This window comes from Streptomyces sp. NPDC051576, assembly GCF_040681835.1.
Lineage (GTDB): Bacteria > Actinomycetota > Actinomycetes > Streptomycetales > Streptomycetaceae > Streptomyces.
In genome coordinates, this window is sequence record NZ_JBFAZO010000010.1 from 57,672 (window position 1) to 172,595 (window position 114,924).

The window sequence follows — 114,924 nt, forward strand, 5'->3', positions numbered from 1 at the left end:
GCCGCCTCCATGCTCATCGTGTCCGGCTTCGTCGACCCGAGTCTGGTCGTCGAGGTCGAGGTGGAGGCGTACCGAGGGGAGTCCTCGTCATGACGCTCGCCGTACGGGTCATCCCCTGCCTGGACGTGGACAACGGCCGGGTCGTCAAGGGCGTCAACTTCCAGAACCTGCGCGACGCGGGCGACCCCGTCGAGATGGCCAAGGTCTACGACGCCGAGGGCGCCGACGAGCTGACCTTCCTGGACATCACCGCGTCCTCCGGCAACCGCGAGACGACCTACGACGTGGTCCGCCGCACCGCCGAGCAGGTCTTCATCCCGCTCACGGTCGGCGGCGGCGTCCGCACGGCCGAGGACGTCGACAAGCTGCTGCGGGCCGGCGCGGACAAGGTCGGCGTCAACACGGCGGCGATCGCCCGCCCGGACCTGATCCGCGAGATCGCGGAGCGCTTCGGCCGACAGGTCCTCGTCCTCTCGGTGGACGCCCGCCGCACCGACTCGGGCTCCTTCGAGGTCACCACCCACGGCGGCCGCACCGGCACCGGCATCGACGCCGTCGAATGGGCGCACCGGGCCGCCGAGTTGGGCGCGGGGGAGATCCTGCTCAATTCGATGGACGCCGACGGCACCAAGGACGGCTACGACCTGGAGATGATCGCGGCGGTCCGCAAACACGTCACCGTCCCGGTCATCGCCTCCGGCGGCGCGGGCAAGCTCGCGGACTTTCCCCCGGCGGTGGCCGCGGGGGCGGACGCGGTGCTGGCGGCCTCCGTCTTCCACTTCGGGGATCTGCGGATCGGCGAGGTGAAGCAGGCGCTGAAGGAGGCGGGACACCCGGTGCGGTGATTCCCGTAGAGGCGTTGTAAGCCCCGGCTGCCTGGCGGTCGGGGCTTACTTGTGAGCAGATGCAAAAGGAAAGTTGCGCAAGAAAGGTTGCGCAACTTTCCTTTCCTGTCTACGGTGACGTACATGACAGCCAAGGGGAGTCGTTCCATCACGGACGTGGGCACGCTCAAGGCCCTCGCCCATCCGCTGCGGATGAAGCTGTACCGAGGTCTGTGCGTGGCGGAGAAGGCGACGGCCTCCCAACTCGCCGAGCAGGTCGACGAGGCCGTCGCGCTGGTCAGCTACCACCTGCGCAAGCTGGCCGAGCACGGGTTGATCGAAGAGGCGGCGCCGCAGAGCAGCGACGGGAGGGAGCGGTGGTGGCAGCCCTCCTCGGAGGGAGTGAGCATCCGCGACAAGGACTTCCGGGACGCGCCGGAGAAGGCGGCCGCGCACCTCGCGGCGACCCGCCTCTTCCACGAGCAGCGCACCGACATGTACCGCCGCTACCTCGACGAACGCCTCACCTGGGGCCCCGAATGGAACGCCGCGGCACCCGACAGCGAGTCCCTGTTCCGCCTGAACCCGGCCGAACTGAACGAACTCCGCGAGGAGTTGGACGCACTGGTGCGGAAGTACGACGAGAAGAGCCGGTCCGAAGAGGCCGAGGGGCGCGAGAACGTCGCCGTCCATGTGTACGGCTTCCCGTTCCGCGCCTGAACCCTCGGAGAGGACGAAATCCTGTGACCGCCACCGTGCTCATCACCCCGCCCGAGTCCTCCGCACCGCCCGCTCACCGCGACCCCAACGTGCTGCGCTGGCTCGGTGCCTACACGTCGTCCATGGTCGGCGACAGCGTGTACTACATAGCCCTGTCCTGGGCCGCCGTGCAGGCCGGTTCACCCGCACAGGCCGGTGTCGTGATGGCGGTCAGCGCGGTGCCGCGTGCGCTGTTGATGCTGGGCGGAGGAGTGATCGCCGACCGGTTCGGGCCGCGCAAGGTGGTCATCGGGAGCGACGCGGTGCGCTGCGCGGCGGTGCTGGCGGTGGCCGCGCTGCTGTTCCTGACGACCCCCGGACTGTGGCCGCTGGCGCTGCTCGCCGTGGTGTTCGGGACGGTCGACGCGGTCTTCATGCCGGCGGTCGGCGCCCTCCCCGCACGCGTGACGAGCCGCGACCAACTCGCCCGTGTACAGGGCATGCGGGGCCTCGCGATCCGCTTCGCGAGCATCGTCGGCGCCCCCCTCGGCGGCCTGGGCGTCGCCCTCGGCGGCGCGGCGACGGCCTTCGCCTTCGCCGGGCTGCTGATCGCGGTGTCGGTGCCGTTGCTGGTGTCCGTGCGGATGCGGGAGCTGCCCTCCGATGGCACCCCCGACGCGCGCGGTGCCACCGCCTGGCACGACCTGCGAGCCGGACTGCGCTACATCCGCGGCCACTCCGTCCTCGCCCCGCTGATGCTGGCCATCGCGCTCGGGGACCTCGGGTTCGTCGGGCCGCTCAACGTGGGACTGACGCTGTTGGCGGACGAGCGTGGCTGGGGTGCGTCCGGCATGGGGTGGGTGTTGTCCGGGTTCGGAACGGGGGCCGGGGCCGCCGCGCTGCTGCTGACCGTACGGGGGCGGCTGCCGTATGCCGGACGGATCGCGGGGTGGTCGATCATCGTCGGGTCCGTGGCGATCGGTGCCCTGGCCTACGTCCCGAGCCTCCTCGTGGCGGTGGGTGTGGCCCTGGCCATCGGGCTGCTCGCCGGGCTCAGCGGCGCGATGTGCGGGGCCCTGCTGCAGACGCAGTCGGACCCCGCCTGCCTCGGCCGCGTCACCGCCGTGTCCGGCCTGGTCAGCCTCGGCTTCGCCCCGCTCAGCATGCCGTTGTCGGCCGCCGCGATCGGCGCGTGGGGCACCGGCCCGGTGTTCGTGGGCAGCGCGGTCGTCTGCGGTCTTGGCGGAGTCGTCGCCCTGTGCGTGCGTGATCTGCGCCGGGCCGAACTCCCCGGCTGACCGCTCAGATCCCCAGCTGCTTGGCCTCCTGGAGCTTGGCGATCGCGTTCTCCTCGCCGTCCAGCTCCACCTTGGCCGTGCTCTGCCGGCCGTGGACGAACATCAGCAGTTCCGAGGGCTCGCCGGTCACCGTCACGACCGGTGTGCCCTTGTGGGCGACCGCGGTCTGGCCGTCTGGGCGGCGCAGGACCAGGCCGGTCGGCGCGGTGCGGCCCACCAGGCGGGCCATGCGCTCCAGGCGGGACCACAGGGCGTCCTGGAACACCGGGTCCAGTTCGCGTGGCGTCCACTCCTCCTGCGCACGGCGTACGTCCTCCGTGTGGACGTAGAACTCGACCGTGTTGGACGCCTCGTCGAGCTGCTTGAGCTGGAACGGGGAGAAGCGCGGCGGGCCCGTACGGATGAGCTGGATCAGCTCCTCGTACGGCTTGGCCGCGAACTCCGCCATCACCCGGTCCAGGCGGGGCGCGAGCTGCTTGATCATGATGCCGCCGGCGGCGTCCGCGCGGCGCTCCCGCACCACCACGTGCGCGGCGAGGTCACGGGTCTGCCATCCCTCGCAGAGGGTCGGCGCGTCGGGACCCGCCGTCTCCAGGAGGTCGGCGAGGAGAAGTCGTTCACGCTTGGCGAAGGTCGACATACAGTCAGCCTACGACCACCCACCGGGTCCGCACAGTGGACGCCCGGCCGGTGTTGTCAGTGCCGCGCGGCACAATGGCACCATGACCAGCGCGCCCCCTCCCAGCAGCCTCGACCCCGAGATCGCCGCCCGCCTCAAGCGCGGCGTCGACGGGCTCGTCCCCGCCATCGCCCAGCAGTACGACACCGGTGAGGTGCTGATGCTCGGCTGGATGGACGACGAGGCACTGCACCGCACCCTGACGACGGGCCGCTGCACGTACTGGTCCCGCAGCCGCCAGGAGTACTGGGTGAAGGGCGACACCTCAGGACACGTCCAGCACGTCAAGTCGGTCGCCCTGGACTGCGACGCGGACACCGTCCTGGTGAAGGTCGACCAGGTCGGCGCCGCCTGCCACACGGGCGCTCGCACCTGCTTCGACGCCGACGTACTCCTCAAGGACGGCGCCGATTCCGGCACCGCCGTCCCCGGTCAGTAAGGTCAGCCGCCATGGACCTCGAGACCTTCCGCAAGCTGGCCTCCGACCGCCGCGTCATCCCGGTCACCCGCAAGCTCCTCGCCGACGGCGACACCCCGGTCGCGCTCTACCGCAAGCTCGCCGCCGAGCGCCCCGGCACCTTCCTCCTGGAGTCCGCGGAGAACGGCCGCACAGCTTTTCAATGGTCCCGGTACTCCTTCGTCGGTGTCCGCTCCGCCGCCACCCTCACCGCCCGCGACGGACAGGCCCACTGGCTCGGCACCCCGCCCGTCGGCGTCCCGGTCGACGGCGACCCCCTCGCCGCCCTGCGCGCCACCATCGAGACCCTGCACACCCCGCACCAGGAAGGCCTGCCGCCCTTCACCGGCGGCATGGTCGGCTATCTCGGCTACGACATCGTCCGCCGCCTGGAGAAGATCGGCCCCGGCGAGCGCGACGACCTGGGGCTCCCCGAGCTGACCATGCTCCTCACCAGCGACCTCGCCGTGATGGACCACTGGGAGGGCTCGGTCCTGCTGATCGCCAACGCGATCAACCACAACGACCTCGACACGGGCGTGGACGAGGCCTACGCGGACGCGGTGGCCCGCCTCGACGCCATGGAGGCTGACCTCTCCCGCGCGGTGGCCCAGCCGCCCGCCCAGCTCCCGCCCTCCGAGCTCCCCGAGTACACCGCGCTGTGGGGCGGCCCCGACTTCCAGGCGGCCGTCGAGGACGTCAAGGAGCGCATCCGCGCGGGCGAGGCCTTCCAGGTCGTCCCCTCCCAGCGCTTCGAAACACCGTGCACGGCAAGCGCGTTGGACGTGTACCGCGTACTGCGGGCCACCAACCCGTCGCCGTACATGTACCTGTTCCGCTTCGACGGCTTCGACGTCGTCGGCTCCTCCCCGGAAGCCCTCGTCAAGGTCGAGGAGGGCCGCGCGATGGTCCACCCCATCGCCGGCACCCGGCACCGCGGCGCGACCCCGCAGGAGGACCAGGCCCTCGCCGACGAGCTGCTCGCCGACCCCAAGGAGCGCGCCGAACACCTCATGCTGGTCGACCTCGGACGTAACGATCTGGGACGCGTCTGCGAACCCGGCTCGGTCGAGGTCGTCGACTTCATGTCGGTGGAGCGCTACTCCCACGTGATGCACATCGTCTCCACCGTGACCGGCACGGTCGCCGCGGGCCGTACCGCCTTCGACGTCCTGACCGCCTGCTTCCCGGCCGGCACCCTCTCCGGCGCGCCCAAGCCCCGCGCGATGCAGATCATCGACGAACTGGAGCCGTCCAGAAGGGGGTTGTACGGCGGCTGCGTCGGCTATCTGGACTTCGCCGGCGACTCCGACACCGCCATCGCCATCCGTACGGCCCTGCTCCGCGACGGCACGGCCTACGTCCAGGCGGGTGCCGGCATCGTCGCCGACTCGGACCCCGAGCTGGAGGACCAGGAGTGCCGCAACAAGGCGGCGGCCGTCCTCCGCGCGGTGCACACGGCGAACCGGCTCGGGCAATAGGACGAGGGTCATATGAACCCCGGGTGACGGTTCGCCCGGGGTTCGAGCGATAGTGGACTACGTGACTGCTGCTGTTCCTCACCCCCGTTCCGAAGGCGAAGGCCCCGCGCGCGCCGGCCGCCGCAGCCTCGCCGTGGCCCTGCTGAGCGGTGCGCTCGGCGCGGCCGTGGCACTGCTGGCCACCCGTCAGCGCTGGTCGATGGGGACCGCGACGGTGGCAGGCGACGCGTTCCCGCTGTCCGCCAAGGGCAGCGACGTCACGGGTGTCCCCGCGGCGCTCGCCATAGTGGGCCTCGCCGCGCTCGTCGCCGTCTTCGCCGTCCGCAGGACGGGCCGCTTCGCCGTCTCCGCCCTCCTCGCGCTCTCCGGCGCCGGCATCGTCGCCGCCGCCCTCCTGGGCGCCACCGACAGCTCCGCGCTCGACGACAAGGCCGCCCAGGCCTCCGGCGACACCTCGTCCGTCGTGCACGCCTTCGACCACACCGCCTGGCCCTACGTCGCCGCGGTCGGCGGCGCACTGATCCTGCTGGCCGGCCTGCTCGCCCTCTTCTACGGCCGCCGCTGGCCCGCCATGTCCGGCCGCTACGAACGCAACGGCGCCCCCAAGGCCCGTAAGGCCCCCGTAGTGGACCCCGACCGCCCCGAGGACATCTGGAAGGCCCTCGACCGCGGCGAGGACCCCACCGGCGCGTAACCGCCCCGACGCGCGCGTGCACCCACCCCGAAGCACCGCACCCGCACGCGTGCGGAACAATGAGCCGTGAGCGTCTGCTCACACACGCACACAGCAACGAGGAGCAAGTCATGGCGGGCAACAGCCACGGTCACACTTTGGCCGCCTGGACCGGTACGACCATCGCCTTCATCGGTTTCCTGGTCGCGGGCGCCTTCATGGTCATGGCGCAGCCGGCCGGCTTCTGGGCCGGTATGGGGATCGTGATCGTCGGCGGCATCGTCGGCTGGGTCATGAGCGCGATGGGTATGGGCATGCCCAAGGACCGCCCCCAGGACCTGACCGAGTTGCTCGGCAAGACGGCGCCCGCTGACAGCTGAGCCGCAGCTGTCAGCCACCACTTCGTGGAGGGGCGGTCCCGGAAGCACCGGGAACCGCCCCTCACGCGCGTGTGCGGCGTGAAAGGGCCAGGGGGCACAATGCGAGACGTGAACGCCGACAGCCAGAGCATGCCGAAGACACGCGCCCTCGCCTCCGCCTCCGTGCTGAACCGCGTCGCCGTGCCCGCGGGCGTCCTCGCGGCCGTCGCCGGAGCGTTCGCCTACGTCGGCACCGTCGACCCGAACCACCCCGGCCACTACCCCGTGTGCCCCCTGTACCGCTTCACCGGCCTGTACTGCCCCGGCTGCGGTGGCCTGCGCAGCGCGCACGAGTTCATCCACGGGGACTTCCTGGCGGCCCTCCAGGACAACGCGATCGCGGTGGTGGGCTATCTGGCCTTCATGGTCGTATGGACCGTCTGGGTGATCCGCGCGGGGCGCGGCCGGCCGGCCCGGATCGAACTCGGGCGGGTCCAGATGTGGAGTCTGGGCGCGTTGGTGCTGGTCTTCACGGTTGTCCGGAACCTGCCGTTCGGTGGCTGGCTACATCCTTGATCAACCGGCGTATGTCCAGGTAGTGGGACCGGCGTCAACCGGATGCGAGGCCTACGCCTTCCTCCGGATACCATCGAGGTCAGATGTGACCATTGCTTTTCCACCGTCCGGAAGGGGGCCGCTCGCGTGAGTGTGCTCGACGAGATCATCGACGGAGTCCGTGCCGACCTGGCGGAACGGCAGGCGCGCGTCAGCCTCGACGAGCTCAAGGAGCGCGCGGCGAAGGCTCCCGCGGCCAAGGACGGGATCGCCGCCCTGCGCGGCGACGGCGTCAAGGTCATCTGCGAGGTCAAGCGCTCCAGCCCCTCCAAGGGCGCGCTGGCCGCGATCGCCGACCCGGCGGGCCTGGCCGCGGACTACGAGGCTGGCGGCGCCGCCGTCATCTCCGTCCTCACCGAGCAGCGCCGCTTCGGCGGCTCCCTGGCCGACCTGGAGGCCGTCCGCGCCCGCGTGGACATCCCCGTCCTCCGCAAGGACTTCATCGTCACGTCGTACCAGCTCTGGGAGGCCCGGGCCTACGGCGCCGACATCGCCCTGCTGATCGTCGCGGCCCTGGACCAGCCCGCCCTGGAGTCCCTCATCGAGCGCGCCGAGTCGATCGGCCTCACGCCGATCGTCGAGGTCCACGACGAGGACGAGGTCGACCGCGCGGTCGACGCCGGCGCCAAGGTCATCGGTGTCAACGCCCGCAACCTCAAGACCCTTGAGGTCGACCGCGGCACCTTCGAGCGCGTTGCCCCCGAGATCCCGGCCCACATCGTCAAGATCGCCGAGTCCGGCGTCCGCGGCCCCCACGACCTCATCGCCTACGCCAACGCGGGCGCCGACGCGGTCCTGGTCGGCGAGTCCCTGGTCACCGGCCGCGACCCCAAGTCGGCGGTCTCGGACCTGGTGGCGGCGGGCGAGCACCCGGCACTGCGGCACGGCCGTAGCTGATCAGCCGGTAGGATCCTGGCGATGACTCCGACGACCCCCTCCATGGACCGGTACGCCCGCCTCGCGCGCGGCTGCCGCCCCCGTGGCTGCCGCGCACCCGCACGCCGGGTGCACGGTCGCAGGGTGCGCTACGTCATCGGAGACGAGCCGGGGCAAGTGAACGGCATGCGATGGCAGCGGGCTTTCCGGGGCCCGGGGCTCTGATTGATCTGCGGCCACCGCCGCTCGGGTGCGACCGGTCCCGACGGACTCGCAGCCGACCAACACCCCCTGCCCCCACGGCGTTTAGTGCATTCTCCATAAACTCACCGTGAGGTTTCCGCATGCCCAGCGAGTTCTTCATTCCGGACCCCGAGGGTCAAGTCCCCAGCGCCGAGGGCTACTTCGGCGCGTTCGGCGGCAAGTTCATCCCGGAGGCCCTCGTCGCCGCCGTGGACGAGGTGGCCGTCGAGTACGACAAGGCGAAGCACGACCCCGAGTTCGCCCGCGAGTTGGACGACCTGCTCGTCAACTACACCGGCAGGCCCAGCGCGTTCACCGAGGTACCCCGCTTCGCGGAGCACGCGGGTGGCGCCCGGATCTTCCTCAAGCGCGAGGATCTGAACCACACCGGCTCCCACAAGATCAACAATGTGCTCGGCCAGGCCCTGCTCACCAAGAGGATGGGCAAGACCCGGGTCATCGCGGAGACCGGCGCCGGCCAGCACGGTGTCGCGACCGCCACCGCCTGCGCACTGTTCGGCCTCGAATGCACCATCTACATGGGCGAGATCGACACCCAGCGCCAGGCCCTGAACGTGGCCCGGATGCGCATGCTCGGCGCCGAGGTCATCGCCGTGAAGTCCGGCAGCCGCACCCTCAAGGACGCGATCAACGAGGCCTTCCGCGACTGGGTGGCCAACGTCGACCGCACGCACTACCTCTTCGGTACGGTCGCCGGCCCGCACCCCTTCCCGGCCATGGTCCGCGACTTCCACCGGGTGATCGGCGTCGAGGCCCGCCGCCAGATCCTGGAGCGCGCCGGACGCCTTCCCGACGCGGCCGTCGCCTGTGTCGGCGGCGGCTCGAACGCCATCGGCCTCTTCCACGCCTTCATCCCGGACGCCGGCGTACGCCTCATCGGCTGCGAGCCGGCCGGCCACGGCGTCGAGACCGGCGAGCACGCGGCGACCCTCACCGCGGGCGAACCCGGCATCCTGCACGGTTCGCGGTCCTACGTCCTCCAGGACGAGGAGGGCCAGATCACCGAGCCTTACTCGATCTCGGCCGGACTGGACTACCCGGGCATCGGCCCCGAGCACTCCTACCTCAAGGACAGCGGCCGCGCCGAGTACCGCGCGGTCACCGACGACGCCGCCATGCAGGCCCTGCGCCTGCTGTCGCGCACCGAGGGCATCATCCCGGCGATCGAGAGCGCCCACGCGCTCGCGGGCGCGCTGGAGGTCGGCAAGGAGCTGGGCAAGGACGGGCTGATCGTCGTCAACCTGTCCGGGCGCGGCGACAAGGACATGGACACGGCCGCACGCTACTTCGGCCTGTACGACACGGACGCCGAAGTGGCGGCCAATTCCGCCGACACCGCCGAGATCGAGGGGGACGCCAAGTGAGCGGCAACATCCAACTGCTGTCCGATACCCTCGCCGCCGCCAAGGCCGAGGGACGCGCCGCGCTCATCGCCTACCTCCCGGCCGGGTTCCCGACCGTGGACGGCGGCATCGCCGCGGTCAAGGCCGCGTTCGACGGCGGCGCGGACATCGTCGAGGTGGGCCTGCCGCACAGCGACCCCGTCCTCGACGGCCCCGTCATCCAGACCGCCGACGACATCGCCCTGCGCGGCGGAGTCAAGATCGCGGACGTGATGCGTACGGTCCGCGAGGCCCACACGGCGACCGGCAAGCCCGTACTCGTCATGACGTACTGGAACCCGATCGACCGCTACGGCGTCGAGCGCTTCACCGCCGAACTGGCCGAGGCGGGCGGCGCCGGCTGCATCCTGCCCGACCTGCCCGTGCAGGAGGCGGGGCTGTGGAGGGAGCACGCCGAGAAGCACGGGCTCGCCACGGTCTTCGTGGTCGCGCCCAGCAGCAAGGCCGCCCGGCTCGCCGAGATCACCAAGGTCGGCACCGGCTTCGTCTACGCCGCCTCGCTGATGGGCGTCACCGGCACCCGTGAGTCGGTGGGCGCGCAGGCGCAGGACCTCGTCGAGCGCACCCGGGCCACCACCGACACGCCCGTGTGTGTCGGCCTCGGTGTCTCCGACGCCCGGCAGGCCGCCGAGGTGGCCCGCTTCGCGGACGGCGTGATCGTCGGCTCCGCCTTCGTCAAGCGGATGCTGGATGCGCCGGACGACGCGGCCGGCGTCGAGGCGGTCCGCGCACTCGCGGGCGAGCTGGCGAAGGGCGTGCGCGGCCAGGCGTAGCGGCACGCGCGTGTGAGAGAACGACGGGTCCCTCGTATGGGTGGACCTGGGACCGGGGAGGCGCGCTGCGCCTCCCCGGTTCGTTCTGCGGGGTGTGAGCGAGAAGAACCGTGACGGAAAGCGCACCGCCCGCGAGCGGCTGGCGGTCGAGCGTGAGAAGCAGAAGGCCGCGGAGAGGCGGCGGCGCACGCTGATCGTGGCCGCGAGCGTCGTCTGCGTGCTGGGGCTGGCGTCGGTGATCGGCGTCCTCGCCGCGAACTCCGGCAAGGACGACAGCGGCAGCGGTAAGGCGGGCCCCGTCGTGGCGCCCTCCGGGGCGACCGGCAAGGACAGCCTGGCGATCCAGGTCGGCAAGGACAGCGCCAAGCCGACGCTCACGGTGTGGGAGGACTTCCGCTGCCCGGCCTGCCAGGCCTTCGAGACGGCGTACCGTTCGACGCTCCATGAGCTGACCGACTCCGGGCAGCTCAAGGTGCAGTACCACCTGGTCACGATCATCGACGGCAATCTCGGCGGCACCGGCTCCAAGCGCGCGGCCAACGCGGCGGCCTGCGCCCAGGACGCCGGAAAGTTCCGCGACTACCACGACACGCTGTACGAGAACCAGCCCAAGGAGACGGACGACGCGTTCTCCAGCAACGCCAAGCTGATCGAGCTGGCGGGCAAGGTCAGCGGCCTCGACACACCCGCCTTCCAGAAGTGCGTCAACAACGGTACGCACGACAGCTGGGTCATCAAGTCCGCCGCCGCGTTCCAGGCCGGCGGATTCACCGGCACCCCGACCGTCCTCTTCGACGGCAAGAACATCTACGCGGACCAGTCGATGACCCCGGCGAAGCTGAAGCAGTTGGTCCAGGCGGCCAACAAGGGGTGAGACGGCGGGCCGGTTTTCACACCGGCCCGTTATGGAGCCGTAGCCGGGCCGCTTGCCGTGGTCGCGGTCCGGCACGGTAGCGTCGACCCTGCCATGGAACTTGCCTACATTCCCAGCCCGTCGCGCGGGGTCATCCACCTCGGCCCCATTCCGCTGCGCGGCTACGCGTTCTGCATCATCATCGGCGTCTTCGTCGCCGTCTGGCTCGGCAACAAACGCTGGGTCGCCCGCGGCGGCAAGGTCGGGACGGTGGCCGACATCGCTGTCTGGGCCGTGCCGTTCGGCCTCGTCGGCGGTCGCCTGTACCACGTGATCACGGACTACGAGCTGTACTTCAGCGAGGGCCGCGACTGGGTGGACGCCTTCAAGGTGTGGCAGGGCGGCCTCGGTATCTGGGGCGCGATCGCGCTCGGCGCGGTGGGCGCGTGGATCGGCTGCCGCCGCCGTGGCATCCCGCTGCCGGCCTGGGCCGACGCCCTCGCCCCCGGCATCGCCTTCGCCCAGGCCATCGGCCGCTGGGGCAACTGGTTCAACCAGGAGCTGTACGGCCGCGAGACCCACCTCCCCTGGGCGCTGCACATCACGTCCTCGACGGACGGCCGGGTACCGGGCTACTACCACCCGACGTTCCTGTACGAGTCCCTGTGGTGCATCGGCGTCGGCTTCCTCGTCATCTGGGCCGACCGCCGCTTCAAGCTGGGCCACGGCCGGGCGTTCGCGCTGTACGTCGCCGCCTACTGCGTGGGCCGCGGCTGGATCGAGTACATGCGCGTCGACGACGCCCACCACATCCTGGGCCTGCGGTTGAACGACTGGACCGCGATGATCGTCTTCATCCTCGCGGTGCTCTACATGGTGATCTCGGCGAAGAAGCGCCCGGGCCGCGAAGAGGTCGTCGAGCCGGAGGCACCGGAGGCGGAGACCGCCGCCGACGCGACCGACGGCGACGACGACAGCGAGGCGGTCTCGGAAGAGGCGCCGAAGGAAGACGCGGACGTCGAGGACGCCACGGAAGCGGACGTCACGGAGAAGAAGGACGAGGCCGAGTCGGCGAAGAAGAGCTGACGGCTGGTCCACTGGTTCCATTCCACTGGATCCACTGGTTCTACGACGATGAGGGCGTCCCGTGTCAGACGGGGCGCCCTCATCGCGTGTCAGGTGCGGCGCGCCAGCGTGAGGGTGCGCTGCGCCGCCGCCACCACCGCCGCGTCGATGAACCGGCCGTCGGGCAGAGCCTGTGCGCCCTTCTCCCGCATCGCCGCCTTGACGACCGTCTCGGCCTGCTCGATCTCCTCGGCGGTCGGGAGATAGGCACGTTCGATGACCGGGAGCTGGCGGGGGTGGATCGCCGCCCGGCCGAGGAAGCCCAGGGCGCGGCCGTGGGCGCAGGAGGCGGCCAGCGCTTCGAGGTCGCGGATGTCCGGGTGGACCGACTGGGGCGGCGGGGCCAGGCCCGCGGCCCGGGCGGCCACGATCACCCGGGACCGGGACCAGTCCAGGCCCGCCTCCTCACGCACGCCCAGGTCGGCCCGTAGATCCGCCTCGCCGAGCGTGATGCCGCGCAGGGCGGGGTGGGCGGTGGCGATCGAGAAGGCCCGCTCGATGCCGAGGGCCGTCTCCAGAAGGGCGTACAGGGGGAGGCCGGGGGCCCTTTCCGCCACGGCCACGACCTCCTCGGCGGATGTGACCTTCGGGAGTCGAAGGCCGGACAGGCCCGGAAGGGGTGCGAGGGCCCGGAGGTCGTCCGCCGCCCACGGGCTGCCCAGGGCATTGACGCGTACATGGACTTCGGGCCGAGGCTCCGCGAGGAGTTCCGCCGTGGCCGCGCGGGCGTACTCCTTGCGGTCGGGGGCGACCGCGTCCTCCAGATCGACGACGACCACGTCGGCGCCGGCGGCGAGGGCCTTGGTGACGATCGTGGGGCGGTCGCCGGGGACGTAGAGCCAGGTCAGGGGGTACGCGGTCACAGGGCGCCCGCCCGACGAAGAGCGGCCAACTCGGTCTCGGTCAGGCCCAGTTCGGACAGGACCGTGTCCGTGTCGGCGCCGTGGGGGCGGCCCGGCCAGCGGATGGCGCCGGGGGTGGCGGAGAGGCGGAAGAGGACGTTCTGCATACGGAGGGGGCCGAGTTCGGGGTCGTCGACGGTGGTGATCGTGTCGAGGGCCTGGTACTGCGGGTCCGTCATCACGTCCCGTACGTCCTGGATCGGGGCGACCGCCGCCTCCGCCTTCTCGAAGGCGGCCAGGACCTCGGTGCGGGTGCGTCGCGCGATCCAGTCGCCGACCGCCGCGTCCAGGACGTCGGCGTGCCGGGCCCGGTCGGCGCCGGTCGCGAACCAGGGTTCGTCGATCAGCTCCGGGCGGCCGACGAGGCGCATCACGCGCTCGGCGATCGACTGGGCCGAGGTCGAGACGGCGACCCAACTGCCGTCCGCCGTACGGTAGGTGTTGCGCGGGGCGTTGTTCTGGGAGCGGTTGCCGGTGCGCGGCTGGACATGGCCGAGCTGGTCGTACCAGAGGGGCTGGGGGCCCAGCGCGGTCAGGATCGGTTCGATGATCGCCATGTCGACGACCTGCCCCTCGCCGGTGCGGTCGCGGGCGGCGAGGGCCGTCATCACCGCGTACGCCGTCGCCAGGCCCGCGATCGAGTCGGCGAGGCCGAACGGCGGGAGGGTCGGGGGCGCGTCCGGTTCGCCGGTGATCGCGGCGAAGCCGCTCATCGCCTCGGCGAGGGTGCCGAAGCCGGGGCGGTGCGCGTAGGGCCCGAACTGGCCGAAGGCGGTGACCCGGGCGAGGATCAACCGCGGGTTGGCGGCGGAGAGTTCGGCCCAGCCCAGGTCCCATTTCTCCAGGGTGCCGGGGCGGAAGTTCTCGATGATCACGTCGGCGGTGGCGGCGAGCCGGAGGAGGGTGTCGCGTCCGCCCGGCTTCGACAGGTCGAGGGTGATCGTGCGCTTGTTGCGGCCGAGCAGCTTCCACCACAGGCCTACGCCGTCCTTCGACGGGCCGTGGCCCCGGGACGGATCGGGTTTGGCGGGGTGCTCGACCTTGACGACCTCGGCGCCGAAGTCGCCGAGCATGGTCGCGGCGAGGGGCCCGGCGAAGAGTGTCGCGAGGTCCAGAACGCGCAGCCCTGACAGGGGAGTTGTGGTCGTCTCGGTCATGAGGCGTACTGCTTCTCGATCTCCGGGCGGTACGGCATCGACGCCGTCGCCCCCGGCCGCTGCACGGAGAGCGCGGCGGCCGCCGCCGCCCATCCCAGCGCGTCCCGCATCGGGCGCCCCTCGGCGAGCGCCACCGCCAGCGCGCCGACGAAGGTGTCGCCCGCGCCGGTCGAGTCCACGGCCGTCACCTGCGGTGCGGGGACGGTGAACGGCTCGGCGCCCCGGGCCGCGTACAGAATGCCCGCCGAGCCGAGGGTGATGATCACCTCGGGCACCTGGTCGAGCAGCGCGACGGCCGCCTCGCGCGGGTCGGTGCGGTCGGTGAGGGCGGTCGCCTCGTGCTCGTTGGGCACCAACAGGTCGATGGTGGCGAGGAGTTCGGGCGGCAGGGGTTGCGCGGGGGCGGGGGTGAGGATCGTCCGGACGCCGTGGCGGCGGGCCGCCTCCGCGCCCGCGATCACCGCTGCGAGGGGGATCTCCAGTTGGAGGAGCAGGGCGTCGGCCGTGGCGATGAGGCCCTCGTCGCCGGGGGCGAGGTGGTCGACGGTGCCGTTGGCGGCGGGGATCACGACGATCGCGTTGCCGCCCTCGTCGTCCACGACGATGTGCGCGGTGCCGGACGGGCCCTCGACGGTGCGCAGATGGTCGGTGTCGACGCCGGAGTGCTCGAAGGTGGACCGGAGTCGGGCGCCGTAGGCGTCGTCGCCGACCGCTCCGATGATGGTGACGTCGGCGCCCGAACGGGCCGCGGCGATCGCCTGGTTGGCGCCCTTGCCGCCGGGGATCGTGCGGAACTCCCGTCCCGTCACGGTCTCTCCGCGCCGCGGGGCCTTCGTGACGTAGGCGACGAGGTCCATGTTCGTGCTGCCGAGCACGGCGATATGGGTCATGGGCGGGCGGTCTCCTGGTGGGTGAGCCGGGCGAGGGTGTCGAAGCCGACGCCGTTGAAGTCGCCTACGGAGGTGGCGAGTCGGTTCTTGAGGGGGGTCGTCCAGCGGTCGGGGAGTGCGGTGGGGGTGCCGGCGAGGAGGCCCGCGACGCTGCCGACCGTGGCGCCGTTGGAGTCGGTGTCCAGGCCGCCCGACACCGCACGGCAGATGGAGCCGGTGAAGTCGCCGTCCGCGTGGGTGAGGGCGGCGACGATCAGCGCGGTGTTCGGGATCGCGTGGACCCAGTGGTGGGTGCGGGCGTGGGTGGTGTGGAGTTCGTCCACCACGGCGTCGAAGTCCCGGTGTTTCCGGGCAAGTTGGAGGGCATGGTGGACCGCCTTGGCGAGGCGGGAGGCGGGCGGGACGACCGTCAGTCCGGTGCGCAGGCAGGTGTGGACGTCCTGGGTGCCGGTGGCAGCGGTGGCGATGACGGCCGCCGTGAACATCGCCGCGTAGACGCCGTTGGCGGTGTGGGTGAGGGTGGCGTCGCGGTGGGCCTGTGCGGCTGCCGCGCCCGGGTCGCCGGGGTTGGTCCAGCCGTGGACGTCGGCGCGGATCAGGGCGCCGATCCATTCGCGGAACGGGTTGCGGTGACGGGCCGTTCGCGGGGGTTCGAGGCCGGAGAGCAGATTGCGGTAGGCGACGCGTTCGGCGGTGAAGGTGCGGCCGGCGGGGAGTTCGTCGAGCCAGAGCTTCGCCACGTCCGCGGTGGTGAAGCCCTTGCCGTGGCGCTGTAGCAACAGGAGGTTCAGCAGGGGGTAGTTGAGGTCGTCGTCCTCGGGCATGCCGTCGATGTTCTCGGCGAGGGAGGTGGGGGCGGAGCGGCGGTTCCAGGGGTGGGCGGCGAGGAGGTCGGCGGGGACACCCCGGGCGGTGAAGTAGGAGGTGAGGGGCCAATTGCCGGTGGCTCGGGCGAGTTGGCGGATGCCGTCGAGGGTGATCTTCTCGACGGGTTTGCCGAGCAGACAGCCGACGGCCCGGCCCAGCCAGGCGGCGTGCAGGACGGCGGGGCGGGGCGGGGAAGTGGCTTGTGCCGTGGGCCAGTTGGGGCACAGACTCTTGATCTTCGCCAGGTCGGTCGGCTCCTGGTCGGCCAACCTGCTGGGCAGGTCGGCCAGTTCGTCGAGGAGGTCCTCGGCGAGCAACCGGAGGTAGCGGGTGGCGGGTTCGGTCGAGGCGCCCGCCCGGGCCGGTGCCTCCATGCCGCCCGCCGCCCGCCAGCGCGCCGCGATCGCCGACGGCTCGCGCCCGTCCTGGGCCGCCTGGCGCAGCTCGTGGCCGAGCAGGTCCTCCGGCTGGACCCAGGTCAGTCGGAGCACCGCACTCCTCCGATCGCGGTGAACGCGGCCTCGTGGGCCCGGCGTCGGCGGACATCGCGTGCGAAGACCTCGCGGGTGACGGCGGTGAGGGTCGTGGCCGGCTCCCAGAGGTCCAGGCGGCTGGCCTCGGCGACCGACTTCGACCAGTCCTGCGGGACCGGCGAACCCAGGGCGCCGGCCATCGCGCCCGCCATCGTCGCGATCGAGTCGCAGTCCCGGCCGTAGTTCACCGAACCCAGCACCGCGTGGCGGTAGTCGCCGCCGGAGACCACCAACATGCCCAGGGCGACGGGGAGTTCCTCGATCGCGCGGGTGCGGGAGGGGCGGCGGGCGTCCAGGGAGGGGGCGCGGTAGTCGGGGCCGACCGTGTCGTACGGCGCGACCGCCTCCCGCAGGGGGACCAGCGCCGACTCGAAGTCCGAGTAGCGGGCGGCCACTTCGCAGACCTCCTCGATGGCGGTACGGGTGCCGTCCTTGGCCAGGGCCAGGCAGGCGGCCACCACCGAGTCCGGGCTCGCGTCCGGCGCGCAGGCCGCGGCCACCGCCGCCGCGAGGACACCGGCGGCCTCACGGCCGTAGGACGACTGGTGGGCGCCCGCGATGTCGAGGGCTTCCGCGTAAGCCCCGGCCGGATTACCCGCGTTGACCAGGCCGACCGGTGCCATGTACATCGCGGCACCGCAGTTGACGATGTTGCCGACGCCGGCCTCGCGGGGGTCGACATGGCCGTAGTGGAGGCGGGTCGCGAGCCACTTCTCGGCGAGGAAGACGCGCTGGAGGGGGATGACCTCCGCCTCCAACTCCGGGATCCAGCGCGGGTTCGTCATCAGGTCGGGGACCAGGTGGTCGGCGATCGCGTACGCGTCGAGGTGGTCGCGGACGGTCGCGTAGACCCGTACCAGAGCGTGGGTCATCAAGGTGTCGTCGGTGACGTGGCCGTCGCCCTTGTGGTACGGCGCGATCGGGCGGGCGGTGCGCCACGCGTCGCCGTTCCAGGGGCCGACGATGCCGTGCACGCGACCGCCGTGCCGTTCGAGGATCTGGTCGGGGGAGTAGCCCTCGACGGGACCGCCGAGGGCATCGCCGACCGCGGCACCCACGAGGGCTCCGGTGATCCGGTCCTCAAGGCTGCTATCTGGTTCTTTGGGCGTCATGCCCCGAATCATCCTCCTGGTGGGGCCGGTTGTGTGGCTTCCAGGAGTTCGGCGAGTTCTACGAGATCGGTGCCGGTGAGGCGGGGGAGGGCGCAGCCGGAGAGGGTGCGGCAGGCGTCCCGCCAGGCGGCGGGGATCGCTTGTCCGCCGCTCAGTGCTCCGGTGAGGGCGCCGGCGAGGGCGGGTGCGGAGTCGGCGACGCGGGAGAGGCAGGCCGCGGCGGGGACCGCTTCCGCGATACGGCCGCGGGACGCGGTGGCGAGAGCGAGGGCGACCGGGACGGTTTCGGCGGCGGCGATGCCGTAGCTGTAGACGTGGTCGACGATCTGGTGTTCCAGGAGGGGGATCAGGGCGAACGCGCTGTCGCTGTCCCGCGCCAGTGCGAGCGCGTGGCGGGCGTTGCGGCCGATCTCCGTCGCTTCGGGGAGTTCGGCGAGGGCGGCTGCCACGCAGGTGTCCACGTCCGCGCCGACCAGGGCGAGCGCGAGCGCCGCCGCCATGGCCCTCGCGCCGTGGACCCCGTCCCCGTCCTGGGTGTAATGGGCGTCGAACTCGGCCAGGGCGGCGGCGAGTTGGGGGTCGCCGGGGTGCGCCACCGCGAGGACGCAGGCCCGTACGCAGGCGGCGTCGTCGAAGTAGTGGGGGTTGTCGTGGCCGGTCGCGGGTGGGCGCAGACCGGCGGCGAGGTTGCCGAGACCGGCGCGTACGGAGATGCGGGCGCGGAGGGGGAGTACGGCCGACTCGACCTCCGGTGCTCGGTCCGCCGCGGCGGCGACTTCGCTGGCGATGGCGTTCCAGGTGAGGTCGATCGCGGCTCTGGTCCTGCGTTCCCTGCTGAGGTCGCCGAGGACCGTGTCGTCGCCGGCCCGCAGTACGGCTTCGGCCGCGAAGGCCGCCCATTCGGCGTCGTCGGAGGGCCCCAGGCGCAGGGGCTCGGGGGGTTGGTTGAGTGCGATGGGGACGGGGAGTGTCGTGGTCGCGTTCTGTTCGGCGAAGGTGTCGAGTTCGCGTGTGAGACGGCGAGTCCACTCGGGCATGCGGGCGGCCCGGTGCCTCGCGGCGGGCCAGCCGGCGGCATCACCTGCGGCGAGGCCGAGGAGCAGGCCTTCGATGCGGCGGGGTTTGTTGCCGGGTGCGGGTGGCGTCAGTAGGGCCGGCAGGTCAGGTGCAGGTCGTCCCAGCAGTCCCAACTCGCTCTCCGTGTCCGCGAGTTCGAGCGCCCTTGCCTGACTCGTGACCCCCGTCTGTCTCCCCCGTGCCTCCCCGTCCGCACCGTGCCTCACAGCTCCACCTCGTCCTCGTCCGCCGCCAGTACGTACTCCGTCCGATCGGGTACCGGAGTCACCGCGCCCCACTTGCCGCCCTCCCCGGGCACGAGCAACTCCGCGATGTCCAGCACGTGGTGGCCCGCCATGGCCGGCAGGCAACTACCCCGTGCGGGACCGATCGCCGTCGCCCACTCGGGCGGGATCGCGGACGCGCCGCGGGTCGCGCCGGCCAGGGCGCCTGCCACCGCCGCCGTCGTGTCCGCGTCCCTGCCCATGTTGACCGCGGTGAGGACGGAGTCCGTGAAGTCGCCGTCCGCCGCCGCGTACGCGCCGAAGGCGAGGGCGACCGCCTCGGGGGCCAGGTCGGTCCAGGGGTAGCCGCCGATGACGACGGCGGAGCGGACCGCTCGTTCGCCCCGGTGGGCGACCGCCACCGCTCGGCGGAGGGAGCGGGCCGTCCAGGAGTCGTCCGGGACGACCGCGAGGGCCGATGCCACCACCGCGATCGTGGGGGCGCCCGCCATCGCCGCCGCGACGCCCGCCGCGACCGCCTGGCCGCCGTAGATGCCCTCGCCGTCGTGGCTCACCGAGCCGTCGATCGCGACCAGGCGGGCCGCCTCGGCGGGACGGCCCGCCGCGAAGACGCCGAAGGGGGCCGCCCGCATGGCGAGGCCGTCGCTCCAGGCGTGGCGGTGCTGGGCGGAGATGGGTGCGGCCAGGCCTCGGCGGAGGTTCTCCAGCGTGCCGCGTTCGCTGAAGCCCGCGCCCCGGAACGGGCCCTCGTCGCGGTCGGCGATCCACTCGTGCCAGGCCGCCTCCACATGGGAGGGGGTCAGGGCCGAGCCGTGCCGGGCCAGGAGGAGACCGGAGAAGATCGCGTACTCGGTGTCGTCCGTGCCCGCGGGATGCTCCGCCACGTACCCCGTGATGCGGCCCCAACGGGCGCGGATCTCCGAGGGTTTCATGTTCTCCGCCGGTGCCCCGAGCGCGTCCCCGACGGCCAGGCCGAGCAGCGCGCCGTGTGCCCGTTCGCGGAGTTCGGGGGCGTTCTCGGGCGCCGGGACCGGGGGAATGCAGGCGATCGATGCCATACGCGGCCTCTCCTACGGGGTTCCCGCAGGGCGCGGAACCCTTTGCTGATGTCTCCCACGGGAGGCCTTCGGCAGAGCCTGACCCAGTGCAAACATCACCCGGTCGATATCTGATCGGAGCCCGCCACGGGTGAGCGTTCGAGGGTAAAGGTGCTGGTTAGCGCAGCCTTTCCTTGGTGGCGAGGGGGAAATGAAAGGCGTAGGTTTGGCGTTGTCGAAGAGTAGAAGTTGTCTAAACTTAGCCTTACCTAAGGATTTTTGGGGGAGCCGGCATGGCCATCATCGAGACCGGGGCGACGCTTCACGAGGCGCACCGCGACAACCACACCCACCGCGATGTCAACGGCGGTTGGCTGCGCCCCGCGGTGTTCGGCGCGATGGACGGTCTGGTCTCCAACCTCGCCCTGATGACCGGTGTCGTGGGCGGTGCCGTGAGCCATCAGACCGTCGTCATCACGGGGTTGGCCGGGCTCGCCGCCGGTGCCTTCTCCATGGCGGCCGGCGAGTACACCTCCGTCGCCTCCCAACGCGAGCTGGTCGAGGCCGAGTTGGAAGTCGAGCGACGGGAGCTGCGCAAGCACCCGGAGGACGAGGAGGGGGAGCTGGCCTCCCTCTATGAGAGTCGTGGGGTCGAGGCCGGGCTGGCCCGCGAGGTCGCCCGGCAGCTCTCGCGCGATCCCGAGCAGGCTCTGGAGATACATGCCCGGGAAGAGCTGGGGATCGACCCCGGTGATCTGCCCTCGCCGCTGGTCGCCGCCGTGTCGTCGTTCGGTTCGTTCGCGCTGGGGGCGCTGCTTCCCGTACTGCCGTTCCTGCTCGGGGCGACCGCGCTGTGGCCGGCCCTGCTGCTCGCGCTGATCGGGCTGTTCGGCTGTGGTGCGGTGGTGGCCCGGGTGACCGCGCGGACCTGGTGGTTCAGCGGGCTGCGGCAGCTAGCGCTGGGCGGAGCGGCGGCCGGTGTGACGTACGTCCTGGGCACCTTGTTCGGAACGGTCGTAGGATAGCTCGACGCGCACTTATACATTGAGCCGCATAAGTAGCCGTTACCCACTGGTTTCGAACGCTTAACCACCGGGCATGAGCCGTAAGCGCTGCGGGCAACGACGCCTGTGGCGCACCCGCGGGATGGGCGACGACGCTCCCTCTGCCCCGGGCCGACGGACATCGATCTGTTCGCTTTGGTCCCCTTAATCTCCACCGCCTGTGCGGTGCGCCGCCGCCACCCCGCGGCGTCCGCATGTTGGAACGGAGTATCCGGTTCCCGAGAACCGTTCCATCATGTAACCTGCACGAAATTTTGCGTCAACTCGCAGAGGGCCAACGTCGTCCCTATGCCCATGCATATGCCACGACGACGACGGGAGAGCCGATGCGTACGCCGCGCCAGCCGTCCCAGCAGACCACGAACGGCCAGAACTGGTCCTTCATGGATGCTCGCCCTGCCGCGCAGGGTATGTACGACCCCCGCAACGAGCACGACGCCTGTGGCGTCGGCTTCGTGGCCACCCTCACCGGCGAGGCGAGCCATGCGCTGGTCGAGCAGGCGCTCACGGTGCTGCGCAACCTGGAGCACCGCGGTGCTACCGGTGCCGAGCCCGACTCGGGCGACGGCGCGGGCATCCTGTCCCAGGTACCGGACTCCTTCTTCCGCGAGGTGGCCGGATTCGAGTTGCCCGCCGCCGGTGGCTACGCGGTCGGCATCGCCTTCCTGCCCCGCGACGGCGCCGATGCGACCGTTTCACAGGTCGAGACGATCGCCGCGGAGGAGGGCCTCACGGTCCTCGGCTGGCGCGAGGTCCCGACCGCCCCCGAACTCCTCGGCGCCACCGCGCGTTCGACCATGCCGGTCTTCCGGCAGGTCTTCGTGAGCGACGGCGAGACCGAGGGCATCGACCTCGACCGCAAGGCGTTCGTGCTGCGCAAGCGCGCCGAGCGCGAGGCCGGCGTCTACTTCCCCTCGCTGTCCGCGCGGACCATCGTCTACAAGGGCATGCTCACCACGGGCCAGCTGGAGCCGTTCTTCCCGGACCTGTCCGACCGCCGCTTCGCCTCGGCGATCTCGCTCGTGCACTCCCGGTTCTCCACCAACACCTTCCCGTCGTGGCCGCTCGCCCACCCGTACCGCTTCGTCGCGCACAACGGCGAGATCAACACGGTCAAGGGCAACCGCAACTGGATGGCGGCCCGCGAGTCCCAGCTCGTCTCCGACCTCTTCGGCGACCAGGACAAGCTCGACCGGGTCTTCCCGATCTGCACGCCCGACGCCTCCGACTCCGCGTCCTTCGACGAGGTGCTCGAACTGCTGCACCTGGGCGGGCGTTCGCTGCCGCACTCCGTGCTGATGATGATTCCGGAGGCGTGGGAGAACCACGCCTCCATGGACCCGGCCCGCCGCGCCTTCTACCAGTTCCACGCCACGATGATGGAGCCCTGGGACGGCCCGGCCTGTGTCACCTTCACCGACGGCACCCAGGTCGGCGCGGTCCTCGACCGCAACGGCCTGCGCCCCGGCCGCTACTGGGTCACCGACGACGGCCTCGTCGTCCTCGGCTCCGAGGTCGGCGTCCTCGACATCGACCCCGCGAAGGTCGTCCGCAAGGGCCGCCTCCAGCCCGGCCGCATGTTCCTCGTGGACACCGCCGAGCACCGCATCATCGAGGACGACGAGATCAAGGCCGGCCTCGCCGCCGAGAAGCCGTACGGCGACTGGCTGGAAGCCGGCGAGATCGAGCTGTCCGACCTGCCCGAGCGTGAGCACATCGTGCACACCCACGCCTCGGTCACCCGCCGCCAGCAGACCTTCGGCTACACCGAGGAGGAGCTGCGCGTCATCCTCGCGCCGATGGCCAAGGCCGGTGCCGAGCCGATCGGTTCGATGGGCACCGACTCGCCGATCGCCGCGCTCTCCAGCCGCCCGCGCCTGCTCTTCGACTACTTCACCCAGCTGTTCGCGCAGGTCACCAACCCGCCGCTGGACGCCATCAGGGAAGAGCTCGTGACCTCCCTGCGCTCGTCCCTCGGCCCCGCGAGCAACCTGCTTGAGCCGACGGCCGCTTCCTGTCGTAGCGTCACCCTGCCCTTCCCGGTGATCGACAACGACGAGCTGGCCAAGCTCATCCACATCAACGCCGACGGCGACATGCCCGGCATGAAGGCCGCGACCCTCTCCGGCCTGTACCGGGTCTCCGGCGGCGGCGACGCCCTCGCCGCCCGTCTCACGGAGATCTGCACCGAGGCCGACGCGGCCATCGAGAACGGCGCCCGGCTGATCGTCCTCTCGGACCGCCACTCGGACGCCGAGCACGCGCCGATCCCCTCGCTGCTGCTCACCGCCGCCGTCCACCACCACCTCATCCGCACCAAGCAGCGCACCCAGGTGGGCCTGCTGGTCGAGGCCGGTGACGTCCGCGAGGTCCACCACGTCGCCCTGCTCATCGGCTTCGGCGCCGCCGCCGTCAACCCGTACCTGGCGATGGAGTCCGTCGAGGACCTCGTCCGCGCCGGCACCTTCCTCACCGACATCGAGGCCGAGCAGGCCATCCGCAACCTGATCTACGCGCTCGGCAAGGGCGTCCTCAAGGTCATGTCCAAGATGGGCATCTCGACCGTCGCCTCCTACCGGGGCGCCCAGGTCTTCGAAGCGGTCGGCCTCGACGAGCAGTTCGTCAACGCCTACTTCAGCGGTACGGCCACCAAGATCGGCGGGGTCGGCATCGACGTCGTCGCCCAGGAGGTCGCCGCCCGGCACGCCAAGGCGTACCCCGCCTCCGGCATCGCGCCCGCGCACCGCGCGCTCGACATAGGCGGCGAGTACCAGTGGCGCCGCGAGGGCGAGCCGCACCTGTTCGACCCGGAGACGGTCTTCCGCCTCCAGCACTCGACGCGCACCAACCGCTACGACATCTTCAAGAAGTACACGGACCGCGTGAACGAGCAGTCCGAGCGGCTGATGACCCTGCGCGGCCTCTTCGGCTTCAAGTCGGACCGGCCCTCGATCTCCATCGACGAGGTCGAGCCCGTCTCCGAGATCGTCAAGCGCTTCTCCACCGGCGCCATGTCGTACGGCTCCATCTCCCTGGAGGCGCACGAGACGCTCGCCATCGCCATGAACCAGTTGGGCGGCAAGTCCAACACCGGAGAGGGCGGCGAGGACCCGGACCGCCTCTACGACCCGGCCCGCCGGTCCGCCATCAAGCAGGTCGCCTCCGGCCGCTTCGGCGTCACCTCCGAGTACCTGGTCAACGCGGACGACATCCAGATCAAGATGGCCCAGGGCGCCAAGCCCGGCGAGGGCGGCCAGCTGCCCGGCCACAAGGTCTACCCGTGGGTCGCCAAGACCCGGCACAGCACCCCCGGTGTCGGTCTGATCTCCCCGCCGCCGCACCACGACATCTACTCCATCGAGGACCTCGCCCAGCTGATCCACGACCTGAAGAACGCGAACCCGCAGGCGCGGATCCACGTCAAGCTGGTCTCCGAGGTCGGTGTCGGCACGGTCGCGGCCGGTGTGTCGAAGGCGCACGCGGACGTCGTCCTGATCTCCGGCCACGACGGCGGTACGGGCGCCTCGCCGCTGACCTCCCTCAAGCACGCGGGTGGACCTTGGGAGTTGGGACTCGCCGAGACCCAGCAGACCCTGCTGCTCAACGGACTGCGCGACCGGATCGTCGTCCAGACGGACGGCCAGCTCAAGACCGGCCGGGACGTCGTCATCGCCGCGCTGCTCGGCGCCGAGGAGTTCGGTTTCGCGACCGCGCCGCTCGTCGTCTCCGGCTGCGTCATGATGCGCGTCTGCCACCTGGACACCTGCCCGGTCGGCATCGCCACCCAGAACCCGGTGCTGCGCGACCGGTTCGCCGGCAAGGCCGAATACGTCGTGAACTTCTTCCAGTTCATCGCCGAGGAGGTCCGCGAGATCCTCGCCGAGCTGGGCTTCCGCACCATCGAGGAGGCCGTCGGCCAGGCCGGCACGCTCGACGTCGAGCGCGCGGTCGACCACTGGAAGGCGCAGGGCCTGGACCTGGCCCCGCTGTTCTACGTCCCCGAGCTCCCCGAGGGCGCCGCCTTCCACCAGGTCATCCAGCAGGACCACGGCCTGGAGAAGGCGCTCGACAACGAGCTGATCAAGCTCGCCGCCGACGCCCTGGCCGCGTCCAGCGCCACCGACGCCCAGCCGGTCCGCGCCCAGGTCGCGATCCGCAACATCAACCGCACGGTCGGCACCATGCTCGGCCACGAGGTGACGAAGAAGTTCGGCGGTGCCGGTCTGCCCGACGACACCATCGACATCACCTTCACCGGCAGCGCGGGCCAGTCCTTCGGTGCCTTCCTCCCGCGCGGTGTCACGCTGCGCCTGGAGGGCGACGCCAACGACTACGTCGGCAAGGGCCTTTCGGGCGGCCGGGTCATCGTCCGTCCCGACCGGGGCGCCGACCACCTCGCCGAGTTCTCCACCATCGCGGGCAACACCATCGCCTACGGCGCGACCGGCGGCGAGCTGTTCCTGCGCGGCCGTACCGGCGAGCGATTCTGTGTCCGCAACTCCGGTGCCACCGTGGTCTCCGAGGGCGTGGGCGACCACGGCTGCGAGTACATGACCGGCGGCCGGGCGGTCGTCCTGGGCGAGACCGGCCGCAACTTCGCGGCGGGCATGTCCGGCGGTATCGCCTACGTCATCGACCTGAACCCCGACAACGTGAACGTCGGGAACACGGGCGCCGTCGAGGAGTTGGACGACACCGACAAGCAGTGGCTGCACGACGTGGTGCGCCGCCACGCCGAGGAGACCGGTTCCACGGTCGCCGGGAAGCTGCTCGCCGAGTGGGCCGTGTCCGTGGAGCGCTTCAGCAAGATCATCCCCAGTGCCTACAAGGCAGTGCTCGCCGCCAAGGACGCCGCCGAGCGAGCGGGTCTCTCCGAGACCGAGATCACCGAGAAGATGATGGAGGCGGCGACCAATGGCTGACCCCAAGGGCTTTCTGAACCACGGGCGCGAGGTCGCCAAGTCCCGCCCCGTCGACGTACGTCTGAAGGACTGGAACGAGGTCTACGTCCCGGGCTCCCTGCTGCCGATCATCGGCAAGCAGGCCGGCCGGTGCATGGACTGCGGCATCCCGTTCTGCCACAACGGCTGTCCGCTGGGGAACCTGATCCCCGAGTGGAACGACTACGCCTACCGCGGCGACTGGACGGCCGCCTCCGAGCGGCTGCACGCCACGAACAACTTCCCCGAGTTCACCGGGCGGTTGTGCCCCGCGCCGTGCGAGTCGGCCTGTGTGCTGGGCATCAACCAGCCGCCGGTCACCATCAAGAACGTCGAGGTCTCCATCATCGACAAGGCGTGGGAGACCGGGGACGTCGCCCCGCAGGCCCCCGAGCGCCTCTCCGGCAAGACCGTCGCGGTCATCGGCTCGGGCCCGGCGGGCCTCGCCGCCGCCCAGCAGCTCACCCGGGCCGGCCACACCGTCGCCGTCTACGAGCGCGCGGACCGCATCGGAGGCCTTCTCCGCTACGGCATCCCCGAGTTCAAGATGGAGAAGCGGCACATCAACCGCCGCATAGAGCAGATGCGCGCGGAGGGCACCCGCTTCCGCACCGGCATCGAGATCGGCCGCGACCTCAAGGCGACCGACCTGCGCAAGCGCTACGACGCGGTCGTCGTCGCCGCCGGTGCCACCACCGCCCGTGATCTCCCCGTCCCCGGGCGGGAGTTGACCGGTGTCTACCAGGCGATGGAGTACCTGCCCCTGTCGAACAAGGTCCAGGAGGGCGACTACGTCACCACCCCGGTCTCGGCCGAGGGCAAGCACGTCGTCGTGATCGGCGGCGGCGACACCGGCGCGGACTGCGTCGGTACGGCGCACCGCCAAGGCGCCGCCTCCGTCACGCAGTTGGAGATCATGCCCCGCCCGGGCGACGAGCGGAACGCCGTCTCCCAGCCCTGGCCGACCTTCCCGATGCTCTACAAGGTCACCTCCGCGCACGAGGAGGGCGGTGAGCGGGTCTACTCCGTCAACACCACCCACTTCGAGGGCGACGAGGACGGCAACGTCCAGTGGCTGCACCTCGTCGAGGTCGAGTTCATCGAGGGCAAGCTGACCCCGAAGCCGGGCACCGAGCGCAAGATCCCGGCCCAACTGGTCACGCTGGCCATGGGGTTCACCGGCACCGACCGCGAGAACGGCCTCGTCGAGCAGTTCGGCCTGGGCCTGGACGAGCGCGGCAACATCGCCCGCGACACCGACTTCCAGACCAACGTCCCCGGTGTGTTCGTCGCCGGTGACGCGGGCCGCGGCCAGTCCCTCATCGTGTGGGCGATCGCGGAGGGCCGCTCGGCCGCCCGCGGCGTCGACCGCTTCCTCACGGGCGCCAGCGAACTGCCGGCCCCGATCCGCCCGACAGACCGCTCGCTGATGGTCTGACGGCCCGAGAAAAAAAGAGGGGTTCCTCCTCAGAGGGAACCCCCTCAACAGACGTCCCGTACAACGGCGTACGGAACACTCCGCGGCGCTTGCCCTGTCCCCGACCGGACCTGGGCGGGCGCCGCGGCATTTTCACGGCACCCGGTACGTCTCCCCGTACACCTTCCACACCAACGGCGTCCGCAGGTCCAGGTTCCCCTCCTCCAGGAACTTCCGCTGCGCCGTGTCGATGCGCGAGGTGTCGATCCCGGGATGCTTCGCCCGCATCGTGGCCCTGCGGACATCGAGGAAGGCACTCAAGTAGGCCTGCTCGGAGCCCCCTTCGGCAGGAGGCTTGGCCCGCTCCGTCGCGCGCTCCCGGATGCCGTAGAAGCCGTCCGTTCCCGGCCCGTGGAAGACCATCGCGTCGTAGTAGATGAACTGCCCGAGCGGGCCCAGGCCGTCGCGCTTCGCGGCGGCGACCGCCGGGTCGAAGTAGATACGGTCGCGCTCCGCGTCCTGCGCCTCCTGGAACGCGGGGACCTCCGCCTCGGCGCGCCAGGCGGCCGGGAAGCCGGGGTCCAGGCCCTGGTGCGAGTCCGTGCCGTCGACCGCGCGCAGCGCGGGGAGGTAGCGGGCGAGACCGTTGTCGGGGTGGGCGGCGGTGTAGTGCTCGACGAGGACGAGCAGGTCGTGGGTGCCGGTGCAGAAACCGATGATGCCCGCGGTGTAGCCCTGGCCGTCACCGATGTCCTGGACGTAGGCGTACGCGCTGCGCCAGTTCAGCGTCGAGTTCTCGGCGCTGGCCACCAGTTCCTGCGCGAGGTTCTTCATGGCCGGCGCGGCCAGGCCCTCCGGTGCTCTCCGTTGCGCCGCGGCGGCCGGGTGCGCGGGGCGCGGGTCGTCGTGGGCGGTGGGAGAGAAGCCGTAGGCCGTCGCGGCGATGGCGACGGGTACGGCGGCGAGCATCAGGGCGCCGACGCGTTTCATGGCCCCCAGCCTAGGGGCGGTTACGTCCCTTATGCCGGGGGTTGGGCGGACATCGAGACCGCCAAACCTCCATGGCGTAATCTCGATCCTTTCGCCGTGATCCGAAGGGAGCGCCTGTGGCCGCGATCTCGCTCAGCAAGGTCGAGAAGACCACGCCCGCGCTGGTCAGCCTGTACAAGAGCGCCGAGTTGTACGACCGGCCGGCGGGCGAGTTCCCGCAGTGGCCGGCGACGGCGCGGGAGCGGGGGATCGTCGGATGACCCGCGCCCTGCCCGCCTCGGCGCGAACCGCCGTGCCCTGGAAGAACGGTGGCGGTGTCACCCGCGAGATCGCCGCCTGGCCCGAGGGCTCGGGCATGGACGACTTCGGCTGGCGGGTGAGCCTGGCCGAGGTCGGCGCGGACGGTCCGTTCTCCGCCTTCCCCGACGTCGACCGGACCCTGACCGTCGTCGAGGGCGCCGGCATGGACCTCACCGTCGACGGCACCCGGCACCTAGTCAACACCCGTTACTCACCAAGGGACTTCAGAGGCGACGTACCGACCGACTGCCGGCTGTTGGACGGCCCGGTCGTCAACCTCAACGTCATGTGGCGCAGGAGTGCGGCCGCCACGGCCCCCACGGTGGCCGTCGTCCGAGGGCGGCTGCGGCTGCGTTCGGACACCCTGGTCGTGGCGCTCGACGGGAGCGCGGAGGTTGCCGGAATGACTCTCAGGCCGTACGACGCAGTGCAGTTGGGCGAAGAAGCGGTGCTGCACGCGCTGGGCCGCAGCGCCGTGATCGGATTGCCACTGCCGCCCGCTGACGCACCGTTGGCATAGTCACGACCCCGTGACACCCTGTGGGGTGATCCGACGGGGAGGGGCGGCCAAACGTATGGACGGCGCACGATCGGTGAACGGAGCGGTGGGCACCGCGCGGCCGGAGGCGGCCGGCAAAGGGGAGAAGCTCGCCGACTGGGCGGACGGACGGCTCGGGCTGTACGCGCTGGCCAAGGCCAATATGCGCAAGGTCTTCCCGGACCACTGGTCCTTCATGCTGGGCGAGATCTGCCTCTACAGCTTCATCATCCTGATCCTCACCGGCGTCTATCTCACCCTGTTCTTCGAGCCGAGCGGTGTCGAGGTCATCTACCACGGCTCGTACACGCCGTTGAACGGCATCCCGATGACCCGCGCGTTCGAGTCCACGCTCGACATCAGCTTCGACGTGCGCGGCGGGCTGCTGATCCGGCAGATCCATCACTGGGCGGCCGTCGTCTTCATCGCCGGCATGCTCATCCACATGATGCGGGTGTTCTTCACCGGCGCGTACCGCAAGCCGCGCGAGCTCAACTGGGTGTTCGGCTGGACCCTGTTGTTCCTCGGCATCATCACCGGCCTGACCGGCTACTCGCTCCCCGACGACCTGCTCTCCGGCACCGGTATCCGGTTCGCCGACGGCGCGATCCTGTCCGTACCGATCGTCGGCACGTACATCTCGATGTTCCTGTTCGGCGGGGAGTTCCCGGGCCACGACATCATCTCGCGGCTCTTCCCGATCCATGTCCTGGTGCTGCCCGGGATCATGCTGGGCCTGGTGGTCGCGCATCTGATCCTGGTCTTCTACCACAAGCACACGCAGTACCCCGGGCCCGGACGCGACCAGAAGAGCGTGGTCGGCATGCCCTTCCTGCCCGTCTACATGGCCAAGGCGGGCGGCTTCTTCTTCCTCGTCTTCGGGGTGCTCGCCGTCATGGGCGGGATCGCCAGCATCAACCCCGTGTGGGCCTTCGGGCCCTACCGCCCCGACCTGGTGACGACCGGCGCCCAGCCCGACTGGTATCTCGGCTTCTCCGAGGGACTGATCCGGGTGATGCCGGGATGGGAGCTCAACGCCTGGGGCCACACACTGGAGTTGGGTGTCTTCATCCCCTTCACGCTCTTCCCGCTGATCCTCGCCGCCATCGGCGCCTACCCCTTCATCGAGTCCTGGATCACCGGCGACAAACGCGAACACCACATCCTGGACCGGCCGCGCAACATGCCCGTGCGCACCGGGCTCGGGGTGGCCTGGCTCAGCCTGTACGGCGTGCTGCTGATCGGCGGCGGCAACGACGTGGTCGCCACCCACCTGAATCTGTCGATCAACGCGATCACCTGGTTCGTACGGATCTCCTTCTTCGTGATGCCCGTGGTCGCCTTCATCGCCACCAAACGGATCTGCATGGGACTCCAGCGCCGGGACCGCGACAAGGTCCTGCACGGCCGTGAGTCCGGCCTCATCAAGATGCTGCCGCACGGCGAGTACATCGAGGTCCACGAACCCCTCGCGCAGGACGAGCTGTTCAGACTCACCCAGCACGAGCAGGAGCCCCCGTACGCCATCGGCCCGCTCGTCGACGCGAACGGTGTGCGGCGGCAGGTCAAGGGCGGGCAGCGGGTACGGGCCCGGCTCGCCAAGGCGATGTTCGGACCCGAGACCCGGATCCCCAAGCCGACGGTCGAGGAGTACAAGGAACTCACCAGCGGCGACCACCACCACTGAGCACGGCCGCTCTGCACGTGGCCGGGTCACCCCAAGCGCCGCGCAGCGCACGGGCCTTGGTCAGCCACAACGACAGGTCGTACTCGGCGGTGTAACCGATCGCACCGTGCAGTTGAAGCGCCGTACGAGCCGTCGCGTACGCGGCCTCGCACGCCGCGACCTTCGCGGCCGCCACGTCCGACTCCGTCATGCTGAGCGCGGCCCCGAAGAGGAGGGGCCGCGCGAACTCCAACGCGATCTTCGCATCGGCCAGTTGATGCTTCACCGCCTGGAACGAGCCGATGACCACCCCGAATTGGCTGCGCCGCTTGACGTACTCGACGGTCCTGTCGAGCAGGGCGAGCCCGACACCGAGCGCTTGGGCGGTGGTGGCGAGCCGGGCCCAGGTGAGGGCGTGGGCGGCGGGCGGCTCCGGGGTGAGGAGTTCGCCGCCCGGGAGCAGACGGGTCAGGCGGCGCGCGGGGTCCAGGGAGGCCCGCACCGGCCCGTGCCCGGAGGCCATACGCAGACCGTCGGGGTCCCAGGTCAGGCGCGTCGTCGCCACATCACCGTCCAGCGCGTACGACCCCGCCGGCGCCGCCGTGGCCATGGCCTCGCCCGACGCCAGCGAGGGCAACAGGCGCTTGGCGAGACCCGGTGCGGACAGCAGCGCGGCTGCCATGACCGTCTCCACCAGCGGCCCCGGTACCGCGTGCCGCCCCAACTCCACGAAGGCCACGGCGAGTTCGACCGGACGCGCGCCCAGGCCCTCGTAGGCCTCGGGCACCGCCAGTGCGAACACCCCCGCCCCCGCGATACGGCGCCACAACGCCCGCCCGCTCGCGTGGTCGCCGCGGCTCCAGGACCGTATGACCGACGGCGTGTCCGCGGCCGTGAGCATCGCGTTCAACGAGTCGGCGAACGCGCGCTGTTCGGTGTCCAGGAGGAAGCGCATCAGCGGCGGCCCTTCGGCAGGCCGAGCAGGCGCTCGGCGATGATGTCGCGCTGGATCTCGTTCGTGCCGGCGTAGATGGGGCCCGCGAGGGCGAAGACATAGCCGTCCGACCAGTCGGTGGCCGTCAACTCGCCTTCCGCGCCCAGGAGATCGAGGGCCGTTTCGTGCAGGGCTATGTCGTACTCGGACCAGAAGACCTTGTTCAGGCTGGACTCCGGGCCGATGGACTCGCCGTCGAGGAAACGGGAGGCGTTGGCGTAGGTGAAGAGTTGATAGGCGCGGGCGCCGATCATCGCGTCCGCCACCCGGTCACTCGTCGACTGTGAACTGCCCTGCGTGCGCCAGAGGTCGAGGAGGCGGTCGGCGGCGGCGAGGAAGCGGCCGGGGGAGCGGAGGGTGAGCCCACGTTCGTTGCCAGCTGTCGACATGGCGACCCGCCAGCCCTGGCCCGGTTCGCCGATCACGTCCTCGTCGGGCACGAACACCTCGTCCAGGAAGAGCTCGGCGAAGGCCGGCCTGCCGTCGAGGCGGCCGATCGGGCGGACCGTGACACCGGGTGCGCGCAGGTCGAACATCAGGTAGCTGAGGCCCTGGTGGGGTTTCGGGGTGTCCGGCTCGCTGCGGAACAGGCCGAACGCGCGGTCCGCGAAGGCCGCGCGGGACGACCAGGTCTTCTGCCCGCTCAGCAACCAGCCCCCCTCCGTGCGCACCGCCCGCGAGGTGAGCGACGCCAGGTCCGAACCCGCCTCCGGCTCCGACCACGCCTGCGCCCACACCACCTCGCCGGTCGCCATCGAAGGCAGCACACGCGCCCGCTGCTCCGGCGTGCCGTGGTCGAAGAGGGTCGGGGCGAGCAGGTTGATGCCGTTCTGGCCGACCCGGCCCGGCGCGCCCGCCGCGTAGTACTCCTCCTCGAAGACCAGCCATCGCACGATGTCCGCACCCCGCCCGCCGTACTCCTCGGGCCAGGACACCACCGACCAGCGGTCCGCGGCGAGTCGGGCCTCCCAGACGCGGTGGGCGGCGAAGCCCTCCTCGGTTTCGAGGGAGGGGAGCGGGGTGGCCGGCACATGCGTCCGCAGCCAGGCGCGGGCCTCGGCGCGGAACGCCTCCTGGCCGGGCGTGAGGTCGAGATCCATGGACCGCCCCTCCTTCCCTCAATCTTCCCTAACAAGTGTTTGGTAGGTTAGCGTGGCGGTATGACAGGCGTCGAGAGTCCGGCATACGTCCCCGGGCACGGGCTGCTGAAGGGGCGCACCGCCGTCGTCACCGCCGCCGCCGGCGCGGGCATCGGCGGGGCCACCGCGCGCCGCTTCCTCCAGGAGGGCGCCCGCGTGCTGATCAGCGACGCGCACACGCGGCGGCTGAAGGAGTACGAGGCCGAGCTGGCCGGGGAGTTCGGCGCCGGGGCGGTGGCCGCGCTGGCGTGCGACGTCACCGACGAGGCACAGGTGCGGGCCCTGTTCGACGCGGCTGTCGCGGCCCACGGACGCCTGGACGTCGTCGTCAACAACGCGGGCCTGGGCGGCACTTCGGACCTCGTCGACATGAGCGACGAGCAGTGGTCGAAGGTGCTGGACGTGACGTTGAACGGCACCTTCCGCTGCACCCGCGCCGCCCTGCGCGCCATGCGTAGGACCGGCGGCGGCGTGATCGTCAACAACGCCTCCGTCGTCGGCTGGCGCGCCCAGGCCGGGCAGGCGCACTACGCGGCGGCCAAGGCGGGGGTGATGGCGCTGACCCGGTGCGCGGCGATCGAGGCCGCCGAGTACGGCGTGCGGGTCAACGCGGTCTCGCCGAGCCTCGCCATGCACCCGCACCTCGTGAAGGTGACGACGCCGGAGCTGCTGGCGGAACTCACCGCGCGCGAGGCCTTCGGCCGGTACGCCGAGCCCTGGGAGGTGGCTAACGTGATCGTGTTCCTGGCCTCGGACTACTCCTCGTACATGACGGGCGAGGTCGTCTCCGTGAGCAGCCAGCATGCGTAGCGGCGGTGGCACAGGAGGCCGGGGCGGTGGCGCGACAATGGTCCCGTGCCGACCAAGAAGAAGCCCCCGGTGACCGCCGCCCCGGCCCGCCGTCGTGAACTCCTCGACACGGCGGCCGAGGTCTTCGCCGAACAGGGGTACAACGCCACCACCGTACGGAAGATCGCGGACCACGCGGGCATGCTCGCGGGCAGCCTCTACTACCACTTCGACTCCAAGGAATCGATGCTGGAGGAGATCCTGCGGACCTTCCTCGACGAGCTGTGGGGCGGCTACGACACCGTCCTGGACGCCGAGTTGAGTCCGCGAGAGACGCTTGAGGCCCTGGTCACCGAGTCGTTCCGGGAGATCGACCGGCACCGTGCCGCCGTCGCGATCTACCAGAAGGAGAGCAAGCACCTGGTCGCGCAGGAGCGGTTCGCGTTCCTCGCCGAGTCGCAGCGCAAGTTCGAGAAGGCGTGGCTGTCCACGCTGGAGCGCGGGGTCGCCGCCCGGGTCTTCCGGGCCGACCTCGACGTCCGGCTCACCTACCGGTTCGTGCGCGACACCGTGTGGGTCGCCGCGTCCTGGTATCGGCCCGGCGGACAGCACAGCGCGGAGGAGATCGCCCGGCAGTACCTGTCGATGGTGCTGGACGGGATCGCCGTACGCACGTAACTCACGGGTCAGTATGGGGAGTTGACATGGCCGAGGCCTATATCGTCGAAGCGGTCCGGACGCCCGTCGGGCGGCGCGGGGGAGGGCTGAGCGGGGTGCATCCGGCCGACCTCGGGGCGCATGTGCTCCAGGCGCTGGTCGCACGCTCCGGGATCGATCCCGCAGCCGTCGAGGACGTCGTCTTCGGGTGTCTGGACGCGGTGGGGCCGCAGGCCGGGGACATCGCGCGGACCGCCTGGCTGGCGGCCGGGCTGCCCGAGGAGGTGCCGGGCGTGACGGTGGACCGGCAGTGCGGGTCCTCGCAGCAGGCCGTGCACTTCGCGGCCCAGGGTGTCCTGTCCGGCACCCAGGACCTGGTCGTCGCCGGGGGCGTCCAGAACATGTCGCTGATCCCCATCGCCTTCGCCTCCCGCCGGGCCGCCGAACCGCTCGGCCTCACGGAGGGCCCCTTCGCCGGCAGCGAGGGCTGGCGCGCGCGGTACGGCGCGCAGCCCGTCAACCAGTTCGCCGGGGCCGAGATGATCGCCGCGAAGTGGGGGATCACCAGGCAGGACCAGGAGGAGTTCGCGCTCCGCTCGCACCGGCGGGCCCTGCGCGCCATCGACGAGGGCCGCTTCGAGCGGGAGACGGTCGCCTACGGCCCGGCGACGGTCGACGAGGGCCCTCGCCGGGACACCTCCCTGGAGAAGATGGCCGGCCTGAAACCGGTCGTCGACGGCGGCACCATCACCGCCGCCTGCTCCTCCCAGGTCTCCGACGGCGCCGCCGCGATGCTGCTCGCCTCCGAACGGGCGGTGCGGGAGCACGGGTTGACGCCCCGCGCCCGCGTGCACCACCTCTCCGTCCGGGGCGAGGACCCGATCCGCATGCTCTCGGCCCCCATCCCGGCCACCGCCCACGCCCTGAAGAAGACCGGCCTCACCATCGACGCCATCGACCTCGTCGAGATCAACGAGGCCTTCGCGCCCGTCGTCCTCGCCTGGCTGAAGGAGACGGGCGCGGACCCCGACAAGGTCAACGTCAACGGCGGCGCGATCGCGCTGGGCCACCCCCTCGGCGCCACCGGCGTCAAACTCATGACCACCCTCCTGCACGAACTGGAGCGCACCGGCGGGCGGTTCGGCCTCCAGACGATGTGCGAGGGCGGCGGCCAGGCCAACGTGACCATCATCGAACGGCTCTGACGGGCCGGACCGGTTCAGCTGTCGGCCCGGACCAGCGCCCACAGCACCTCCTCGGCCTCCTTCATCACCCGCTGCACCAACTCCGCGCACGACGGCAGGTCGTCGATCACCCCGGCGACCTGTCCGGAGGCCATCACACCGAGATCCGTCCGCCCGTCCACCATCGACGCCTTGAGCAGCATCGGCGTGTTCGCGGCGAGCAGGACCTGGCTCCAGGACAGCTCCTTGCCGTGCTTCATGGCGAGGCCGTCACGGATCATCCGACGCCAGGTCAGCCCGGACAGCCGACGGAAGCCCGCCGCCCGGCGTACCGCCTGGAACAGACCCCTCGTGCGGCCGGAGCGCTCCAGCGTCTCCACCAACTCCGTGCGGAGCATGCGGTGCGGCAGGCCGTCCACCGCCCGTGTGACCGTGACGTCCTTGACCGTCGCCGCGAGATACGCCGCCTTCACCGCGTCCGGCACCGTCGAGTCCGAGGTGAGAAGGAAACGCGTGCCCATGGCGATGCCCGCCGCCCCGTACGCCAGCGCCGCGACCAGTCCCCGTCCGTCGAAGAAGCCGCCCGCCGCCACGACCGGTATGTCCACCGCGTCCACGACCTGCGGCAGCAACACCGTCGTCGCCACCTCCCCGGTGTGCCCGCCGCCCTCCCCGCCCTGCACGATCACCGCGTCCGCCCCCCAGGCCGCGACCTTCTCCGCGTGCCGCCGCGCCCCGATCGACGGGATCACGACGACCCCCGCCTCCTTCAGCTCGGCGATCAGCTCGGCGGACGGAGCGAGCGCGAAGGACGCGACCCGTACGCCCTCCTCGATCATGATCCGTACCCGGTCCCCGGCGTCCGCCGCGTCCGCGCGCAGATTCACCCCGAACGGCGCCTGCGTACGGGACTTGACCTCGCGGACCGCCTCCCGCAGCCGGTCGGTGCCCATGGTCGCGGAGGCCAGAATGCCCAGCGCGCCCGCGTTCGCCGCGGCCGACACCAGGCGTGGTCCCGCCACCCAGCCCATGCCCGTCTGCACGATCGGATGCCGGACCCCGACCAGCCGGGTCAGCGCGGTCTCCATCAGGTGCCGACCTCTCTGCGGCGGGTGTCCGAGGGGTCGACGACCTCACGGATCAACCGCAGCTCCTCGGGGGTGGGTTCGCGGGTCGACGGCACCTCGTCCGGGACGGTCAGCTCGAAGCCGGTCGCCTCCCGGACCTGCTCCACCGTGACCCCCGGATGCAGCGAGGCCAGCCGCATCGAACGGTCGGGGGTCGCGAAGTCGAACACACCGAGATCGGACACGACCCGCGGGATCCGGTGGAAACGGGCCGTCCCCGGGTGCGCGGCGACCCGGTCGTACCCCACCCCGCACACCATGTCGACCTTCTCCACGAACACCCGCGGGGAGTGCCGGGGTATCCAGTAACTCGTCGGATTGTTCAGGGTGTTGATCGGCGCCCCGCGCACCCCGAGCAACTGCCGCTTCGGCCGCGCCCAGTCGCCGACGCACGAGATGTTCTGGTTGCCGTACCGGTCGATCTGGCTCGCGCCCATCATCACGTGCCGCCGTCCGCCGGACACCAGGGCCAGATGCTGCCGGTACGGCAACCAGCCCTCGGGCGTGCCGTCCGGACGGACCAACAGGGCCTCGCCATCGGTCAGCAGCAGGTCCGGGGTGAAGGTGAGCCGGGCGAGCCGGGCACCGACGGACGGGATCAGCCCCATCGGGCTGGCCAGGATCTCGCCCGCGTCACGCCAGGCCTCGGCACAGGCGATCACGCAGTACTCGGAGCGCCGGACGTCCGTGCCCATCTCCGCGTCCATCTCCTGCTCCATCACCCTTGCTCCTCCTGCCAGTTGCGCACCGCCGACCGGTAGGCCGCCTCGTCACCGGCGAGGAAGCGCTCGGCGAACTCCGCCCACGGCGTCGTCGCGTACAGCCGCTGGAACTCCTCGTCCCTGCCGTGGTCGGGAGCGCACGACGTGAAGTGGGCACCGCCCGGAGCCTCGACGACCCCGGTCACGCTCAGCCGCTTGACGAGCAGGGACTGTGGCGCCGCCTCCTTCGTCAACTCGGCCGTGTCCACGATCCGTTCGCAGGAGACATAGGCCGCGTCCGCCGCCTCGCAGAACAGGTCGTCGAAGTACGGGTCCGGGCCCAGATACTGACCGTTGCCCAGCCGGTCGGCGCGGTTGACGTGCACCAGGGCCGCGTCGAGGCGCAGGGCCGGCATCGCCACGAAGGTCTCCCCGTCGTCGTACGGCGAAGTGACCGTCCGCAGGCCTGGGTTGACCCGCATGACGTCCGAGCCGATGCCCGCGCGCACCGGCAGGAACGGCAGCCGGTTCGCCGCCGCGTGCAGGCCCCACATGAACATGCCCTCGTCGACCTCCGTCAGCTCGAACGCCCCGCGCTCACGCGCCGCCCGGTAGTGCGGTTCGAGCGGGACGGAGTCGAGGGTGACGAAGGGCGCCACCAGCTTGCGGACCCGGCCGGCCGCCACCAGCATCCCGACGTCCGGGCCGCCGTACGACACCAGCGTGAGATCGCCGATGTCGCTCCGCAGCAGCGCTCTGACCAGTGACATCGGCTTGCGCCGGGAACCCCAGCCGCCGATGCCCAGGGTCATGCCGCTCGCGAGTCGGGAGACGACCTCCTCGGCGGTCATCGTCTTGTCAGCCACGCTCGGCGCCCTCCTGCCCGAAGGTGTCACGGACCCGGTCGGCCACCCCGCTGACGCTCGCCTCGAACGTGAAGCCCTGCTCGAAGCGGTAGCTGCGGCGGACGTCGACGGGGTCGATGCCGTTGATCGCGGACTTGGCGAGCCGGATCAGCTCACCGTCCTTGGCGGCTATCTCCGCCGCCAACTCCAGCGCGGCGGACAGCAGTTCGGCGCGCGGTACGACCCGCCACACCGAGCCGTGCGCGTGCAGCTCGGCCGCCGTCGCCGTGCGCGAGGTGTAGTACAGGGCGCGCATCAGATGCTGGGGGACCAGCCGGGCCAGATGAGTGGCGGCGCCCAGCGCTCCCCGGTCGAGCTCGGGCAGCCCGAAGGTGGCGTCCTCGCTCGCCACGATCACGTCCGCGTTCCCCACCAGCCCGATGCCCCCGCCCAGACAGAAGCCCTGCACCGCCGCCACCACGGGCACCTCGCACTCGTACACCGCCGCGAACGCCTCGAAACAGCCCCGGTTCACCCCGACCAGGGCCGACTGCCCGCGCGCCTGTATCTCCTTGATGTCCACTCCCGCGTTGAACCCCCGCCCCTCGGCCGCCAGCACCACACAGCGCACGCCCGGGTCGCGGCCGGCCGCGCGCACGGCGTCGGCCAGCGCGAACCAGCCGTCCACCGGCAGCGCGTTCACCGGCGGGAAGTCGACCGTGACGACGGCAATCCCCTTTTCCGAGAAGGAGTTCGCGAAGGAGGTGGAGACACCCATGGACGCATCAGCTACCTTTCCACCAAACATTTGTTAGGTGCGATGCTTCGAAGCTAGCAGCCGGAGATTCAGAGCGGGAGGCCCTGTGGATAACTCGCACGCCCGGTCACTCGCCGGGAGAACCGTCCTCGTCACCGGCGGCACCCGAGGCGTCGGCGCCGGTATCGCGCGGGCCTTCGCGGACGCTGGTGCCGAGGTGCTGACCTGCGCGCGCAGACCACCCGAAAAGCCTGTCGAGGGAACGGAGTTCAGGCCCCTCGACCTCCGGAACCCGGACGCCGTAAGGGAGTTCTTCGCCGCCCTGCCCCGGCTCGACGTGCTCGTCAACAACGCGGGCGGCGCGCCGTACCGCCCCCTCGTCGACGCGGAGGCCGAACGCCACGCGCGGATCATCGAGTTGAACCTCCTCGCCCCGCTCACCGCCTCCCTCGCCGCCCACGACCACCTCAAGCGGACCGGGGGCTCGGTCGTGATGATCGGCAGCGTCAGTGGCAGCCGGCCCTCGCCCGGTTCGGCGGCGTACGGCGCGGCCAAGGCCGGACTGGAGAACCTGGCCCGCTCGATGGCGGTCGAGTGGGCGCCGGACATCCGCGTCAACACACTCGTCGTCGGCATGGTCCGCACGGAGCTCTCCCACCTGCACTACGGCGGCGAGGACGCCGTCGCGGCCGTCTCCCGCACCGTCCCGCTCGGCCGCCTTGCCGACCCCACCGACATCGGCGCCGCCGCCGTCTTCCTGGCCTCTCCCGCCGCCGCCTACATCAGCGGGGCGAGCCTCCTGGTCCACGGGGGCGGGGAGCGGCCCGCCTTCCTGGACGCCGCAACCGCCAACAAGGAGACGTGAGATGAGCCGAATCTGCGACGGCCGGGTCGTCGTCGTCACCGGCGCGGGCCGAGGCCTGGGCCGCGCCCACGCCCTCGCCTTCGCCGCCGAGGGCGCCCGGGTCGTCGTCAACGACCTCGGCGTCGGCCTCGACGGCACCCCGGACCCCGACAGCCCGGCCGCGCGGGTCGTCGCCGAGATCCGCGCGAGGGGCGGTGAGGCGGTGGCCCACGGCGGCGACATCGCCACGGCCGAGGGCGCCGCGTCCCTGGTGACGACCGCCCTGGAGACCTACGGCCGGCTCGACACCCTTGTCAACAACGCGGGTTACCTGCGCGACCGCATGCTCGTCAACCTCGACGAGGACGACTGGGACGCGGTGCTGCGTGTCCACCTCAAGGGTCATTTCCTGCCCCTTAAACACGCCGCCGCGCACTGGCGCGCCGAGACCAAGGCTGGTCGCACACCCACCGCCCGGATCATCAACACCAGCAGCGGAGCAGGCCTGTTGGGCTCGGTCGGACAGGGCAACTACAGCGCCGCCAAGGCCGGCATCATCGGCCTCACCCTGGTCGCCTCCGCCGAACTGGCCCGCTACGGCGTCCAGGTCAACGCGATCGCCCCCGCCGCGCGCACCCGCATGACGGAAAGCACATTCGCCGAGACCATGACGGCACCCGACTCCGGCTTCGACGCGATGGCCCCGGAGAACGTCTCCCCGCTGGTCGTATGGCTCGGCTCCGCCGCGAGCGCGGGCGTCACCGGGCGGGTCTTCGAGGCGGAGGGCGGCCGGATCACCGTGATGGAGGGCTGGCGGGCGGGGCCGAGCGCGGACAAAGGGGCGCGGTGGAGTGCGGGGGAGGCGGGGGAGACGGCGTTGAAGCTGTTGGCGGAGGCGGGGGTGCCGGGGGCGGTGTACGGGGCGTAGGGGGGAGGGGTTTGCACCGGGCAACCTGAACGCACCCGGCACCCAGACCTACGTGTCGCACTCCAACACCGTCCGGCACAGCGAACACCGCGCCCGTACCCTCCCCCGCACCGGCACCCTGATCCGCTGATGACAGGTGGGGCACGGGAAGGACACCCGCAGGCTGCCCCGCTCGTCCCCGCTGAAGGCGTACGGCACGCCTGTCTGGACGCCGGGCGCGTGCCGCCGGTCGTGGGCGTACCGGCGCCGCCCGGCCCACCCCGCCGCCGTCAGCGGAGGCTGCTGCTCGTCGCGCCGGGCCCGGGCCATGCCCTTGCCGTACGCCGTGTAGGCCTGCGGGCTGGTGAACCACACCGAGGGATCCTCACCGAAGACCAGGGCCCGCTTGGCGAGGACGTACCCGAACTCCTCCGGCGTGAGATAGCCGAGCTTCTGCGAGGACGCCGAGTCCTCCCTGTACGCGTCCAGCAGCAGCCACCCCGCCCCGAGATAGGTCGCCGCCGTGTCCGTGAGGATCTCGTTCTCGCGGGTGCCGGGGAAGGACAGGTCGAGGCGGTGCAGATAGACATGCATGACCTCGTGCGCGAGCGCCGCGCCGATGTCCCGGCGATGGGTGCGGAACCGGTCGTTCAGCTCGATGAAGTACTCGGGCCCGGCGGTGAGTTCGACGTTCGCCGCATGGGTCATCTCCCGGAAGCTGACGATCGGCCGGGCGTCGGGGAGCCGGTAGTGCCGGACCATCTCGCGGGCCACCCGCTGCGCCCCCAGATGCAGGTCGTCCGTGTCGCAGAAGGCCACGTCGACGGGGGCCACACTGGTCGCGAACGTCTGGACGGTGTCGTAGGACAACCGCTTGTAGAGCGCGGTGATGGCGTCCCGCACCGTGTCCAGATGCGGGAAGCCGTGCTCGACCGGTCCGTCGTCCGCCACGTCCGCAACCCCCAAAGACGCCCTGAACCCACCACCACTCTAAGCCGAGGGGAGCGGATACAGGCCCTCGATATTTCCCTGACAGATCACGGCGGCGAGGGCTATGCTCCCCGCGATGACGACGATGACGACTCACTCCGTTGACAGAATGGGGGTCCCGTCCGCGCAAGGTGAGTGCTGATGCACCTTCACCCCGCGAGCGGGAGTTCCCGACCTTCCTTCTGGCCGCGCGTGCGCGAGTTCGCCGTGCCGCCCTCCATGATCGAGACCGCCACGGCCCGCCGCCGTGCCGGGGACTGGGCGGGCGCCTGCGCCGCCGCGGGGGTCGACCTCGATCTCGATCTACGGTCCGTGACCCGCGCCCACGGCCGGGAGCTGGCGGCCCGGCTGCGCGCCGACCTCCGCCGACTTGCCCCCGACCTGCTGCGCTGGCATCTGCCGAGGGTCGCCCCCGACGGACTGCTGCGCCCGGGACTGACCCTCACCCTGGCCCGCTACGGGGACGACGGCCCACGTCCGCCGCACCTGGTGGCCCGGACGCCACCGGCCTGGGCGGACGGCGGTCAGCGGATCAGCCTCGCGCTGTGGGACGGCACCCGCCGCGAGGCCGCCGACCGCCGGCATCCGCATCCCCGGCCGAGCCGACGCTTCCGCCTCGACCTGCATCGGCACCTGTGGGACGCGGACCGGAGCGGTGAACTGCGGGCCCGGTCCGGGGCAGACCGGCCGTCCACCGACGGTCCGCCGAGGGTTCCGGATCTGCTGGAGACGGTGCCGGAGGCACGCCACTGCGCCGTCGACCGGTGGGCGGACGAGGTGGCGATCCTGCTCCGCGCCGAGGGGCGGACGGACGGCACCGTCACCATGCGGTTCGGGGCCCGGCACCGGTTCGCGCTGACCCTGGACCCGGGCGCGGACACCCTCCGGATCGCACCCGAACCGACGGACGGCAGCACCGCCGCCCTGCCGGTCCTGCCCGACGCGGCGACCTGGGTACCGCCCGACCTCGAACTGCTCCGCACCGGCGCGATCGAGCCCGGCCGACTGCATCCCCTGGTCGCCGCCGCACTGACCCCCGACCGCCCCCGGCCGGACGGTTCCGCACGGACCCCGGACCGGGCACCAGGCCAACCGCACCTGGTCGACTGCCGGGGCGCCCGGCACCGGATCGGACTGGTCGACGGAGTCCTCGCACCCCTGGACCACGATCCGGCCGAACTCCGGCGCGAGGAACTGCTGGTCGCGCTGACCGGCACTCCGCTGCCCTGCCTCCAGGCCATCGACGAGGCCCACCGCCGCCCGGACTGCCTCACCGGCGTCCGCGAACGCCTCATCCACGGTGACACCGCCGGCGCGCTGGCCGTCGTAGAGGGACTGCTCGGTCCCGACGCGATGCTGCGCGGCGGCGCGTTGCGGGACGAACTCGAAGCGGCGGCACAGCGGCGGCTCGCGTACGGACTGTTCCGGGCGGGCCTGGCCGACCCCGCACCCCGAACCGGCCGCGCCTACCCGGGACTTGAGCATCCCCGGAACCACCGCCACCGCTGACCGTACGGGCCTTCGCCCGAGCACGCCCCAGCCCACCCCAACCCCAAAGGTGACCACACATGCCCACACGCACCCTGTACGCCGCTGCCGACGCCCCCTCCGAGACGCCCCAACTCGACATCGCGGGCGACCTGTTGACCCTCCTGCGTGACACCACCACCGAACCCCGCCCCGACATCCAACTGGAGGCCCTGACCCTGGCCGTCGCCGCCGACCTCCCCGTGCTGCTGTGGGGCGAGCCGGGCATCGGCAAGACGGCGGCCCTGACCCAGCTCGCCGCGGCCCTGGACCTGCCGCTGACCACGGTGATCGCCAGCGTCCACGAACCGTCCGACTTCTCCGGGCTGCCCGTCGTCGGCGACGATCCCGCCGAGCAGGGCGTCCCGATGGCCCCGCCGGACTGGGCCGTACGGCTGGTGCGGGCGGGCCGGGGGCTGCTGTTCCTGGACGAGTTGTCGACCGCGCCGCCCGCCGTGCAGGCCGCGCTGCTGCGGCTGGTGCTGGAGCGGCGGATCGGTGCGCTGCGGCTGCCGCCGGGGGTGCGGATCGTGGCCGCCGCCAACCCGCGGTCCTCGGCGGCCGACGGCTGGGAGCTGAGCCCGCCGCTGGCCAACCGGTTCGTGCACCTCCAGTGGACCCACGACCACGAGGTCGTCGTACGCGGCCTCGGCGGCACCTGGCCCCGGGCGACCCTGCCGCGTCTCGACCCGGAGGCGCTGCCGGGGGCCGTGGACTTCGCGCGCCGCGCGGTGTGCGGGCTGCTCACCGGCCGGCCCAAGCTCGTCCACCAACTGCCCGGCAGCGAGACCAGGCGGGGCGGTGCCTGGCCGTCGCCCCGGAGCTGGGAGACGGCCCTGGGCCTGATCGCGTTCGCGACCGCGGCCGGCTCCTCCCGGGAAGTGCTGTCCCTGCTGGTCAGAGGAGCGGTGGGGGACGGTCCGGGGCTGGAACTGCTGGCCCATGTGGACCGGATGGACCTTCCCGACCCCGAGACGTTCCTCGCCGATCCGACCGCCGGTGAGCTGCCCGAGCGCGGAGATCTGCGCCAGGCCGTGCTCGACGCGGTGGTGGCCGCGGTCCGCAACCGTCCCGACCGGGCGCGCTGGGACGCGGCCTGGGCGCTCCTGGTCCGGGCGCTGGAGACCGGAGCCCCCGACCTGGTCGTCGTCCCCGCGACCACCCTCGCCTCGCTGCGCCGGGAGGACTGGGCCGTCCCCGAGTCCATCGAGCGGCTCGCCGGAGTGGTCACCCTGTCGCAGCGCGCGGACCGAGCCGCGGTAGCCGCGAAGGGCAGCCGCCGATGACCGCGGACCCGGCGACTGGCCCCGCCCCCGCCCCCGCCTCCTCCCTCGATCTCGACTTCGAGAAGCTCTTCGCCGCCCGCCTCTACGCCGCCCGGGTCCGCCCCTACCTCGCCACCGCCCTGTTCGCCCTGCACCCGGTCGAGTCGCGGCAGGTACCGACGATGGCCGTCGACCGCCACTGGCGCTGCTACGTCTCGCCGGGCTTCGTGGACCGCATGTCGGTCGAGGACCTGGCCGGGGTGTGGGTCCACGAGGTCTCGCACCTGCTGCGCGACCACCACGGGCGCAGTGACCGGGTCGCCCGGGAGCGCGAACTGACCGGCGCGGGGGAGCGGTTGCGGATGAACATCGCCGCCGACTTCGAGATCAACGACGACGTGTACGGCGAGGGCCTGGTCACCCCCGAAGGAGCCGTCCAGCCGGGGCTGCTCGGACTGCCCGTGGGGAACCTGATGGAGGACTACCTGCGCTGGTTCCAACTGGGCTCGCGTACCAAGGACCTGGCCTGGCTGGACTGCGGCAGTGGCGCCGACGGCCTCGACCGGGGCTGGGACCTGGGACCGGACGGCGCGCACGGGCTCAGCGAGCAGCAGCGCGACGCGGTCCGCTTCCGGGTGGCCCAGGGCATCACCGGCCGCCCCGGCAGCGCCCCCAGCGGCTGGCGGCGATGGGCGGAGGAGGCGTTCCATCCGCCGCAGCCCTGGCGGGAGTTGCTGGGCGCGGCGATCCGCTCGGCGGTCTCCGGTCCCGGCGCCGGCGAGGACTACACCTACGGCAGGCCCGCGCGCCGCTCGGCCGGGCTGCCCGGGGTGGTGCTGCCCAGCCTGCGCCGCCGGCCGCCCCGGGTCTGCGTGGTCATCGACACCTCCGGGTCGGTCAGCGACGCCGAGTTGGGCAGCGCGCTGCTCGAAGTCGCCGCGATCTCCCGGGCCGTCGGTGGCCGCCGCGACCTGGTCACCGTGGTGCCGTGCGACGCGGCGGCCCAGGTCGCACAACCGCTGTGCCGCGCCGAGGGGATCGAGCTGCTGGGCGGTGGCGGCACGGACCTGCGCACCGGCTTCGCCAAGGCACTGCGCACCCACCCCCGCCCCGACGCCGTCGTCGTCCTCACCGACGGCCAGACCCCCTGGCCGGAGTCACGCCCGCCGTGCCGGACGGTGGTGGGCCTGTTTCCGCGCGGGTACGGGGGCGGGTACTACGACGAGCGCAACCCCGACTACGTGCCGGACACACCGCCCGACTGGGCGCGGGTGGTCGAGATCGGGTCGGCCCCCGTCTCCCGGTGACCGCTCGGCGCGGCTACGTCGAGCCGAAGCGGCCCGCGGCAACCCTCTCGGACGCGAGATGATCGAGTGGCCGTACGCCACGTAGGGTGGTCGCCCATGACCACCAGCACCAACGGAACCGGTGACGTCGACCCCGCCGTGCGCGAGGAACTCGCCCGGCTGCGCGACAGCATCGACAACATCGACGCGGCCGTCGTCCACATGCTCGCCGAACGCTTCAAGGCCACCCAGCAGGTCGGTTTCCTCAAGGCCGCCCACCAACTGCCGCCCGCCGATCCGGCCCGCGAGGCCCGCCAGATCGAGCGGCTGCGGGCGCTGGCCGAAAACGCCAAGCTCGACCCGGCGTTCGCGGAGAAGTTCCTCAACTTCATCATCGCCGAGGTGATCAGGCACCACGAGCGCATCGCGGAGGACACCGTGAACGGCGGTTCACCCACGGCGAACTGACCCCGTCACTCCGGCAATTGGGCGTGACAGCGGGGTGGGTTCGGGGCGATGCTGCGCTGTGCACTTGCTTGTGCACTCCTCGTCAGCCGACGGGCACACCCCGTCAGCGCCTGCGTCATAAGCTGGTTGTCCCACGCCGGGAGGGACGTCGGGCCATGCCGTCGGATGCCAAGATCCTCATCGTCGACGACCATGAGGACACGTTGTACGCGCTGGAGAGCGCCCTGGCCCCGCTGGGCTATCTGCTCGCCCGTGCCACCAGCGGCGACGAGGCGCTCAAGCAGGTGCTCCGCGGCCAGGTCGGGCTCCTCCTGCTCGACGTCCGCATGCCCGGCGTCAGCGGCCTCGACGTCGTCCGCTATCTGCGCCGCCTCGAACAGACCCAGCACATCCCCGTCCTCCTCCTCACCGGCTTCGGCCTCGACCCCGAACTGACCGCCGCCGCCTTCGCCCTCGGCGTCGCCGACCTCGTCACCAAACCCGTCGACCCCTGGACCCTGCGCACCAAGGTCCGCTACCTCTACGACGCGCACCAGCGCCACCAGGCCCTCGAACAGGAGGTCCGCGAACTGCGCGCCCTCCTCAAGGATCCGCCCGAACCCCGCCGGGCCCTGCCCCACCCGGACGCGCGCGTGCCCCTCCAGCGCGACGCGCAGAACCCCGCCCCCGCCACCGAGCGGACATAAGCCGCGTACGGGACCTCCCCTGTGCGCTGTCAGCGCCATCAGGCAGCATGTCCTGCATGTCCGTACTGACGCGCGACGAAGCGCAGACCCGTGCCAGGCTCCTCGACGTCCACCGCTACACGATCGAACTCGATCTGACGACGGGCGAAGACACCTTCGACTCCCGCACCGTCATCCGGTTCACCGCTCGTGCCGACGCGGACACCTTCGTCGAAGTGAAGCCCGCCGAGCTGCGCTCCGTCACCCTCGACGGCCACCCCCTCGACCCGGAACAGCTCGTCGAGAACCGGCTGCCGCTGCCCGGCCTCACCGCCGGCGAGCACGAACTGCGCGTCGACGCGAGCATGCGCTACTCCCGCACCGGCGAGGGCATGCACCGCTTCACCGACCCCACCGACGGCGAGACCTACCTCTACACCCAGCTCTTCATGGAGGACGTCCAGCGCGTCTTCGCCGCCTTCGACCAGCCCGACCTCAAGGCCGTCTTCGACCTCTCCGTGAAGGCCCCCGAAGGCTGGACCGTCCTCGCCAACGGCATCACCGAACACCTCGGTGAAGGCCACTGGCAGGCCGCCCCCACCCCCCTCATCTCCACCTACCTGGTCGCCGTCGCCGCCGGCCCCTGGCACTCGGTCCGCACCGAACACCGCGGCCTGCCCTTCGGCATCCACTGCCGCCGCTCCCTGGCCCCCCACCTCGACGCGGACGCCGAGGAAATCCTCGACATCACCCGCCAGTGCTACGACCGCTACCACGAGAAGTTCGAGGAGCCCTACCCCTTCGACTCCTACGACCAGGCCTTCGTCCCCGAGTTCAACGCGGGCGCCATGGAGAACCCCGGACTCGTCACCTTCCGCGACGAGTTCATCTACCGCTCCGCCGTCACCGACACCGAGCGCCAGACCCGCGGCATGGTCATCGCCCACGAGATGGCCCACATGTGGTTCGGCGACCTCGTCACCCTCCAGTGGTGGGACGACATCTGGCTGAACGAGTCCTTCGCCGAGTACATGGGCTACCAGACCCTCACCGAAGCCACCCGCTTCACCGACACCTGGACCGACTTCGGCGTCGTCCGCAAGGCCTGGGGCTACGACGCCGACCAGCGCCCCTCCACCCACCCCGTGGCCCCCGAGAACGTCGACGACACCGCCTCCGCCCTCCTCAACTTCGACGGCATCTCCTACGCCAAGGGCGCCTCCGCACTGCGGCAGTTGGTGGCCTGGCTCGGCGAGAAGGACTTCCTCGCCGGCATCAACACCCACTTCGCCCGCCACAAGTTCGCCAACGCCACCCTCGCCGACTTCATCGACTCCCTCGCCTCGGGCACCGAACGCGACGTCCACGCCTGGGCGGACTCGTGGCTGCGGACGACGGGGGTGGACACCCTCACGCCCGAAGTCGGCGCGGACGACGGCCACTGGCGCTTCAGCATCCAGCACGAGGGAAGCCGCGGAGTCTGGTCCAAGCCCGACCCCACCCAGAACCACGCCGGGCTCACCCATCTCACCACCCTCGAATCACCCCCGGCCGTCCGCCCGCACCGCATCACCATCGGCCTCTACGACCACGACCTCCACGACGCGAGCCGCCTGATCCCGCGCGACCGCTTCGAGGTGGACCTCGCCCGCGAGGGCGGCAAGCTCATGAGCATCGGCGGCCCACGCCCCGCCCTGGTCCTGCTCAACGACGGCGACTTCACCTACGCCAAGATCCGCTTCGACGCCGAGTCCCTCGAAACGGTCCGCACCAGCCTCTCCGGCCTGCCCGACCCCCTCACCCGCGCCGTCGTCTGGAACGCCCTGCGCGACGCCGTCCGCGACGCCGAACTCCCCGCCTCCGCCTACCTGGACGCAGCCCGCGCCCACCTCCCGCACGAGACGGACCTCGCCCTCGTCCAGGGCGTCCTCGCCTTCGCCTCCGCCCAGGTCACCGACCGCTACCTCACCCCCGAGGCCCGCCCGGTCGCCCTCGCCACCCTCACCGCCCTGTGCCGCGACCTCATCCGCCGCACCGAGGACGGCTCCAACCCCGGCCTGCGCCTCATCGCCGTACGCCACTTCATCGACGTCGCCGCCCACCCCGAGACCATCGCCGCCTGGCTCACCGAAGGCACCGTCCCCGGCGGCCCGGAGCTCGACCCCGAGCTGCGCTGGCGCGTCCTGGGCCGCCTGGCCGTCCTCGGAGCCACCGACGAGACCGCCATCGCCGCCGAGTTGGAGCGCGACCCCTCCGCCACCGGCCAGGAAGGCGCCGCCCGCTGCCGCGCCGCCCTCCCCGACCCCGAGGCCAAGCGCACCGCCTGGGAAGCGATGTTCACCACGGACAACCTCTCCAACTACCTGTTCACCGCGACGGCCCAGGGCTTCTGGCAACCCGAACAGGCCGATCTGGTACGGGAATACGTGCCCCGCTTCTACAAGGACGCCGTGGCCGTAGCCGCCCGCCGCGGCCCCGCCATCGCCACCGCCGTAGGCCGCTGGGCCTTCCCCACCCACGCCGTAGACGCCGAAACCCTCCACCTCGGCGAGGAATGCCTCCGCGACGCCGACCCCAGCCCGGCCCTACGCCGCAAACTGATCGACGAACTGGACGACTTGGCAAGGGCGTTGCGGGTCCGCGAGGCAGGCGCCTGAGTCCAAGGGGCTTCGCCCTTCCAACGCAGGCCGGCACAATCCAGCCCGTCCGGCGTTTGAGGACGAGGCCCCTTAAGGGCCGAAGCGGGGTATCTGGGGGCGGCAGCCCCCAGATACCCGAGCACCAACACCCCGCACCGAACAACCGCCAAAGCGCCGCAGGCCCCCGTACCCCCTTTCGGGTTCTGATCGTTGTTCTCCCGGGCGCGTCGACCCAACCAGGTCCAAGCTGGAACCCTCCCCGCCCCGCGCCCCGGAGGACAGCCCATGAGCCACGTGCCCCTCGCCTCAGGACCCGAAGGCCCCGACGCCCTGCGGCCGTTGCTCGACACCGTCCTCACCGCGCTCGACACCGGCCGCCGGGCCCGCGGCGGACCGCTGCCGGCCGGCGGCCCGGACGCCGTCGCCGCACGCGTCGCGGACATCGTGGGGGACGTACTCCCGGACGAAGGCGACCCGGACGCCCTGCGCACCCTCGTGCACGCGCTCGCGGAAGGCGCCGCCGACCCCGCCGACCCGCTCTGCGCAGCACACCTGCACTGCCCGCCGCTCGCCGTCAGCGCCGCCGCCGATCTCGCCGTCAGCGTCCTCAACCCGTCGCTGGACTCCTGGGACCAGGCCCCCGCCGCCTCCGCCCTCGAAGCCCTCGTCACCCGCACCCTCGCCCACGAGATCGGCCTCGCCGACGCCCTCGTCACCACCGGCGGCACCGAAGCCAACCAACTCGCCCTGCTGCTCGCCCGCGAAGCCCACAGCTCCGCCGTGCAGTTGGTGTGCGGAGGCAACGCCCACCACTCCCTGCCCCGCGCCGCCTGGCTCCTCGGCCTGCCCGACCCCGTCGTCGTCCCCACCCCGGCCGGCACCCTCGACCCCGCCGCCCTCGACAGGGCCCTCACCGCACTGCCCCGCGCCCGCGGCTCCGTCCTGGTCGCCGCCACCGCCGGCACCACCGACGCCGGCCTCATCGACCCGCTCCCCGAGATCGCCGGCCTGTGCGCCGCCCACGGCGCCCGCCTCCACATCGACGCCGCCTACGGCGGAGGCCTCGTCTTCAGCGACCGGCACCGCGATCGACTCGCCGGCCTCGACCGCGCCCACACCGTCACCCTCGACCTGCACAAACTCGGCTGGCAGCCCGCCGCCGCAGGCCTCCTCGCCGTACGGCACCCCCGCGACCTCGCCGCCCTCACCCAGCGCGCCGACTACCTCAACGCCGACGACGACACCGAAGCCGGCCTCCCCGACCTCCTCGGCCGCTCGACGCGCACCACCAGACGCCCCGACGTCCTCAAGATCGCCGTCACCCTCAAAACCCTCGGCCGCACCGGCCTCGGCACCCTCGTCGACCAAGTCTGCGCCCGCGCACGGGAGTTCGCCGCCCTCGTCCACAACCACCCCGGCTTCGAGCTCTACGGCCGACCCGTCATCAGCACCGTCCTGTTCCGGCCGGCCGAAGCCACCGACGACGCCGTGGCCGCCGTACGCCGACAACTCCTCACCGACGGCCGGGCCGTCCTCGGCCGGGCCGCGCCCGACGGACGGCTCTGGCTCAAGGCCACCCTCCTCAACCCCCACACCCGGCCCGACGACCTGGCCGCCCTCCTGAAACTGGTGGAAGGACACACCCCCCGATGAACCACCCCCCGACGGGTCACCCCCGGACCCCCAACCCCCCACGCCACGAACCCGATCCACCCCGCGACCTGGTCGGCATCGGCATCGGACCGTTCAACCTCTCCCTCGCCGCCCTCGCCCACCCCCTCACCCAACTCGACACCGCGTTCTACGAACAGCGCCCCGGCTTCGACTGGCACGCCGGCCTGCTCATCGACGGCGCCACCGTCCAAGTCCCCTTCCTCGCCGACCTGGTGACCCTCGCCGACCCCGCCAGCCCCTGGTCCTTCCTCAACTATCTGAGGGCCCGCGACCGCCTCTTCCCCTTCTACTTCGCCGAGCGCTTCCACATCCAGCGCGCCGAATACGACGCCTACTGCCGCTGGGTCGCGGACAACCTCCCCGGCCTCCACTTCGGCCACCAGGTCGACGCCGTCCGCTTCAACCCCGAACGCGACGTCTTCGAGGTCGACTTCACCCAGCTCGACAGCGACGGCGAAGCCGAAGCCCTCGGCCGGAGCTACACCAAGAACATCGTCCTCGGCATCGGCACCGCCCCCTACGTCCCCGACCCGCTCAAGCCCCTCGTCGAAGCCCCCGGCGTCCCCGTCGTCCACGCCGCCGACTACCTCGCCCACCGCGAGCACTTCCTCGCCGCCGAGCACATCACCGTCATCGGCTCCGGACAGACCGGCGCCGAAGTCTTCCTCGACCTGCTCCGCAACCGGCCCGCAGGACACGAGAAGCTCCACTGGATCGGCCGCAGCGAGGCCTTCGCCCCCATGGAGTACTCCAAGCTCGGTCTGGAGCACTTCACCCCCGACTACGCCCGCTACTTCCACGCCCTCGCCGAACCCGTCCGCGACCGCCTCGTCACCGCACAGTGGCAACTCCACAAGGGCATCGACGCCGACACCATCGCCGCCATCCACGACGAGCTCTACCGCCGTACGCTGCACGGCGGTTGGCCCGACGCCGTCCTCACCCCCGGCGTCCGCGTCCGCACCGCCGGCCGCATCGCGACCACCAAGGTCGAACTCCACCTGGAACACATCCAGCAGAACACCCGCTCCCGCCTCACCACCGACGCCGTCGTCCTCGCCACCGGCTACCGCGAACGCCCCCTCGACCGCATCCTCGCCGGACTCGACCCCTACCTCCGCCGCGACAGCGCCCAACGCCCCTGTGTCGACGAGCAGTTCAGACTCGTCCTCGACCCCTCCGTCACCGACTCCGGCTGCCAGGTCTACGTCCAGAACGCCGAACTCCACACCCATGGAGTCGGCGCCCCGGACCTCGGTCTCGCCGCCTGGCGCAGCGCCACCATCCTCAACTCCGTGACCGGCAAGGAGCCTTACCCACTGCCGGGCCGAACGGCGTTCACGACCTTCGGCCTCGACCCGCAGGCCCAGATCCCGCCGGCCCGCGAGGCCCGCACCCTCACACCACTCGTCGAGGGACGCTAAGAAAATGAAGGGGCAGCCCTAGAACACCGGCGTCCCGTTCCGCGTCAACTTCCAGTCCACCGAGGCGAAGTCCGCCGGATCCAGCACACCCTTCGCGGTCACCCACTCCGCGATCCGCGTACGGATCTCCGTCGACTCCGACCACACCTCGGTCGCCGACGCCACATGCGGGAACGCACCACCGCCGTTCGCCCGGTAGTTGTTCACCGCCAGCACGAACTGCTGCGCGTCGTCCAGCGCCGCACCGCCGTAGGTGAGGTTCTTGATCCGCGAACCGGCCGCCTGCGCGATGTCGATCTCGTACGAGAACCCCGACACATAGTCGTAGTTGTAGTCAGGACGGCCGTTCGCGTTCGTCAGCTTCTCCGGATCGACGGCCACGTCCGCCGCCGTCTGCACGAAGTACTCCGCCGAGTACTCCAGATACGCCCGCACCTGAGCACCCGTCAGCACCTTCGCGACCAGCGTGTTGTCGTACACGTACAGACCCGACAGATCCCGGATCGTCACCTCGCCCGCCGGGATCTGAGAGGTCCGCGAGAACGGCGACGCCTGCGCGATCACCGGCAGCGAGGCGTACGCCGTCCCCGCCAGCGCCGCCTTCACCACGTCCTCCTGGACCTTGGTGATCAGGTCGATGATCGGGGCGTCCTTGTACCGCGCGTCGACGGTCGTGAGCGTCGAAGTCGCCGTACCGACCACCTGGTTGACGTACTCCACGACCAGAGCGTGCTCGTCCTTCAGCAGCCTGGTGATCTTCGGATCGTCCGCGACCGTCTTCGCGTCCCGCAGCGAGGCCGCCACCGACTCGACCGTCCAACGCCCCTTCTCGAAGACCAACTCGAAGTCGAACACGCTCAACCGCTCGGCGTAGCACAGCGGTTCGGACAGCACGACGGTCTTCCCCGTCGCCGCGTTCACGACCTTCAACTCCGGGATCTCCGCATGCGCGTGCCCGACGAGGATCGCGTCGATCCCCGGCACCTGCTGCGCGACCAGCGCCGCCGAGTTCTCCACATACGGGAGCTGATCACCGTACGACGACGTCCCCGACGACCCCGAATGCGCCGACACCACGACGACGTCCGCCCCCATCGACCGAAGCTTCGGCACCCACTTCGCCGCCTGCTCCTCAAGACCCGGGAACGTCAACTTCCCCTGCACATACGCCTTGTCCCAGATCGCGATCCCCGGGTTCGTCAGCCCCAGCACCGCCACCTTCACCGGCGGCGCGCCCGGCACCCGGAACTTCTTGATGAAGTACGGAGGGAACGCCGGCTTCAGCGTCTTCGCGTCCAGCGCGTTCGCCCCCAACAGCGGGAAACGGCACTGGTCCTCGAACTTCCGCAGCGTCTCGATGCCGTAGTTGAACTCGTGGTTGCCCAGCGCCGCCGCGTCGTACCCGATCGCGTTCATCGCCTGCGCCATCGGATGCACCGGCCCGCCCTTGGCGGTGATCGGATCCACCTTCGCGAAGTAGTACGTCAGCGGGGTGCCCTGGATCGTGTCGCCCGCGTCCAGCAGCAGCGTGTTCCGCCGGCCCTTCTCCGCGCGGATCTGGTTCACCAGGGTCGAAACCCGCGCCAGACCCATGGCGTTGCCCTTGGCGTCCGTGTACTCGGCGTCCTTGAAGTAGTCCCAGTTGAAGACATGACCGTGCAGGTCGGTCGTGCCCATGACGGTGAGGGAGTACCGCTTGCCGTGCCTGCCGGGCTTCTTCTCCGCGGCCTGCGCCGCCGGAGCCGCGGCCGCACCGGCCAGGGCGACACCCGCGCCCGTCGCGGCGGACTTCTTCAGGAACTTCCGGCGGTTCAAGGGCATGTCTGGTTCTCCTCAGGGAACGGTCAACAACGCGCGTAGATTCTTACTCGCTTCTTACCGCAGGCGACAGACTCCTCAGGTTTCGATCTGATGACCGGCAGACGGCACACCTGACAGAGTGGGACGTATGACCACCCCCACCCCGGACGACCCCCAACCCGCCGTCCCCTACGGCACACCCGACGCCCCCCGCATCGCCGTCCGCGGCGAAGCCCGCCTCGAAGTCGACCCCGAGATCGCCCGCATCGGCATCACCGTCGCCGCCCGCGGCCGCGACCGCCGCGCCGCCCTCGACGACCTCACCCGCCGCAACACCACCGTCCTCGACCTGGTCAAGAGCTACGGCGAAGCCGTCGAACGCCTGGAGACCGGCGGCTTCGCCATCACCCCCGAACTCGCCGAACACGGCCGGGGCGAACGCATCCGCCGCTACCACGGCAGGGTCAACATCACCGCAGAACTCGCCGACTTCACCGCCCTCGGCGAACTCACCACCCGCCTCGCCGACCTCGAACTCACCCGCGTCGACGGCCCCTGGTGGGCCCTGCGCCCCGACTCACCCGTCCACCGCCAGGCCCGCCAGCAAGCCGTACGCGAAGCCGTCCAACGCGCCCGCGAATACGCCGAAGCACTCGGCACCACCCTCGCCGCCCTCGTCGAACTCGCCGACATCGGCGCCGAGAACGCCCAGCCCTACGGCGCACCCCCCACCCGTATGCGCTCCATGTCCCTCGCCGGAGCCGCCGCCGAGGACACCGCCGCCGCACCCCTCGACCTCGAACCCCAACGGCAACACGTGTACGCCCAGGTCAACGCGCGCTTCACGATGGCACCGCCGAGCCTGTGAACGGAGCCCGTAATTCGACCGTTCGAACGCTCATTGGAGCACCCGGTCGCACATTCAAGCCTTGTCAATAACCCTTCACCCAAAGGTTGTTGAGTAGTCATGCACGGCGAATTCCCTACCGGCCGGTAAGCCCTAGGCTCGCATCATGCGCCGAGCAAAAATCGTCTGTACGTTGGGCCCCGCCACCGACTCGTACGACCAGATCAAAGCCCTGGTCGAAGCCGGAATGGACGTAGCCCGCTTCAACCTCAGCCACGGCACCCACGCCGAACACGAGGAGCGCTACCAGCGCGTGCGAAAGGCCTCCGAAGAGACCGGCCGAAGCGTCGGAATGCTCGCCGACCTTCAAGGTCCGAAGATTCGACTCGGCCGCTTCACCGAAGGACCCGTACTCCTTGAACGCGGAGACACCTTCACCATCACCGTCGAGGAAGGCGCCGAAGGCGACCGCCAGTCCTGCGGAACGACCTACACCGGCCTCGCCGCCGACGTCACCCCCGGCGAGCGCGTCCTCGTCGACGACGGCAAGGTCTGCCTCGAAGTCACCGCCGTCGACGGCCCCCGCGTCCACACCAAGGTCGTCGAAGGCGGCATCGTCTCCGACCACAAGGGCCTCAACCTCCCCGGCGTCGCCGTCTCGGTCCCCGCCCTCTCCGACAAGGACGAGGACGACCTCCGCTGGGCGCTGCGCTCCGGCTTCGACGTCATCGCCCTCTCCTTCGTCCGCAGCGGCAAGGACATCGACGACGTCCACCGCATCATGGACGAGGAAGGCCACCGCCTCCCCGTCATCGCCAAGGTGGAGAAGCCCCAAGCGGTCGACGCCATCGACGACATCGTCGCCGCGTTCGACGGCATCATGGTGGCCCGCGGTGACCTCGGCGTCGAAATGCCCCTGGAGCAGGTCCCGATCGTCCAGAAGCGCGCGATCAAACTCGCCAAGCGCAACGCCAAGCCGGTCATCGTCGCCACCCAGATGCTCGACTCGATGATCGAGAACTCCCGCCCCACGCGCGCGGAGGCCTCGGACGTGGCCAACGCCGTGATCGACGGCACGGACGCGGTGATGCTCTCCGGCGAGACCAGCGTGGGCAAGTACCCCATCGAGACGGTCCGCACGATGGCGAAGATCGTCGAGGCGGCCGAGGAGGACATCCTCGCCAAGGGCCTCCCGCCCCTGACCGAACGCAACAAGCCCCGCACCCAGGGCGGCGCGGTCGCCCGCGCGGCGGCGGAGATGGGCGACTTCCTCGGCGCGAAGTTCCTGGTCGCCTTCACCCAGTCCGGCGACACGGTCCGCCGCCTCTCCCGCTACAGGTCCCCCATCCCCCTGATGGCCTTCACCCCCGACCCGGCCACCAGGGCCCAACTCACCCTCACCTGGGGCGTGGAGACCTTCCTCGGCCCCCACGTCGACTCCACCGACGCGATGGTCGACCAGGTCGACGAACTCCTCCTGAAGTACGGCCGCTGCGAAAAGGGCGACATCGTCGTCATCACGGCGGGTTCCCCGCCCGGTGTCGCCGGCTCGACGAATCTGGTCCGGGTCCACCACATCGGCGAGGACGACAGTCCCAAGTAGGGGCGGGGGGTCAGTATTTGGGGCCTATGTGGGTGTCCATGAGGGCGACTGAGGCGCGGCGGGCGACGGATACGTTGAAGGGGTCGCTGCCACGGGCGAGGGTTGTCCACTCGACGCCGACTTTGTCGAGGGCGTCGGTGAAGAGCTTCCGGATGTCGTCCGACTTGTTGGCGAAGAAGTACCGCGGGTATTCGTAGCGCTTGCGCTCACCGGCGACCATGCGGGTCGTCCAGTTGGTGATCCGGCAGCCGTCGGAGTGGATCAGGCCCCGGATGAATTCCCAGGGGTGGGCGTCGATGATGTCCTGTTGCCAGGGGGCGAGGGCAATAGGACGTTCGTGCTTCTTCCCGGGGCCGTGTTGAGGGAACAGGCAGTGCAGGTGCTTCGAGTAGACCTTCACATTGCGGCAGCCAACCCGCCGGACTCGGCACACGGAGTTGTCGGGAAAGACGGCGCGCACGGCTTCTTCGCAGTCGTCCATGAGCCCGGGCCATGACTCGTCGCACGCGATCATGAGGCTGGGTACGCGGTGCGCCGAGTACTGACTGATGTGGCCGTCTCCGAGATAGAGACCGAGTACATAGCTGTATGCCGCGTGGTCGAGGTCGCGTCCGTCGCAGCGTGGACACTTCGCGTCGTGTTTCCCTGGGCACTCGCCGCGTTTAGCGCGGTCCACGTGCTTCCAGTAACCGACCGTGCCGAGCGGCACGGCGAGCCACATCGGCGTTCCGCGCGCCGTTGCGGAGCAGGGTCAGCGCCTTGTGTCGAACCTCAGTCCCGTGAAAGTCCATGCGAACACTCTGCGTGAGTGATCGATATCGGACACAGCAAAAAGCGGAGGATCACGCGAACGTGATCCTCCGCTTCAGAGGTGCCGGGTGCGGGAGTCGAACCCGCACGTCCTTTCGGACAGATGTGTTTGAGACATCAGCGTCTGCCATTCCGCCAACCCGGCTGGCCAACCCCAGAGGAGTGTACCGGTTCCCCGTGCGGAGTCGCAGCTAGGTAGGCTCTTGCCCAGCACTACCCCCGTGCCCTGAACAAGGAGCCCCCCGTGACCGCCCCCGAGTCGCCCCAGCCCGTGGACGCGCCCGACGACGACAAGTCGCACGTGCCTCCGCTGACGACCCGTGTCGTCATCGCCGAGGACGAGGCCCTGATCCGGCTCGATCTCAAAGAGATGCTGGAGGAGGAGGGGTACACCGTCGTCGGTGAGGCCGGTGACGGTGAGGAGGCCGTCGAGCTGGCTCGTGAGCACAAGCCCGACCTCGTGATCCTCGACGTGAAGATGCCCAAGCTGGACGGGATCTCCGCCGCCGAGAAGATCGCCGAGGAGTCCATCGCACCCGTACTGATGCTCACCGCCTTCTCGCAGCGCGACCTCGTCGAGCGGGCCAGGGACGCCGGTGCGATGGCGTACCTGGTGAAGCCGTTCAGCAAGAGTGACGTCGTGCCCGCGATCGAGATGGCCGTCTCGCGCTTCACGGAGTTGAAGCAGTTGGAGCAGGAGGTCGCCGACCTCACGCTGCGGCTGGAGACCCGCAAGCTGGTCGACCGGGCGAAGTCGATTCTGCAGACGGAGTACGGCCTGAGCGAGCCCGCCGCGTTCCGCTGGATCCAGAAGACGTCCATGGACCGTCGGATGTCCATGCAGCAGGTCGCCGAGGCGGTCATCCAGGACGCCGACGAGAAGAAGTCCGGGAAGGGCTGACACCCGCGACGGTACCTGTACCTACGACGAGGCCCGCACCCCCGAAGCTGGGGGCGCGGGCCTCGTCGTAGGAGAGGGGCAGGGGCTCAGTCCTCGCCCAGGTACGCCTTGCGTACCGACTCGTCGTGCAGGAGGTCCTCGCCGGTGCCGGAGAGGACGATGTTGCCGACCTCCATGACGTGGCCCTGGTCGGCGAGGGAGAGGGCCGCCTGGGCGTTCTGTTCGACCAGGAGGATCGTCGTGCCCGACGCCTTCAGTTCGACGATCGTCGCCATGATCTTCTGCATCATGATCGGCGAGAGGCCCATGGAGGGCTCGTCGAGCATCAGAAGTTTCGGCTGGGACATCAGGGCGCGGCCCATCGCCAGCATCTGCTGCTCACCGCCGGAGAGGGTTCCCGCGGCCTGCTTCTGACGTTCGCCGAGGATCGGGAAGAGGTCGTAGGCGCGCTGGATGTCCTTCTCGATGCCTTCCTTGTCCTTGCGGAGGAAGGCGCCGAGTTGGAGGTTCTCGGCGATGGTGAGGCGGGGGAAGATGTGCCGGCCTTCGGGGGAGTGGGCCAGTCCGAGGGCGACGATCTTGTGGGCGGGGACGTTCTTCAGCGGCTTGCCGTCGAAGGTGATCTTCCCCGAGGCGGGCTGGAGGAGGCCGGAGAGGGTGCGGAGGGTCGTCGTCTTGCCGGCGCCGTTGGTGCCGATGAGGGTGACGACCTGGCCGGCCTCCACGCTGAAGGAGATGCCCTTGACGGCTTCGATCTTGCCGTAGGCGACCCTGAGGTCCTCGACCTCCAGTAGTGCGGTCACTGGGCTTCTCCCTTGGTGCTGGTCGTGCTCTCCGCGTCCGTCGGTGCTGCCGTGGAGTCGGCCTCGAACGGTTCGCCCAGGTAGGCGGCTACGACGCGTTCGTCGGCCTGGACGACGTCGGAGGTGCCTTCGACGAGCTTCTCGCCCTGGACTAGGACGGCGACGCGGTCGCAGAGGTTGAAGATGAAGCGCATGTCGTGCTCGATGACGAGGACGGCGATGCCCTTGTCGCGGATGGCGAAGACCAACTCCTCGGTCGCCCGCGTCTCTTGGGGGTTCATGCCGGCCGTCGGCTCGTCCAGGAGGAGGAGGCCGGGTTCGGAGGCAAGCGCCCGCGCGATCTCCAGCTTGCGCTGCTCGCCGTAGGGGAGGTTGCGTGCCAGGTGGTCGCGCTTGTGGGCGAGGCCGATGAACTCCAGGAGTTCCATGGCGCGTTCCTCGCTCGCCTTTTCGGCCTTCTTGAAGCCGGGGCCGCGCAGGAGGGCGGACCAGAGGCCCTCCTTGGTGCGGGTGTGGCGGCCGACGAGGACGTTTTCCAGGACCGTCATGTTGGCGAACAGGCGGATGTTCTGGAAGGTGCGGGCGATGCCGGCCTTGGTCACCAGGTGGGGCTTGGGCGGGAGCACCGTGCCCTGGTAGGAGACGGTGCCCTCGGTGGGGACGTAGAGGCCGGTGAGGCAGTTGAAGAAGGTGGTCTTGCCGGCGCCGTTGGGGCCGATGAGGCCTACGATCTCGCCGGCGTTGACGGTGAAGTCGACGGAGCGGACGGCGGTGAGGCCGCCGAAGCGCATGGTGACGTCACGGGCTTCGAGTACAGGTGTCGTCATGGCTCTCTACGCCCCTGCCTTGGTGATGGCGGGTTCGGTCAGGGTCGTGGTGTCCGGTACGTCGAGTTGGCCGGTCTCGTGGAATTCGAGCTGGCGTCGGCGGTTGGGGATGATGCCTTCGGGGCGGAAGCGCATCAGGAGGATGAGCGCGATGCCGAAGGCGAGGAGTGACTTGTCCTGGAGGGCGACGAGCTTCTCCGGGAGCAGGTAGAGCAGGGCCGCGCCGAGGAAGGGTCCGGAGACGGTGCCCATGCCGCCGAGGACTACGGCGGCGAGCAGGAACGCGGAGTTGGGCGGGGCCGCTCCGGCGAACTGGTACGGGTTGGGCACGACGCTGTAGGTGACGTGCGCGCTGACCGTGCCCGCGAGGCCGGCGAGGGTGGCGCCGAGGGCGAAGGCGATGAGCTTGACGCGGAAGCCGTTGATGCCCATGGCGGTGGCGGCGGTCTCGTCCTCGCGGATGGCGATCCAGGAGCGGCCGATGCGGGAGTCGGAGGCGCGGCGGTAGATCGTGACCACGAGCGCCATGATCAGGACCATGAGCAGGTAGTAGTTGGCGAACCGGCCGATCGTGAAGCTGCCGATGTCGTGGCTGTCACCGAAGTTGAAGCCGAAGAACGACAGGTCGGGGATGGACGGGATGCCGTTGGGGCCGTTGGTGATGTCGGGGCCGGAGACGCCGTCCATGTTGTTGACGGCGATGCGGAAGATCTCTCCGAAGCCGAGGGTCACGATGGCGAGGTAGTCGCCGCGCAGGCGCAGGGTGGGGGCGCCGATGAGGACGCCGAAGACCAGGCTGGCGGCGGCGCCGGTGAGGGCGGCGGCCCAGAACGGGAACTGGACGCCGGAGAACTTGGAGAACTCGGAGCCGGAGACCAGGGCGGCCGTGTAGGCGCCGACGCCGAGGAAGGCGACGTAGCCGAGGTCGAGGAGTCCGGCGAGGCCGACGACGATGTTGAGGCCGAGGGCGACGGTGCCGAAGATCAGGATGTTGACGCCGAGGTTGGCGTAGTGGTCGTTGGTCTGGGTGAAGGGGAAGGCGATCGCGGCGACGAAGCCCATGGCGAGGGCGAAGCTGCGGTTGTTCGCGGTGAGGTGGCTGAACCGGTCGAAGAGACCGGCGGTCTGCAGCGCCCAGGCGGTGAAGACGACGACGATGAGGAAGCCGACGAAGAGTTCGTCCTCGGCGTCGATGCCGTAGGCGAAGACGGTGAGGGCGAGGGCGGCGACGATCGTGATGACCAGTCGCTGTATCCAGGGTGCGGTGGCCTGGGGGGCCGGGATGCGCTCGGGCTTGGCGATGGACGCCTTGAGCGCTTCCTTGGTGGTGTCGGTGGCGGCCTGCGGGAGGGCGAGGGCGCCGATGACGGGGAGCAGGGAGGCGACGGCGGCGATGTAGGTGCCGGGCTCCCAGTTGACGATGCCGCCGAGTTCGGCGGCGATCGAGATGACCGTGTACCAGGTGACGGCGAAGCCGCCGAGGGCGGTCAGGACGAGGGGTGCGTTGTTGCGGGCGGGCAGCAGCCAGCCGAGTCCTCGGATGCCGTAGGTGGAGAGGGCGAAGACCGCGGTGATGAGGCCGGCCACGAGGCTGAGGACCTGGAGGCCGCCGGGGTAGCCGTTCACGGTGAGGTCGCCGGGGAAGTCGGAGGTCCAGGTCCAGCGCAGGAACGTGGAGGCAGTGGTGGCGATGCCGCCGACCAGGAGCAGGGCGCGGGCGGCCCCGAGGGGCAGCGGGATGATGCCCCGCTGTGTCGCCGGTGCCGGTGTGGCGTCGGTGGGCGGGGTGTCCGGGGTTTTGGTCGTCTCGGTCATGTGATCACGCCCTGTCCGCGACGCGTTCGCCGAGCAGGCCTTGTGGCCTGAACAGCAGTACGAGGATGAGGAGACAGAAGGCCCAGACGTTGGCCCAGCTGGAGCCGCCGAGCTGCTGCATGCCGGGGATGTGGCTGATGTAGGCGGAGGCGAGGGTCTCGGCCACGCCGAGGACGACGCCGCCGAGCATGGCGCCGTAGATGTTGCCGATGCCGCCCATGACGGCCGCGGTGAAGGCCTTGAGGCCCATCAGGAAGCCCATGCGGTAGTCGATGTTGCCGTACTTGAGGCCGTAGGAGACGGCTGCCACGGCGGCGAAGAAGCCGCCGATGGCGAACGCGACGACGATGATGCGGTTGGTGTCGATGCCCATGAGCTGGGCGGTGTCCGGGTCCTGCGCGGTGGCCTGCATGGCGCGGCCGGTGCGGCTCTTGCGGACGAACCAGGCGAGGCCGGACATGCACACGATGGCGGCGACGACCAGGAAGATGTCGGCGTCGGAGATGGTCACGGAGCCGATGTCGTAGTTGGCGTCGAGGCTGGGGAAGGAGCGGGCCTTGTCGGCGCCCGGGTAGAAGTTCCGGACGAGTTCCTGGAGGGACAGGGAGAGGCCGATGGCGGTGATGAGGGGGGCCAGTCGTGGTGCTTGCCGCAGGGGGCGGTAGGCGAATCGTTCGGCCCCTACCGCGACGAGGACGGAGACGATTCCGCCGCCGATCAGCATGAGTGGTACGGCGACCACCATCGAGGTGCCGTCGGGCAGGATGTAGGCGTAGACCGTGAGGGCGCCGAAGGCCCCGGTCATGAAGATCTCGCCGTGCGCGAAGTTGATGAGCTGGACGATGCCGTACACCATCGTGTAGCCGATGGCGATCAGCCCGTACATCGAGCCTAGGAGCAGCCCGTTGGCCAGCTGCTGCGGCAGGGTGTTCACCGCGTGGCCTCCATTGTCGCTGGGGTCGTGTGCACAGATCGCGTGCCTGGGGGTGGGGGTGTGACAACGGGCCGCGCGGTCGGGATCCTCCTTCCGCGCGGCCCGTGGTGCGGTGGTGCTGGAGCTGAAGATCAGCTGCCGTTGAAGGTGCCGGTCTTCACGGCCTTCCAGGCGCCGTTCTCGACCTGGTAGACGGTGAGCTGCTTGTTCTCGGTGTCGCCGTACTGGTCGAAGGAGACCTTGCCGGAGATGCCTTCGAAGTTGGACTTCTGTACGGCGGCGACGACCTTGGAGCGGAGGTCGTTGCCGGAGGGCAGCTTGTCGCTGTTGCCGTCCTTGACGGCCTTCACGGCCTTGATGATGGCGGTGGCGGCGTCGTAGGCGTAGGCACCGTAGGCGCCGTAGTCACCCTTGTAGCCCTTGGCCTTGTAGGTCGCGATGAACTGCTTGGCGGCGGGCAGGGTGTCGGCGGGGACGCCGACGGAGGTGGCGAGGTCGCCTTCGGCGGCCTTGCCGGCGGTCTGGATGTAGGTGCTGGCGAACATGCCGTCACCGCCGAACAGCGGGATGTTGACGCCGGCGCCCTTGAGCTGCTTGGTGATCTTCTCCGACTCGTCGTACTGGCCACCGTAGTAGAGCAGGTCGGCGCCGGAGTTCTTGATCTTGGTGACGAGGGAGCTGAAGTCCGTGTCGCCGGTGTTGACGTGGTCGGTGCCCGCGACGGAGCCGCCGAGCTTCTTGAAGGCGCTGTTGAAGATCCCGGCCAGGCCGGCGCCGTAGGTCTGCTTGTCGTCGACTACGAAGACCTTCTTCTTCTTGAGGCCGTTGTACGCGTAGTCGGCGGCGAAGGAACCCTGGAGGGCGTCGGTGGTGGCGGTGCGGAAGTACGTCTTGTACGGCCGCGTCTTGCTGGTCCGCCAGTTCTTGCCCTGGGTCAGGGAGGGGTCTGTGTTCGACGGCGAGATCTCGACCATGTCGGCCGAGGAGAACACCTGCTGCATCGACTGGGCGACGCCGGAGTTCAGCGGGCCGACGGCGCCGACGACGTTGGTGTCACCGGTGAAGGAGGTGGCGTTGGACTGGCCGGTGGCGGGCTGGGCCTTGTCGTCCAGGGCCTTGACCTTGAACTTGACGCCGGGGACCCAGTTGTTCTTGTTGGCGTCGTCGACGGCGATCTGGACGCCGTACTGGATGCCGAGACCGGTGGTGGAGTTCTCACCGGACAGCGGGGCGTCGACACCGATGGTCAGGGTGGTCGACCCGCTGTCGCTGTTGCTGCCGCTGTCCCGGGAGCCGCACGCGGTGAGGGTCAGAGCTCCGGTCGTGAGAACGGAGGTCAGTATCACCAAAGAACGCTGTCGCACAATCAGTCCTTTCCGCAGGCACAGTCGCCCCCGTTTGGAGCGGCAAGGTGCTGCGCTGGTACCCAACTCCCGATGGAGCGGTGACTGGCCGTGACTCTAAGCCCGGTCTGTGGGCATGGGCATCGTCGTGAGCTGGCTTGTGACTTTCTTGTTATGACGTGTCGGTTGGCGGGCTTCATGGAGGGTGGGTCTCGGCCGGTTTGGCGGAATTCAGCCGAGGTCCACATTTTGAGAACCTGCACTTCCGCTTGGCCGTGGGCCTGGCCTGGCGTTTGTCGTGCCACAGGCCCTGTGGAGGAGCCGGGAAAGGTCCTTGGAGTAGGCGCTGCCGAAGATGAAACTGTGGTGTTGTATTGCGCGCGTGTTACGCAGCGTTACGTCCAGAAAGGCGAGGTCCGCATTCAGGGGCAGTCCCGAACAGTCGGAAACCGATATCTGCACGGTGACGCGGTGGGTCACGCCGGTGCGGACGGTGAAGGACGGTTCGGGTACGGCCTGGGCGTCGAGTCCGTCGAAGGCCGCGCCGATGACGCGGATGGCGACGGGGGGCCCGCTGTCCACGGTCACCGCGAAGCGGAAGAAACCGGTTGTGGTGGGGGAGTCGGTGGTCTGCGCGAGTCCGGTGTAGCGCCATTCGGTGACGTTCGCCGGCCAGGGCACGACCGGGGCCGGGACGCTGTGCCCGTGGGCGGTCGGCAGGAGGACGGCTCCGGCGGCCACGGCGGCGGCCGTGGCCGCCGCGAGCGCGGCCTTGCGGGTGCGCGGCGACAGGGTGTGCCAACGGTCCGTCAGGCGGGGCCGGTCGCCGCCGATGACTTCGTAACTCCCGTCCGCCTCGGGGGAGTCGACGGATTCGACGGGCCCGATACCGCTCATGCCGACAGCCTCATGGGAAAACGGTAGGGGAGCGGACGGGGGTGGGGAAGGCGGGGGTGCGGCCGCCGCCCGGGATCGGCCGATTTCAGCTCGCGACGGCCGCGGGGATTCCGTCGCCGGGCTTCACGTCCCGCAGCAGACAGGTCAGCCGCGCGGTGCAGACGCGCCGCCCGTCCTCGTCACTGATCACGATCTCGTACGTCGCCGTCGACCGGCCCCGGTGCACGGGGGTGGCCACGCCGGTCACCAGGCCGGAGCGGGCGCCGCGGTGGTGGGTGCAGTTCAGGTCGACGCCGACGGCGATCTTCGAGCTGCCGCCGTGCAGCATGGACCCGAGCGAACCCAGGGTCTCGGCCAGTACGGCGGACGCGCCGCCGTGCAGCAGTCCGTAGGGCTGGGTGTTCCCCTCGACCGGCATGGTGCCGACGACGCGCTCGGCGGACGCCGTCACGATCTCCACGCCCATCCGGGTACCGAGGTACCCCGCCGAGAACAGGGCCATCAGGTCGATGCCCAGAGCCGTGTACTCGTCGATGACGTCCTGCGGGAACTTCCCTTGCTGCTGCTCGCCCATGGGGCCTGCTCCGTTCGTCGTACGCCTGGGTGGACCTGACGGCTGAGCAAACGCTCAGTCGGTGGCCGATTGTTCCAGACGTACGACGACGGACTTGCTGGCCGGGGTGTTGCTGGTGTCCGCGGTGGCGTCCAGCGGGACCAGGACGTTGGTCTCGGGGTAGTAGGCGGCGGCGCACCCCCGCGCGGTCGGATAGTGCACGACCCGGAAACCGGGCGCCCGCCGCTCCACACCGTCCTTCCACTCACCGACCAGGTCGACGTACGACCCGTCGGCCACGCCGAGCCTGCGGGCGTCCTCCGGGTGCACCAGTACGACCCGGCGGCCGTTCTTGATGCCCCGGTAGCGGTCGTCGAGGCCGTAGATGGTGGTGTTGTACTGGTCGTGCGAGCGCAGCGTCTGCAACAGCAGCCGCCCCTCCGGCAGTTCGGGGTACTCGATCGGCGCGGCGGTGAAGTTGGCCTTGCCGGTGGCGGTCGGGAAACGGCGCTCGTCGCGCGGGGCGTGCGGCAGGGCGAAGCCGCCCGGGTGCGCGACACGCGCGTTGAAGTCCTCGAAACCGGGGACCACGCGCGCGATGCGGTCGCGGATCGTCGCGTAGTCCTTCTCGAACTCCTCCCAGGGCGTGCGGGATTCCTCGCCGAGGACCCGGCGGGCGAGGCGGCACACGATGGCCGGCTCGGACAGCAGGTGGGTGCTCGCGGGCTCCAGGCGGCCGTGCGAGGCGTGCACCATGCCCATGGAGTCCTCGACGGTCACAACCTGCTCGCCGCCGCCCTGGAGATCGCGCTCCGTGCGGCCCAGGGTGGGCAGGATCAGGGCACGCGCGCCCGTGACCGCGTGCGAGCGGTTGAGCTTCGTCGACACGTGCACGGTGAGCCTGGCGCGCCGCATGGCGGCCTCGGTGACCTCGGTGTCGGGGGAGGCGGACACGAAGTTGCCGCCCATCGCGAAGAACACCTTCGCGTCGCCGTCGCGCAGCGCGCGGATCGCGGCGACCACGTCGTAGCCGTGCTCGCGCGGCGGGGCGAAGCCGAACTCCTTCTCCAGGGCGTCCAGGAAGGCGGGCGCCGGGCGCTCGAAGATGCCCATGGTGCGGTCGCCCTGCACGTTGCTGTGGCCGCGCACCGGGCACACGCCCGCGCCGGGGCGGCCGATGTTGCCGCGCAGCAGAAGGAAGTTGACGACCTCGCGGATGGTCGGGACGGCGTGCTTGTGCTGGGTGAGGCCCATCGCCCAGCACACGATGGTGCGCTCCGAGGCGAGCACCATCGCGAGGGCCTTCTCGATCTCCGGGCGGGTCAGCCCGGTCGCAAGGAGCGTCTCGTCCCAGTCGGCCGCGCGCGCGGCGGCGGCGAACTCCTCGTACCCATGGGTGTGCTCGTCGACGAAGGTCTGGTCGACGGCACCCTCCGTCTCCAGGATGAGCTTGTTGAGCAGACGGAAAAGGGCCTGGTCGCCGCCGATGCGGATCTGCAGGAACAGATCGGTGAGGGCGGCGCCCTTGAGCATGCCCTGCGGGGTCTGGGGGTTCTTGAACTTCTCCAGGCCCGCCTCGGGGAGCGGGTTGACGCTGATGATCTTCGCGCCGTTGGCCTTGGCCTTCTCCAGGGCGGAGAGCATCCGGGGGTGGTTGGTGCCCGGGTTCTGCCCGGCGACGATGATCAGGTCGGCCTGGTAGAGGTCCTCCAGGAGGACGCTGCCCTTGCCGATGCCGATCGTCTCGTTCAGTGCGGAACCCGACGACTCGTGGCACATGTTCGAGCAGTCCGGCAGGTTGTTGGTGCCCAGCTCCCGCGCGAACAACTGGTACAGGAACGCGGCCTCGTTGCTGGTCCGGCCCGAGGTGTAGAAGAGGGCCTCGTCGGGGGAGCCGAGGGCGGCGAGCTCCTCGGCGACGATGTCGAACGCGCGCTCCCAGGTGACCGGTTCGTACCGCTCGCCCCCTTCGGGGAGATACATGGGATGCGTCAGCCGCCCCTGCTGTCCCAGCCAGTACCCGCTGCGCGTCGCGAGATCGGCCACCGGATGGGCCGCGAAGAACGCCGGGGTGACCCGGCGCAGGGTGGCCTCCTCGGCGACCGCCTTCGCCCCGTTCTCACAGAACTCCGCCGCGTGCCGGTGATCCGGCTCCGGCCAGGCGCAGCCCGGGCAGTCGAACCCGTCCTTCTGATTGACCCGCAGCAGCGTCAGCGCGGTGCGCTTCACACCCATCTGCTGCTGAGCGATCCGCAGCGTGTGCCCGATCGCCGGGAGGCCGGCGGCAGCGTGCTTCGGCTCGGTGACCTGCGGCGAGTCCTGGACCGGATCACCCTTGGGCGGCTTCGTGGCCATCGCGGCCTCTCCTTCGCTGGCACCTGTGAGCTATGTCTACGATCCTCGCACGCGGGGGTGACAACGCGGAGATCGGTTCGGTTGGTTCGATGGGGGTGCTGCTGCGAGGGGGCGGGGAGAAGTCGTCCGCGTCGCCGTGATGGGCGGGGTCGCTCGGTCGGACCGTTCTTTGCCACGGCGGGCCGGGCCGAATCCGCCCGCGTCGGCTGCCGCGACGCCGGCTTCCGGCGCGGGGATCGTGACCGTCTGGGCGGCCGTCGTTTCCTTCTGCGGCCGTTGCCGCGACGGCGACCGGGCTCACCGCCTCCGCCGTCGCCACGTCGGCCTTCCGGCGCGGGGACCGTGGCCTTCCGGGCGCTGAGGCGATCAGGGGTGGTTTGGCTCCGGCAGTGGCCTCCGGGGCCGGCGTCGCTCGCTCCCGCGGTCGGCGCCGCGGCGATCACCGGCCCACCGCTTCTGCCCCCGACCCCGCCTCGCGCGCTCGCCGCCACAGGTTGCGCCCCCTCGACGCCGCCGCCGTGACCCCGACTGTCAGTGGGGCGTGGCAGGATCGGGGGCGTGGCAGAGACAGCATCGAAGAAGACCGACAAGACCTCCGGCGGAGACCGTCCACGGCTGATGCTGATGGACGGGCACTCGCTGGCCTACCGCGCGTTCTTCGCGCTGCCCGCGGAGAATTTCACGACCGCGACGGGCCAGCCGACGAACGCGATCTACGGCTTCGCGTCGATGCTGGCCAACACCCTGCGCGACGAGGCGCCCACGCACTTCGCGGTGGCCTTCGACGTGTCCCGCAAGACCTGGCGCTCCGAGGAGTTCACGGAGTACAAGGCGAACCGCTCCAAGACCCCGGACGAGTTCAAGGGCCAGGTCGAGCTGATCGGCGAGCTGCTCGACGCGATGCATGTGTCGCGGTTCGCGATCGACGGCTTCGAGGCCGACGACGTCATCGCCACGCTCGCCACCCAGGCCGAGGCCGAGGGCTTCGACGTGCTGATCGTCACCGGCGACCGCGACTCCTTCCAGCTCGTGTCCGAGCACACCACGGTGCTCTACCCGACGAAGGGCGTCTCCGAGCTGACCCGGTTCACTCCGGAGAAGGTCGTCGAGAAGTACGGGTTGACGCCCGCCCAGTACCCCGACTTCGCGGCCCTGCGCGGCGACCCGTCCGACAACCTCCCGGGCATCCCCGGCGTCGGCGAGAAGACCGCCGCGAAGTGGATCAACCAGTTCGGTTCGTTCGCCGAGTTGGTCGAGCGCGTCGACGAGGTCAAGGGCAAGGCCGGACAGAACCTCCGCGACCACCTGGACGCGGTCAAGCTCAACCGCCGGCTGACCGAGATGGTCAAGGACGTCGAGCTGCCGAAGACGGTCGTCGACCTGGAGCGCGCTCCGTACGACCGCACGGCCGTCGCGATGGTTCTCGACACCCTGGAGATCCGCAACCCCTCGTTGCGCGAGCGCCTGCTGGCCGTCGACCCCGGCACCGAGGAGGCCGACGCGACCCCGGCCGCCGCGAGCGGTGTCGCGGTCGACGGCTCGGTCCTCGGCACCGGCGAACTGACCGGCTGGCTCGCCGACTACGGCACGGAACCCCTCGGCGTCGCCACCGTCGACACCTGGGCGCTCGGCACCGGCTCGGTGACCGAGGTCGCGCTCGCCACCGCCGGGGGAGAGGCCGCCTGGTTCGACCCGGCCGAGCTGGACGAGAGCGACGAGAACGCGTTCGCGACCTGGCTGTCGGACGCCGACCGTCCCAAGGTGTTCCACAACGCCAAGGGCGCGATGCGGGTCTTCGCCGAGCACGGCTGGACGATCGCCGGCATCTCCATGGACACCGCGCTCGCCGCCTACCTGGTCAAGCCCGGCCGCCGCTCCTTCGACCTGGACGCGCTGTCCCTGGAGTACCTCGGCCGGGAGCTGGCCCCGGCGGCCACGGCCGACGGACAGTTGGCCTTCGGCGCGGACGACGGCGCCGAGGCGGACGCCCTGATGGTGCAGGCCCGCGCGATCCTCGACCTGGGAACCGCCTTCGGGGAGCGCCTCCAGGAGGTCGGCGCGGCGGACCTGCTCCGTGACATGGAGCTGCCCACCTCGATCCTGCTCGCCCGCCTGGAGCGGTCCGGCATCGCCGCCGACAAGGCCCACCTCGAAGCCATGGAGCAGATGTTCGCCGGCGCCGTGCAGCAGGCGGTGAAGGAGGCGCACGCGGCGGCCGGGCACGAGTTCAACCTCGGCTCGCCCAAGCAGCTCCAGGAAGTCCTCTTCGGCGAACTCGGCCTGCCCAAGACCAAGAAGACGAAGACCGGCTACACGACCGACGCCGACGCCCTGGCCTGGCTCGCCAACCAGACGGACAACGAACTGCCGGTCATCATGCTCCGCCACCGCGAACAGGCGAAGCTGCGCGTCACCGTCGAGGGCCTGATCAAGACCATCGCGACGGACGGCCGTATCCACACCACCTTCAACCAGACGGTCGCGGCGACCGGCCGTCTCTCCTCCACCGACCCGAACCTGCAGAACATCCCGGTCCGCACGGACGAGGGCCGGGCGATCCGCCGGGGCTTCGTGGTGGGTGAGGGCTTCGAGTCCCTGATGACCGCGGACTACAGCCAGATCGAGCTGCGTGTGATGGCCCATCTCTCCGAGGACGAGGGCCTGTTGGAGGCGTTCACCTCGGGCGAGGACCTGCACACCACGGTCGCCTCCCAGGTGTTCTCCGTCGAGGGTCCCGCGGTGGACGCGGAGATGCGCCGCAAGATCAAGGCGATGTCGTACGGCCTCGCCTACGGCCTGTCCGCCTTCGGCCTCTCCCAGCAGTTGAACATCGACGCGGGCGAGGCACGGGTCCTGATGGACACGTACTTCGAGCGCTTCGGCGGTGTACGGGACTATCTGCGCCGCGCGGTCGACGAGGCGCGGGCGACGGGCTACACGGCGACGCTCTTCGGCCGTCGCCGCTACCTCCCCGACCTCAACAGCGACAACCGCCAACGCCGCGAGGCCGCCGAGCGGATGGCCCTCAACGCACCGATCCAGGGCACCGCGGCGGACATCGTCAAGCTGGCCATGCTCAAGGTGGACAGCGCCCTGCGCGAGGCCGGCCTCAAGTCCCGCATGCTCCTCCAGGTCCACGACGAAATCGTCCTCGAAATCGCCCCCGGCGAGCGAGCGGCCACGGAAGAACTCGTCCGCCACGAAATGGCGGGCGCGGTACACCTCCGAGCACCCCTCGACGTCTCGGTGGGCGTGGGCCCGGACTGGGAATCGGCCGCGCACTAGCCTCCGGCGGTTGGGCGGGGGAGGTGCGTATCCCGAGCGAGCTTTCGACAGAGCTCACCTGGATCAGCCCCCCCGCTGCAACCGGCCGGCACACCCCCCTCGGCAACAGAAACTCCCCGCCCAACCCCCGGAGGGCCCGTCACCCGCGTGGCCCCCGCGAAGGCGCCCCCCGCCGCCGGTGACCGTAAGGATGCGGGCATGGGTATACGCATGCTCCATCGCCGGTCGGGCCGGGCGCGGACCCGGATGCAGGCAGCCGACGCCGCTGCCGCCCAGGTCACGCCCCGTCCGCCGGTCCCGGCCTTCGCGGCCGGCGCAAGCACCGCCCGCATCCCCGCCGACCTCGCCATGGCCGTCCGGCACACGGCCGCAGGGCTACGGCGCCGCCTCACACGCCGGGACGACACGGACGTGGATCCCCGAGAACAGGCCAGACACCCACAGGGGCCGGCCATCGCCCCCAGCGGCACCCCCGTCTGGCGCCTGTGGGCGGACCTGGGCCGCAGCTACCTGGATCTCGTCCTCACCCGGCTCCCGAGGTCACGCTCCGTGCACACCATGACGGTGTTCATCGCGACCCCGCCGGACGGCTCCGCCCCGCGCTGACCTCGTCCGGGTCGCCGCCGGGCACCCCGGCCGCCGCGGGACGCCGTAGGCGGACGCCCACGGCGTACAGCAGTACGCCAAGGACCAGCCCGGCGCCCGCCCCGAAGCACAGCGTCGGGATCAGGTCCCAGACGCTTGCCGTCGAACCCCAGTAGGCCCACCAGCGGGACGCCCGCTCCGCCGCCGCCACCAGGGCGCAGCCTCCGAGGACGACCCCGGCCGCCCACCGGTCCCGTACCGACAGCACCGGTACCCCCACCGGTGCGGCGGCCGGAATCCGTCGTAGCGCACGCACCACGAACACCGTGATCACCAGCGCGCCGACGGCCGAACTGCCGTACTGGAGAGCCGAGAACAACGGCCTGCCGCCCACCGTGCGGTCGAGGACGGGAAACAGCCGTACGCCCCACCGGTCGTGGTGCGTGAACGCGTCCCACACGACATGGGTCAGCCCGCCGAGGACCGCGGAGACGTACCACCAGGCGGCCAGTGACGGGGTCGCACGCGCGCGTGGGGCGCCGCAGCGCAGCAGGGTCGCCGTCCGGGGCCGGCGGGTGCGCGGCAGCAGGGCCACCAGGGGCTCGCGCAGCACCAGCCACAGGCCGACCGTCGTCCACGCGATGAGGACGTCGACCGTGAAGACGCCCGGGATGGAGTGCGTGACGTTCCCGAACTCCATCGCCCCGGGGACCGCGCTCGCCGCGTAGTAGGTCATGTCGGGGGCGAAGGAGCCCGCCACCAGCACCGCCGGCACCAGCCGGCCGCGCCCTCTTCCGTCGCCGCGCACGGCGGGCAGTACGGCGGCGGCGTGACTCAAGGTGAACGGCAACAGGGCTCCTCGTAGGAGACATCGGCATATGGCCAACCGGTGAATAACGGTCACCAACGGGTGCCCGTGCAAAGCAAGTTGTCGTAGGGTCGCCTGGGTCCCCGCGCAGGGGGGAACGCGGTCGAACGGAAGTGCGGAGCAAGCGTACAGAACATCCGAAAAGCACCACGAGGGCAACCTGTGACGTGGCTCGACCGTCACAACAGGCGCAGAGGCAACAGACAAGGACGGGCGCTCGGGCGTCCCTGGGAGGGGTTCACTCCATGACGGCGCATTTCGGCAGGCGGCTGCGCAAGGGTGCGGCGACGACAGCGGTGGCCGCGGCAGCGGTCGCGGCACTGTCCGCGTCCCAGGCTCCGGCGGTGACCGGCAGCGACAGAGCGACCGCCGCCGGCCAGGCGACGTCCGACGGGAGCACCGAGCACAGCGCCACCGGAGACTCGCCGTACTACACGGACCTCCCGCCGCTCAGCAGCCCCAGCCCGAGCCCGAGTTCGAGCCAGCCGCCGACCATAGGAACCCCGGTCTCGATCGGTGAGGCGGAGGCGGGCATCCCCGCGACCGTCCTCGACGCCTACAAGAAGGCCGAGGCCGAACTCGCCCAGTCGAAGCCCGGCTGCAACCTGCCCTGGCAACTCCTCGCCGCCATCGGCAAGGTCGAGTCGGGCCAGGCGCGCGGCGGCCAGGTCGACGCGAACGGCACCACGACCTCCAAGATCCTGGGCCCCACGCTCGACGGCAACGGCTTCGCGCTCATCAAGGACACCGACAACGGCCAGTACGACGGCAACAGCCAGTACGACCAGGCCGTCGGCCCCATGCAGTTCATCCCGTCGACCTGGGCGTGGGCGGGCCGTGACGGCAACGGCGACGGGGTCAAGGACCCCAACAACGTCTACGACGCCGCGCTCGCCGCAGGCCACTACCTGTGCCGCAACGACTGGAACATGTCGACCACCGCGGGCCTGCACAGCGCGATCCTCAGCTACAACAACTCGCAGGACTACCTGAACACGGTCCTGTCGTGGCTGGAGTACTACCGCAAGGGCACCCACTCGGTCCCGGACGGCACGGGCACCGTGTCCACCGGCCGAAGCGACGACAACTCCGGGGCGAGTTCCACGCCTTCGCACTCGTCGTCGACTCCGTCGACCTCGTCGCCGACCCCCACCACGCCGGCCACCTCGTCGCCGACTCCGACGCCCACGCCGACCCCGACGCCGACCCCCACCGACACGGTGGCCAAGCTGGCGGACGCGGGCACGGCGAAGCTGACCGCGATGGCGGGCGACCAGTTCAGCAAGAAGATCAGCACGAGCGCCAGGACCTCGGCCGGCAAGGCCGTCGCCAAGGTCAGGATCCGGTTCACGATCGTCGGGACCACGGACGCCACGTTCACCGGCGGCGAGAAGGTCGCCACGGTTGTCACCAACGCCTCCGGCGTGGCCGTCGCCCCGGCCCTCCAGGCCGGTGAGACGACCGGTGACTTCACCGTCCGCGCCACCGTCCTCGGCCGTACGGTCACCGGTCTCGACTACACGGCCAGCGTCACGCCCCGGGTCGCCGACACCCTCGCCCGCACCAGCACCACCGCGCTGACCTGCACCGCGGGCGGCGAGTTCGCCGACCAGGTCGAGGTGAAGGCCAGCTACAACGGCGCGGTCGCCGACAAGGTCGCGGCCACCGCGACCCTCATCAAGGCCGCGGACGACGCCACCGAGAACGACAAGGGCCCCTACTTCAAGGACGCGGACGGCAAGACCGTACGCACCCTCACCGGCCTGGCCACGGACGCCGACGGCCTCCTGAAGCTGCCGAAGCTGTACGCCGACGACACCACCGGCACCTTCCTGCTCAGGATCACCACCACGGGCGGCGCGACCCTCACGGTCGAACTGACCGTGACGGCGGCGACCGCCACCTCCTCGCCGAGCCCGAGCACTTCGGCCGACCCGAGCGCGTCGGCATCGACGTCGGCATCGGCATCGCCGAGCGCGTAGTCCCGCCGCGCGACTCTGTGACGAGGGCGCCCCTCCGCTTCGGCGGGCGGGCGCCCTCGTACGTGTGCAACGTGTTCTCATCTCGCGCGCGCGTTGCTACGGTGCCCGACCTGACGACCTATCAGTTCCTGTCTGTCGGGAGGCCGGCATGCGTGCCCTGATCGCCGCCACGACCGGACTCGTGCTCGCGTTCGCGCTGGTCCTGACCATCACCGCGATGGGCTCGCCGATGGGCAAGACCTCCCCGAAACCGCTGCTGACGACGGTGCCCGCACACCCGTAAACGTTTGCGCAAGCGTTTACGCGCGTGTTCAACCGCCAGGGAAGGAGGCCGAGTTGCACCGCAAGGCCAGCCTGATCCTGCTCGCCCTCGCCGTGTTCTTCACGGCGCTGTCCCCGCTGATCCGGTGGTACGCCTTCCCGCGCCTGGCCAAGATCCCGGCGAACCAGTACCAGGACATGGTCCTGGAGGCGAAGAACGCCACCCTCCTCGACTACGGCACCATGCAGGCCAAGACGGTCCCCAAGGTCACCATCGTGCAGACCCTCAAGGGCGACGTCGAAGCCGCCAAGAAGATCGACAAGACCGCCGGCCGGGACGTCGTCGTCTGGGACGGTCTGTCCTACGTCCAGGGCCCCGACGGCAAGATGGTCTCCTCGATCCCCGAGCGCTACATCTTCGACGCGCACAGCCAGGAGCCCGTCCACGCCACCGGCGAGATGGTCGACGGCGACCCGGTCAAGCGGGACGGCATCGAGTTCAAGTGGCCGTTCCTGACCCAGAAACGGGACTACGAGTACTTCGACGCGCAGACCCGCACCACCAACCCCATCCACTACAAGGGCACTCAGAACTTCCGCGGCGTCAAGGTCTACTACTTCGAGCAGACCATCCCCTGGACCAAGGTCCCCTTCCCGAAGACGATGCCCGTCAAGGGCATCACCCCGGAGTCGGTCGCCAAGACGGGCACCACCCGCTGGTACACCACGGTCCGCAAGTTCTGGGTGGAACCCGTCACCGGAGCACCGGTCTACGGCGAGGAGATCCACAAGGAGGAACTGCGCGGCGGCACCCTCCTGGGCGGCCGCGCGAAGGTGACGGCGTTCGCCGGCGACGTGAAGATGCGCGAGGACTACATCAAGCACACCGTCGCCCTGGTGAAGTCCAACCGCACCCTCGTCCTGCTGATGGTCTCCTACCTCCCCTGGGGCTTCCTGAGCCTCGGCATCCTCCTGCTGGCCCTCTCCCTCTACCTGGAGGCCCGCAGCAGGCGTCCAGGGGACCCCGCCCCCACCGAGGTCCACGAACCGGAACCGGTCACCGCCTGAGCCGCGCGTTGGTGAACCGCGTGGCCTCGGCGGTCGCCGGGTCCTCGGGCCACGGATGCTTCGGATACCGCCCCCGCAGCTCGGCCCGAACGCCCCGGTAACCGTCCTTCCAGAAGGAGGCCAGATCGGCGGTCACGGCGGCCGGCCGCCCGGCGGGGGACAGCAGATGCACGAGCACCGGCACCCCGGCGACCTCCGGTGACTCCTGGAGCCCGAACATCTCCTGCAACTTCACGGCGAGCACGGGCTGTTCGGCATTCCCGTAGTCGATCCGCACCCTCGACCCGCTCGGCACCGAGAACCGCTCCGGAGCCAACTCGTCCAACCGCCCCGCGTCCCCCGAGGCCCACGGCAACAACCGCCGCAACGCCTGCCCCGCCTCGATCCGCCCCAGATCACTCCGCCGCCGGGCCCGCCCCAACTCCGGCTCCAACCACTCCTCCACGCGCGCGTGCAGCGCCTCGTCGGACACGTCGGGCCAGGGCTCACCGACATGCAGACGCAGAAACGCCAGCCGCTGCCGCAACACCTGGGCATCCGCCGACCACCGCAGCAGCCCGAACCCCTCCTGCCGCAGCCCTTCGACCAGCGCATCCCGTACGGCGACGGGGTCGGCGTCCTTGAGCGGCCGCACCGCCAACTCGACCGCCCCGAGCCGCTCGACACGCCGGGCCACGACGTCACCGCCGGCCCAGTGCACCTCGTCCACCTCGCTGAGCAACGCCCCGGCCGCGAACCGGGCGACATCCTCGTCGACGACGGCCCCGAGCTGCACGCGTGCGTGCCCCTTGCCGATAGGCCGGTCGGCGACGGCCACGGCGATCCAGGGGGCGCCCCGGAGGGCACTGCCCTCGCCGACCTCGGCACGGGTACCGGAGACGAGGAGATAGGAACCACCGTCGGCCTTGGCGACTCGCTCGGGATAGGCGAGGGCGGCGACGAGTCCGACGAGTGAGTCGTCGTTTTTGGCGGTTCCTTCCATTGGACGGGAGTTGGGTGGGCGGGAAATTTCTTCTCCCGCGGACCGCAGCCGCCGAACCTCCGCACGCCACCGCCCGGCATAGGCGTCACCCCCACGCCGGGCAAGCCGCAGAGCCCCGGCAAGATCATCTCCGTACGACCGCGGAGCCTCCTCGCTGAGCAGCGCGACAACCTCCGCACCCGCCGCACCCGCGTCCAACAACGCCCGCCCCAGTCGGGGATGCAACCCCAGCCGGGCCAACCGCGCCCCGCGCTCAGTGGCCCGCCCGACGGAGTCGACCGCGCCCACCGCCGCCAGAACACCCCGCGCCGCCGCCATCGCCCCGGAGGGAGGCGCGTCCAGCAACGCCAGCCCGGACGCGTCAGGATCGCCCCAGCACGCCGTCTGGAGGGCGAACGCCGTCAGGTCGGCCACCTTGATCTCCGGTGCCGGAAAAGGCGGCAGACGGGCGTCCTCGGCCTCCGCCCAGCAGCGGTACACCGCCCCCGGCGCCTCCCGCCCGGCCCGCCCCGCCCGCTGCCGTCCGGCCGCCTGCGAGGCCCGTACCGTCGCGAGCGCGCTCAGCCCGCGCGCGTGATCGACCCGCGGCTCCCGCGCCAGCCCGGAGTCGACGACCAGCCGTACACCGGGAACCGTCAGCGACGACTCCGCCACCGACGTCGCCAGCACCACCCGCCGACGTACCCCCGGGGACAGCACAGCGTCCTGTACGGCGGCAGGTGCCCGCCCGTGCACCTGGAGGACTTCGACGTCACCGAGGTTGCCCAACTGCCCCGCGACACGGGCGATCTCGCCCACGCCCGGCAGAAAACACAGCACGTCCCCGTCCCGCTCGGCCAGCGCCCGCCGCACCGTCGACGCCACATGCGTGAGCAGTGCCGGGTCCACCCGCATCCCGTGCGGCGGCCGGACCGGACGTACCGGCGGGGTCCACACGACCTCCACCGGGTACGCGACGCCCTCCGCCTCGACCACCGGCGCACCGCCCAACAGCCGGGCCCACCCCTGCGCGTCGGTGGTCGCGGACGCCGCGACCAGCCGCAACTCGGGCCGCAGCGCCTCCCGTACGTCGACCAGGAAGGCGGCCACGGTGTCCGCGTCCAGGTGCCGCTCGTGGCACTCGTCCAGGACGACTACGTCGACGTCCGTCAATTCCTGGTCCCGTTGCAGCCGTTGGAGCAGCACACCGGTCGTGACGACCTCCACGCGTGCGTGCCGTCCGACGACCCGCTCCCCGCGCACGGTGTACCCGACGCTCTCCCCGACCTTCTCGCCCAGCAGCCACGCCATCCGCCGGGCCGCCGCCCGTGCCGCGATCCGCCGCGGTTCGGCGACGACCACCCGCCGCGCGGGACCCTCTCCCAGCAGCCCGGCCAGCGCGAGCGGCACCAGCGTCGTCTTGCCGGTGCCGGGGGGCGCGACGAGCACCGCGGCACCGCCCGCCTCCAGAGCGGCGTCGAGTCCGGGCAGGGCACTGCGGACGGGCAGCGCGTCGAGGGCGTCGTAGCGGATCACGACCCCAGTGTCGTACGGCCTCCGGAACGACCTCCACGCGCGCGTGCCCGCTCTTCCGTCAGTCGCGTTCGCACACGAAGATCGTCGTCCCCGGGATCAGGTTGCCGCGCAGCGGCGACCAGCCGCCCCACTCGGCCGTGTTCCAGGACGGCCACTCCGGCTCGACCAGATCCACCAGGCGCAGGTCCGCCGCCACGATGTCCCGGACGCGGTCACCGAGCGTCCGGTGGTGTTCCACGTAGACCGCGTGGCCGTCGTCGTCCTGCTCGACGTACGGCGTGCGGTCGAAGTACGAGGCCGAGACCGTCAGTCCCTCGGGGCCCGGCTCGTCCGGGAACGCCCAGCGGAACGGGTGCGTGGTCGAGAAGACGAACCGGCCGCCCGGCCGCAGCACCCGGCGCACCTCGCGCAGCACCAGCACCGGGTCGGCGACGAACGGGAGCGCCCCGTACGCCGAGCAGGCCAGGTCGAAGGAGCTGTCCGCGAAGGGCAGCGCGCCCGCGTCGGCGCACACCAGAGGGAACGATCCGCCGATCCGCAACGCGTGCTGGAGCTGGCGGTGGGAGAGGTCCAGGGCGACGGGACGGGCGCCCTGGGCGGTCAGCCAGCGCGAGCACTGGGCCGCGCCGGCGCCGATCTCCAGGACGTCCTTGCCCTTCAGCTCCTCGGGCGGGCCGAGGAGCTCCGCCTCCACCTCGTCGAGACCCTCGGGGCCCCACACGAAGCGGTCGTCGCCGAGGAACGTGCCGTGCTCGACCTGGTAGTCGTCCGCGTTCCGGTCCCACCAGCCCCGGTTGGCGCGGGAACTCTCGGTGACGTCGGCGTCACGCCGGGTGGCTTCCGGTTCGAACGTATCGGGCTCTTGGATGATCGGCTCCCTCGTCGTACTCTTCCGTCACCTCTACGGTGCGGTCGTCCCGGCGGCGTCACTGAAGAGGTGCGTCAGGCATGCGTGGCCTCGCGGGACACGTTTTGTGCCGGGTATGCGGCGATCCGCCCCGGGTGTGCGCCTTCGCGCATTGACCCTGCCTGGCCGCCCCCGTATGCTACAAGTTGCGCTGCGGGCCTGCGCACCTCAGACGTAGCAGGTTGCGCTCGCATCTGTATGTATGTCCCCTCGGTTTTCGAGGCGCCACCGGACACCTGGTGTTCCGGATCGGCGCTTCCTTGGCTGTCCGGCCTTCTGCAGAGCGAAGCGAAAAAGGCTCTCGGCGTGAGCAGTACCTACGACTTCAATGTCCGTACCGGAGCCCTTTCCCACATGACGAGCAGCACCGAGACCACCGCCACCACCCCGCAGGTTGCGGTCAACGACATCGGTAACGAGGAAGCTTTCCTCGCCGCGATCGACGAGACGATCAAGTACTTCAACGACGGCGACATCGTCGACGGCGTCATCGTGAAGGTCGACCGGGACGAGGTCCTGCTCGACATCGGTTACAAGACCGAAGGTGTCATCCCGAGCCGCGAGCTCTCGATCAAGCACGACGTCGACCCGAACGAGGTCGTCAAGGTCGGCGACGAGATCGAAGCCCTTGTTCTCCAGAAGGAGGACAAGGAAGGCCGCCTGATCCTCTCGAAGAAGCGCGCCCAGTACGAGCGCGCGTGGGGCACCATCGAGAAGATCAAGGAAGAGGACGGCATCGTCACCGGTACCGTCATCGAGGTCGTCAAGGGTGGTCTCATCCTCGACATCGGCCTCCGCGGCTTCCTCCCGGCCTCCCTGGTCGAGATGCGCCGTGTTCGCGACCTCCAGCCCTACGTGGGCAAGGAGCTCGAGGCCAAGATCATCGAGCTGGACAAGAACCGCAACAACGTGGTCCTGTCCCGCCGTGCCTGGCTGGAGCAGACCCAGTCCGAGGTCCGCCAGACGTTCCTCACGACCCTCCAGAAGGGTCAGGTCCGCTCCGGTGTGGTCTCCTCGATCGTCAACTTCGGTGCCTTCGTGGACCTGGGTGGCGTCGACGGTCTGGTCCACGTCTCCGAGCTGTCCTGGAAGCACATCGACCACCCCTCCGAGGTTGTCGAGGTCGGCCAGGAAGTCACCGTCGAGGTCCTCGACGTCGACATGGACCGCGAGCGCGTCTCCCTGTCGCTGAAGGCGACCCAGGAAGACCCGTGGCAGCAGTTCGCCCGCACCCACCAGATCGGCCAGGTCGTGCCCGGCAAGGTCACGAAGCTGGTTCCGTTCGGTGCGTTCGTCCGCGTGGACGAGGGCATCGAGGGTCTGGTGCACATCTCCGAGCTGGCCGAGCGCCACGTGGAGATCCCGGAGCAGGTCGTCCAGGTCAACGACGAGATCTTCGTCAAGGTCATCGACATCGACCTTGAGCGTCGCCGGATCTCGCTGTCCCTGAAGCAGGCCAACGAGTCCTTCGGTGCCGACCCGGCCTCGGTCGAGTTCGACCCGACGCTCTACGGCATGGCCGCGTCGTACGACGACCAGGGCAACTACATCTACCCCGAGGGCTTCGACCCCGAGACCAACGACTGGCTCGAGGGCTACGAGACCCAGCGGGAGGCGTGGGAGCACCAGTACGCCGAGGCGCAGCAGCGCTTCGAGCAGCACCAGGCGCAGGTCATCAAGTCCCGCGAGGCCGACGCCCAGGCGGCGGCCGAGGGCGTCGACACCCCGGGTGCGGCTCCGGCCGCCGCCGGTGGCGGCGGCGGTTCGTACTCCTCCGAGGGTGCGGACACCTCCGGTGCGCTGGCGTCCGACGAGGCGCTCGCTGCCCTGCGTGAGAAGCTGGCCGGCGGCCAGAGCTGATCACTGAGCAGTAGCTCATGACTGAGGGGCCGTACCTTTCGGGGTACGGCCCCTCAGCCTTTTCCCAACTTGCAGAAACGTGCGGGATACACCCGTAACTGTCGTGCCGTAACCGGCCGTTGGCAGGCTTCCCCGATCATTCATGATCGGAAAGGGGAGCCGGACCATGGCAAGCAACCAGAGCCGACGTGCTTTTCTGCGGAACGTGGGCCTCACCGGTGGCGCGGGCACCATGTTCGCCACCATGGGGGCCCTCGGACTCGCCCCCACCGCGCAGGCCGCCCAGCGGGAACAGCCCTTCCGCGCGCTGAACGCCGGCGACTTCACGCTCACCGGACGCGCCGCTGCCAAGGTCGTCATCGTCGGCGGCGGTATCGCCGGGCTGACCACGGCGTACGAACTGGGCAAGGCAGGCTACGACTGTACGGTCCTGGAGGCCAGGGACCGTACCGGCGGCCGCAACTTCACCGTGCGCGGCGGCGACACGACGACCGACCTCTACGGCAACCGGCAGACCGCCCGTTTCGCCGACGGCCACTACATGAACTGCGGTCCCGCGCGGATCCCGCAGTGGATGGTCACCCTCGACTACTGCCGTGAACTCGGCGTCCCCATCGAGGTGTTCACCAACGTCAACGCGGACGCGTACCTCTTCAACGAGTCGACCGGCATGACGAAGCCGATGAGGTATCGGACCGCGAAGGCCGATGTCTACGGCTATGTCTCGGAGTTGCTCGCCAAGGCCACCGACAAGGGCGCGCTCGACAAGGAGTTGACGGCCACCGACCAGGAGAAGCTCATCGAGTTCCTCAAGGACTGGGGCGAACTCGGCGACAAGCTGACGTACGAAGGCGGTTCGAACCGCGGCTACACCACCTGGCCGGCGGCCGCCGGGACCCCGGGCGTGTTGCGTGGCGACATACCCACCGCTTCCGAGACCTTCAGCAGCGCCGTCGGCCAGTACTTCTCCTTCGAGTTCGAATTCGACCAGGCCATGCTGATGTTCCAGCCGGTCGGTGGCATGGACCAGATCCCCAAGGCACTCACCAGGGCGATCGGCGCGCACCGCATCCGCACCGGGGCGGTCGTCTCGAAAATCACCGACAAGGGGAGTGGTGTTTCCGTCACCTACACCCAGGGCGGCCGTACCCAGGTCGTCGAAGCCGACTACTGTGTCGGCGCCCTCCCGCCCAACATCCTCGCCAAGATCCCGCACAACCTCGGCACCGGCGTACAGACCGCCCTGGAGGCCATCACCCCGTCGTCCGCCGCCAAGATAGGCCTGGAGTACAAGTCCCGTTGGTGGGAGCTGGACCACCGGATCTACGGCGGTATCACCGAGACCGACCAGGACGTCACCCACATCTGGCACCCTTCGTACGGCTTCCACGGTGAGCGGGGCGTCCTCATCGGGTACTACAACTACGACGACGACGCGGACTCCTACGCGAAGCTCACCCCGAAGGGGCGCGAAGAGCGGGCGGTGGCGGCGGGCGTGAAGATCTACGGCGAGAAGTACCGCAGCGAACTGGCATCGTCCTTCTCCCACCACTGGCGTCAGACGCCCCATCTGGAGGCCGCGTGGCACGACACCCCGGGTGGCCCCGACGACGCCCGCTACAAGCCGCTCACCGAACCCACCGGACGCGTCTACTTCGCCGGCGACTGGCTCAGCTACATGGACGCCTGGCAGCACGGCGCGTTCACCTCCGCCCGCAGGGCCGTGACCGCACTCCACGCGCGCGTGCTGTCCTCGTGACACCGGGGCTGTGACGTGGGTGCTCTCCCGGTACCCCGGGGGAGCGGCGCATGAAAAGCCCGTAAGAGGCGCCTGATCAGGGGCATGGGTGGGAATGCCCATGCCCTGGAGGGCGTTGTGCAGTACGAACACGAGGAGGAGCGGTAACAGTGCTTGATCCGCAGGGTTTGTACGCATGGGAGCCGAAGGGCCTGGCAGTCGTCGATGTGGCGCTCGCCCAGGAGTCGGCCGGTCTTGTCATGCTCTACCACTTCGACGGATACATCGACGCGGGCGAGACGGGCGACCAGATCGTGGAACGCCTGCTCGACACGCTGCCCCATCAGCTCGTGGCCAGTTTCGACCACGACCGGCTCGTCGACTACCGCGCCCGCCGCCCGCTGCTCACCTTCAAGCGGGACCGGTGGACCGACTACGAGGAGCCCACGCTCGACGTACGGCTGGTCCAGGACGCCACCGGAGCCCCCTTCCTGCTCCTCTCCGGCCCCGAGCCGGACGTGGAGTGGGAGCGCTTCGCCGCGGCCGTCCAGCAGATCGTGGAGCGGCTCGGCGTCCGCCTGTCCGTGAACTTCCACGGCATCCCCATGGGCGTTCCGCACACCCGCCCCGTGGGCGTCACCCCGCACGGCAACCGCAACGACCTTGTCCCGGGGCACCGCAGCCCCTTCGACGAGGCGCAGGTCCCGGGCAGCGCCGAGGCGCTCATCGAGTACCGCCTCATGGAGTCCGGCCACGATGTCCTGGGCGTCGCCGCGCACGTCCCGCACTACATCGCCCGCTCTCCGTACCCGGACGCGGCCCTGACCGTCCTGGAGGCCATCACGGCGGGCACCGGGCTGGTCCTGCCCGGTATCGCGCACTCGCTGCGCACCGAGGCCCACCGCACCCAGACCGAGATCGACCGCCAGATCCAGGAGGGCGACGAGGAACTGGTGGCCCTCGTTCAGGGCCTTGAGCACCAGTACGACGCCGCCTCCGGCGCCGAGAGCCGCGGCAACATGCTCGCCGAGCCGGTCGACATCCCGTCGGCGGACGAGATCGGGCAGGAGTTCGAGCGCTTCCTGGCGGAGCGCGAGGGGGACAACTAGTGGTCGCCGGGTGCCTCGCGGTCGGCAGGCCCTAAGCTTCGGCTCATGCTGAAGGTGGGCCTGACCGGCGGTATCGGCGCCGGCAAGAGCGAGGTGTCGCGGCTGCTCGTCGCACACGGTGCCGTGCTGATCGACGCCGACCGCATCGCGCGCGAGGTCGTAGCGCCCGGAACCCCCGGGCTCGCGGCGGTGGTCGAGGCCTTCGGCGAGGACGTGCTCGGCGCGGACGGCGGCCTGGACCGGCCGAAGCTCGGCTCCATCGTCTTCGCCGACCCCGAGAAACTCGCCGTGCTCAACTCGATCGTCCACCCCCTGGTCGGCCGCCGCTCCCGTGAACTCGAATCCGAAGCGGCCGACGACGCCGTGGTCGTCCATGACGTACCGCTCCTCGCCGAGAACGCCCTCGCCGCGCTGTACGACCTGGTGATCGTCGTCGACGCGAGCCCGGAGACCCAACTCGACCGGCTGGTACGGCTGCGCGGCATGGCCGAGGAGGACGCACGCGCGCGTATGGCCGCCCAGGCGACGCGCGAGAAGCGGCTGGCCATCGCGGACATCGTCATCGACAACGACGTACCCCTGGAGGCGCTGGAGCGGCGCGTACGGGACGTATGGGCCGAACTCGTGCGCAGGGCGCACGCGCCCCAGCAGCCACCCCAGGATTAGCGGACCTCAGGAATAGCGGTCCTCCCGCCGGGCGTTGAAACGTGCGAGTGAGGGAAGGACTTTGCCGTGCCCGAGAACAGCGGAACGACCGGACGTACTCCGGAGACGCATGTCATCGACTTCCGCGCCGCCGAGCAACTGCTCGCCGCGCGGGACCCGCGGGGCGCGGTGAAGCTGCTCGACGGCGTCATCGACGCGCACCCGGAGAACACCGCCGCCCGCCTGCTGCGCGCGCGTGCCTTCTTCGCCGCCGCGCAACTGCGCCCCGCCGAGCTGGAGTTCACCATCGTCCTGGAGCGGGAGCCGGACAACGCCTTCGCGCACTTCGCGCTCGCCCGTACCTACGAGCGGCAGGGACGCGCCGACCAGGCCAAGCGGCACTTCCGGCTGGCGGCCGCGCTCGATCCCAATCCGCAGTACCTGAAGGCCGCCCGTTTCGACGCCTAGGCGCATGCCTTCGGGGCGGTCAGGGGTGGCGGTGCTCCGGCGGGCGGTACGGCGGGATGTCGGGGCCCGGCTGGTAGTGCGGGCCCTGGCGCATATGTCTGAGGATCATGGTCATGTCGATCGTGACGACCAGCCACAGCACCCCGCAGGCCGCCGCCCACCCGGGGCGTCCGGCGAGGGCGAACGCGGCCGTGCCGAAGATCGTCCAGACCAGTCCCCACACGCTCAGCCAGAACCGCGCCCGCAGCGGACTGCGCGCGGTCGTCGGCTCACTGCCCGTACGCATCGGGATCACTACTCCTGCTTTCAACGTACTCTTCGGCTCGGACGTTCTCCATGGGAGGGGAAGCGCGCTGTGCTGCCGGACGCCGACGAACTGCCCGAGATCCTGCTCGACCTCGCGGTACCTCACGAGGACATCAACGAACTGGTCCGACTGCGCCGGGTGTTGGCGCGGGACACCGGCGCGATGCGACTCCTGGAGGAGTGCGCCGGGGAACTGGTGAAGGACATCGGAGAGCACGGCCACTGGACCCGGCTCACGGAGCTGCTTCTTGCCCGGCTGCCCGAGGCCCCGCCGGAGATCGGCGCCTACTTCTCCGTGTACGTGTTCGTCGCCGCGCTGCCCAGCACGCGCGCGTACCACCGCGAACGCGGTATCCCCGCCGACGTCTCCCGGCGCACCCTGGCCGACCTGGGACGCAACATCGCGGTGCACCGCAGGCAGTACGGCGGGGGAGGGGTGCCCTTCCCGCAGTGGCTCGTCCCGCACTTCCGCGGCGAGCTGTACCAGCTCGGGCGGCTCCAGTTCGAGCGGGCACGGCTCGGGGAACGCACCGCTGAGGCGCTCACGGCGGCCGGGCTGGACGCGGAACCGGGGGCGCCCTGTCTGAACCTGCACATCCCCGACTTCCAGGGACCGCTCTCACCGGCCGCCTGCGACCGCTCGCTGGAGCTGGCCCGCGGGTTCTTCGCCCGGCACTTCCCCGAGGAGCACCACGCGGTCGCGGTCTGCCACTCCTGGCTGCTCGACCCGCAGCTCAAGAAGCACCTGCCCGTCGATTCCAACATCGTCCGCTTCCAGGAGCGGTTCCGGGGGATCCGCGAGGACACGGAACCGGCCGACACCGAGCCGGTCCGGTTCGTCTTCGGCGAGCCGGATCTGCCGGTGGAGGAACTGCCCCGGCGTACGTCCGTGGAACGGGCGGTCGGTGATCATCTGCGGGCGGGCGGGCACTGGTACCTAGGGCACGGGTGGTTCCCCCTCGGAGCCTGACCGGCCGGAGCGTCATCGATGACGCCATCGATGACGTCGTCGACGGTGTCGTCAACTGTTCCCGTTCCAAAGGGAATTGACTCGTACGGGTGAACCAGTGCGAGCCGGGAACGGGCGTGCGGTCGCGGGCCGTTGGACGGGCATGCGAATCGAAATGCGTGAGGGGTACGAGGGGACAGGACCCGGGGCGATCACCCCGGACGGCTGCGCGGTGGAGCTGTACTCGCGGCTTCCCGTGGGAGCGGAGCCGGACATCGTCGCGGCGGCCGTGCCGGCGGGTGCGCGCATCCTGGAGCTGGGCAGCGGGGTGGGGCGGATGACCCACCCCCTCCTGGAGCGCGGATTCACGATCACGGCGGTCGACGAGTCCGCCGAGATGCTGGAGCGCGTCCAGGGGGCACGCACGATATGTAGTCCCATCGAGGACCTGGACCTGGGCGAGACCTTCGACGTGGTGATGCTCGCGTCGTTCCTGGTGCACGCCGGGGACGTCGAGGTGCGGCGTGGGCTGCTGCGGACCTGCGTACGGCATGTCGCGGCGGGCGGCTGCGTACTGATCCAGCGGGAGGGGGAGAACTACCACTCGGACCTGCCGCGCGAGCGTGTCGACCCCAGCGGTTTCACCGTGCGGATGGTGTCGGCGGAGCCGGTCGGGGACGGGGTCAACTCGGTGCACGCGGAGTATGTGTTTCCGGACGCGGTCTGGACCCAGACCTTTCTGGCCCGGCCGTTGACGAAGGAGCAGTTCGAGGAGGCGTTGGCGGAGACGGGGCTCAAGGTGGACAGCTATCTGACGCCGGACCGGGTGTGGGTGCGGGCGGTGCCGATGGAGTGACGGACACAGGGGAGGTGGAGGGACGGACGGGAAATCCCGTACGGCGGCGATGAGTTCTCGAGTGGGGGGCGGTCTACCTCTGTGACAGCAACACGGACCGCTTCCCACAGGAGAACCCCATGTCCGAGACCGTCGCTCGCACCGCTTCCGCGTACCCCCGCACCACCGTCGTCATCGCCGAGTCCACGACCGCCCGCGGCCGCCGCGCCCGGATCGCGCTGCGGGTCCTCCAGGTGCTGCTCGCCCTGTTCTACGGCATCGCGAGCGCGCTGCCCAAGCTGATCGCGCATCCCTCGGCCGTGGAGTCCTTCGACAAGATCGGCTGGGGCAGCGGGGCCATGTACACCATCGGCGCACTCGAACTGGCCGGAGGCGTCGCGCTGTTGGTCCCGTTGCTGCAGTCGGTCGCGGCGACGGCGCTCAGCGCGCTGATGGTGGGCGCGTTCATCGTGCAGATGACCGCGTTCCACGGTCAGAACGCGGCGACACCGCTGATCCTGATCATTCCGCTCGGCCTCATCGCCTGGGCACGGCGAGGACAGAACGCGGAGTTGCTGCGACTGGTACTACGACGACGGGCGTGACCCGTGCCGTAGCTCTGTGGCTACGGCTGAGCGCAGGGCAGTGGTGGCATCCGGTGGGCCGAGGGCCCGGGCCGGATGTCACCGTTGCGTGTCGCGGTGTCGGCCGCGGTGGGCGTCCCGGTCCCGGTGGGGCTCGGGAGGGGTGTCGGCGCCGGGGACACCGCGCAGGCGTTCCATCTCGCGGCGGTCGCGCTTGGTGGGGCGGCCGGTACCTCGGTCGCGGATGCCGGCCGGGGCGACGGCCTCGCGGGGCGGGGGCGGCGGGGAGTTGTCGACGTAGCACCGGACGGCGACTGGGGCACCGACCCGCTTGCGGATGACCTGCTTCACGATGACGACGCGTTCCCGGCCCTCGTGGCGCAGGCGTACCTCGTCGCCGACATGGACGGAGTGGGCGGGCTTCACGCGCTCGCCGTTGACACGGACGTGGCCGCCCTTGCAGGCGGCGGCGCCCATGGAGCGGGTCTTGACCAGCCGCACGGACCAGATCCAGCTGTCGACGCGGACGCTCTCACCGGTCGAGGGACCGGCGGCCTTCGCGGCGGCCACGGCGGCGGCGTCGGGCGTGGGAGCGGGCGCCGTCGTGCCCGTTCCGTCGTCCTCGCCGGTCTCGTCCACTCCCTCGGAAGCCATGCCTCGACCTTAATGCCCCTAGCCGGCCGGCTCCGGCGGATTTCGGACGAGGCAGCCGCCCTCACCCCGCCCGGATACAGGCGATCGTCCTACGGTGGGGACATGAACCTGTCCGACCTCGACCGCCGGATCACCGAGTGCCGGGCCTGCCCCCGCCTGGTCGCCTGGCGCGAGGAGGTCGCCCGCACCAAACGCGCCGCCTTCGCCGACTGGACGTACTGGGGCCGCCCGGTACCCGGCTTCGGCCCCGCCGACGCACCCCTGTTGATCATCGGCCTCGCTCCCGCCGCGCACGGCGCCAACCGCACCGGCCGGATGTTCACCGGCGACCGCTCCGGGGACGTCCTGTACGAGGCCCTGTACGACATCGGCCTCGCCTCGCAGCCGACCGCCGTGAGCGCCGACGACGGCCTGGAGCTGTACGGCGTCCGGATCACCTCGCCGGTGCGCTGCGCCCCGCCCGAGAACAAGCCCACCCCCGTGGAACGCGACACATGCCGGTCCTGGCTGGTCGACGAACTCACCCTGCTGCGGCCGACGTTGAAGGCCGTGGTGGTACTCGGCGCCTTCGGCTGGCAGGCGGCGCTCCCCGCGTTCGCGGCGGCGGGGTGGGCCGTGCCGAGACCGAGGCCGGTGTTCGGGCACGGGGTGCGTGTACCGCTCGACGGCCTCGACCTCTTCGGCTGCTTCCACGTCAGCCAGCGCAACACCTTCACCGGCAAGCTCACCCCCGCGATGCTGCGGGACGTGCTGCGCACGGCGGCCGGGGCGGCGGGGCTGACGACCGCGCTGTAGCGAGGACGAGGCTGAGGATAGGGTCGACGGATGGGCCTCTATCCCGAGATCGAACCGTACGACCACGGCATGCTCGATGTCGGCGACGGCAACCTCGTCCACTGGGAGACCTGCGGCAACCCGCACGGCAAGCCCGCGGTGGTGCTGCACGGCGGCCCGGGGTCGGGCTGTTCGCCGTACTTCCGGCGCTACTTCGACCCCGCCGTGTACCGGATCGTGCTGCTCGACCAGCGCGGGTGCGGACGTTCCACACCGCACGCGAGCGCCTACGACACCGACATGAGCGTGAACACGACGGACCGTCTCCTCGCCGATCTGGAGCTGCTGCGGCGGCACTTGGGCATCGAGCGGTGGCTGGTGTGGGGCGCGTCGTGGGGGTCGGTGCTCGGGCTGCGGTACGCGCAGACGTATCCGGGCGTGGTGTCGGAGCTGGTGCTGACCTGTGTCGCCACCGGCTCCAACCCCGAAGTGGCCTTGCTGACCAGGGGACTTGGGAGGCTCTTCCCGGAGGCGTTCGAGCGGTTCACCGGTGAGCTGCCCGCCGGTGAACGCGACGGGAACCTCGCCGCCGCCTACAACCGGCTCATCGAGTCGCCCGACCGGGCGGTGCGGGAGCGGGCCGCGCGCGCCTGGACGGACTGGGAGACGGCGATCGTCCCCGCGCCGCCGCGCTCCGAAGAGCGGTACGAGGACGCGGAGTTCCGCATGGCCTTCGCCCGGACCGTCACCCACTACTTCGGCAACGACCACTTCCTCGGAGCGGGAAACGACGAGGGTGTCGTCCTCCGGGACGCGCCCCTGCTCAAGGGCGTCCCCGGCACCCTCGTCCAGGGCAGCCTCGACCTCGGCAACCTCACCGGTGTCGTCTGGCGGCTCCACCACGCCTGGCCGGGCAGCGAGTTGGTGCTCGTGGACGAGGCCGGTCACAACGCGGGTGCGCCGGGTGTCGCGGAGGCACTGGTGGCGGCGACGGACAAGTACGCCCGCCGCTAGGTCGGTTGGTCAGCCGACGCGGGCCGCTGCGACCGGTCGGGCCGTCATGCCGTTGCATCCCCGAAGAGGTGGCGCACGGTGGAGCGGTAGTTCGCCTGTACATGGCTGAGCGCGTGGGCGCGGGCGCGGTCCGGGTCGCCGGAGGCGATGGCCTCGTACAACTCCTCGTGCTCGGTGAGGAGTTGGGGCCACTCCTCGTTCTGCCGGGTGAGCCAGCGCAGTCGGCCGTCGACCGGTTCCATGACGGAGATCAGCAGGCTGTTGCCGGCCAGGGCCAGGATGCGGTCGTGGAAACGGGTGTTGACGTCGGTGATCGCCTCGGCGTCGTCGGACCTGGTGGCCGTCGCCGCGCTGTCCAGCAACTCCCGTAGTTCGGCGAGCGCTTGAGGGGTGGCGCGGGTCGCGGCGAGCCCGGCCGCGTACACCTCCAGCGCCTCGCGCAGCTCGAACAGCTCCTTGACGTCGGTCGGGGTGAGCCGCCGTACGACCGTGCGGCGGGCCGACTCGAAGAGGACGAAGCCCTCCGCGACCAGGGCGCGGATCGCCTCCCGGACCGGCACCCGTGAGACGCCGAAGCGCTCGGCCAGCTCGCGCTCCACCAGCCGGTCGCCGGGGCGCAGGCGACCGGCGATGATGTCCTGCCGCAGGGTGGCCAGGACGCGCTCGCGCACCGCTCCGAGGGGTTCGATCTTCGCTGTCGTGGAGCTCATGGGGCCATCTTCGCCGACTCCGGGGGTGTTTTACGGAGCGTTAACAGCGGTGACATCGGTCGGAACGGTTGACGGGAGGACTATGGCGGCAGTTTGGTATACCAAACGACATCGGTAGCCGTCCTGCTCTCCTCCCAGCCCTCCCAGCTCCTCCAAGTTCCTCCGTCCCTTGCCCTGGAGGCCCCGTGTCCCTCGCCGACCGCGCCGAAGCCACCGGCACACCAGCGTTCGTCCCCGACCCCCGGCTCACCAACGAAGACCTCGCCCCCGCCGGCAAGCGCAACTGGAAGGTCTTCGACCTCTTCGCCATGTGGATGTCGGACGTCCACAACCTCGGCAACTACACCTTCGCCGCAGGCCTGTTGGTGCTCGGCATGAACGTCTGGCAGGTCTTCTCCTCCCTGCTCGTCGGCTTCGTGCTGATCTACGTCGGCATGAACTGGATGGGCAGGATCGGACAGGCCCACGGCGTCCCGTTCCCGGTCGTCAGCCGCATCAGCTTCGGCGTCTGGGGCGCCAATATCCCGGCGCTCATCCGGGCCGTGATCGCCATCATGTGGTACGGCATCCAGACCTACCTGGCCTCCGTCGCCGTCAACGTGATGCTGCTGGCCGCCTGGCCGGGCCTGGAATCCTGGACTCACCACTCCTTCCTGGGACTTGACGCCCTCGGCTGGGTCTCCTTCGTGTCGCTGTGGCTGATCCAGGCGGTGATCATCAGTCAGGGCATGGAATCCGTAAGGAAGTTCCAGGACTTCTGCGGCCCGGCGATCTGGCTGGTGATGATCGCGCTGGCCATCTGGGTACTTTCCAAAGCCGGTTGGAGTATCTCGCTCACCTCCACCCCGCACCCGGTCTCGTTCGGCGAGCAGTGGCGGCAGTGGTTCGGCGCGATCGGGCTGATCCTCGCCACCTACGGCACGCTGATGCTCAACTTCTGCGACTTCTCCCGCTTCGCGCCCGACTACAAGACCGTGCGGCGCGGCAACTTCTGGGGTCTGCCCATCAACTCCACGGCGTTCGTGGTCGTTTCGGTGATCGTCACGGCCGGCTCGCTGGAGGTCTGGGGCCAGGCGATCACCGACCCGGCAGAACTGGTCGCCAAGGTCGGCAACACCTGGGTGATGGTGCTGGGCGCGCTGACCTTCGCCGTCGCCACCATGGGCGTCAACATCGTCGCCAACTTCGTCTCACCGGCGTACGACCTGGCCAACGTCTGGCCGCAGAAGATCACCTTCAAGGTGGGCGGCATGATCAGCACGGTCGCCGCGCTGGTCGTGACGCCCTGGAACCTCTTCTCCAACCCGACCGTCGTCAACTACTTCCTCGGCGGCCTCGGCGCCTTCCTCGGCCCACTGTTCGGTGTGATCATGGTCGACTACTACCTGGTCAAGCGAGGCCGCATCGACGTCGACGAGCTGTTCGACGCCACCCCCGGCTCCCGCTACTACTACCGCAAGGGCGTCAACCCCAAGGCCCTGTGGGCGTTCCTGCCCTCGGCGGCCGTGGCGGCGGTGCTCGCGCTGGTGAAGACGTTCAGCGATGTGGCCCCGTACTCGTGGTTCATCGGTACGGCACTGGGAGCGGGCCTGTACCTGCTGATCTGCCGGACCGAGCGGTCGGCCCCAGACCCGGTGGAGGTCTGAGCGGAGTGCGCATCGTCGTCACCAACTGCAACACCACGCAGGAGATGACCGAGGAGATCGTACGAGGTGCCCGGGCCGCCGCAGGCCCGGGCACCACCGTGACCGGGCTGACCCCCGCATGGGGACCGGAGTCGGCGGAGGGCTGGCTCGACAGCTATCTCTCGGCGGCGGCCGTCATGGACCTGCTGCGGACCTACGACGGCCCGTCCTACGACGCCGTCGTCATGGCCGGTTTCGGGGAGCACGGGCGGGAGGGCGTCCGGGAGTTGGTGGACGTACCGGTCGTCGACATCACCGAGGCGGCCGCCCATCTGGCCTGTCTGCTGGGCCGGCGGTACGGCGTCGTCACCACGCTGGAACGCTCCCGCGGCCAGATCGAGGACAGTCTGGAGCTGGCCGGGGTGGGGCGGAACTGCGCGGCCGTCGTGGGCACGGGGCTGAGCGTGCTCGACCTGGGAGGTGACCCGGAACGGACGGAGACGGCGTTCCTCACGGCGGCCGAACGGGCGTGCGCCGCCGGGGCGGAGGTCCTGGTGCTGGGCTGCGCCGGGATGACGGGGTTGCAGCGGGCGGTGGGGGAGAAGCTGGGACTGCCGGTGGTGGACGGGGTGGGGGCGGCGGTGAAGCTGGCGGAGTCGTTGGTGGGGCTGGGGTTGAGGACCAGCAGGGCGGGGAGTTTCGAGCGACCCGTACCCAAGAGGAGGGCCTGGGGACCGACACCCTGAGGAATCACGGCAATCCCTCTCGCCGCGCATCCCCTCCGTCGGGGTGATCTCGCCGCGACCTGCCTGCTCACGCGCCGAGGCAAGCACAGGCGCCCCGCACACTCCCGGAAGGACAAGTCACCACCGGCGAGAAACGGAGTCACCCTTGCCCATCCCGGTACCCCGCGCCCTCCTCGCCGCCCTCCTCACCGGAGGGCTCTGCGCCGGCGCCACCCGTGACGTACCGGAACCCTTCTGGACCGACCCCGACTCGCAAGCCGCCCACCAGGCGGCCGAGTGGCGGGCGGCGGGCCGAACCGCCGACGCTGCGCTGATGGACCGCATCGCCGGCCGGCCCGTCGCCGAGTGGCTCAACGGCCCGGACCCCGGCCCCGTCGTCCGCGCCCGCACCACCGCCGCCGCCCGCGCCGGACGGACCGCCGTCCTCGTGGCGTACTACATCCCGAACCGCGACTGCGGTCAGTACTCGCTCGGCGGCGCCCCCACCGGTGCCGACTACCGGGCCTGGATCGACGAGTTCGCGACCGCCCTCGGCGACCGGGGCGCCTACGTGATCGTCGAACCGGACGCCGTCGCCCAGGTCGTCGCCGGCTGCACCCGGGTGGTGGCGAACGACCGCTACGCGCTGCTGGCCCATGCCGTGGACCGCTTCAAACAGCAACCGCACACCCGTGTCTACCTCGACGCCGGCAACTCCGGTTGGATCCCCGAAGCGTGGCGACTGGTCGACGCGCTCAAGGCGTCCGGGGTCGCCCGTGCCGACGGTGTCGCCCTGAACGTCTCCAACTTCCAGACGAGCAGGGCGAGTTCGACCTACGGCGACGAACTCTCCAAGGACCTCGCCGGGAAGCACTACGTCATCGACACCAGCCGCAACGGCAACGGCCCCTACACCGGCACGGATGTCTGGTGCAATCCGCCCGGCCGCGCGCTGGGCACCCCGCCGACGACCCGCACCGACAACCCACTCCTCGACGCCTACCTCTGGATCAAACGACCCGGCGAGTCCGACGGCACCTGCCGGGGCGGCCCGGCGGCGGGCCGCTGGTGGCCGTCGTACGCCCTGGAACTGGCACGCAACGCCCGCCCCTGACTTAGGACTTGGGCTCCCACACGTACCGCACGTCCGGCTCCCGCTCCTCGTTGGTGCTGCCGTCCGTGTACTCGACGGCGACGAAGCCATGACGCTCGTAGAAGCGGTGGGCGGGCCTGTTGACCTGGAACGTCCACAGGTGCAGGCCTCCCGGACTCCGCTCCTTCGCGAGCCCGACGAACCGGTCGCCGAGGCCCCGCCCGCGCCATTCCGGGGCCAGGTACAACTGGGACAGCAGATCGCCGTTGATCACCATCAGCCCCACGATCCCGCCGTCGTCCCCCGCGTCGGCCACCCAGATCTCGCGCAGCGGCACGACGACGTCCCGGAAGTAGTCGCGTACGTCGTCGTCGGAACGCGGTCGGACGACGGTCGGCAGCGCGGCGGTGAACGAGCGCAGCCACACGTCGGCGGCGGGGCGCGCGTCGGGGGCGGTGGCCCGGCGGAGCGTGACGGCGGTGTCGGCGCCGGGGCTCATTGCTGTGCGCCCTTCTCCAGTACCACGGCGGTCGCCGTGATCTCCACGAGCTGGCCCGGGTACCCGAGACAGGCCACGCCGAGAAGGGTGGAGGAGTGCGGTCCCGCGCTGAGGCCGGACGCCTCGACCACCTCCCACACGGCGGCCAGCACCGAGGGCTCACTGCTCACGACGTACACGTCCGTCGCCACGACATGCCCCAAGTCGCTGCCCACCGACCGCAGTTGCTCCTTGAGATTCACGAGCACCTGCTCCGCCTGCCGCACCGCGTCCCCCGCACCGACCACCTTGCCGTCGGCGTCGAGCGGCACCGCTCCGGCGAGGAAGGCGAGCCTCGTACCGGCTTCGACGACGGTGGCGTGGGAGTACGTGGGCGGTGGGAAGAGGGCGGGGGTGGTGACGCGCGTGAGCACGGGGTCTCCCGGGGCGATCGGCGACGGTCGTCATGATGCGGAACGCCAGCCGACCACGCCGACGACGACGGGCGCATCCGAATTTCGCCCGCGCCCTGTCTCAAGCCGCATGCCTCACGCGACGAGAGCCACCTGCCGCCGCCCGAGGACCTCGTCCGCAGCCCCCGAAACCGTCAGGACCCCGTCTGACCTGCGGGGGGGGGTGCCCCAATCCGCCCGTGTGCCGTGTCCTCGGGACCGCGTGGTGCGGGCAGGTCGATGAGGTCGCTCACGCCCGCCACCTCCTGGAGCGTCCGCGCCAGTGACTTCAGCGCGCCTCGCACCTCAGTGATCGAGGCGCGCAGCGCGTCCGCGTGCTCCCACTCGCGCTCCCAGGCCACCGGATCGCGTCCCTCGGGCCGCCCGGATTCGTGGGCGGCGAGGCGCGGATGCCAGGACGCGAGCAGCGGACGCAGAACGCGGTTGAGGACGGTGACCGCGAGGACGGCGAAGCTGACGTGACCGGGGGCCAGCGGCGGGGCGATCTCGGGGCCGTAGCGGCGGAGGATGTCGCGGGTGGTGTCGAAGAACGTGTAGAAGGAGGACAGGGCCTCGCGCAACAGGCCCTCGTCCGCGGCGAGTTCCTCGACCGAGACCCGGGTGACCAGTTGCAGGTACAGCTCCCAGGCCGCGCTGCGCTCCGCGTCGGCCGGCTCCCAGGTGCCGGAGATCTCCCCGACGAACGGGATCGTCAGCCTGGCCGTGATCTGGGACGGACCGCCCGGACCCCGCCGCCTGCGCTGCCTGTGTCTCATGATCGCCCTCCCCGGTACCCACAGTAGGGTAAGCCGTCGTGTGGGACGTCTTCCTCAGCTACAGCCGCAGTGACGTGGAGCGGGTCCGTCCGCTCGTGCGGGCGCTGCGCGACGGCGGGCTCGATGTGTTCACGGACGAGACCGGGGTCGCGTCCTTCGCCGGCATCAGCGACACCATCCGGCGCGAACTGGCCCGCTCCAAGGCCCTGCTCGCCTACTACTCCGCCGGTTACCCCGAGCGCGAGGCCTGCCAGTGGGAGCTGACGACGGCCTATCTGGCGGGGCTCGCGGAGGGTGATCCGCGCGGCCGGGTCATGGTCGTCAACCCCGAGGCGGGCACCGACCACATCCATCCCGTCGAACTCCGCGACGCCCGGCACGCCTCGGCCGACGACCCCGCCGGCCTCGTGGCCGACGTACGCGAGCATGTGGCCCGCCTCGACGGTCCCATGGCGATCCAGGAGCGTGCCGTACGACGATGGCTGCTCGGCTCGCCGGAACAGCGCCCCGACTTCCTGGGCCGCCTCTCCGAACTCTGGCAGGTGCACTCCGCCCTGCACGCCCACGCGGCACCCCTGGTCACCGGCCGCGCAGCCCCGCGCGCCGTACAGATCCGCGGCATGGCGGGCATCGGCAAGTCCGCGCTCGCCCAGGAGTACGCACTCCGCTTCGAAGCGGCCTACCCCGGCGGTGTGTTCTGGGTGAACGGGCAGGCGTACGACGACTCCGTACGCACCCTTTCCGCCTCCCTCACCGAGGTCTCCTCCGACGCCGGCGGACCGTTCCTGTGGATCGTCGACTCCGTCCCCGCCGACCGGCTCGCCGCCCGCGAGCTCGCCGCGATGGCGGCGCCCCACCCCCTCGGCCGCACCCTTTTCACCCTGCGCAGCCGTGCCTACGACGGGCTGGGCACCCCCGTCGACCTGGGACCCCTCGACGCCTCGCACGCGCGCGCGCTCGTCGGCGGCGACGAGGCGCTGGCCGAGGCCGTGGAGGGACATCCCCTCGCCCTCGGGCTCCTGGGACGGGCCGTCCGTGCCGGACACCAGCCGCGCGGGCTGTACGACAGACTGCACGCGCGCGGGGGATCCCTTCTCGACGCGCTCGCCGAGGCCGACGTGACCGGCGCCCTGGTCCGGGACGTGGACACGGCGGACGCCGCCGACGTGCTGCGCTGCGCCGCCGTCCTGCACCCGCTGCCGCTGACCGTGGAGGACGCGGAACGTGTGCTCGCCGCCGCCGACCGCGTGCCCAGGGCCGTCGCCGCCCGGCGCGCCGGGAACGGCGTCTCCGAGCTGCGCGTCCGCAGCCTGCTGGCCCCGGTGGCCGACGGAGGCTGGCGGCTCCACCCGGTCACGCTGCACGCCTGGCACCACCACGACCCGGCCCCTGCCCGCACCGAGTCCCTCCGGCACGCCGCCCTGCGCACCCTGTGCGGCCGACGCGACCCGGCTACGCTGGCATTTCCCGGAAGCCGGAGGGCGGTTCCCATGGCAGCACCCAGCGAGTCGGAGCGGATGGCCGCCTTCGACGTCCAGGTCGAGTTGGTCACCCGGATCGGCGTGCAGGAACTGGCACCGGGGACGGGCAGCCTGCGCGAGGCCCTGGCATCCCTCAAGTCGCTGATCGACTCCACGCGCGTGACCCTGCACACGTACAGCATCGGCCTGGAGCACGCGTCCGGCTCCGGCGCACCCACGGTCCAGAGCCTCGCCTACGCCCTCATCAACGACACCATCCGCCCTTTCACCAGCACCTGGCATCCGCGCCTCGCCGCCTACGAGGCCCGCTGTCCGGCGGACGTCGCCCCGCTCGACCACGAGGCGGCCTGGCCGCAGGCCGAGGCGATGCGTGCCGAACTGACCGCGCTGCGCGAGCCGTTGCTGCGGATCGCGGAGGGACTCGGGGGGATCTCGGGGGCGGACTTCGGGGTGGCGGCGACAGGCTGACGCCGGTCCGAAACCGCGTCGCGGCGGGCGCGGACGGCTGCGTAGGCTGCTACGGCCCTCACGTCCTCCAATCCCTCCATCGCTTCCTCCTGGAGTCGTCGCCGTGCCCTCCCTCACCGACCCCGCCTTCCTCGACACCACCGCCGACCGCCTCGCCGCCCTGCCCACCGTGACGGCCGTGGCCCTCGGCGGCTCCCGCGCCCAGGGCACCCAACGGCCGGACAGCGACTGGGACTTGGCGGTCTACTACCGGGGCCCCTTCGATCCCGCCGACCTCCGCGCGATCGGTTGGGAAGGCGAGGCCTCCGAGGTCGGCGGCTGGGGAGGCGGCGTCTTCAACGGGGGTGCCTGGCTGACGGTCGACGGGCGGCGCGTCGATGTGCACTACCGCGATCTCGACGTCGTGGAGGGGGAGTTGGCGGAGGCGGGAGAGGGGCGGTTCCGGGTGGAGCCGTTGATGTTCCACCTGGCGGGTATCCCGACGTATCTGCTCGTCGCCGAACTCGCTGTCAACAAGGTGCTCCGGGGCGAGTTGCCGCGCCCCGACGGCTACCCGGCGGCGCTGCGCGCAGCCGCGCCCCAACACTGGCACGGCATGGCCGCGGCCACTCTCGCGTACGCGAGGACGGGCCACGCTCCCAAGAGCGCTCTCACCCAGGTCGCGGGGGCCATCGCCCTGGCGGCGACCCAGACCGCCCATGCGGTGCTGGCCGCGCGGGGCGAGTGGGTCACCAACGAGAAGGGCCTCGTCGAGCGGGCCGGTCTGGGGAGGGTCGACGACATCCTGACCGGGCTGGAGCGGCGGCCGGAGGCGCTGGCCGCCGCCATTTCCGACACCGAGGCGCTCTTCGCCGGCCGATCTCGCACAACTGCGGTGTGACGGACCTGACCTGGCCAGAAGGCGTGCGCCGTCTCGGGCAGCACACGTACAGTCACCAAGTTGGGTGATGCATCCAACGTGTGACCCACGGGGGAGAGATCGGGGGAGCGTGCGCATGGCGCAGGTTGGACAGCCGTATCCGGTGGCGGAACTGCTGACCGCCGTTCGGTCGGAGATCCAGGCGGAGCGGCGTGGCGACGGGGGCGACACACAGAAGGTGTCGTTGTCCGGCGGTCGCCTCGTGTCATCCGCGGCAGGGCGGTTCGAGTACCACTTCGTGTGCAGGAAGTGGGACGAGTCCCTCGACGGCATGCCCGTCCTGGTCCGGGCCGCACGGTCGAAGGAGCCATGGACGACCGCCGAGGCGTCCCGTATGCCTGACCAGAGCGTGCGGTTGATCGCTCCGGAGAGCCTGGGACAGTCGGTACGCGACGTCCAGCTCCGGAAGGACGACGCGGCCGGACTGGCCATCGTCGCCGAGCGCCTGGAGTCGGCCGGAGAAGCCGACAGCGGGATACGCACCGAGAGCGCGGGATGGATCGTAGGGCAGGGGAACCCGGTCACCGCACGCGATGCCGAGCCCGAGCGCTGGGTCGCAAACTGGCGGACCCTGCAACTGAATTCACGCCAAAGGCAAGCCGTCGAACAGGCACTGGCGAGCCAGATCCTCTTCCTGTGGGGACCGCCGGGCACGGGAAAGACGGACGTCGTCGGGCACATCGTCGAGGGCAACTTCCGGCAGGGGCTCAACATCCTCTTCCTCGCGCCGACGAAGGTCGCCGTCGACCAGGCGCTGGAGCGTATCTGCGACCTGCTCGCCGCCCAGGAAGGCTTTTCGGACGGGCTGGTGCAGCGCGCCGGGGACATCGAAGTCCCGTCCCTGCGCGAGCGGTACGGGCAGTACGTCGACCAGGCGCAGATCACCGCTCGGCTCTCGGCCCGGCTGGACGAGGCGCTCACCGTGGCGACGGGCGCCCTCAAGGACGTACGCGCCCGAATAGGCCTGCATGACGACGTACGGTCTCTGGAAGACGGGCTGACAGCAGCCCGTACGACGCACACAGAAGCCACGGCGACGGGGCCGGCCGCCGGGCAGGAAGCGCTTCGCACCCAGGCCGAAGTGGCACAACTCCGCCTCAAGATAAGCCAGTTGGGACAGCCGGGCGGCCTCTTCGCCAAGCGCAAGGAAGCCCAGCTGGATGCGCTGCACACCCGACTCGCCGAAGTGGACGCGGCTGCTCGGGGTGCCTCGCGGCGCGCCGACGATGCCGAACAGCGGGCAAGGGAAGCCGCGGCGGAGATCGCGGAGTTGAGCGGACGCCTCGCCGCCGCCCGTTCCCGTCTGGCGGGAGCCCCCGCACGCACGGTGCTCGTCGGGCAGGCCGAGACGCTGCAGAAGCAGTTCGAGGAACTCGACCGGCAGCGCAGGAGGATTCAGGACACCGTCCGTTCCAAGTGCCGGGTGATGGGGGCGACCGTCGCCAAGGCCGTTCAGTCGCGCCAACTGCTCGACCGCGTCGATGTCGTAGTGATCGACGAGGCGGGCATGGTCGACCTGCCGTCCGCCTGGCTCGCCGCGGGCCTCGCCGGGAAACGTGTCGTGGTCGCGGGCGACTTCCGGCAACTGCCGGCTGTGACCAAGGGCGCGGGCGACTGGAAGGCGACGGAGGAGGAACGCGCGCATTCCCTGGAATGGGCGGCCCGCGACGCCTTCCACGCGGCCGGTCTGGTGACCCCGTCCGGAGGAGTGCGCCCGGATCCCCGACTGGTGCCCCTGGACACCCAGTACCGGATGCGCGAGCCGATCTGCCGGCTGGTGAACGCCGTCGCCTACCCCGACTCCCCACTGGGCACGGGTCGGGACGACCGGAGCAGAATCCCCGTCAACCCGCTGGTCGATGCCACGGTCATGCTGATCGACACCTCGAAGCAGCGCATCGCCGGCCCCGACTACCGGGCCAACACGGTGAACGAGGCCGTGGTGCACGAGCTCGTACGCGGCCTGCAGTACGAGGGGGTGCTTCCCGGCCGGAAGTGGAGCGCGGGTGAGACGGCGGCGGGTGAACGGGCCACTGACCGACTCGCCGTCATCGCCCCCTACCGCGCCCAGGTGAAGGCCTTGCAGGGCAGCCTGACGTACCGGTTCGGGGAGGAGTACGAGGGCCTGGTCGACACCATCCACCGGTTCCAGGGCAGCCAGCGCCCGATCGTCGTGTTCGACACGGCGGTCGGCGCGGGCAAGGACCCCGGCATCTTCTACCGGGGAACAGGTCTCTCCTCCCAGACGTGCAGGCTCCTGAACGTCGCCCTCAGCCGGGCCCAGGACCACTTGATCGTCGTCGCCGACCTCGAACACCTGCGGAAACACCTGGCACCGCACAGCGAGGCACGCGTCATGATCGACCACCTGGAGAGCCACGCGCAGGTGATGTCGGCCGACCAGCTCGTACCCACCCGGGAGGCGGCCGAACTCTCCGTCCTCTCCGAGGAGGAACTGTCCCGCCCCGCGTTCTTCCCGGCCGACGAGGTCCACAAGGCGGTGGAGTGGGACATCGAGCGGGCGACCACGAGCATCGAGATCTACTGCCCCTTCCTCGACCCGGCTCCCGTCCGCAAGTGGTCGGCTCTGCTGGGCGACCGTGCCCGTGCCGGCGTCAAGGTGGTCGTCCGCACCAGGGCCGCCGACGAGCAGCGTGACGACGCGGCGGCCGAGCGCCATCAGCAGCGGATCGACCAACTCCGGGCGGCCGGCTGCGAGGTGGACTTCCGGGAGCGCATGCACGAGAAGGTGCTCATCCTCGACAGCACGGTCCTCTGGCACGGCTCGCTCAACCTGCTGGCGAACACCGGCCCGACGGACCTGATGATGCGGTTCACGGACCCGGCGTCCTGTGAACGCGTCAACCGGGTCATCGAGCGGGCCCGCAAGGACAAGGCCGCTTGGAACCCGCGAGCAGCAGCCCCCGCGGCCGGCGGCGGCGCCGCGGAGCGTGGCGGCACCGCCGCCGGCATCGGCCCCGGCTCCGAGGCCGACGGCCGGCTCTACCTCGATGTCCCCTTCGCCGAGAAGGACGAGGCGAAGAGGACGCTCGGCGCACGATGGGACGCACCGAAGCGCCTCTGGTACGTCGACGCCACACGCGTCACCCGCGAACAGGCTCGGCGCTGGCTGCCGTGAGCGACCGTGTGCCGGCCGGACGCGGTCTCCAGAGGCTCGCGGAGCGGCTCCGCCCCCGAATGCGTTCATAAAGAACACGCGCCCAGGGCCAACCTTCACACCGTCGAAATACGAGCGGCCCGTTCCGCACAAGTACGCGATCTACCGTGGACACCACACCCCGAGCCCGGCCACCGTCGCCCGAAGGCACACCCCCGCCCTCGTCAGGACAGGAGCCCTGTGTCCCGCCGTACCGTCGCGTTCTCCCTTCCGCCCTGGCTCGCCCACGCGCTCCGTGCCCAGCGCGGCCCGGTCCCCTGGAGCGCGGTCACGCGGGGGGCGTTGGCCGCCGGGCCGCTCCTCCTCACCGCCGTGCTCGTCGACCGGACGTCCCTCGGCGTGCTGGCCGCGCTGGGCGCGATGCTCGCCGGGATCAACGACCGGCCCGGCAGCCGGCGGGCCTCCGTCAAGCGGCTCGGCGGGCCCGCGGTGGCCGGAGGCGCGGGGCTGTTGATCGGGACCGCTGCCGGGCAGTATCTCGGGGCGGTGCCGCTGACCCTTCTCCTCACCGGGATCGGGCTGGTCGCCGGAGGACTCAGCGCCATCGGACCGGTCGCCTCCGGTGCCGGTACCCAACTCCTCGTCGCCTCCGCCATCGGCGCCGGAATGCCCCTCCCCGAACCGGGATGGCAGCGCGCCCTCGCGTTCCTCGCCGGGGCCGCGTGGCTGGTCGGGCTGCGGCTGGCGCTGCCCACGCCCGGTGCGCTCGCCGGTGACTACCGGTTCGACGGCGAGCGGGACGCCGTGGCCGCCGTGTACGACGCGATCGCCACGCTGCTCGACGCCACCGGCGGGCCGGAGGCGACGGCCCGGCGCGCCGCGCTCACCGCCGCGCTCGACCACGCGCAGGACGCCCTCGCCGGGCCCCGGCTGCGGCGCTACGCCAGTTCCGCCGCCGAGCGGCGACTGCACGGGCAGTACGCCGCCGCGCTGCCGTTGGCCGAGGCCGCGACCGCGCTCGCCTGGGCGGGGGAGGCCGTGTCGGCCCGGGCGGGCGAAGGGCCGCGCCGGCTCGCCGCCGCCGTACGCGACAACACGCACACCGGTCCGCTGCCCGCGCCGCACCGTTCCGGCCCCGCCCTGCGCGCCCTCGACGACGCCCTGCTGCACGCCGCCGACGCCTTCGACCAGGCGGAGGGCAGTGATCTGCACACGCGTCGGCAGACGCCAATCGACCTGCTCCGTACGGCATTTGGGGCCGGGGGACGGGAGTACGGGCTGCGGGTCGCCCTCTGCTTCGGCGTGAGCGTGGCCGTCGCGCAGGCCCTGAACCAGAGCCGCTGGAACGGGCTCCACGAGCACTGGTACTGGCTGCCCGCCACTGCCGTCTTCCTCGTCAAGCCCGACCTCGGGCCGCTCGTCTCGCGGGTGCTGTGCCGGGCGGCGGGGACCGTGCTGGGGGCGCTGGTCTTCGCCGGGTTCGCCGCCGTGCTGCCCCGGCCGGAGGGGCTGGTCGCGCTGGTGGCGCTCAGCGGTGCGCTGATTCCCGTCGCCACCCGGCACTTCGCCGCGCAGACCGCCGTCGTCACCGTCCTGGTGCTCTCCCTCGTGATGGTCGGCGGGGAACCGCAGGCCTCCGCCGGCCGGATCGGCGAGACGCTGCTGGCCTGCGCGATCGTGCTGATCGTCGGCCATCTGCCGATGCCGGGTAAGCGCGGCGGGGGCGTGCGCGCCCGGCTCGCCGCGGCGGGCGGCGCCGCGCACGCCTACCTCGTGCACGTGCTGAACGAGTCCGACGACCGCGCCGCACGCTGGACCCTGCGCCGCGAGGCCTACCGCACGCTCGCCGAGGCCCGCGGCGCCATCGCCGTCTCCGCCGCCGAACTCCCCGCCCTCGCCAGGCACACAGAGGGCACCGACGAGGTCGCCGCCGTCCTCGAACGCCTCGTGGACACCACCACCGCCTGCGCCGTCCACCTCGACGACACGGGCCGGCTCACCCACCGGCACATCGATCAACTCGCCGAGCTGCTGGAGGAGTTCGAGCGGGGGCGGGGGCGTGTGGGGCTGCGTGCGATCGAACTGCCGGTCGCTGTATAGCCGTTGCGGGGGCGGGGGCGCGCCGGGCTACGCGCGGACGAACTGCCGGTCGCATATGGCCACTTCAGTACGCCTGCGGCTACTCCATCCGCACCCACACCGGCGCGTGGTCCGACCCCGGTGCCTCGCGGCGCTCCGCCGGATCCGGGCCCACCGACGGCAGTTGGGGTGCTTGCTCGCCCGGCAGGCCCGTGCCCGCTGCCGTCACGCGTCGGACCAGGTGGTGGCTGGCCAGAATGTGGTCGATCAGTTCGCGGCGCCCGGAGTTGATGCGGGAGTAGCGCTGGTCGGCGGGGATGAGCGGGGCCACGTCCCACAGGCGGACCGCGTCGCCCTGGTCGGGGCGGTCGTAGCCGGGTGTGCCGATCTCGGAGCCGGTCGGGCCGAGCAGGATCTGTGTGGTGGCCGCCTGGACCTCGTCGTTCATGTCGCCGAGCACCGCCACATCCCGGGTTTTCCCCTCGCCGGCCAGCAACTCGTCCGCCAGCGCCCGCAGCGAAGCCGCCTCGGCGGCCCGCCGGTAGAGCGCGTAGGCGCCGTAGCGGGCCCGTTCGCCCTCGTCGTGGGGGAAGAAACGGTTACCCGGGTAGGTCAGCAGCTTCGACTTCAGATGGGCGACCGCCACCGTAAGCGTGCCGGTGTCCGTCGTGACCTCCACAGCCAGGAAGCCCCGGCCCGCGGTCGGTTCCACGGCCCCCGAGTCGTCGGACTGCACGGGGCGGAGCTTCGCCGGGAACGTGTTCGTGTCGGCGATCACCTGTGGTGCCGTGCGGCTGAGGAAGCCGACCCGGATGCCGCGGCCGTCCGGATGCGCGGACAGGGCGATGTGCCACTCGCCGCTCAGCATCCCGGCCAGGTCCTGGAGCGCCTCGGGCTCTCCGACCTCCTGGACGCCCAGCAGCACCGGGTCCAGCTCCGTGATCACCGCGGCGAGGGAGGCGAGCTTCGCCTCGTAGGCGGCCTTGTCCTTGGGGCCGAACGGGCCGCCGGGACGGTACAGATTCTCCAGGTTCCAGGTGCCGAGGAGCATGTCGGGCTCCTTCCAGAAGCCTCGTCCTGAGCCAAGGGTGTGGGCCCGGACCGGTCCGCGACAGCACAACGCCGGGATGCGCGGTTCGGCTCACGCGACACGAGGACGGCGTCGTACGTTGGCGTGATGAGGCCCTCTCGAACCGAAGCTGCCGCCGATCTCATCATCACCCGATGCACCGTCCTCGTGCACGACGATCAAGAGCGGATCGGGTTCCGGGAGGACGCCGCGATCGTCGTACGGGACGGGCTCGTCGCGTCGGTGACGAGCGCGGCGGACGCCGAAGGGCTCACCGCCGGCGAGCGCATCGACGCGCGCGGGCAGGTCGCCCTGCCGGGACTCATCAACTGCCACACCCACGCGCCGATGGTCGCGCTGCGCGGGCTCGCCGAGGATCTGCCCACCGAGGAGTGGTTCAACGACGTCGTCTGGCCCGTCGAGTCCAACCTCACTGAAAAAGATGTCGAGTTGGGGGCGCGGCTCGCCTGTGCCGAGATGATCCGCGCCGGGGTCACCTGCTTCGCCGACCACTACTTCTCGATGGACGCGGTCGCCGCCGTGGTCGCCGAGTGCGGGATCCGCGCCCACCTCGGCGAGGCCTACTTCTCCTCCCAGGGTCCTCAAGGCCGGGAGAAGTCGGCGGAGTTCGCGCTACGGCACCGGGGCGTGGCCGGCGGTCGCATCACCACCGCCCTCGCCCCGCACGCCCCGTACACCGTGACCGACGCCGACCTTGCCGCCACCGCTCAACTGGCCCTGGAACACGGCCTCCCCGTCCACCTCCACGCCGCCGAGAACCGCGACCAGACCGACGCCGGCCTCGCCCGCCACGGCGTCACACCGATCGAAGTCCTCGACCGCGCGGGCCTGTTGGGCACCGACCTGCTCATCGCCCACGGCACCGGCATCATCGACCGCGACCTGCCCGTCCTGGAGCGCGCGAGCGGTCGTATCGCGGTCGCCACCGCGCCCCGCGGCTACCTCAAGTTCGGCTGGCCCGACACCACTCCGATCCGCGCCCTGCGCGACATCGGTATCCCCGTCGGGCTCGCCACGGACGGTGCCGCCTCCAACAACTCCCTCGACGTGTGGGAGTCGATGGCGCTCACCGCCCTGGTCCAGAAGTCGGCCGAGGGCGACCCGAGCTGGCTGACCTCCCGTCAGGCGCTGCACCACGCCACCCTGCAGAGCGCCCGGGCGGTCGGACTGGGTGACTCGATCGGGTGCATCGCGCCGGGACGCCGGGCCGACCTGATCCTCGTCGACCTCACCGGCCCGCACACCCGACCTGTCCACGATCTCGCCGCCACCCTCGTGCACAGCACCCGCTCCGCCGACGTCCGCACCACCATCGTCGACGGCCGCGTCCTGATGCGCGACCGCGAGCTGCTCACCCTCGATGTGCCCGCCGTCGTACGGGAGTTGGAGGCCCGCCTGCCCGCACTCGTCGACCGGAGCCACGGCCGGCGCATCCAGGAATACGACACCTGAGCCGCGCCTCTACGCTGTCTCCATGGATCTCGCGGACGGCCTTCTCGACCACCCGTACGACGTGTACCGGCGCCTGCGCGACAGCGCTCCCGTGCACCGCATCGCCGGCCCCGACGGCACCCCCGCCTGGCTCGTCACCCGGTACGAGGACGTCCGGGCGGCGCTGGCCGACCCGCGGCTCTCGCTGGACAAGAGGCATGCCACGGCCGGGACCTACAAGGGTTTCGCGCTGCCGCCCGCGCTCGACGCCAACCTCCTCAACATGGACCCGCCCGACCACACCCGCATCCGCCGCCTGGTCGGCCGCGCCTTCACCCCGCGCCGCACCGAGCAGCTCCGTACGCCGATTCGCCGCACCGCTGACCAACTCCTCGACGCGCTGGGCGAGATGGGCGACACCGACCTCATCGCCTCCTATGCCGCGCCCCTCCCCATCACCGTCATCTGTGATCTGCTCGGCGTGCCCGACCGGCACCGCCGGGACTTCCGGGTGTGGACCGACACCCTGGTCGCACCCGCCCCCGGGACGCCGCCCGAGGCCGGCAAGCAGGCGGTCGTCGCGATGCTCGGCTTCTTCACCCAACTCCTCGCCGACAAGCGCGAGGAGCCCGGCGACGACCTGCTCTCCGACCTGATCGCCGTACGCGACGAGGGCGACCGGCTCAGCGAGGACGAGCTGATGTCGCTGGCCTTCCTCATCCTCTTCGCCGGGTACGAGAACACCGTCCAGCTCATCGGCAACGCCGTGCTCGCCCTGCTCCAACACCCGGAGCAGTTGGCCGCGTTGCGCGAGGACCCCAGCCAACTCCCGGCCGCCGTCGAGGAGTTCCTGCGCTACGAAGGGCCCGCGCTGCTCGCCATCCGGCGCTTCCCCGTCGAGGACGTCACCATCGGCGGGGTCACCGTCCCGGCCGGTGAGACGGTCTGGGTGTCCGCGTCCGCCGCGAACCGCGACCCGGACCGCTTCCCCGACCCCGACCGGCTCGACCTCGCCCGCGACACCACCGGGCATCTCGCCCTCGGCCACGGCATCCACTACTGCCTGGGCGCACCGCTGGCCCGCGCCGAGACCGAGATCGCGCTGGCCGCGCTGCTGGAGCGGTTCCCGCGGCTGGAGTTGGGGGAGGACGAGGTGCGGTGGCGGCCGTCGCTGCGCGCGCGTGGACTGCTCGCGCTCCCGGTGACGTACGCGAGGAACTCCGCCTGAAGTTTTTCTCGAGGCGGCGATGAGTTCCGGTCCTGGCTCCGGTCAACCCCTCAACGGACCGTTGTCACAGGAGGGCCCCATGTCGCTTCCGGAGATCGTCTCGCGCGAGCAGTGGCGCGCGGCGCGCAAGGAACTGCTGGTCAAGGAGAAGGCGGCCACGCACGCGCGGGACGCGCTCAATGCCGAGCGGCGCGGCCTGCCCATGGTGGAGATCGACAAGGAGTACCTCTTCGAGGGCGGCGACGGGAAGGCCACCCTGCTCGACCTCTTCGAGGGACGCGGCCAACTCGTCGTCTACCACTTCATGTTCGCGCCCGAATGGGACGCGGGCTGCCGCAGCTGCTCGGCGTTCCTCGACCAGATCGGGCATCTCGCCCATCTGAAGGCGCGCGGCACGACGTTCGCCGCCGTGTCGAGGGCGCCGTATACGAAAATCCTGCCGTTCAAGGCGCGGATGGGCTGGACGCTGCCCTGGTACTCGTCCTTCGGCCAGGACTTCAACTGGGACTTCGACGTGACGCTCGTCGGGGACGGAGAACCCGTCGAGCGGCCCGGTGTGAGCTGCTTCCTGCGCGACCGCGACCGGGTGTTCCACACCTACTCGACCTACGAGCGCGGGCTCGACGGGCTCGGCTCCACCACCACCTTCCTGGACCTGACCGCGCTGGGGCGCCAGGAGGAGTGGGAGGAGCCCAAGGGGCGCGCGTCGGCGCTGGGGGCGCCCGCCGGCAGCGCGCGCGTTCTTTATCACGACGAGTACGAGGACTGATACGGAACGTAGGCGGCCAGGTGTCGACTATGTCTCAGTACCGTCACTTCGCGAGCCGTTCACCGTACTGTCGGCGTTTAACTCAACGAGGCTTCATGAACGTCTTGAAGCTCTCCGGGTTCGGCACGACAGGGAGGTACAGGGTGAACGGGCGAAAGGTGCTTGAGCGTTTTCCCGCCGGCGGACCGCGCGGTTCATGGCCGGCGGAGGAGTTCGCGCAGGCGCGCCGACTGGAGGGGCTGCCCGCCGAGGTCGTCATGGACATCGCGACCGACACGTTCCTGGTGATCGTGCGCAGCGGCGACGCCGTGGACGCCGCCGCCTGACCCCTGGTGCTCAACCCGCCTTCGGGGCGGGCACCTTGGCGGTGAACTGGTCCGCCTGGAGCGCGTACAGCTCCGCGTACACACCGCCGCTCGCCAGCAGCTCGTCGGGTGTCCCGGACTCCACGAGCCGCCCCTGGTCGAGGACATGCACCAGATCCGCGTGGCGTACGGACGCCAGCCGGTGGGTGATCAGGACCACCGTCTGGCCGGTACCGGCCAGCGCCCGGATCTTCTCGAAGACCTCCAGCTCGGCACGGGCGTCGAGGGCCGCCGTCGGCTCGTCCACGATCAGGATCCGGCCGCGCCGGTAGGCGGCCCGCGCGATCCCGAGCCGCTGCCATTGTCCGCCCGACAACTCGTGCCCGCCGCTGAAGTTGCGGGCCAGCAGGGTGTCCAGGCCGCGCGGCAGATCCGCGACCACGTCCCCGGCGCCGGCCTCCGCGACCGCACCGGCCAGCCGCTCCTCGGTGAGCGGCGCCGCCGAGCGGCCGATGGCCACGTTGACGCGGGCCGTGAACGGCCACCGTTTGAAGTTCTGCGCCACCATCGCGATGCGGTCGGCGAGTTGGTGCCGGTCCGCGCCCGCCGCGTCGACGCCGTCCCACAGGATCCGGCCGCGGTCCGGCCGGTACAGCCCGGCCAGCAGCTTGACCAGGGTCGTCTTGCCGGAGCCGTTCTCGCCGACCAGGGCGATGATGCGGCCGAGGGGGAGGGCGAGGGTGACGTCGTCGAGGGCGGGGTGGGTGGACTCGCCGGGGTAGCTGAAGGTGACGTTCTCGAAACGGATCTCCCGGGGCTCCTCGGGAAGCGCCGCCCCGCCGACCGGGATCGCCCACTCGGCGGCCTCCTCGTACAGCTTCTGCAGGTCGCCCACGAACAGGGCTTCCTGGTGAAGCTGGTTGACCGCCAGGACGAGGTTGTCGAGGCTCGCGGAGCCGGTGCGGATCGCGATCACCGCCGTACCCGCCACCGAGAGCGCCATCGCACCGGACAGCAGCAGCCCGCCCAGCGTCGCGTACGTCGCCGCCGTCGCGAGGCCCGTCCAGGTCGCCGCGATCAGACCGGTACGGGCCGCGAGCCGGGCCAGCCGGGCCTGCTCCGCCTCCGCGCTCTCCGACATCTCGTGGAAGTGGTGCAGCAGGAACGGCCCGACGCCGTGCACGCGGATCTCCGGGGCCGCCTCCGGTTCGGTCAGCAGATCGCTGAGGAGATGGCCGGCGCGGGCGTGCTGCACCCAGGTGTGGAACGACTCGTACTGACGGCGGGCGTTCGTCAGGGCGCCCCACGCGCTCGGCACGGTCATCGTCGCCAGCAGCGGGAGCAGCGCCGGGTGCAGCACGGTCAGCACGCCCGCCGCGGCGATCAGTGAGATCAGCGCGTTCATCACGCGGGTCGCCTGCGAGATCATGCGGCGGGCCGAGGAGGCGCCGTACTGGGCGGTGTCCAGCAGCTTGTGGAACGCGTGGTCCTCGATCGCGGCCAGCTCCACGGCCGCCGCCCGCTCCAGATACAGCTCGGTGGCGACCCGCTCCACCTTCGGCTCCAGACGACCGGTCGCATACGTCGACGCGGCCCGCAGCAGCGCGCCCACCAGCAGTACGGCGGCCATCGTGACCAGCGCGGGTACGGCACCGCGCAGCCGGTCCGCGATGGTCCCGCCGGTGATCAGCCGCCCCAGCACACTGTTGACCGCGAGCAGACTCACCGCCTGCGTCGCACCCCGGCCCGCCTCGGCACCCAGCACGATCCGCGCGGCCCGCGGATCGGCCTGCCAGGCCAGCCGGAAACTCGACCCCAACATCGACGGCAACCGCGTCACCATCGCCCGGAAACTCAGCTCCAGAAACGCCCCGTTGTGCTGGTTCCACCCCATGTCATAACGCAGAGCACCCCCAAAGAGCAGCCGCTCCGACGCGGACGGCTCCGCCTGCCCCGCGTCACCCTTACTTCCCACCACCGACCTCCCCCGATCCACGACGAACGGCCACTATCGCGGGGCGGGGCGGTTCGGGGGAGGGCGCGTGGGGGAGGGGCGCCGACGCGCGGGCGTACGCCTTGTAGGGGGCGGGGGTGCGTCGTGAGCCCTGGTCGGATGGGCGGACAAAGTCCGCCTGGCGCGCGGAGGGCGAGGCGCTGATCGGCTGCGGGTGCCGCTCTGAAGGGGGTGCGGGGTTGTGCGGCTCCGCCGGGTGGGCGGGCCCCTACCGGGATGGCTGACGTAATCCGCCTAGCGTCCGCAGGGTGAGGCGCTGGTGGGGCGCGGGTGCCACCCGGCATGGAGTGCGGGGCTGTATTGCTGTGCGGCTGCGCCATGGGTGCGAGGCGAGTCCCTACCGGACCGGCGGACATAATCCGCCTGGCCTGCGGAAGGCGAGGCGTTTATGGGCTACGAGTCCTGGCCCTGAAAGGAGCGCGGGGTTGTATGGCTGTGCGGCTTCGCCGCGTGGGCGAGCCCGCCCGCATCGGACCGGCAGACGAAATCCGCCCGACCCGCCGAGCGCGACGCGCTGATGGGTCGCCGCTGCCGCCCTGAAGGTGTGCGGGCCTGTATCGCTGTGTGGCTCAGCAACGTGAGCGCGACGAGGTGCAATCCGCCACCGCCGAGGAACTCAGCGATGCCTCACCAACCCCGCGGACAAAACCCCGCCCGACCCGCGGAGCGCTACGCGCTGATGGGCCGCGACCACGAAGGAGTAGCCCCCGTAACCCGGCACACCGCGAGATACAGAGGAATCGGCGGGGTGTACGGAAGCTTGCCGTCCGGCCTGTGGATCAGGCCGGGCGGGCGCGGAGCGTCCGGGACCAGTGCGCCGGTGGTGTAGCGGGCCGGGGCGGGCCAGTCCAGGGCGTAGTCGGAGTCGGACGGGACGATCCACCACCAGTGCGCCTCGTCGGCGTAGACACAGCCGACGCGGGGCAGGCGGGGCAGGACCAGTGGGCCGAAACGGGCGGGTACCGCGACGGCGTCGCAGCCGAGCGGGGCGGTCATGCCCTCGGGGACGGGCAGTCGCCGGGGCGTGCCGGGACCGTGCAGTGCGCGGCCCAGGCGGACCAGCGTGTCGAGACTGAGTACCTGGCCGGGACCGGACACGCCGCTCAGACCCATTCGACCCCCGACCCGAAGTCCCCGAAACCGACGGGATGCCCGGTCTCCGCGGAGTCCGGGAGGTCGCCGACGTCCTGGTGGCCCAGCCCCCTGAAAGGACGTATGTCCTCCTGGCCCAGCCCCCTGAATCGGCCCGCGTCCTCCCGGCCCCGCGTTCCGGAGCCGGCCCCGTTGCCGAGACCGCCCCGGGTACCGGAGTTGGCCCCGTTGCCGAGACCGCCCCGGGTACCGGAGTTGGCCCCGTTGCCACGGCCGCCCCCGGTTTCGTGCGCCCGGCTCCCGAAGCCGCCGAGGTCCAGACCTCCGAAGTCGCAGGCACCCCCATGCCCGCCGGGGGCATCCCCATGCCCCCGCCCCGGAAATACGCCCAGATCCTCGAAGGCCCCGAAGTGTGCCGTCGCCTCGTCCTCGTCGCCCGAACCGCCCGACGGCACCGGCTTGGGTCGTGCGCCCCAGCCCAGGTCGTTGCGCGGTACGGAGCTGTCGTGGCCGGGGGCCGGGTGGTGGCCGGCGACCGGGTCCGCCTGCCGCGGCAGGTCGGCCCAGACCAGCAGGCCGGGACCGTGTTCCTGAGCACCCCAGGCCCGGCACAACCCGTCGATGAGAAGCAGTCCCCTCCCGTGCTCCTCATCGGGGCGCTGCGGGGAAGGACGCGGCTCACCGGGAGCACAGCCCTCGTCACGGACGGCTATCCGCACCAGGTCGTCGACGTCGTGCAGCTCGCAGACTATGTGGCTGCTCGCGGTGTGCACGATCGCGTTGGTGACCAGCTCGGAGACGACCAGAACCGCCGTGTCGCAGGTGTCCTCGCACACGGACCAGCCGGACAGCCGGGCCCGCGTCAGGCGTCTCGCCTGGGCGGGGGAACCCGGATGGGCGGCCAGCTCGAACCGGAACCGGCGCTCGGCAGCGGCCCCACCAGGGACGGCTCCCGCGGCGGCACCGAGACCGAGGCGGCCTGCGGCGGCGTCTGTTCCTAAGGGCGCGGACGGAATCACGCTTGCCACTATCGCCCCGCCGTGAACACTTGGCAAGTGTCACTATGAAAAATGCAGAGTGCCGTATGACGCTCTGGATGGTCGTGGCACACTGCTCGCAACAGAAAGTCGCGCGGCGCCAGTTGGGATCTCCGGAGGTCTGTCCAGATCTTCGAATGAGTCTTCGAATGGCGCCGCAGGGCTGTCAGGATTCAGTCGCCGGGCCGCCGGCGCTCCCGGTCCCGGCCGCCATGACGCACGGGCTGCCAGGACTTGTCCGCCGCCGGGACATGTCCGCCGTCAGGACCCATCAGGACTCACAGGAATCATTCGGGGAGGTCGAGCGTGAGCGAGCCGCGGTCCGCACCGACGGTCGGCCAGGTCGTCCTCGGCCGGCGCCTGCTGGACCTGCGGGAACGGGCGGGGCTCAAACGCGAGGAGGCCGCCCGCATCCTGCGCGTCGCGCCCGCCACCGTCCGCCGTATGGAGATGGCCGAGGTCTCCCTCAAGATCCCCTACCTCCAGCTCCTCCTGAAGTCCTACGGCATCTCCGACGAGGAGGCCGAGGCCTTCGTGCGGCTGGCCGAGGAGGCCAACAAGCCCGGCTGGTGGCAGCGCTTCCACGACATCCTGCCCGGCTGGTTCTCGATGCACGTCAGCCTGGAGGGCGCGGCCGCGCTCATCCGGTCGTACGAACCGCACTTCGTGCCCGGCCTGCTGCAGACCGAGGACTACGCGCGCGGTGTGCTGAAGTCGGGTGCCATCGGCCAGACCGACCCCGACGACATCGAGCGCCATGTGGCGCTGCGCATGCAGCGCCAGGACCTGCTCACCCGTCCCGACGCGCCCCGCTTCTGGGTCGTCATGGACGAGACCGCCCTGCGCCGCCCGGTCGGCGGCCCGGAGGTGATGCGTGCACAGATCGACAAACTGCTCGACGCCACGAAGCTGGCCAACGTGACCTTGCAGGTCGCCCCGTTCTCCTCGGGGCCGCACCCGGGCACGTACGGGCCCTTCGTGCTGTTCCGATTTGCCATGTCAGAACTGCCGGACATGGTCTACAGCGAGTACCTGACCGGCGCCGTCTATCTGGACGCGCGCGAAGAGGTGGCGACCCACCTTGAGGTCATGGACCGCATGGCGGCGCAGGCCGCTACGGCACATCGCACGAAGGAGATCCTCAAGGATCTCCGCAAGGAGCTGTGAATGGATCGCATCAAG

101 protein-coding genes, 1 tRNA gene and 2 pseudogenes (2 of these 104 running past the window's edge) are annotated in these 114,924 nt (G+C 70.8%); 64 read left to right on the top strand and 40 right to left on the bottom strand.

All coding sequences use genetic code 11. The features are described 5' to 3' along the window. The 4 genes from AB0M63_RS29845 to AB0M63_RS29860 form a co-directional block, all read left to right on the top strand. Positions 1–93, top strand: partial view of a RidA family protein gene (locus AB0M63_RS29845; RefSeq protein WP_366021617.1) — the 3' portion only. Its footprint begins 306 nt before the window's first position; 93 of the gene's 399 nt are visible here — the last part of the coding sequence; its start codon lies beyond the left edge, outside the window; it ends in the stop codon at positions 91–93. Then, entirely contained in the window at positions 90–845 is a 756-nt protein-coding gene (hisF, locus tag AB0M63_RS29850; RefSeq protein ID WP_366021618.1) for an imidazole glycerol phosphate synthase subunit HisF, read from the top strand. The genes AB0M63_RS29845 and hisF overlap by 4 nt, the downstream gene beginning before the upstream one ends. Before the next feature lie 123 nt (positions 846–968). Next, positions 969–1,544 carry a helix-turn-helix domain-containing protein gene (locus AB0M63_RS29855; RefSeq protein WP_355912535.1) on the top strand — a complete coding sequence of 192 codons (576 nt, stop codon included), beginning with the start codon at positions 969–971 and terminating at the stop codon, positions 1,542–1,544. A 23-nt stretch (positions 1,545–1,567) separates the two neighbouring features. Then, positions 1,568–2,821 (top strand): MFS transporter, encoded by a 1,254-nt coding sequence (locus AB0M63_RS29860; RefSeq protein WP_366021619.1) that lies wholly within the window; start codon positions 1,568–1,570, stop codon positions 2,819–2,821. 4 nt (positions 2,822–2,825) lie between these two features. Here AB0M63_RS29860 and AB0M63_RS29865 read toward each other — a convergent pair whose 3' ends face one another. Beyond that, a complete protein-coding gene (locus AB0M63_RS29865; RefSeq protein ID WP_366021620.1) occupies positions 2,826–3,461 on the bottom strand; it encodes a TIGR03085 family metal-binding protein in 636 nt (211 codons plus the stop codon). A gap of 82 nt (positions 3,462–3,543) precedes the next feature. Here AB0M63_RS29865 and hisI point away from each other — a divergent pair, with 82 nt between their 5' ends. From hisI to lgt, 10 genes are all read left to right on the top strand, one after another. Next, positions 3,544–3,939 (top strand): phosphoribosyl-AMP cyclohydrolase, encoded by a 396-nt coding sequence (hisI, locus tag AB0M63_RS29870; protein ID WP_355912529.1) that lies wholly within the window; start codon positions 3,544–3,546, stop codon positions 3,937–3,939. 11 nt (positions 3,940–3,950) lie between these two features. Next, positions 3,951–5,438, top strand: a complete 1,488-nt coding sequence (locus AB0M63_RS29875) for an anthranilate synthase component I (protein ID WP_366021621.1) — start codon at positions 3,951–3,953, stop codon at positions 5,436–5,438. A gap of 52 nt (positions 5,439–5,490) precedes the next feature. Continuing rightward, complete coding sequence (locus tag AB0M63_RS29880; protein WP_355912523.1) at positions 5,491–6,132, top strand: TIGR02234 family membrane protein; 642 nt, start codon at positions 5,491–5,493, stop codon at positions 6,130–6,132. Between the two features lie 110 nt (positions 6,133–6,242). Further along, positions 6,243–6,491 (top strand): HGxxPAAW family protein, encoded by a 249-nt coding sequence (locus tag AB0M63_RS29885; protein WP_355912520.1) that lies wholly within the window; start codon positions 6,243–6,245, stop codon positions 6,489–6,491. Positions 6,492–6,590: 99 nt separating this feature from the next. Beyond that, on the top strand, positions 6,591–7,046 hold the full coding sequence (locus tag AB0M63_RS29890) for a DUF2752 domain-containing protein (RefSeq protein WP_355912518.1): 456 nt from the start codon (positions 6,591–6,593) through the stop codon (positions 7,044–7,046). Positions 7,047–7,172: 126 nt separating this feature from the next. Continuing rightward, a complete protein-coding gene (trpC, locus tag AB0M63_RS29895) occupies positions 7,173–7,982 on the top strand; it encodes an indole-3-glycerol phosphate synthase TrpC (RefSeq protein ID WP_355912515.1) in 810 nt (269 codons plus the stop codon). Between the two features lie 323 nt (positions 7,983–8,305). Continuing rightward, the gene (gene trpB / locus AB0M63_RS29900; RefSeq protein ID WP_366021622.1) at positions 8,306–9,589 is read left to right on the top strand and encodes a tryptophan synthase subunit beta; all 1,284 of its coding nucleotides are present in this window, start codon (positions 8,306–8,308) and stop codon (positions 9,587–9,589) included. Then, complete coding sequence (trpA, locus tag AB0M63_RS29905; protein ID WP_366021623.1) at positions 9,586–10,401, top strand: tryptophan synthase subunit alpha; 816 nt, start codon at positions 9,586–9,588, stop codon at positions 10,399–10,401. The genes trpB and trpA overlap by 4 nt, the downstream gene beginning before the upstream one ends. Before the next feature lie 94 nt (positions 10,402–10,495). Continuing rightward, positions 10,496–11,275, top strand: coding sequence for a thioredoxin domain-containing protein (locus AB0M63_RS29910; RefSeq protein WP_366021624.1), 780 nt, complete (start codon positions 10,496–10,498; stop codon positions 11,273–11,275). 93 nt (positions 11,276–11,368) lie between these two features. After that, positions 11,369–12,340 (top strand): prolipoprotein diacylglyceryl transferase, encoded by a 972-nt coding sequence (gene lgt, locus AB0M63_RS29915; RefSeq protein WP_366021625.1) that lies wholly within the window; start codon positions 11,369–11,371, stop codon positions 12,338–12,340. Positions 12,341–12,429: 89 nt separating this feature from the next. Here the strand turns inward: lgt and AB0M63_RS29920 are convergent, their stop codons facing one another. From AB0M63_RS29920 to AB0M63_RS29950, 7 genes are all read right to left on the bottom strand, one after another. After that, entirely contained in the window at positions 12,430–13,242 is an 813-nt protein-coding gene (locus AB0M63_RS29920; RefSeq protein ID WP_366021626.1) for a CoA ester lyase, read from the bottom strand. Then, entirely contained in the window at positions 13,239–14,438 is a 1,200-nt protein-coding gene (locus AB0M63_RS29925; protein WP_366021627.1) for a CoA transferase, read from the bottom strand. Before AB0M63_RS29925 ends, AB0M63_RS29920 begins: the two co-directional genes overlap by 4 nt. Further along, positions 14,435–15,328: a ribokinase gene (gene rbsK / locus AB0M63_RS29930; protein WP_366021628.1), complete on the bottom strand. Its 894-nt coding sequence runs from the start codon at positions 15,326–15,328 to the stop codon at positions 14,435–14,437. The genes AB0M63_RS29925 and rbsK overlap by 4 nt, the downstream gene beginning before the upstream one ends. Then, complete coding sequence (locus AB0M63_RS29935) at positions 15,325–16,686, bottom strand: ADP-ribosylglycohydrolase family protein (RefSeq protein WP_366021629.1); 1,362 nt, start codon at positions 16,684–16,686, stop codon at positions 15,325–15,327. Before AB0M63_RS29935 ends, rbsK begins: the two co-directional genes overlap by 4 nt. After that, positions 16,674–17,840 carry an ADP-ribosylglycohydrolase family protein gene (locus tag AB0M63_RS29940; RefSeq protein ID WP_366021630.1) on the bottom strand — a complete coding sequence of 389 codons (1,167 nt, stop codon included), beginning with the start codon at positions 17,838–17,840 and terminating at the stop codon, positions 16,674–16,676. Before AB0M63_RS29940 ends, AB0M63_RS29935 begins: the two co-directional genes overlap by 13 nt. Before the next feature lie 8 nt (positions 17,841–17,848). Beyond that, positions 17,849–19,000: an ADP-ribosylglycohydrolase family protein gene (locus tag AB0M63_RS29945; RefSeq protein ID WP_366021806.1), complete on the bottom strand. Its 1,152-nt coding sequence runs from the start codon at positions 18,998–19,000 to the stop codon at positions 17,849–17,851. A gap of 119 nt (positions 19,001–19,119) precedes the next feature. Continuing rightward, positions 19,120–20,199 carry an ADP-ribosylglycohydrolase family protein gene (locus AB0M63_RS29950; RefSeq protein ID WP_366021631.1) on the bottom strand — a complete coding sequence of 360 codons (1,080 nt, stop codon included), beginning with the start codon at positions 20,197–20,199 and terminating at the stop codon, positions 19,120–19,122. A gap of 272 nt (positions 20,200–20,471) precedes the next feature. Here AB0M63_RS29950 and AB0M63_RS29955 point away from each other — a divergent pair, with 272 nt between their 5' ends. The 3 genes from AB0M63_RS29955 (at position 20,472) to AB0M63_RS29965 (ending at position 27,620) form a co-directional block, all read left to right on the top strand. Continuing rightward, on the top strand, positions 20,472–21,203 hold the full coding sequence (locus AB0M63_RS29955; protein WP_355912482.1) for a VIT1/CCC1 transporter family protein: 732 nt from the start codon (positions 20,472–20,474) through the stop codon (positions 21,201–21,203). A 365-nt stretch (positions 21,204–21,568) separates the two neighbouring features. Beyond that, positions 21,569–26,164: a glutamate synthase large subunit gene (gltB, locus tag AB0M63_RS29960; protein WP_355912475.1), complete on the top strand. Its 4,596-nt coding sequence runs from the start codon at positions 21,569–21,571 to the stop codon at positions 26,162–26,164. After that, positions 26,157–27,620 carry a glutamate synthase subunit beta gene (locus AB0M63_RS29965; RefSeq protein ID WP_355912472.1) on the top strand — a complete coding sequence of 488 codons (1,464 nt, stop codon included), beginning with the start codon at positions 26,157–26,159 and terminating at the stop codon, positions 27,618–27,620. The genes gltB and AB0M63_RS29965 overlap by 8 nt, the downstream gene beginning before the upstream one ends. A gap of 132 nt (positions 27,621–27,752) precedes the next feature. Here AB0M63_RS29965 and AB0M63_RS29970 read toward each other — a convergent pair whose 3' ends face one another. Beyond that, on the bottom strand, positions 27,753–28,589 hold the full coding sequence (locus AB0M63_RS29970) for a chitosanase (RefSeq protein ID WP_355912469.1): 837 nt from the start codon (positions 28,587–28,589) through the stop codon (positions 27,753–27,755). Between the two features lie 116 nt (positions 28,590–28,705). Here AB0M63_RS29970 and AB0M63_RS29975 point away from each other — a divergent pair, with 116 nt between their 5' ends. From AB0M63_RS29975 to AB0M63_RS29985, 3 genes are read left to right on the top strand one after another with little or no spacing between them, the layout of a single operon-like run. Then, on the top strand, positions 28,706–28,849 hold the full coding sequence (locus AB0M63_RS29975) for a hypothetical protein (RefSeq protein ID WP_355912466.1): 144 nt from the start codon (positions 28,706–28,708) through the stop codon (positions 28,847–28,849). Then, positions 28,846–29,409, top strand: a complete 564-nt coding sequence (locus AB0M63_RS29980) for a HutD family protein (protein WP_366021632.1) — start codon at positions 28,846–28,848, stop codon at positions 29,407–29,409. The genes AB0M63_RS29975 and AB0M63_RS29980 overlap by 4 nt, the downstream gene beginning before the upstream one ends. Before the next feature lie 55 nt (positions 29,410–29,464). Beyond that, positions 29,465–31,114 carry a cytochrome bc complex cytochrome b subunit gene (locus AB0M63_RS29985; protein WP_366021633.1) on the top strand — a complete coding sequence of 550 codons (1,650 nt, stop codon included), beginning with the start codon at positions 29,465–29,467 and terminating at the stop codon, positions 31,112–31,114. Here the strand turns inward: AB0M63_RS29985 and AB0M63_RS29990 are convergent. Together AB0M63_RS29990 and AB0M63_RS29995 are read right to left on the bottom strand one after the other, a co-directional pair. Next, the gene (locus tag AB0M63_RS29990; RefSeq protein ID WP_366021634.1) at positions 31,089–32,048 is read right to left on the bottom strand and encodes an acyl-CoA dehydrogenase family protein; all 960 of its coding nucleotides are present in this window, start codon (positions 32,046–32,048) and stop codon (positions 31,089–31,091) included. The genes AB0M63_RS29985 and AB0M63_RS29990 overlap by 26 nt on opposite strands. Beyond that, the gene (locus AB0M63_RS29995) at positions 32,048–33,187 is read right to left on the bottom strand and encodes an acyl-CoA dehydrogenase family protein (RefSeq protein ID WP_366021635.1); all 1,140 of its coding nucleotides are present in this window, start codon (positions 33,185–33,187) and stop codon (positions 32,048–32,050) included. Before AB0M63_RS29995 ends, AB0M63_RS29990 begins: the two co-directional genes overlap by 1 nt. A 60-nt stretch (positions 33,188–33,247) precedes the next feature. Here AB0M63_RS29995 and AB0M63_RS30000 point away from each other — a divergent pair, with 60 nt between their 5' ends. The 3 genes from AB0M63_RS30000 to AB0M63_RS30010 are packed head-to-tail and all read left to right on the top strand — an operon-like array spanning position 33,248 to position 35,877. Further along, complete coding sequence (locus AB0M63_RS30000; protein ID WP_366021636.1) at positions 33,248–34,036, top strand: SDR family oxidoreductase; 789 nt, start codon at positions 33,248–33,250, stop codon at positions 34,034–34,036. 45 nt (positions 34,037–34,081) lie between these two features. Then, entirely contained in the window at positions 34,082–34,693 is a 612-nt protein-coding gene (locus AB0M63_RS30005; protein ID WP_366021637.1) for a TetR/AcrR family transcriptional regulator, read from the top strand. Positions 34,694–34,719: 26 nt separating this feature from the next. Then, positions 34,720–35,877, top strand: coding sequence for an acetyl-CoA C-acetyltransferase (locus AB0M63_RS30010; RefSeq protein WP_366021638.1), 1,158 nt, complete (start codon positions 34,720–34,722; stop codon positions 35,875–35,877). Positions 35,878–35,891: 14 nt separating this feature from the next. Here the strand turns inward: AB0M63_RS30010 and AB0M63_RS30015 are convergent, their stop codons facing one another. From AB0M63_RS30015 to AB0M63_RS30030, 4 genes are read right to left on the bottom strand one after another with little or no spacing between them, the layout of a single operon-like run. Further along, a complete protein-coding gene (locus tag AB0M63_RS30015; RefSeq protein ID WP_366021639.1) occupies positions 35,892–36,944 on the bottom strand; it encodes a nitronate monooxygenase in 1,053 nt (350 codons plus the stop codon). Continuing rightward, complete coding sequence (locus tag AB0M63_RS30020) at positions 36,944–37,702, bottom strand: CoA-transferase (RefSeq protein ID WP_366021640.1); 759 nt, start codon at positions 37,700–37,702, stop codon at positions 36,944–36,946. Before AB0M63_RS30020 ends, AB0M63_RS30015 begins: the two co-directional genes overlap by 1 nt. Continuing rightward, the gene (locus AB0M63_RS30025; protein ID WP_355912438.1) at positions 37,702–38,550 is read right to left on the bottom strand and encodes a CoA-transferase; all 849 of its coding nucleotides are present in this window, start codon (positions 38,548–38,550) and stop codon (positions 37,702–37,704) included. The genes AB0M63_RS30020 and AB0M63_RS30025 overlap by 1 nt, the downstream gene beginning before the upstream one ends. Beyond that, complete coding sequence (locus AB0M63_RS30030) at positions 38,543–39,307, bottom strand: enoyl-CoA hydratase family protein (RefSeq protein ID WP_366021641.1); 765 nt, start codon at positions 39,305–39,307, stop codon at positions 38,543–38,545. The genes AB0M63_RS30025 and AB0M63_RS30030 overlap by 8 nt, the downstream gene beginning before the upstream one ends. Positions 39,308–39,392: 85 nt before the next feature. On the opposite strand from AB0M63_RS30030, the gene AB0M63_RS30035 reads away from it, so the two are divergent. Both AB0M63_RS30035 and AB0M63_RS30040 read left to right on the top strand, forming a co-directional pair. Next, positions 39,393–40,151 carry an SDR family oxidoreductase gene (locus AB0M63_RS30035; RefSeq protein ID WP_366021642.1) on the top strand — a complete coding sequence of 253 codons (759 nt, stop codon included), beginning with the start codon at positions 39,393–39,395 and terminating at the stop codon, positions 40,149–40,151. Position 40,152: 1 nt separating this feature from the next. Next, the gene (locus AB0M63_RS30040) at positions 40,153–41,058 is read left to right on the top strand and encodes an SDR family oxidoreductase (protein ID WP_366021643.1); all 906 of its coding nucleotides are present in this window, start codon (positions 40,153–40,155) and stop codon (positions 41,056–41,058) included. A gap of 48 nt (positions 41,059–41,106) precedes the next feature. Here AB0M63_RS30040 and AB0M63_RS30045 read toward each other — a convergent pair whose 3' ends face one another. Next, the gene (locus AB0M63_RS30045) at positions 41,107–41,988 is read right to left on the bottom strand and encodes a hypothetical protein (protein WP_366021644.1); all 882 of its coding nucleotides are present in this window, start codon (positions 41,986–41,988) and stop codon (positions 41,107–41,109) included. Positions 41,989–42,168: 180 nt separating this feature from the next. Here AB0M63_RS30045 and AB0M63_RS30050 point away from each other — a divergent pair, with 180 nt between their 5' ends. The 8 genes from AB0M63_RS30050 to AB0M63_RS30085 all read left to right on the top strand — a co-directional run bounded on the left by AB0M63_RS30050 (position 42,169) and on the right by AB0M63_RS30085 (position 52,975). Then, positions 42,169–43,536 (top strand): hypothetical protein, encoded by a 1,368-nt coding sequence (locus AB0M63_RS30050; protein WP_366021645.1) that lies wholly within the window; start codon positions 42,169–42,171, stop codon positions 43,534–43,536. Between the two features lie 59 nt (positions 43,537–43,595). Further along, the gene (locus tag AB0M63_RS30055) at positions 43,596–44,840 is read left to right on the top strand and encodes an AAA family ATPase (protein ID WP_355912421.1); all 1,245 of its coding nucleotides are present in this window, start codon (positions 43,596–43,598) and stop codon (positions 44,838–44,840) included. After that, on the top strand, positions 44,837–46,126 hold the full coding sequence (locus AB0M63_RS30060; RefSeq protein WP_355912418.1) for a VWA-like domain-containing protein: 1,290 nt from the start codon (positions 44,837–44,839) through the stop codon (positions 46,124–46,126). Before AB0M63_RS30055 ends, AB0M63_RS30060 begins: the two co-directional genes overlap by 4 nt. 96 nt (positions 46,127–46,222) lie before the next feature. Then, positions 46,223–46,573 (top strand): chorismate mutase, encoded by a 351-nt coding sequence (locus tag AB0M63_RS30065; protein WP_355912415.1) that lies wholly within the window; start codon positions 46,223–46,225, stop codon positions 46,571–46,573. Positions 46,574–46,728: 155 nt separating this feature from the next. Further along, entirely contained in the window at positions 46,729–47,259 is a 531-nt protein-coding gene (locus tag AB0M63_RS30070) for a response regulator (RefSeq protein ID WP_355912412.1), read from the top strand. A 56-nt stretch (positions 47,260–47,315) separates the two neighbouring features. Further along, positions 47,316–49,895: an aminopeptidase N gene (pepN, locus tag AB0M63_RS30075; RefSeq protein ID WP_366021646.1), complete on the top strand. Its 2,580-nt coding sequence runs from the start codon at positions 47,316–47,318 to the stop codon at positions 49,893–49,895. A gap of 267 nt (positions 49,896–50,162) precedes the next feature. After that, complete coding sequence (locus AB0M63_RS30080) at positions 50,163–51,530, top strand: pyridoxal-dependent decarboxylase (RefSeq protein WP_366021647.1); 1,368 nt, start codon at positions 50,163–50,165, stop codon at positions 51,528–51,530. Continuing rightward, the gene (locus AB0M63_RS30085; RefSeq protein ID WP_366021648.1) at positions 51,527–52,975 is read left to right on the top strand and encodes a SidA/IucD/PvdA family monooxygenase; all 1,449 of its coding nucleotides are present in this window, start codon (positions 51,527–51,529) and stop codon (positions 52,973–52,975) included. The genes AB0M63_RS30080 and AB0M63_RS30085 overlap by 4 nt, the downstream gene beginning before the upstream one ends. A gap of 18 nt (positions 52,976–52,993) precedes the next feature. Here the strand turns inward: AB0M63_RS30085 and AB0M63_RS30090 are convergent, their stop codons facing one another. After that, the gene (locus tag AB0M63_RS30090; RefSeq protein WP_366021649.1) at positions 52,994–54,796 is read right to left on the bottom strand and encodes a 5'-nucleotidase C-terminal domain-containing protein; all 1,803 of its coding nucleotides are present in this window, start codon (positions 54,794–54,796) and stop codon (positions 52,994–52,996) included. A gap of 127 nt (positions 54,797–54,923) precedes the next feature. On the opposite strand from AB0M63_RS30090, the gene AB0M63_RS30095 reads away from it, so the two are divergent. Next, complete coding sequence (locus AB0M63_RS30095) at positions 54,924–55,643, top strand: SIMPL domain-containing protein (protein WP_366021650.1); 720 nt, start codon at positions 54,924–54,926, stop codon at positions 55,641–55,643. Between the two features lie 145 nt (positions 55,644–55,788). Beyond that, positions 55,789–57,225 carry a pyruvate kinase gene (gene pyk, locus AB0M63_RS30100; protein ID WP_366021651.1) on the top strand — a complete coding sequence of 479 codons (1,437 nt, stop codon included), beginning with the start codon at positions 55,789–55,791 and terminating at the stop codon, positions 57,223–57,225. Between the two features lie 10 nt (positions 57,226–57,235). Here pyk and AB0M63_RS30105 read toward each other — a convergent pair. Both AB0M63_RS30105 and AB0M63_RS30110 read right to left on the bottom strand, forming a co-directional pair. Next, positions 57,236–58,016, bottom strand: a pseudogene (locus tag AB0M63_RS30105) (helix-turn-helix domain-containing protein). A gap of 81 nt (positions 58,017–58,097) precedes the next feature. Continuing rightward, positions 58,098–58,180, bottom strand: a tRNA-Leu gene (locus AB0M63_RS30110). 99 nt (positions 58,181–58,279) lie between these two features. On the opposite strand from AB0M63_RS30110, the gene AB0M63_RS30115 reads away from it, so the two are divergent. Next, complete coding sequence (locus AB0M63_RS30115) at positions 58,280–58,936, top strand: response regulator (RefSeq protein ID WP_355912388.1); 657 nt, start codon at positions 58,280–58,282, stop codon at positions 58,934–58,936. Positions 58,937–59,022: 86 nt separating this feature from the next. On the opposite strand, the gene AB0M63_RS30120 is transcribed toward AB0M63_RS30115, so the two are convergent. The 8 genes from AB0M63_RS30120 to AB0M63_RS30155 form a co-directional block, all read right to left on the bottom strand. Then, complete coding sequence (locus tag AB0M63_RS30120; protein ID WP_355912385.1) at positions 59,023–59,739, bottom strand: ABC transporter ATP-binding protein; 717 nt, start codon at positions 59,737–59,739, stop codon at positions 59,023–59,025. Then, positions 59,736–60,566 (bottom strand): ABC transporter ATP-binding protein, encoded by an 831-nt coding sequence (locus tag AB0M63_RS30125; RefSeq protein WP_355912382.1) that lies wholly within the window; start codon positions 60,564–60,566, stop codon positions 59,736–59,738. Before AB0M63_RS30125 ends, AB0M63_RS30120 begins: the two co-directional genes overlap by 4 nt. 6 nt (positions 60,567–60,572) lie before the next feature. Then, on the bottom strand, positions 60,573–62,381 hold the full coding sequence (locus tag AB0M63_RS30130) for a branched-chain amino acid ABC transporter permease (RefSeq protein WP_355912379.1): 1,809 nt from the start codon (positions 62,379–62,381) through the stop codon (positions 60,573–60,575). 4 nt (positions 62,382–62,385) lie between these two features. Next, complete coding sequence (locus AB0M63_RS30135) at positions 62,386–63,315, bottom strand: branched-chain amino acid ABC transporter permease (protein ID WP_355912376.1); 930 nt, start codon at positions 63,313–63,315, stop codon at positions 62,386–62,388. A 131-nt stretch (positions 63,316–63,446) separates the two neighbouring features. After that, positions 63,447–64,664 (bottom strand): branched-chain amino acid ABC transporter substrate-binding protein, encoded by a 1,218-nt coding sequence (locus tag AB0M63_RS30140; protein WP_355912684.1) that lies wholly within the window; start codon positions 64,662–64,664, stop codon positions 63,447–63,449. A 225-nt stretch (positions 64,665–64,889) separates the two neighbouring features. Then, positions 64,890–65,555, bottom strand: coding sequence for a hypothetical protein (locus AB0M63_RS30145; protein ID WP_366021652.1), 666 nt, complete (start codon positions 65,553–65,555; stop codon positions 64,890–64,892). 85 nt (positions 65,556–65,640) lie between these two features. Next, entirely contained in the window at positions 65,641–66,129 is a 489-nt protein-coding gene (locus tag AB0M63_RS30150; RefSeq protein WP_355912371.1) for a hotdog fold thioesterase, read from the bottom strand. 54 nt (positions 66,130–66,183) lie between these two features. Continuing rightward, positions 66,184–68,463: an FdhF/YdeP family oxidoreductase gene (locus AB0M63_RS30155; RefSeq protein ID WP_366021653.1), complete on the bottom strand. Its 2,280-nt coding sequence runs from the start codon at positions 68,461–68,463 to the stop codon at positions 66,184–66,186. Between the two features lie 558 nt (positions 68,464–69,021). Between AB0M63_RS30155 and polA the strand changes: the two genes are divergently transcribed. Continuing rightward, positions 69,022–71,748: a DNA polymerase I gene (polA, locus tag AB0M63_RS30160; RefSeq protein WP_366021654.1), complete on the top strand. Its 2,727-nt coding sequence runs from the start codon at positions 69,022–69,024 to the stop codon at positions 71,746–71,748. Between the two features lie 198 nt (positions 71,749–71,946). Further along, complete coding sequence (locus AB0M63_RS30165) at positions 71,947–72,354, top strand: hypothetical protein (RefSeq protein WP_355912363.1); 408 nt, start codon at positions 71,947–71,949, stop codon at positions 72,352–72,354. On the opposite strand, the gene AB0M63_RS30170 is transcribed toward AB0M63_RS30165, so the two are convergent. Beyond that, on the bottom strand, positions 72,317–73,183 hold the full coding sequence (locus AB0M63_RS30170) for a DUF4184 family protein (protein WP_366021655.1): 867 nt from the start codon (positions 73,181–73,183) through the stop codon (positions 72,317–72,319). The two genes, AB0M63_RS30165 and AB0M63_RS30170, sit on opposite strands and share 38 nt — an antisense overlap. Positions 73,184–73,446: 263 nt before the next feature. Here AB0M63_RS30170 and AB0M63_RS30175 point away from each other — a divergent pair, with 263 nt between their 5' ends. The 3 genes from AB0M63_RS30175 to AB0M63_RS30185 all read left to right on the top strand — a co-directional run bounded on the left by AB0M63_RS30175 (position 73,447) and on the right by AB0M63_RS30185 (position 76,512). Continuing rightward, positions 73,447–75,183 (top strand): lytic transglycosylase domain-containing protein, encoded by a 1,737-nt coding sequence (locus AB0M63_RS30175; protein WP_366021656.1) that lies wholly within the window; start codon positions 73,447–73,449, stop codon positions 75,181–75,183. Between the two features lie 148 nt (positions 75,184–75,331). Further along, a complete protein-coding gene (locus AB0M63_RS30180; RefSeq protein ID WP_019065298.1) occupies positions 75,332–75,466 on the top strand; it encodes an SPW_0924 family protein in 135 nt (44 codons plus the stop codon). Between the two features lie 53 nt (positions 75,467–75,519). Beyond that, positions 75,520–76,512: a DUF3068 domain-containing protein gene (locus AB0M63_RS30185; RefSeq protein WP_366021657.1), complete on the top strand. Its 993-nt coding sequence runs from the start codon at positions 75,520–75,522 to the stop codon at positions 76,510–76,512. Here the strand turns inward: AB0M63_RS30185 and hrpB are convergent. Beyond that, a complete protein-coding gene (gene hrpB, locus AB0M63_RS30190) occupies positions 76,502–79,009 on the bottom strand; it encodes an ATP-dependent helicase HrpB (RefSeq protein WP_366021658.1) in 2,508 nt (835 codons plus the stop codon). The genes AB0M63_RS30185 and hrpB overlap by 11 nt on opposite strands. 58 nt (positions 79,010–79,067) lie before the next feature. Further along, positions 79,068–79,877, bottom strand: a complete 810-nt coding sequence (locus AB0M63_RS30195; protein WP_355912681.1) for a class I SAM-dependent methyltransferase — start codon at positions 79,875–79,877, stop codon at positions 79,068–79,070. A 393-nt stretch (positions 79,878–80,270) separates the two neighbouring features. Here AB0M63_RS30195 and rpsA point away from each other — a divergent pair, with 393 nt between their 5' ends. From rpsA to AB0M63_RS30220, 5 genes are all read left to right on the top strand, one after another. Continuing rightward, positions 80,271–81,776, top strand: coding sequence for a 30S ribosomal protein S1 (gene rpsA / locus AB0M63_RS30200; RefSeq protein ID WP_200690747.1), 1,506 nt, complete (start codon positions 80,271–80,273; stop codon positions 81,774–81,776). Positions 81,777–82,008: 232 nt separating this feature from the next. After that, on the top strand, positions 82,009–83,535 hold the full coding sequence (locus AB0M63_RS30205) for a flavin monoamine oxidase family protein (RefSeq protein ID WP_355912677.1): 1,527 nt from the start codon (positions 82,009–82,011) through the stop codon (positions 83,533–83,535). A 149-nt stretch (positions 83,536–83,684) separates the two neighbouring features. Then, positions 83,685–84,623, top strand: coding sequence for a PAC2 family protein (locus AB0M63_RS30210; RefSeq protein ID WP_355912348.1), 939 nt, complete (start codon positions 83,685–83,687; stop codon positions 84,621–84,623). A 45-nt stretch (positions 84,624–84,668) separates the two neighbouring features. Then, positions 84,669–85,289: a dephospho-CoA kinase gene (gene coaE, locus AB0M63_RS30215; protein WP_355912345.1), complete on the top strand. Its 621-nt coding sequence runs from the start codon at positions 84,669–84,671 to the stop codon at positions 85,287–85,289. 66 nt (positions 85,290–85,355) lie between these two features. Further along, on the top strand, positions 85,356–85,736 hold the full coding sequence (locus tag AB0M63_RS30220; protein ID WP_355912342.1) for a tetratricopeptide repeat protein: 381 nt from the start codon (positions 85,356–85,358) through the stop codon (positions 85,734–85,736). A gap of 19 nt (positions 85,737–85,755) precedes the next feature. Here the strand turns inward: AB0M63_RS30220 and AB0M63_RS30225 are convergent, their stop codons facing one another. Further along, complete coding sequence (locus AB0M63_RS30225) at positions 85,756–86,022, bottom strand: DUF6343 family protein (RefSeq protein WP_043259387.1); 267 nt, start codon at positions 86,020–86,022, stop codon at positions 85,756–85,758. A 69-nt stretch (positions 86,023–86,091) separates the two neighbouring features. Between AB0M63_RS30225 and AB0M63_RS30230 the strand changes: the two genes are divergently transcribed. The 3 genes from AB0M63_RS30230 to AB0M63_RS30240 all read left to right on the top strand — a co-directional run bounded on the left by AB0M63_RS30230 (position 86,092) and on the right by AB0M63_RS30240 (position 88,431). Continuing rightward, positions 86,092–87,012, top strand: a complete 921-nt coding sequence (locus AB0M63_RS30230) for an acyltransferase domain-containing protein (RefSeq protein ID WP_366021659.1) — start codon at positions 86,092–86,094, stop codon at positions 87,010–87,012. 142 nt (positions 87,013–87,154) lie between these two features. After that, a complete protein-coding gene (locus AB0M63_RS30235; RefSeq protein ID WP_366021660.1) occupies positions 87,155–87,847 on the top strand; it encodes a class I SAM-dependent methyltransferase in 693 nt (230 codons plus the stop codon). A 119-nt stretch (positions 87,848–87,966) separates the two neighbouring features. Next, positions 87,967–88,431 (top strand): DoxX family protein, encoded by a 465-nt coding sequence (locus tag AB0M63_RS30240; protein WP_366021661.1) that lies wholly within the window; start codon positions 87,967–87,969, stop codon positions 88,429–88,431. Between the two features lie 78 nt (positions 88,432–88,509). On the opposite strand, the gene AB0M63_RS30245 is transcribed toward AB0M63_RS30240, so the two are convergent. After that, positions 88,510–89,064 (bottom strand): RNA-binding S4 domain-containing protein, encoded by a 555-nt coding sequence (locus AB0M63_RS30245; RefSeq protein WP_366021662.1) that lies wholly within the window; start codon positions 89,062–89,064, stop codon positions 88,510–88,512. Positions 89,065–89,166: 102 nt separating this feature from the next. On the opposite strand from AB0M63_RS30245, the gene AB0M63_RS30250 reads away from it, so the two are divergent. After that, the gene (locus AB0M63_RS30250) at positions 89,167–89,859 is read left to right on the top strand and encodes a uracil-DNA glycosylase (protein WP_355912327.1); all 693 of its coding nucleotides are present in this window, start codon (positions 89,167–89,169) and stop codon (positions 89,857–89,859) included. Between the two features lie 30 nt (positions 89,860–89,889). After that, entirely contained in the window at positions 89,890–90,852 is a 963-nt protein-coding gene (gene pip, locus AB0M63_RS30255; RefSeq protein ID WP_355912324.1) for a prolyl aminopeptidase, read from the top strand. Positions 90,853–90,896: 44 nt separating this feature from the next. Here pip and AB0M63_RS30260 read toward each other — a convergent pair whose 3' ends face one another. Further along, on the bottom strand, positions 90,897–91,562 hold the full coding sequence (locus AB0M63_RS30260) for a GntR family transcriptional regulator (RefSeq protein WP_355912321.1): 666 nt from the start codon (positions 91,560–91,562) through the stop codon (positions 90,897–90,899). Positions 91,563–91,747: 185 nt separating this feature from the next. Here AB0M63_RS30260 and AB0M63_RS30265 point away from each other — a divergent pair, with 185 nt between their 5' ends. From AB0M63_RS30265 to AB0M63_RS30275, 3 genes are all read left to right on the top strand, one after another. Continuing rightward, positions 91,748–93,208 (top strand): NCS1 family nucleobase:cation symporter-1, encoded by a 1,461-nt coding sequence (locus tag AB0M63_RS30265; RefSeq protein ID WP_366021663.1) that lies wholly within the window; start codon positions 91,748–91,750, stop codon positions 93,206–93,208. A gap of 5 nt (positions 93,209–93,213) precedes the next feature. Further along, on the top strand, positions 93,214–93,933 hold the full coding sequence (locus AB0M63_RS30270) for an aspartate/glutamate racemase family protein (RefSeq protein WP_366021664.1): 720 nt from the start codon (positions 93,214–93,216) through the stop codon (positions 93,931–93,933). Between the two features lie 145 nt (positions 93,934–94,078). Next, positions 94,079–95,026, top strand: a complete 948-nt coding sequence (locus AB0M63_RS30275) for a glycoside hydrolase family 6 protein (RefSeq protein WP_366021665.1) — start codon at positions 94,079–94,081, stop codon at positions 95,024–95,026. Position 95,027: 1 nt separating this feature from the next. Here the strand turns inward: AB0M63_RS30275 and AB0M63_RS30280 are convergent, their stop codons facing one another. From AB0M63_RS30280 to AB0M63_RS30290, 3 genes are all read right to left on the bottom strand, one after another. Then, entirely contained in the window at positions 95,028–95,504 is a 477-nt protein-coding gene (locus AB0M63_RS30280; protein ID WP_366021666.1) for a GNAT family N-acetyltransferase, read from the bottom strand. Beyond that, on the bottom strand, positions 95,501–95,917 hold the full coding sequence (locus AB0M63_RS30285) for a RidA family protein (protein ID WP_366021667.1): 417 nt from the start codon (positions 95,915–95,917) through the stop codon (positions 95,501–95,503). The genes AB0M63_RS30280 and AB0M63_RS30285 overlap by 4 nt, the downstream gene beginning before the upstream one ends. Before the next feature lie 173 nt (positions 95,918–96,090). Continuing rightward, positions 96,091–96,711: a hypothetical protein gene (locus AB0M63_RS30290; RefSeq protein ID WP_366021668.1), complete on the bottom strand. Its 621-nt coding sequence runs from the start codon at positions 96,709–96,711 to the stop codon at positions 96,091–96,093. 38 nt (positions 96,712–96,749) lie between these two features. Between AB0M63_RS30290 and AB0M63_RS30295 the strand changes: the two genes are divergently transcribed. The 4 genes from AB0M63_RS30295 (at position 96,750) to AB0M63_RS30310 (ending at position 104,797) form a co-directional block, all read left to right on the top strand. Then, positions 96,750–98,660 carry a toll/interleukin-1 receptor domain-containing protein gene (locus AB0M63_RS30295; RefSeq protein ID WP_366021669.1) on the top strand — a complete coding sequence of 637 codons (1,911 nt, stop codon included), beginning with the start codon at positions 96,750–96,752 and terminating at the stop codon, positions 98,658–98,660. A gap of 103 nt (positions 98,661–98,763) precedes the next feature. Further along, positions 98,764–99,540, top strand: coding sequence for a nucleotidyltransferase domain-containing protein (locus AB0M63_RS30300; protein ID WP_366021670.1), 777 nt, complete (start codon positions 98,764–98,766; stop codon positions 99,538–99,540). A gap of 115 nt (positions 99,541–99,655) precedes the next feature. Then, positions 99,656–102,718: an AAA domain-containing protein gene (locus AB0M63_RS30305; protein WP_366021671.1), complete on the top strand. Its 3,063-nt coding sequence runs from the start codon at positions 99,656–99,658 to the stop codon at positions 102,716–102,718. A 219-nt stretch (positions 102,719–102,937) separates the two neighbouring features. Beyond that, a complete protein-coding gene (locus AB0M63_RS30310) occupies positions 102,938–104,797 on the top strand; it encodes an FUSC family protein (RefSeq protein ID WP_366021672.1) in 1,860 nt (619 codons plus the stop codon). 79 nt (positions 104,798–104,876) lie between these two features. Here the strand turns inward: AB0M63_RS30310 and AB0M63_RS30315 are convergent, their stop codons facing one another. After that, positions 104,877–105,827, bottom strand: coding sequence for an endonuclease/exonuclease/phosphatase family protein (locus AB0M63_RS30315; RefSeq protein ID WP_366021673.1), 951 nt, complete (start codon positions 105,825–105,827; stop codon positions 104,877–104,879). Between the two features lie 126 nt (positions 105,828–105,953). Between AB0M63_RS30315 and AB0M63_RS30320 the strand changes: the two genes are divergently transcribed. The 4 genes from AB0M63_RS30320 (at position 105,954) to AB0M63_RS30335 (ending at position 109,620) form a co-directional block, all read left to right on the top strand. Beyond that, positions 105,954–107,318 (top strand): amidohydrolase, encoded by a 1,365-nt coding sequence (locus AB0M63_RS30320; RefSeq protein ID WP_366021674.1) that lies wholly within the window; start codon positions 105,954–105,956, stop codon positions 107,316–107,318. Between the two features lie 22 nt (positions 107,319–107,340). After that, positions 107,341–108,525 carry a cytochrome P450 gene (locus AB0M63_RS30325; RefSeq protein WP_366021675.1) on the top strand — a complete coding sequence of 395 codons (1,185 nt, stop codon included), beginning with the start codon at positions 107,341–107,343 and terminating at the stop codon, positions 108,523–108,525. Between the two features lie 79 nt (positions 108,526–108,604). Further along, a complete protein-coding gene (locus AB0M63_RS30330) occupies positions 108,605–109,294 on the top strand; it encodes a DUF899 domain-containing protein (RefSeq protein ID WP_355913119.1) in 690 nt (229 codons plus the stop codon). A 143-nt stretch (positions 109,295–109,437) separates the two neighbouring features. Then, positions 109,438–109,620: a hypothetical protein gene (locus AB0M63_RS30335; RefSeq protein ID WP_355913116.1), complete on the top strand. Its 183-nt coding sequence runs from the start codon at positions 109,438–109,440 to the stop codon at positions 109,618–109,620. A 10-nt stretch (positions 109,621–109,630) separates the two neighbouring features. Here the strand turns inward: AB0M63_RS30335 and AB0M63_RS30340 are convergent, their stop codons facing one another. From AB0M63_RS30340 to AB0M63_RS30350, 3 genes and pseudogenes are all read right to left on the bottom strand, one after another. Beyond that, a complete protein-coding gene (locus tag AB0M63_RS30340) occupies positions 109,631–111,574 on the bottom strand; it encodes an ABC transporter ATP-binding protein (RefSeq protein ID WP_366021676.1) in 1,944 nt (647 codons plus the stop codon). Positions 111,575–112,282: 708 nt separating this feature from the next. Continuing rightward, entirely contained in the window at positions 112,283–112,726 is a 444-nt protein-coding gene (locus tag AB0M63_RS30345; protein ID WP_366021677.1) for a hypothetical protein, read from the bottom strand. A 398-nt stretch (positions 112,727–113,124) separates the two neighbouring features. Further along, positions 113,125–113,733: pseudogene (locus tag AB0M63_RS30350) on the bottom strand (ATP-binding protein); the annotation flags it as partial. 315 nt (positions 113,734–114,048) lie between these two features. Here AB0M63_RS30350 and AB0M63_RS30355 point away from each other — a divergent pair. Next, the gene (locus AB0M63_RS30355; RefSeq protein ID WP_366021678.1) at positions 114,049–114,909 is read left to right on the top strand and encodes a helix-turn-helix transcriptional regulator; all 861 of its coding nucleotides are present in this window, start codon (positions 114,049–114,051) and stop codon (positions 114,907–114,909) included. Continuing rightward, on the top strand, positions 114,910–114,924 hold the 5' portion of the coding sequence (locus tag AB0M63_RS30360) for a DUF397 domain-containing protein (RefSeq protein WP_355913104.1). The gene runs 240 nt beyond the window's last position; only the first 15 of its 255 coding nucleotides appear in the window; it begins with the start codon at positions 114,910–114,912; its stop codon lies beyond the right edge, outside the window.

Coding starts and splice junctions, on each gene's coding strand:
- AB0M63_RS30325 (WP_366021675.1), top strand. CDS start 107,341: ATGGATCTCGCGGACGGCCTTCTCGACCACCCGTACGACGTGTACCGG.
- AB0M63_RS30345 (WP_366021677.1), bottom strand. CDS start 112,726: ATGGGTCTGAGCGGCGTGTCCGGTCCCGGCCAGGTACTCAGTCTCGAC.
- AB0M63_RS30020 (WP_366021640.1), bottom strand. CDS start 37,702: ATGGAGCAGGAGATGGACGCGGAGATGGGCACGGACGTCCGGCGCTCC.
- AB0M63_RS30080 (WP_366021647.1), top strand. CDS start 50,163: ATGAGCCACGTGCCCCTCGCCTCAGGACCCGAAGGCCCCGACGCCCTG.
- AB0M63_RS30155 (WP_366021653.1), bottom strand. CDS start 68,463: ATGGCCACGAAGCCGCCCAAGGGTGATCCGGTCCAGGACTCGCCGCAG.
- AB0M63_RS30260 (WP_355912321.1), bottom strand. CDS start 91,562: ATGAGCTCCACGACAGCGAAGATCGAACCCCTCGGAGCGGTGCGCGAG.
- rpsA (WP_200690747.1), top strand. CDS start 80,271: ATGACGAGCAGCACCGAGACCACCGCCACCACCCCGCAGGTTGCGGTC.
- AB0M63_RS30320 (WP_366021674.1), top strand. CDS start 105,954: ATGAGGCCCTCTCGAACCGAAGCTGCCGCCGATCTCATCATCACCCGA.
- hisF (WP_366021618.1), top strand. CDS start 90: ATGACGCTCGCCGTACGGGTCATCCCCTGCCTGGACGTGGACAACGGC.
- AB0M63_RS30070 (WP_355912412.1), top strand. CDS start 46,729: ATGCCGTCGGATGCCAAGATCCTCATCGTCGACGACCATGAGGACACG.
- AB0M63_RS30225 (WP_043259387.1), bottom strand. CDS start 86,022: ATGCGTACGGGCAGTGAGCCGACGACCGCGCGCAGTCCGCTGCGGGCG.
- AB0M63_RS30165 (WP_355912363.1), top strand. CDS start 71,947: ATGGGTATACGCATGCTCCATCGCCGGTCGGGCCGGGCGCGGACCCGG.
- AB0M63_RS29890 (WP_355912518.1), top strand. CDS start 6,591: ATGCGAGACGTGAACGCCGACAGCCAGAGCATGCCGAAGACACGCGCC.
- AB0M63_RS30175 (WP_366021656.1), top strand. CDS start 73,447: ATGACGGCGCATTTCGGCAGGCGGCTGCGCAAGGGTGCGGCGACGACA.
- AB0M63_RS30095 (WP_366021650.1), top strand. CDS start 54,924: ATGACCACCCCCACCCCGGACGACCCCCAACCCGCCGTCCCCTACGGC.
- AB0M63_RS30125 (WP_355912382.1), bottom strand. CDS start 60,566: ATGACGACACCTGTACTCGAAGCCCGTGACGTCACCATGCGCTTCGGC.
- AB0M63_RS29955 (WP_355912482.1), top strand. CDS start 20,472: ATGGCCATCATCGAGACCGGGGCGACGCTTCACGAGGCGCACCGCGAC.
- AB0M63_RS30205 (WP_355912677.1), top strand. CDS start 82,009: ATGTTCGCCACCATGGGGGCCCTCGGACTCGCCCCCACCGCGCAGGCC.
- lgt (WP_366021625.1), top strand. CDS start 11,369: ATGGAACTTGCCTACATTCCCAGCCCGTCGCGCGGGGTCATCCACCTC.
- AB0M63_RS30145 (WP_366021652.1), bottom strand. CDS start 65,555: ATGAGCGGTATCGGGCCCGTCGAATCCGTCGACTCCCCCGAGGCGGAC.
- AB0M63_RS30010 (WP_366021638.1), top strand. CDS start 34,720: ATGGCCGAGGCCTATATCGTCGAAGCGGTCCGGACGCCCGTCGGGCGG.
- AB0M63_RS30280 (WP_366021666.1), bottom strand. CDS start 95,504: ATGAGCCCCGGCGCCGACACCGCCGTCACGCTCCGCCGGGCCACCGCC.
- pip (WP_355912324.1), top strand. CDS start 89,890: ATGGGCCTCTATCCCGAGATCGAACCGTACGACCACGGCATGCTCGAT.
- AB0M63_RS30065 (WP_355912415.1), top strand. CDS start 46,223: ATGACCACCAGCACCAACGGAACCGGTGACGTCGACCCCGCCGTGCGC.
- AB0M63_RS30330 (WP_355913119.1), top strand. CDS start 108,605: ATGTCGCTTCCGGAGATCGTCTCGCGCGAGCAGTGGCGCGCGGCGCGC.
- rbsK (WP_366021628.1), bottom strand. CDS start 15,328: ATGACCCATATCGCCGTGCTCGGCAGCACGAACATGGACCTCGTCGCC.
- AB0M63_RS29855 (WP_355912535.1), top strand. CDS start 969: ATGACAGCCAAGGGGAGTCGTTCCATCACGGACGTGGGCACGCTCAAG.
- pyk (WP_366021651.1), top strand. CDS start 55,789: ATGCGCCGAGCAAAAATCGTCTGTACGTTGGGCCCCGCCACCGACTCG.
- trpB (WP_366021622.1), top strand. CDS start 8,306: ATGCCCAGCGAGTTCTTCATTCCGGACCCCGAGGGTCAAGTCCCCAGC.
- AB0M63_RS29995 (WP_366021635.1), bottom strand. CDS start 33,187: ATGGATCTCGACCTCACGCCCGGCCAGGAGGCGTTCCGCGCCGAGGCC.
- AB0M63_RS29990 (WP_366021634.1), bottom strand. CDS start 32,048: ATGCGCTTCCTCCTGGACACCGAACAGCGCGCGTTCGCCGACTCGTTG.
- AB0M63_RS29940 (WP_366021630.1), bottom strand. CDS start 17,840: ATGACGCCCAAAGAACCAGATAGCAGCCTTGAGGACCGGATCACCGGA.
- AB0M63_RS29985 (WP_366021633.1), top strand. CDS start 29,465: ATGGACGGCGCACGATCGGTGAACGGAGCGGTGGGCACCGCGCGGCCG.
- AB0M63_RS30000 (WP_366021636.1), top strand. CDS start 33,248: ATGACAGGCGTCGAGAGTCCGGCATACGTCCCCGGGCACGGGCTGCTG.
- AB0M63_RS29875 (WP_366021621.1), top strand. CDS start 3,951: ATGGACCTCGAGACCTTCCGCAAGCTGGCCTCCGACCGCCGCGTCATC.
- AB0M63_RS30015 (WP_366021639.1), bottom strand. CDS start 36,944: ATGGAGACCGCGCTGACCCGGCTGGTCGGGGTCCGGCATCCGATCGTG.
- AB0M63_RS30085 (WP_366021648.1), top strand. CDS start 51,527: ATGAACCACCCCCCGACGGGTCACCCCCGGACCCCCAACCCCCCACGC.
- gltB (WP_355912475.1), top strand. CDS start 21,569: ATGCGTACGCCGCGCCAGCCGTCCCAGCAGACCACGAACGGCCAGAAC.
- hisI (WP_355912529.1), top strand. CDS start 3,544: ATGACCAGCGCGCCCCCTCCCAGCAGCCTCGACCCCGAGATCGCCGCC.
- AB0M63_RS29865 (WP_366021620.1), bottom strand. CDS start 3,461: ATGTCGACCTTCGCCAAGCGTGAACGACTTCTCCTCGCCGACCTCCTG.
- AB0M63_RS29950 (WP_366021631.1), bottom strand. CDS start 20,199: ATGGCATCGATCGCCTGCATTCCCCCGGTCCCGGCGCCCGAGAACGCC.
- AB0M63_RS30060 (WP_355912418.1), top strand. CDS start 44,837: ATGACCGCGGACCCGGCGACTGGCCCCGCCCCCGCCCCCGCCTCCTCC.
- AB0M63_RS29980 (WP_366021632.1), top strand. CDS start 28,846: ATGACCCGCGCCCTGCCCGCCTCGGCGCGAACCGCCGTGCCCTGGAAG.
- AB0M63_RS30050 (WP_366021645.1), top strand. CDS start 42,169: ATGCACCTTCACCCCGCGAGCGGGAGTTCCCGACCTTCCTTCTGGCCG.
- AB0M63_RS30055 (WP_355912421.1), top strand. CDS start 43,596: ATGCCCACACGCACCCTGTACGCCGCTGCCGACGCCCCCTCCGAGACG.
- AB0M63_RS30150 (WP_355912371.1), bottom strand. CDS start 66,129: ATGGGCGAGCAGCAGCAAGGGAAGTTCCCGCAGGACGTCATCGACGAG.
- AB0M63_RS30290 (WP_366021668.1), bottom strand. CDS start 96,711: ATGAGACACAGGCAGCGCAGGCGGCGGGGTCCGGGCGGTCCGTCCCAG.
- coaE (WP_355912345.1), top strand. CDS start 84,669: ATGCTGAAGGTGGGCCTGACCGGCGGTATCGGCGCCGGCAAGAGCGAG.
- AB0M63_RS30090 (WP_366021649.1), bottom strand. CDS start 54,796: ATGCCCTTGAACCGCCGGAAGTTCCTGAAGAAGTCCGCCGCGACGGGC.
- AB0M63_RS29925 (WP_366021627.1), bottom strand. CDS start 14,438: ATGACCGAGACGACCACAACTCCCCTGTCAGGGCTGCGCGTTCTGGAC.
- AB0M63_RS30040 (WP_366021643.1), top strand. CDS start 40,153: ATGAGCCGAATCTGCGACGGCCGGGTCGTCGTCGTCACCGGCGCGGGC.
- AB0M63_RS30305 (WP_366021671.1), top strand. CDS start 99,656: ATGGCGCAGGTTGGACAGCCGTATCCGGTGGCGGAACTGCTGACCGCC.
- AB0M63_RS30030 (WP_366021641.1), bottom strand. CDS start 39,307: ATGGGTGTCTCCACCTCCTTCGCGAACTCCTTCTCGGAAAAGGGGATT.
- AB0M63_RS30235 (WP_366021660.1), top strand. CDS start 87,155: ATGCGAATCGAAATGCGTGAGGGGTACGAGGGGACAGGACCCGGGGCG.
- AB0M63_RS30315 (WP_366021673.1), bottom strand. CDS start 105,827: ATGCTCCTCGGCACCTGGAACCTGGAGAATCTGTACCGTCCCGGCGGC.
- AB0M63_RS30180 (WP_019065298.1), top strand. CDS start 75,332: ATGCGTGCCCTGATCGCCGCCACGACCGGACTCGTGCTCGCGTTCGCG.
- AB0M63_RS30245 (WP_366021662.1), bottom strand. CDS start 89,064: ATGGCTTCCGAGGGAGTGGACGAGACCGGCGAGGACGACGGAACGGGC.
- AB0M63_RS30240 (WP_366021661.1), top strand. CDS start 87,967: ATGTCCGAGACCGTCGCTCGCACCGCTTCCGCGTACCCCCGCACCACC.
- AB0M63_RS30250 (WP_355912327.1), top strand. CDS start 89,167: ATGAACCTGTCCGACCTCGACCGCCGGATCACCGAGTGCCGGGCCTGC.
- AB0M63_RS29970 (WP_355912469.1), bottom strand. CDS start 28,589: ATGAAACGCGTCGGCGCCCTGATGCTCGCCGCCGTACCCGTCGCCATC.
- AB0M63_RS29965 (WP_355912472.1), top strand. CDS start 26,157: ATGGCTGACCCCAAGGGCTTTCTGAACCACGGGCGCGAGGTCGCCAAG.
- pepN (WP_366021646.1), top strand. CDS start 47,316: ATGTCCGTACTGACGCGCGACGAAGCGCAGACCCGTGCCAGGCTCCTC.
- AB0M63_RS30130 (WP_355912379.1), bottom strand. CDS start 62,381: ATGACCGAGACGACCAAAACCCCGGACACCCCGCCCACCGACGCCACA.
- AB0M63_RS29885 (WP_355912520.1), top strand. CDS start 6,243: ATGGCGGGCAACAGCCACGGTCACACTTTGGCCGCCTGGACCGGTACG.